Below are 111456 nucleotides of genomic sequence, written 5' to 3'. Positions count from 1 at the left end.
CGATCAGACGCGCCGCCTCCCCCAACGCAGCCCGCAGAACCGCGGGATCCGTGGCCAGCTCGGCCTCCCCAGGAGGCAACAGCCAGTCCGACCCCTCGACCGGCGGCTCCGGCGCCAGCCGAAGACCCCGCCCGTCGGTCCGCGTACACGTACTGCCTGGGACATCCCAGGCAGAAGCCGTCCCCGGCGGCACCAGAAAGCCGAGCGTGTCGCAGCTGTCGTCGTGCAGGACGGGGCCGACTGCCTCCGCCGACGCACCGCGCCGCAGGATGTCGACCGCCTCCAGCCCCTGCCGAGCGGGGACGGTCACGAGATCACAAGGATCGACGCCCTGCCTGGTCTCCATCCTGGCCTCCACCACGGAACCCCTCCTCGATCGGGCACACCGCATGGTTCAACGCCGTACGGCGTCAACGGCTACGGCGAAACTCGGCCGCAAAGGATGGCAGTTCATGGCAGATCAGGGATGAGATATCCGTTTTGTAGCCAAACCCCGAGTGGTGGACTCGTCACAGCGGGTACGTTCGTGCCCGCCGGAAACACAGGTGCGGCTGGGTCGACAACATGATCAACTCGCTCTGATTCCGGCATGGTTCGACGGTTCGTGAGAGAGGGCCCGGCCATGGCGTCGTCACCGATGACCTCGTCGTCCCAGTCACCTCGGCCGGCGCGGCCGAATCTCGCCTTCCGGCGGCTGCGCGGTCAGCGCTCGCCGGGCGAGTTCGCCGCGGCGGTGCGACGGGCCGCCCGGGAGATCGACGAGCAGGTCAGCTGCGACGCGCGCTACATCGGGCGGGTCGAGGCGGGAGAGATCCGGTGTCCCAACTACGCGTACGAGCGGGTGTTCCTGCACATGTTCCCCGGCCGGACGCTGACGGACCTGGGTTTCGTGCCCCGTTCGGCGGTGCGCGGCCGGGGGGCGCGCACCTTCGAGGAGGCGCCCGACCCGCGCACCACGAGCCCGATGTACGCCCCGCATGAGACGGACGGGGCGTACGAGCCGTATGACACGACGTACGGCACGCACGAACCGAACGACCGGTATGACCCGCACGAGATCGACGACCAGAACCACGAGGAGAGCGACGTGCAACGTCGCGCATTCATGAGCGGCGGTACCGCCACCGTGGCGGCCGCCTCACTGGGCCCCATAGGGCTCGCGTTCGGCGGCGCTGCCGCGGCCGCGGACCGTTCCGTGCGCCGGGCCGGCGAGGCCGAGGCGGGGGCGCTGGAAGAGGCCGTTCGCAAGATCCGGCTGCTGGACGACCGGCACGGCGCCGACGGGCTGTACCGCAGGGCATCGGCGCCGCTGCGGGCCGCGTACGCCCTGCTGGACGCGGGCGCCGCGCGGCAGGCGACCGCCGAGCGGCTGCACACGGGGGCCGGTGAACTGGCCATCTCCGTGGGCTGGCTGGCCCACGACTCGGGGCGTTTCGAGGACGCGCGTTCGCACTACGCGGAGGCACTCGCGACCGCCCGGGTGGCCGGGGACCCGGCCCTGGAGGCTCACGCCTTCTGCAACACGTCCTTCCTCGCACGTGACGCGGGGCGTCCGCGGGAGGCGGTCCGGGCCGCCCAGGCGGCCCAGTACGCGGCGCGCCCGCTGGGCTCGGCGCGGCTCCTGTCGCTCCTCTCGCTGCGAGAGGCGGGCGGCTGGGCGGGGCTCGCCGACCGCAGGGGCTGCGAACAGGCGCTGACCCGCGCGCAGGCGCTGTACGGGCGCGGCCCGTGCGACGCCGATCCGGAGTGGATGAGCTTCTACGGAGACGCCGAGCTGGCCGGTCTTGAGGCCCAGTGCTGGTCGACGCTGGGCGACTGGTCGCGCGCTGCCCATCAGGCTCGGCGCGCCACCCGGCTCCAGGACCCGCACTTCACGCGCAACCTCGCGCTCTACATGGCCGAGCTGGCCGACGACCTGGCCCGCGCCGGGCACCCCGACGAGGCGGCCGCGGCCGGGCTGCGCGTCCTGGACCTGCTGGACGAGGTCCAGTCGTCCCGGGTGCAGACAATGCTGGCGGGGACGGCCCGGGTTCTGCTGCCGCACCGCCGCGCTTCGGGGGTGTCGGACTTCCTGGAACGGCACGGGGCGCTGCCGCCGTCCGCCTGAGAGGGTGCGCTGCGCCGGGGCGCGTTGTGATCAACCTGGCGATGGGAGCGTTGTGATCCACGTGCGGGCCGGTGGGGGTTGATCGCGCAGTTCCGCGCGCCCCTGACGGGCGCCCCTTCGGGGGCGCGGGGTGCCGCAGCGGGACTACGCGCTCAGGTGGCCGCAGTCGTTCCACGTCTCGATCGCGGGCTCTCCGTAGGCCCAGCCCAGGATCGAGAGGGACGTCGGGTTGAGGCGTATGCGGGCCGCGAACTCGATGTCCAGGCCGAGCCAGCGGGCCCCGATGGAGCGCAGGATGTGTCCGTGGGCGAACACCAGCACGTCACGGTCGGCGGAGCGGGCCCACTCGACGATCTCGTCCGCGCGCGCGGAGACCTCGGCGAGGGTCTCGCCCCGGGGCACCCCGTCCCGCCAGATCAGCCAGTCGGGGCGGTCGCCCCGGATCTCGTCGGGAGTCATGCCCTCGTACGCGCCGTAGTCCCACTCCATGAGCGTGTCCCATGGGGTCGCCCGGTCGCCGAACCCGGCGAGTTCGCAGGTCTCACGCGCGCGTGCCAGCGGACTCGTACGGATCTCCACCCCGGGCAGGCCGTTCAGCGGGGCCCTGTGCAGGCGCTCCCCGAGCAGTTTGGCGCCGCGCCTGCCCTCCTCCAGGAGGGGGATGTCGGTCCTGCCGGTGTGCTTGCCGGACAGCGACCATTCCGTCTGTCCGTGCCGGGCCAGAAGGAAACGCGGTGCCATGGAAGGGGCCTTTCGGGGAAGATCGAGCGGTGAACCGCAGGCGAACGAGGGGTGGATCACTCCATCATCGCTCACTCACAGGTTTAGCAACCCGCTGGGCGATCTCTGCGTCTAAGACCACCGGGGGCGCGGCCACGAGGGACGCGCGCAGAACGTAAATTGGGCCAGGTCATTGCGGCCGGGAAAGCAGGAGGGGGAGGGATCGGATGTTGCGGACCGATGCACCGAGCACCGAGGCGGCACCACGTTCCCGCCTCCGCTGGTGGACCGAGCTGCCACTGATCCTGCTGGTGTACGGGGCGTACTCGGCGGGCCGGCTCCTCGCGCGCGGGGACGTGACCAGCGCCGTCGACCACGGTCTGGCGATCCTGCGCGTCGAGAAGTTCTTCTTTCTCAACGCCGAGCACCCGCTGAACCGTCTCTTCACACGCGAGCCCTGGATCGGCATACCGGCGGACTTCTGGTACGCGTCGCTGCACTACATGGTCACGCCGGCCGTCCTGGTCTGGCTCTTCCGGTCCCGTGCCGTGCGCTACCGAGCGGCCAGGACCTGGCTGATGACGTCCACGTTCATCGGTCTGATCGGTTTCACGCTGCTGCCGACCTGCCCGCCGCGGCTGCTGTCCGCGAGCCACGGGTTCGTCGACACGATGGCCCAGTACAGCGACTACGGCTGGTGGGGCGGCGAGGCGAGCGCGCCGCGCGGGCTCGGCGGCATGACGAACCAGTACGCGGCGATGCCGAGCCTGCACTGCGGCTGGGCGCTGTGGTGCGGTGTGATGCTCTGGATGTACGGCGGCACGCGGCTCACCAAGGTCGCGGGGGTCCTGTACCCGTTGATCACCACGATCGTGGTGATGGGCACCGCCAACCACTACTTCCTCGACGCGGTCGCGGGCTTCGTCGTGATGGGGATCGGGTTCCTGCTGACCCGGCCGGTGCTGCGGCTCGCGGACACGCTCCGGGCGCGGCTCGGGATCCGGCCCTTCGGACCGGTCGCCGGGGGTTCCACAGGCGCCTCGCACGGCGCAGGTTCCTCAATTGTCAGTGCGGGGTGCCAGACTTCGCCGGGTGAGCGAATTCCCCGACAACGCAAGGTCCCAGCCGTCCCGGGTACCGCCGAGCCGGGAGCCCCGGCAGGAGCCCCTGCGGGAGCCGAACCGGGAGCGAGTCCCCCCGGCGCGGGGGACGGGGCTCCGGCAGCGGCTCGCTGAGCTGCGCGGCCCCGCGGTCCCGCCGCAGCCGCTCGACGCGCGCGCCCTCGCGGCACTGGCCGCGAATCCGGGGTGCAAGCGGCGCGCGATCCTCGACGGGGCGGGGGTGAACAAGGCCGCACTGGCGAGCGCGCTCGGCTCGCCGTCGGCCTTCGGTCAGTCGCAGTTCGCGTTCATGCGGGGCAACGCCTTCGAGGCGCGGGTCAAGGCCGACGGCGGCGCGGAGCTGCTGCGGCTGGTGCACGAGAAGCTGGACGCGGGGGCCGTACCGCCCACGGCCGGCGCCGTCCCCGACCTGTCCGCCGTAGGCCCCGAGGGACGCACGGCTCGTACGGCCCTGGCGCTGCGCGAGGCCACCGGGGCAGGCGTCTGGACGCTGCTCGACCACCCGCTGCTCGCCCTGGACGTCGCGGGCTCCCCCGCCTTCCTGGAGCCGGACGCGGTGGTCGTGCATCCGGACGGGAGCTGGACCGTCGTGGAGATCAAGTCCTTCCCGATGCTGGACGGTTCGGCGGACGCGGCGAAGGTCGGCGCGGCCGCACGCCAGGCCGCGGTGTACGTCCTGGCACTGGAGCGGGTCGCGGCCCGGCTGGCCCCCGCGCCGGAGGTGCGGCACACGGTGCTGCTCGTCTGCCCGAAGGACTTCTCCAACCTCCCCACCGCGTCCGCCGTCGACGTCCGCAAGCAGCGCTCGGTCACCCGCCGCCAGCTGGACCGCCTCACCCGCATCGAGGACATCGCCGACCTGCTCCCCGAGGGCACCTGCTTCTCCCCCGACCTCCCCACCGCCGACCTGACAGCCGCGGTGGAATCGGTCCCGGCGACCTACGCCCCCGAGTGCCTCTCCGCCTGCGAACTCGCCTTCCACTGCCGCGGCCACTCCCGCGCGGAGGGCACGGTGACCTCACTCGGCCGCTCCCTCCGAGCCGAACTGGGCGGCCTGACGACAATCAACGACGTCCTGTCGGCGGCCCGCGGCGAAACCGGCGACCCGACGGACCCGGCGGTCGCGGCCCTGCGCAGAGCGGCGGCCTTGCGGGCGGAGGCCCTGGGCGGCGAAGAGAAGCTGCCGGCCGGGCTGCCGGGGCGCACAGCGTGCTGAGCCCCTTCCGGCCCCGGCGCACAACCGACCCCGTCAGGGGCGCGGGGAACTGCGCGAGCAACCCCCACCGACCCGCACGTACAACACAACCCCGGCCTCTGAGGGGCGCGGGGAACTGCGCGACAAGCCCCCACCGCCCCGCAGTCGAAACACACCCCACACACACCGAACCGCACCACTCGGCGCGCCCCTCCCGGGAGGCAGCCCCATGTCCCTGATCACCACCCTGGCCCGCCTGGAAGCCGTGGACACCGGCCGAGCCCAGCCCCTGGCCACCACCCGCCACCGCCACCTCTCCCCGCACCCCCTCGTCTTCGTACCGCTCACCACCGCGGGAGAAGCCGGGGCCCCGCTGGGGGCACTCGTCGGCACGGACCGCGACACCCCCCGCCTCCTCGTCGTCCCCCAGCCCCGCGACCGCGACCTCCGCTTCGCGTTCCTCGCCGAGCTGGCGGACATCGTCCTGCCGTACATCGACGCGTACGCCGATGACGTCGAGCCCGCCGAGCGCAACGAGACCGACCCGGAGACCGGCAAGCGGGTCAAGGTCGAGGTCGAACTGTGCGCGGACGCCCCGCAGTTGATCGTCCCGAGCCGCTCGGGCATCGACTTCGTACGGCTGCTCGGCCGCTCCATGCGCTTCCGCCGCACCGCCGAGCAGGACCCGGAGACACCGCACCCGGCGCCCCCGCGCGTGCCCCTGCTCGGCCGGTGGCTCACGCACTACGGCGAGCGGTCCCGCGTACCCGGCTCCTCGCTCCTCCTCGCGCTCACCGACGTCCTGTCCCGGCACTGGGCGACCGGGCAGTCCAGCCTGGAGGACCAGCACCTCGGAGCGCTGCTCGCCTGGATCGACCCGCCGCGGGGCGAGTCCGGCGCCGAGGCCGCGCTGCGGGCCGAGCTGCAGCGGGACGGCAAGGGACAGCTCGTCTGCCCGCCGGCCGGGCCCGCCACCGACCCGGCGTTCGACAACAAACTGCTCGCTCCCGCCATCGAGCGCTACGACCGGGCGCGTACGGCACTCGCGGCCGCCGAGGACGGCATCGAGGCGGACGACCGGCTCGGTGACCTCACCGCCGCCGAGCGGCAGATCCGCGACCTCGTGGAGAGCCGCACCCGCCCCACCTGGGACGCGGTGTGGCGCGGCCTCGACCTGCTGCGCGCCCTGCCCGAGGGCGCCCACGCGGCCGACCGGTGGACCCGGGACCGCTGGTCGTTCACCGGCCACCGGGACCGGGTCCTGGCCGGCGAGCCCCCGCAACCGCGGCGCGACGACGCGGTCACGGCGGCGAACAAACTCGCCACGCGCGAGCGCGAACAGGCCCGTCTGGAGGCCCAGGAGGCCCTCGACGACCCGCTCGTCATGGCCGGCCGACGGCTCGCGGGCGAGGCCTTCGCGGGCGAGGTCACGGATGTCGTGATGGCGTACAGCGAGGGCAAGCGGCCCAGCCCGCGCCCCCTCGTGACCGTCCGCACGGACGACCGGCCGCACTTCGGCGATCGCGCCAAGGTCTACCGGTCGCTCGGCGGCAAGCCGCAGGCGGCCGAGTTCGTCGAGTACGTCCGGTACGAGGGCGACGGCACCGCCGACAACCACAACGACGACCACAGCCATGCCCGCGGCGACGACCCCACCAGCACCCTCGGCTCCCTGGTCGTGCTGCGCGTGGTCGACAAGATGGGCCGCGGCAAGGAGCCAGAGACCGGATCCGTACCGGAGAAGGGCGACCACCTCTGCTTCACGCTCTTCGAGCACGAGCAGCGGGGCGGTGCGAAGCTGCCCGACCCGGAGGAGACGCCGTGGACGCACGGCGGGCCGCCCGGCGAGACCGATGCCGCCGCCCCGCAACTCGAGGTGCAGCCCGACGCCGTGACCGAAGAGGACGTCCTGTGACCACCGTGTTCGATCCGGGCGCCGAGGCCGCCCACGCCACCGACGCGATCCTGCGCGACACCCTGCACGGGACGCACCGCGGTGTCGTGGTCGACTCCCCGCCCGGCGCCGGCAAGTCCACGCTCGTGGTGCGGGCCGCGCTCGAACTGGCCGACGCGGGACGCCCGTTGATGGTCATCGCACAGACGAACGCGCAGGTCGACGACCTGGTGCTGCGGCTCGCCGCGAAGAACCCCGACCTGCCCGTCGGCCGGCTGCACAGCAGCGACGCGGACCCGTACGACAAGGCGCTCGACGACCTGCCCAACGTCCGCAAGTCCGCGAAGGCCGGCGATCTCGCCGGGCTCGACGTCGTGATCTCGACGGCCGCGAAGTGGGCGCACGTCAAGGGCGTCGAGCCATGGCGGCACGCGATCGTCGACGAGGCGTACCAGATGCGGTCGGACGCGCTGCTGGCCGTGGCCGGGCTGTTCGAGCGGGCGCTCTTCGTGGGCGACCCGGGCCAGCTGGACCCGTTCGCGATCGTCGGCAGCGAGCAGTGGGCAGGGCTGTCGTACGACCCCTCGGCCTCCGCCGTATCGACGCTCCTCGCCCACAACCCGGAGCTGCCGCAGCACCGCCTCCCCGTCTCCTGGCGGCTGCCGGCTTCGGCGGCGCCGCTGGTCTCGGACGCGTTCTACCCCTTCACGCCGTTCCGCAGCGGTACGGGCCACGGCGACCGTCACCTCGCCTTCGCCGTCCCGTCGGACGGTTCGGGCCCCGACCGGGTGATCGACGAGGCGGCGGAATCGGGCTGGGGCCTGCTGGAACTGCCCGCCCGGAACACCCCGCGCACGGACCCGGAGGCGATCCGGGCGCTCGCCCAGGTCGTACGCCGTCTCCTGGACCGGGGCGGCGCGGCGACCTCGGAGCTCTCCCCCGACCCGGCCCCGCTGACGGCCGACCGCATCGCCGTCGGCACCGCGCACCGCGACCAGGCGGCGGCCGTCCGCTCGGCCCTGGCGGAGCTGGGCGTCGCGGACGTGACCGTGGACACGGCGAACCGCCTCCAGGGCCGCGAGTACGACGTGACGGTCGTCCTGCACCCGCTGTCGGGCCGCCCCGACGCGACGGCCTTCCACCTCGAAACGGGCCGCCTGTGCGTCCTGGCCTCCCGCCACCGCCATGCCTGCATCGTCGTCTGCCGCGCCGGTGTCACCGACCTCCTCGACGACCACCCGTCCACGGAGCCGGTCCAGCTCGGCGTCACGGTGAAGTTCCCGGACGGCTGGGAGGCGAACCACGCGGTGCTGTCCCATCTGGCGGAGCACCGGGTGACGTGGGAGTCGTGAGGGAGCGCGCAGGGTAGGAGAAGGCGTGCATCAGTGCCGGTCAGCCGCGCCCTGATGCCCTCTTGCACGGTCAAGGGACAATGGACGGTGGCCCACCACAAGGACGGGCCGACCACCGTACGAGGAGGAGAAGTCATGGCGGAGCCCACGCCGCGTCGGAACGAGCCGCGGCTTCGCCCCGCGCCGCTGCTCTTCGAGCCCGCGGAGGCTGCTGCCGATCCCGAGCACTTTTTCGACCTGGAATCGATAGACGATCCCCAGGCGCTGCTGGACCGGGCCACGGAGCTGACCCTCGCGTTCCGCGCGGCCACCGACCGGGCGGTCGAGTTCCAGGCGATGGCCGCCGCGCAGCTCGCCGATCCCCGCCGGTTCGACCGGCTGACGCCCGCGGAGATCGCCGAACGGGCCGAGTGGACCGAGGACTACGCGAAGAAGATGGTGGAGTTCGGCCGCGAACTCCTGCGCGGCGCGGACGCCGAGGGGTACGCGGACCCGGTCTGAGCGTCGACGGCGACGGCGACGGCGACGGCAGCAACAGGGACAGGGACAGGGACGCCAGCAGCAGCAAGCACGTGCGCCGAGGTGACACGCGGACCCGGCAAGCGGGCGGGACACGCGGGCCTGGCCCGAAAACAACCCGTGGCATATGCCAGTCGGGCAAGATACCCCACCCCACACCCCGCTGTCCCACGTTCCCGCAACCCTCGGAGACGGGCCGTTCACCCCCGGTAGCTCTAGATGACATGAGCAGCGACCGGAACCCGGCAAGCATCGCCCCCGACAGCCCCGGCTCAGGCCACGGCCGCGGCACCGTCGAGCCGTTCCCCGACCTCCCCGACCGGTTCGACGTCTCGGGGGTCACCTCCGAGGGCGCCGCCTGGCTCGCCTCGACAGGAACGTACCCGCGCGGCACGCTCGCCTTCTGGGCGGACCGGCCCACCGCCCCGGTGGTCCTGTCCTGCGGCTCCGCCTTCGACGTCGTCAACGCGCCCGCGATCTTCGGTCGCCGCATGCTGGACCGGCTGTGGGACGAGGGCCCGGGATCGGGACCCGTGGCCACCTACCGGGGCCGGATGCTCCTGTTCGCCGCGCCGGGCACCGCACAGCGGCTGCCCGCGCTCCTGGAGTGGGAGGAGTGGGGCTCGGGCGGAGCCTCGGACCGGGCCCGGACCGTCCCGCCCCTCCTCTGCCACGGCACCGGTGACGCGGTGACCGTCCCGCCCCCCGCCCCGACCGTCCCGGCCGCTCCCCGCACCGGCTCCCGTCCCCCCGTGGAATCCCGCTGGCTGGTCGCTCCCGACACCCGCCACCCCTGGCTGCCGACCCCGGCGATCCTGCTCTGGGCGGCGATACGAGCTGCCCGGTCAGCGGCCCGTCGGCGCATCCCCGAGCCCTCCCCCGAGGCCCGGATATCGATTTTTCCTCCCGCCGATCAGGATGCTAAGGTCTACGACGTCAGCAGGCGCCGCTAGCTCAGTTGGTTAGAGCAGCTGACTCTTAATCAGCGGGTCCGGGGTTCGAGTCCCTGGCGGCGCACAGACGGTGAAAGGCCCCTCGCGAAAGCGAGGGGCCTTTCGCATGCCCGCCATGCCTCCCTGCCGCCGGCGAGACGCTCTCAGCTCCCGGTAGAGATCGTCACCGTCCACGCCCCGGAAGCCGTCCGGTCCTCCACCTCGACGCGTACGTTCTCGCCCGGCACGGTGAAGGTCTCCCCGAGCCCGACCGGCGCGTCGGCGAGCGGCGGATAGACCGAGTCGTCCCAACAGGCCGCGGACGAGGGGTGCGCGTCGACGACCTCGATCGGACCGCCGCCGGACTGGGTCCCGCCGCGCACGCGGTAGACGAGCACTCCCTGTGAGCAGACCGCCGCGTCGTTGCCGACCGGCCCGCGCGCCTCCAAGGCGACCGCGGTGTCCCGCCCGGTCCGCACCACCGCCAGTTTCGTCCCGTTCCCGGACCCGAATCCCACGCCTTCCGACTCCGGCCCGGCACCGGGAACACCCGCCCTCCCGAAGGCCTCCGAACCCGCCGCGGCCACCCCGGGCCCCGCCCCCAGAGGCTCCAGCGTCAGCCGCGTACCCCGTCCGCCCGCGCCCCGCACACACGCCACCTGGCGTGTTTCCAGCCACCCGAGTTTCCACTTGTGCCAGCCGAACAGGTCGGGCGCCAGGCCGAACTGGCTGCCCATGAGGTCCCAGTCGCCGACGTACGTGTCCCAGTCGCCCTTGCCGTCGGAGGGGCGGTGGTAGAGGTCGGGCAGGTCGAAGACGTGTCCGGTCTCGTGGGCCAGGACCAGCCGGTCCGGCGGATGCTTCTCGAAGACCGTGACGACCCGGCGGATGTCCTTCCCGTCGGCCCGCAGCGGCGTGTCCATGTTCACCACCTTCGTCGCGTCCGAGTCCACGCCCGGCGCGTCCGGGTCGGCGACGAAGTAGACGATGTCGTAGCGGGAGAAGTCGACCCGCTCGTCCGCCGCGGCGAGGGCGTCGCGCAGATACGCCGAGCGCGCCGCCGCGCTCCAGTCGCGCTGTATGGCGTACGAGGTGGAGGCCCGCGGCATCCGGATCCACTCGGCGAGCGGGTGCGGGCGGAGCTGGAACCTGCCGTACGAGGCCCGTTCGAAGAAGCGGCTGGTGGCGGGGAAGTAGTCGGCCGTCAGTTCGTCCGGCGTGGTCAGCGGCTCGGCGTCCGGGAAGGAGAGGAAGACCATCACCGCGTCGAGGCGCCTGGTGGGGCGCGGATAGGCGGCGTTCCAGGTGTCCAGACCCTCCGAGTGGTGCGCCTCGGTGCGCTTGAGGGCGCACGGCATGGAGAGCGGGACGGCGGCCGAGGGGCCCGTCACGAGGGAGGTGGCGGCGAGGGCCGTCATGGAGGTGAACACGGCCGCGGGCGCGTGCCACCACCGTTCCCGCCAGGTCTGCCCCCACCAGGCCGGCACACGTCGGCCAGGGCCGCGCCGCCCCGGACCGGGCCGGCCGAGGCCTCGCCAACGGGGCCGAACCCCGCCACGGGTGAGCCCCTTGAGGGGGAGCAGACGCGGCACGTCGACCTCCGGATGCGGAATTCGGGATACCGCACCCAGCCTGTTCCGATTTGATCGTTTACGCCCTGTTTATCTGAACCAAAGGAGTGAGAGGGCCGACATCCGACCGAGAACATCGGGGAGCGCCAGGGGGGCGCCAGGACGCGCCGACACCCCGAGCACTCACGGAACGTCACAAGTGATCGACCGGGGAAGGAACCCGTCCAGCTGCGGGCAGAAACGATCTGTCAGAGAGAGGGGTTCATCCGGGACACTGGACAGTAGCTGGAAGGCCCTACGGCCAACCTCTATGATCGGCACACTTTCCTGCGCGGACACGGCTAGAGCGGCCGTCCACCACCGGCCGACCCCCCGACGAGACCTGTACGACGAACGAGTGCACAGCGGGAGCGAACGGTGAGCGGAACGTCCGATGGGCCGGCGCCCGCGGTAGACCTCGTCCGGCCGGCCGTCACAGAGAGTCACATCGCGGCCTCTCGTCGCGTCGGGACCCCTCCTCACGAGGAACGGGTCCCACGCGTCGAGTCCCTGGTCGCAGCCCCTCTGGACCTCTCGGCGGGACTCCCCGCCGAGCTACCGGCCGGACTTCCGGCCGACTTCCTCGCCGGATTCCCGTCGGGTCTGTCGGCGGGTCTTCCGGCGCGGCTCTCGGCCGGTTCGCCGGCCGGCCTCCCGCCGCGCCCCGGTATCGACTTCGAGGCCGACGGCCACCCCCATACCGGCACCGATCCACGTGCCGACGCCCATCCCCATCCCCACCCCAGTGCCGGCGCGGGAGCCCGGGCCGGCACCGACACCGAGGCCGGCGCCCGTACATTCCGCGCCACTTTCGCCGCCGCTCCCCTCGCGATGGCCGTCGTGGACCGGGAGGGCCTGGTCGTCACGGCCAACGACACCCTTGCCGCGCTCCTCGGGGCGGGCCCGGGCGGGCTCACCGGCCGGATCGCCGCCGACCTGGTGGACCTCGCCTCGGACGCCCGTACGTGGCACGCGTACCGCGAGGTGCTCCGCGGCCGGCAGGCCAGACTGCGCTGCACCCGACGCCTCAAGCACCCCGACGGCCACTCCCTCTGGGCCCAGGTGACGGTCAGTCCGCTGCCCGAGGAGGAGCGCGCGGTGCTGCTCTCGGTCTCCGACATCAGCGCCCGCCGCGAACTCCAGGCCCGGCTGCGCCACTTGCAGATGCACGACCCGGTGACCCGGCTGCCCAACCGCACCCTGTTCTTCGAGCGGCTTTCGGCCGCGCTGGAGGCGGAGGCGTACGAGGAGTCCGGCACCGGCCGGATCGGGCTCTGCTATCTGGACCTCGACGGGTTCAAGGCGGTCAACGACACGCTCGGCCACCGTGTTGGCGACCGGCTGCTCGCGGCCGTCGCCGAGCGGCTGACACGCTGCGCGAACGAGGCCGGGTACGCGCGGCCGGCCACCCCCCTGGTCGCCCGGCTCGGCGGCGACGAGTTCGCGCTGCTGGTCGAGGACTCCACGGGTACGGAGCAGCTCGCGGACCTCGCCGACTCCGTACTGAAGTCCCTGCAGGTGCCGTTCGACCTTTCCGGGCAGCGGCTCTCGGTCTCGGCCTCGATCGGTGTCGTCGAGCGTCACGCGGCCGGCACCACCGCGACCGGTCTGATGCAGGCCGCCGACACGACGCTGTACTGGGCGAAGGCCGACGGCAAGTCCCGCTGGACGCTGTTCGACCCGGAGCGCAACGCCCACCGGATGACCCGCCAGGCCCTCTCCTCCACGCTCCGCCCGGCCATCGAGAAGGGCGAGTTCGCCCTGGAGTACCAGCCGCTCGTGTGCATGGAGGACGGCGGGGTGCGCGGGGTCGAGGCGCTGGTGCGATGGAACCATCCTCAGTTCGGCACACTGACGCCGAATCGGTTCATCGGACTTGCCGAAGAAGACGGCTCGATCGTGCAGCTGGGCCGCTGGGTGCTGGCCACCGCCTGCCGGCAGGCGCGCCGCTGGCAGCTGGACCACCCGGACGCGGAACCGATCTTCGTCAGCGTGAACGTGGCGGTGCGTCAGGTCTGGGACTCCGACCTGGTGGCGGACGTGGCGGCGACCCTCGCCGAGACCGGACTCGCCCCGCACCTCCTCCAGCTGGAGCTCACCGAGTCCGCGGTGATGGGCTCCGCGGGCCGCCCGCTGCAGGCCCTCCAGGCGCTCAGCGACATGGGCGTACGCATCGCCATCGACGACTTCGGCACGGGGTACTCGAACCTCGCCTACCTCAGCCGGCTGCCCGTCTCGGTGCTGAAGCTCGACGGGTCGTTCGTGCGCGGCTTCCAGTACGAGACCGGCGAGAACGGCGCGGGCCCGGACGCCCGGTCCAACCCCGCGGACGAGGTCATCGTCGAGGCGATGATCCAGCTCGCGCACCGGCTCGGCCTGACGGTCACCGCCGAGTGCGTGGAGACCGCGGGCCAGGCGTCACGGCTGCGGCGTATCGGCTGCGACACCGGCCAGGGGTGGCTGTACTCCCGGCCGGTGGCGCCGGATCGTATCTCCGCGCTCCTGACGGCGGCGGCCTGCTCTCAGGCCTGAGGCTCTCCGGCCTCAGGCTCTCCGACCGCGGGCAGCTGGTAGGCGTCCGCGATCAGTTCGTAGGAGCGCAGACGTACGTCACTGCTGTGGGCGTTGGCGGTGAGCATCAGCTCGTCGGCGCCGGTGCGCTTCTGGAGGTCGTCGAGGCCGGAGCGGACCTCGTCGGCGGTGCCGTGGATGACGTTCGTGTTCCAGGAGTCGACGAACTCCCGCTCCATCGGGCTGAACTCGTACGCCTCCGCCTCCTCCGGGGTGGGGACCAGGCCGGGGCGGCCGGTGCGCAGGCGGACCATGTTCAGCGCGGCGGCCATGATCTGGCGGCGGGCCTCCTTCTCGTCGTCCGTCGCGAGGGCGGAGACGCCGATCAGGGCGTAGGGCGAGTCGAGTACCGCCGACGGCCGGAAGGACTCGCGGTAGAGGTCGAGCGCCGGGACCGTGTTCTGCGCCGAGAAGTGGTGCGCGAAGGCGAAGGGCAGACCGAGGGTGCCCGCGAGGCGGGCGCTGAAGCCGGAGGAGCCGAGCAGCCAGATCGGCGGGCGGTGCGGGGACTGGACGCCGCCGGGGGAGGTCGCCTGGATGGGGCCCGGGACCGCGTGGATGCGGGCGTAGCGGTGGCCGGGCGGGAAGTCGTCGTCCAGGAAGCGGGTGAGTTCCGCGAGCTGCTCGGGGAAGTCGTCCGCGCCTTCGTTGAGACGGTCCGTGCGGCGGAGGGCCGCGGCCGTGGCGCCGTCCGTGCCCGGGGCCCGGCCGAGGCCCAGGTCGACGCGGCCCGGGGCCATCGCTTCGAGTGTGCCGAACTGCTCCGCGATGACCAGCGGGGCGTGGTTCGGGAGCATCACGCCGCCCGAGCCCAGGCGGATGCGGGTCGTGTGGGCGGCGAGGTGGGCGAGGATCACGGCGGGGGAGGTGGAGGCCACGCCCGGCATGGAGTGGTGTTCGGCCACCCAGTAGCGGTGGAAGCCCCTGTCCTCCGCGAGGCGGGAGAGTTTGACGCTGGTGCGGAGGGCGTCCGTCGCGGTGCGGCCGGCGCCTACCGTGACCAGGTCGAGAACGGAGAGAGGTACCTGTGAGGTGCCCTTCGCCTCCGCCCTGATCTCGTCGGGTTCACTGGTGGTGTGGTCCGGTGCCGCCACGGGGGTCCTCCTGTTTGGTACGACGCGTTGTCCGCGCTGCCGTAACAGGAGGTGGGCTCCGCTTTATTCCCTCGCCCCCGCCGCCCCTACCCATTCCCGTCACTACTCGGGGGCTCCGCCCCCGAACCCCCGCTCCTCAAACGCCGGAGGGGCTGGGTGAGTGGGGGCTACTGGGGGTGGGTGGGTTGACCGTGGGTGGGGGGTGGCGGGCTGGAAGGCCGGGCGCAGCCCCGCCTTCCAGGGGCGCGGGGAACTGCGCGACCAGCCCCCACCCACCCGCACCCGGCAACGGGGTCTGGGGCGGAGCCCCAGAAGGACGGGAAGGGTAGGGGCGGCGGGGGCGAAAAAGCCCTGGCTCCGCCCCCGCCGGGACCGTCACGCCTGGACGATCGGCTCCCTGGTGAAGAGGGCGCCGAGTTCGGGGGCGTTCACGCGGCGGTCCGTGAGGCGCAGGGCCTCCCAGACCGTGACCTGGTTGGCGGTGAGGACCGGCTTGCCCAGTTCCTTCTCCAGGGACGGGATGTGGGAAGCCGTGTGGAGGGCCGTGTCGGGGAGGAGGACGACCTCCGCCTCCGGGTGGTCACCCGCACGGGCCAGGGCCAGCACCTCGGCCTCACCCCACGTACCCACCTCGGCCGCCGTGATGATCCCGGAACTGCGCACACCGAGGACGTCCAGGCCCGCGTCCGTCAGGAAGGTCCCGAAGAGGACGGCCACGTCGTCGGGGTACGTCGCGGCGATCGCGACCCGCTTCACGCCCAGCTCCCGTACGGCATGGGCGAACGCGAAGGACGTCGAGGAGGCCGGCAGCCCCGCCGTCGTGGCCAGGGTGCGGACCTGATCGTGGGCGCCCTCCCAGCCGTAGACGAAGCTGCCGCTCGTGCAGGCCCAGACCACCGCCTCGGCCCCGGACAGCCGCAGGTCCTCGACCCCGGCGGCGAGGCGGGCCGCCGAGCCCATCTCCAGCAGTGCGTCCACGCGGTGGGCGTCCTCCCCGATGTCCGTGTGGACGACCTGGAGGCGGATGTCGCTGCCGAGGAGCTGCTCCATGCGCGGGTAGTCGTCCTCGGCCGAGTGGCCCGGGTAGAGGAATCCGAGAGCCGTCATGCCCAACCTTCCTGTTCTTCCGGTAGCGCTGGTTCTGCCGGTAGCGCGGGCGGTACGGGCCGCTGTCGCGCCGACTCGTCGATCAGCGCCTGGTACGGCCCTACTGCCCGGGTACCCAGGTGACGCAGCGCAGCCCACATCGTCACCTGGTTGGCCGAGATCACCGGGATGCGCAGCTCGGCCTCCAGCTGCGGGATGACGTCGTAGGTGGGGAGATTCGTGCAGCTGATGAAGAGGGCGTCCGCATGGCCACGTACGGCGTCGCGCGCCATGTCGACCACATTGCGGTACGGGACCTTCCAGATGTGCCTGGTCAGGCCCATGTAGGCGCGGCCGGTGACCATGATGCCCGCCTCGGCGAGGTACTCCTCCAGGGACTGGGTCACGGAGACGGTGTACGGCGTGACGAGCGCGATCCGGCGTGCGCCCAGCTCCTCCAGTGCCTCCAGGAGAGCGCCGGACGTGGTCACGGAGGGGATCTCGCCGGCCCGGGTCATGGCCTCGCACATCGCGCGCTCGCCCGGGATGCCGCCGACGAAGCTGCCGGACGTACAGGCGTACGCGACGATCTCCGGTCCGACGGCGTTCAGCGCGCGCACCGCGTCGCCGAGCGTCTCGTGCTCGCTGACCAGACGGGCCAGGTCGAGGCTGACCTCCACGGGCACGAACGGGGTACGGGTGAGGTGGAGCGAGACCTCGTCGGGGACCCAGCGCCACAGTTCACGGTCGAGAGCGAAATCGAAGGGAGCGACGACGCCGACACCCCTTTGAGGGTGTGGTCCACCAAGGAAGGAGACGTCCATGAGCAGCCCCAAACTCGGGTTGAGCGAGTGGTGGTGACCGGCCGAGGGGCCGGGGGACACAAGCCGGCGCATGCCGGGACGTCGGGACAGGGGAACGGACGGGACTCCGGGATTCCCACGGAAACTAGCCCTTGTTGACGAAGGTAGGTTCCGGTGCGAGCGTGGTCAATCCGCGCATCTGAGACGGCTGTGCGCCCCCGGCCCGACGGCCGGTCCCAGACGGTTCGGCCGATGTCCCGCAAGCACTCAGAGCCCGGCGTCCAGCATCCAGATACCAGAGAAGCGGACCCTCGTTGCGAAATGGTTTCCCCCCGATGACCTCTGCCACGCCCTCGAACCTGGCCGAAAAGACAACCCTCCTGGTGCTCGACACCGACCCGCCGCCCCGGCTCGGCCGGCTCACCGGCCGGGTGCGGGTCGAGCATGCCGACGAGTCGTCGCTGGCCGCGCTCCTGCCCACCGCCGACGTCCTGCTGGTCTGGGACTTCGCCTCGCACGCCGTACGCCGGGCCTGGCCGGGCGAGGGCCCGCGGCCGCGCTGGGTGCACACGGCGAGCGCGGGTGTGGACCACCTGATGTGCCCCGAACTCGCCGCGTCCGACACGCTGGTGACGAACGCGCGCGGGGTCTTCGACCAGCCGATCGCGGAGTACGTGGCCGCGCTCGTCCTCGCCATGGCCAAGGACCTGCCGCGCACCTGGGACCTGCAGCGGGCCCGGGAGTGGCGGCACCGCGAGTCGCAGCGGATCGCCGGCACGCGCGCGTGCGTGGTGGGCTCCGGGCCGATCGGGCGCGCGATCGAGCGGACGTTGAAGGCCCTCGGCATCACGACGGCGCTCGTGGGGCGCACACCGCGCGAGGGGGTGCACGGCCCGGAGGACCTCGACCGGCTGATCGCCCGCGCCGACTGGGTGGTGTCCGCGGCACCGCTCACCGATGACACGCACGGGATGTTCGACGCGCGGCGTTTTGGACTGATGCAGCCGTCGGCACGCTTCGTGAACGTCGGACGCGGGCAGCTTGTGATCGAGGAAGCGCTGGCCGAGGCCCTCGCGAGCCGCTGGATCGCGGGGGCGGCGCTCGACGTCTTCGAGCACGAACCGCTGGGCCCCGACAGCCCGTTGTGGGAGGCCCCGGGCCTGATCGTGTCGCCGCACATGAGCGGGGACACGGTGGGCTGGCGGGACGAACTCGGTGCGCAGTTCGTGGAGTTGTACGAGCTCTGGGAGACGGGAGAGCCGCTGCCGAACCTCGTCGACAAACAGCGTGGATACGTACCCGGCCACTGAAAAACGTCCACTGAAGCATGTTGGAGGGGCGGATGACCGATCTCACCGAGCTGACCGCTGTACGACTCGTCGAGGGATACCGCAAGGGCGAATTCAGCCCCGTTGACGTGGTGCGGGCCGCGCTGCGCAGGGCCGAGGAGGTCCAGCCCGCGGTGAACGCGTTCGTAAGCGTCGAGGCGGACGCGGCCCTCTCCCAGGCCGCGGAGTCGGCCGAGCGATGGCAGCGCGGCGAGCCGGCCGGGCTGGTCGACGGGGTGCCGGTCTCGGTGAAGGACATCCTGCTGATGCGCGGCGGGCCGACCCTGAAGGGCTCCAGAACGATCTCCTCCCAGGGGCGCTGGGACGAGGACGCGCCCTCCGTGGCGCGGCTGCGCGAGCACGGGGCCGTGTTCGTCGGCCGGACGACGACGCCGGAGTTCGGCTGGAAGGGCGTCACGGACTCACCGCAGGCGGGCGTGACCCGGAACCCGTACGACCTCTCGCGCACCTCGGGCGGGTCCAGCGGCGGCAGCGCGGCGGCCGTGGCGCTGGGCGCGGGCCCGCTGTCGCTGGGCACGGACGGGGGCGGCAGCGTCCGCATCCCCGGCGCCTTCTGCGGGATCTTCGCGCTGAAGGCGACGTACGGGAGGGTGCCGCTGTATCCCGCGAGCGCGTTCGGCACGCTGGCGCACGTCGGGCCGATGACACGGGACGCCGCGGACGCGGCCCTGATGATGGACGTCATCAGCGGCCCCGACCCACGCGACTGGTCGCAGCTCGGCCCGGTGAACGGCTCCTTCGTGGACGGGCTGGCCGGCGGTGTGCGAGGGCTGCGCGTCGCGTACTCGCCCTCCCTCGGCGGCCAGGTCGCCGTGCAGCCCGGGGTCGCCGCGGCGGTGCGGCGCGGGGTGCAGGGGCTCGCGTCCCTCGGGGCGTACGTCGAGGAGGCGGACCCCGACTTCACGGATCCCGTCGAGGCGTTCCACACGCTGTGGTTCGGCGGGGCGGCCCGGGTCACCCAGCGGCTCGGCCCCGAACAGCGGAAGCTGCTGGACCCCGGGCTGCGGGAGATCTGCGATCTGGGGGCCCGGTCCAGCGCGCTGGACTACCTCGCCGCGGTGGACGTACGGATGGAACTCGGCCGCCGGATGGGCCTCTTCCACGAGACCTACGACGTCCTGGTCACCCCGACGATCCCGATCACCGCGTTCGAGGCGGGCGCGGAGGTTCCCCGCGGCTCGGGCCATCGCCGCTGGACCGGCTGGACGCCGTTCACCTACCCGTTCAACATGACCCAGCAGCCCGCGGCGACCGTCCCGGTGGGCACGGACGAGACCGGCCTGCCGGTCGGTCTTCAGATCGTGGGGGCGCGCCACCAGGACGCGCTGGTCCTGCGGACGGCGCACGCGCTGTACGAGGCGGGGGTCGCGGGGATCGCGCCACCCGCGCGCTAGCGCTCCGCTGGGGGTAGTGCGTCGGCCGCGGGCCGGTGGGGGCTGGTCGCGCAGTTCCCCGCGCCCCTGAAAGCAAAAGACTGCGCAGTTCCCCGCGCCCCAAAAGGGGCGCGGGGAACTGCGCAATCGGCCCCCACCGGCCCGCAGCTCCCCACAACCCCGTCGTACCCGGCTCCTACACCCGGGAGAAGCTCAGCGTCTCCCCGAGCGCGCCCGCGCGCCAGAGGTCGTTGCACGCCTCCGCCATCGCATCCAGCCCCTCCACCACCTGCCCCCACACAATCCCGGGCACCCACCCCACATCCCCGTTGAGCAGCAGATTGTTCCGCTCGTAGAACAGGGCGAGGTCGATCACCGGCGTCCCGGCCTGCACGCCGGAGGCACCCCCGTACCCGTACGCCTGCGTACCCAGCTGCGTACCGGAGAAGGAGAAATAGCAGAGATCGCCGGGAATGGGCGTGACGGTCGGGTTCTCCAGCGGCGGCTCGGCCGGCGCGAACGCCGGGAACAGGGCATAGATCTCGTTGCGGGCGTACTTCGCGTGATACACGTCACTGCTCAGCGGCAATGCGTTCCACACCGCCTCGCAGGTGATCGGCGCACGGTCGTCGAGGAGCTTCGCGGTGCAGTGGACTCCGCGCTTGGACAGGGACACGTCGATGTAGCGGTCGGTCATGATTTCCATGGTCCACCCCGGGTCAAGAGGGCCCTCCGCAAACGGGGCGCAAACAGATCCGCATAACTCGCATCGTCCCGGGTAGCCGCGCGCCCATGGCTCCACCATTTGGGAACGACGCGAAGGAAGCTTCCGCGAAGGAAGAGAAACGCGGCGCGAGCCGCCGGTCACTACTGGCCGGCGTCGCGGCGTTCGGCGCGCTCGGCGCGGCCGGATGCAGCCGCGTGGCCACGGCGTCCGGCAAGGAGGGCGGTGATCTCCTGGACCGGTTGAAGGCCCAGGGCGTCGTACGCCTCGGTATCGCCGGCGAGATCCCTTTCGGCTACATCGACAAGAACGGCAAGCTCACCGGCGAGGCACCGGAACTCGCACGGGTGATCTTCAAGCGGCTGGGAGTGGACAGTGTCCAGCCGGTGCCCACGGAGTTCGGCTCGCTCATCCCGGGTCTGAACTCCCAGCAGTTCGACGTCGTCGCCGCCGGCATGTACATCAACGCCGAACGCTGCGAGCAGGTGATCTTCTCCGACCCCGACTACCAGATGCTCGACTCCTTCATCGTGCGCAAGGGCAACCCGAAGAACCTGCACGACTACAAGGACGTCGTGGAGTCGAAGGCGAAGTTCGCGACCGGAACCGGCTACGCGGAGATCCAGTACGCGGTCGACGCCGGCTACAAGGAGAGCGACATCCTGATCGTCCCGGACCAGGTCGCGGGTCTGAACGCCGTCGAGGCGGGCCGTGTCGACGTCTTCGCGGGTACGGCGCTGACCACCCGCGAGGTCGTCAAGAAGTCCCGAAAGACGGAGTCGACCAAGCCGTTCGCGCCACTCGTGGACGGCAAGCCGCACGTCGACGGAGGTGGCTTCGCGTTCCGCCCGACGGAGACCGCGCTGCGGGACGCCTTCAACGTGGAGCTCAGGAAGCTGAAGGAGAGCGGTGAACTGTTCCGGATCCTCCAGCCCTTCGGTTTCACCAAGAACGAGATGACCGATATGACCGCGAAGGAGTTGTGCGGCGGATGACATCGGGACTCTGGGAACTCGTACTGAAGGGGATCTGGGTCACGGTCCAGCTGCTGGTGTTCAGCGCGCTGCTGGCCGCGGCCGTCTCCTTCGTGGTGGGCATCGCGCGCACCCACCGGCTGTGGATCGTCCGCTTCCTCGCAGGCTTCTACACCGAGGTGTTCCGCGGCACCTCCGCGCTGATCATGATCTTCTGGGTGTTCTTCGTGCTGCCACCGGCCTTCGGCTGGCAGCTGGTCCCCATGTGGGCCGGCACCCTCGCACTGGGCCTCACCTACGGGGCGTACGGCTCCGAGATCGTGCGCGGCGCTCTGAACTCCGTCGACCCGGCGCAGCGTGAGGGCGGGATCGCACTCAGCTTCACGCCCTGGCAGCGGCTGCGGCTGATCCTGCTTCCGCAGGCGGTGCCGGAGATGATCCCGCCCTTCTCGAACCTGCTGATCGAGCTGCTCAAGGGCACGGCCCTGGTGTCCGTGATGGGCATGGGCGACCTGGCGTTCAGCGGCAACCTCGTGCGGCTCGCGCTGCAGGAGAGCGCGGAGATCTACACGTACATCCTGCTGATCTACTTCGTGATCGCCTTCCTGCTCACGCGGGTCATGCGCGGTCTGGAGAAGAAGCTGAAGGCCGGGCTCGGCAGGGTGCCCGAGGGCGGCGGGAAGCTTCCCGCGCCCCGCCCGGAGACCACGGCCGTCGGTGCCGAAGCGGCAGGGGGTCGCTGATGAAATGGGACTGGAGTGCCGTCGGCGACTTCATGCCGCACTTCTGGGACGGACTGCTGGTCACGCTGCAGGCCCTGGTGCTCGGCTCGCTGATCTCCTTCGCCCTCGGGCTGGTGTGGGCGCTGCTGATGCGCGCGCCGAGCCGCTGGGTGCGCTGGCCGGTGGGGGTTGTCACGGAGTTCATCCGGAACACCCCGCTGCTGGTGCAGCTGTTCTTCCTCTTCTACGTGCTGCCCGAGTGGAACATCACGTTCTCCGCGATGACCACCGGTGTCGTCGCCATCGGGCTGCACTACTCGACGTACACGATGCAGGTCTACCGGGCCGGCATCGAGGGCGTGCCGGTCGGCCAGTGGGAAGCGGCCACGGCACTGAACCTGCCCATGACCCGGACCTGGACCGCGGTGATCCTGCCGCAGGCGATCCGCCGGGTGGTGCCCGCGCTGGGCAACTACGTCATCTCGATGCTCAAGGACACGCCGATGCTGATGGCGATCACCGTCCTCGACATGCTCGGCGAGGCGCGGCTGTTCGCGCAGCAGAACTTCCAGTTCACCGAGCCGCTGACGGTCATCGGCGTGGCCTTCATCCTCATTTCCTATCCCGCTTCCCTCCTCATGCGAGCCCTGGAGCGACGTCTTGTCCGCTGACACCCCTTTGATGAAAGAGCCCGACGCCAACTCCGACGCCAACCCGGCGACGGACGGCAGCGAGCTGATCCGCTTCGACAAGGTCACCAAGCGCTTCGGGGACAACGTCGTCCTCGACGAGCTGGACTTCTCGGTCGCCTCCGGCAAGCACGTCACACTGATCGGCCCGTCCGGCTCCGGCAAGACGACGATCCTGCGGCTGCTGATGACCCTGGCCAAGCCCGACGAGGGCACGATCAAGGTCAACGGCGACTACCTCACCCACGAGGAGAAGAACGGCAAGCTGGTCCCGGCCGGCGAGAAGCACATCCGCGAGGTCCGCAAAAACATCGGGATGGTCTTCCAGCAGTTCAACCTCTTCCCCAACATGAAGGTGCTGCGCAACATCACCGAGGCGCCGGTCACCGTGCTCGGCATGTCCAAGGACGCGGCCGAGGAGCGGGCCCGGGAGCTGCTCGAACTGGTCGGGCTGACCGAGCACGTCGACAAGTACCCGAGCCAGCTCTCCGGCGGCCAGCAGCAGCGTGTCGCGATCGCGCGGGCCCTGGCGATGCGGCCGCAGGTACTGCTCCTCGACGAGGTGACCTCCGCGCTCGACCCCGAGCTGGTCGCGGGCGTCCTCGACGTGCTCAGGGACATCGCCCGCACCACCGACATCACGATGCTCTGCGTGACCCACGAGATGAACTTCGCCCGGGACATCTCCGACCAGGTGCTGATGTTCGACTCGGGGCGCGTTCTAGAGTCCGGTCCGCCGGAGAAGATCTTCGGCGACCCGGAGCACGAGCGGACGCGGGAGTTCCTCGGCGCGGTGCTGTAATCCTCCGGGAGCGTCACCACCTGTCTTCAAGAAGTGAAGACCGCAAGGTTCCGAGGCCGAGCCGATGGGGCATGACTTTGGCATATGCCAGAAGGATGCCCCGCTGTTGAGGGGACTGGAACGCGCCACCAATCTCGCCAACAGCCCCTCCCCGTACGCCTCTTGGCGGTTATCGTGGAGGGGGCCCGGCCGTCCGGGCTGCGTTGATGTGAAAGCCGGGCCGAAAAGCGCAAGGGGACACCGTGGCGCTGCTGCATCATTCCGGGGGACAACCCCCGGACCCCCGGCAGGAAGAACATCTGCCAGCACCCGGAGCGTCACAGCGAGGTGAGCTGTCGTGAAGGTCGAGCCGACCGTGCCGTACCACTCGGCCCAGGACGCCCTGCGCGTCCTGGAGACCGTGGCGGCGCGGCACACCGCCGGTGTCACGGACGCCGAACTCGCCAGCCGCACCGGCCTCGGCACCGAGCGCCTCACCGCGCTCCTGCGGATGCTGCGCCGCGAGGGGTACGTCGAGCAGACCACCGACGGGGCGTACGTCACCGGGGCGGCGCTCCGCAGGCTGGGTTCCGCACACGACCGGGACGAGGCCCTGCGCACCCAGCTCCAGCGGAACCTCGACCGGCTGCGCGACTCGGTCGGCGCCGCCATCTACATGAGCCGGTACGTGGACGGCGAGGTCCATGTCTCCCAGTGGGCCGAGGGCCCCAGCACCCCCGCGGTCAACGAATGGGTGGACTTCCGCTCGGCCGCCCACGCCAGCGCCATCGGCAAGAGCCTTCTCGGCCAGCTCGACCTCAACGGCCGGCGCGACCACCTCTCCCGCCACAGGATGGCCCGCCTCACCTCGCGCACCATCACGAACGAGCGCGCGTTCCTGTCACGGCTCGACGCCCAGGCACCCACCGTGCCCGTGCTCGACCTCCAGGAGTACGCGGTCGGCACGGTGTGCGCGGCGGTCCCCATCACGGCCGGCTCGGCCGTGGGCTGCCTCGCCCTCTCCCTCCCGGTCTCCCACGCCCACCGGCTGCGCGAGGCGGCGGACACCCTGAACCGGGGCGCGGCGCCCGTACTGCTCTCGCTCGCGATCTGAGCGCGAGCGGCGTGGTCCGGAGCACCCGCTCGGACCAGGTATTATTTTTTCTGTCGCCAGCCGCGAAAAGCGGTTGGCGAGAGTCATGCGCCGCTAGCTCAGTTGGTTAGAGCAGCTGACTCTTAATCAGCGGGTCCGGGGTTCGAGTCCCTGGCGGCGCACAACACGAAGGCCTCCGCGCGAGCGGGGGCCTTTCGCGTACCTTCCCTGAGCCCTGTCGAGGACCTCGACAGGTCCGGCCGCCCTACCTCACCAGCAGTTCCTCGCGCCCCCGCGCCCGGTACCGCGCCATCAGCTCCGCCAGGTCCGCCTCGCCCAGCCGTCGGTACGCGGACTCCCCCGGCGGCCGCCACCACACCGGATCCACGCACCGGAACCCCTCCCGCCGCAGCCCCACCCGGTGGATCTTGTTGGTGGCGGTGACCGGCATGCGGTCCACGATCCGTACGAAGCGGGGGGCCATCTTGGTGCCCAGGTCCGGCTGGGCATGCAGGAACGTCCCGAAGGCGACGGGGTCGAAGGAGCCGGCCACGGTGGCCATCACCTGGTCGCCTGCCACCGGGTCGGGTACGGCGTAGACGGCCACGGCGTCCGCGCCCTCGTAGCGGGCGAGGATGTTCTCGATCACCGCGGCCGCCAGGTTCTCGCTGTCGACGCGGAGCCGGTCGTCCGTGCGCCCCGCGAAGTACAGGAACCCGTCGGCGTCCCGGTAGAAGAGGTCCCCGGTCCAGTACCAGCCGCCCTTCTGCCGGGCCGCCTCCGCCGCCTCGTTCCGCCAGTAGCCCTCGAAGGGGTTGGGCCCGCGGTTCACCAGCTCCCCTATCGCCTCACGCCCGTTGAGCAGCCTGCCGTCGGCCCCGAAATCCGCCGCGGGGCACTCCGCCCGGCTCACCGGGTCGACCACCGCGAGATCGTCGCCGGGCGCGGCCCGCCCGATCGCCCCCTTCGGCGTGCCGGGCGTCCGCTGGATCGCCGCCCCGCCCTCGGAGGACCCGTACCCCTCCACCAGCCGCACCCCGAACCGCTCCTCGAAGGCGGCCGCGTCCACCGCCCCCGCCTCCGTCCCGAAGCCCGTGCGCAGCGGGTTGTCCCGGTCGTCGGCCCGGGCCGGGGTGGCCAGGATGTACTGCACGGCCCGTCCCACGTATGTGAAGTACGTGGCCCCGTACGCCCGTACGTCCGAAAGGAAGCCCGAGGCCGAGAAGCGTCGCCGCAGGGCGACTCCCGCGCCGGCCGCGAGGGCGGGTGCCCAGTCCGCGATGACCGCGTTGCCGTGGAACATCGGCATGCAGATGTAGTGCACGTCGTCCGCGCGCACCCCGAAGTGGTCGACGAGTGACCGCCCGGCCGCCGCGAGCCGCCCCTGTGAGCAGATCGCCGCCTTGGGCGCCCCGGTCGAGCCGGAGGTGAAGTACAGGAGGAGACGGCTCTCCGGACCGGCCCGCGCCGGCTCGGGGCGCGCGTCCGCGTACGGCGCGAGCAGCCGCTCGTACGCCTCGGTGTCGGTCACCAGCAGCCGTACGCCCGGGAGTTCGAGTCCGTCGAGGAGCGGGAGGTGTGCCTGCTCGGTGACCAGGACGCGGCACTCGGTGTGCAGGATGTCGCGGGCGAGTTCGGGACCGCGGCGGGTGGGATTGATCCCGGCGACGGCCGCGCCCGCCAGAGCGGCCGCGCTCAGCCACAGCGGGTATTCGGGGGTGTTGTCGAGCAGCACACCCACGTGCGGTTCAGCGCCGGGCGGCAGCAGGTCCCTCAGCAGCGCGGCCCGCGCCGCCGCGCCCGCGGCCACCTGGTGGTGGGTCAGGGTCCGCTCCTCGAACCACAGCCCCGGCCGGTGGTCGCCCCACCGGTCCTGCACGAGCTCCGCGACGGTCCGCGCGCCGGTCCCCACGCTCCTGGATCCCATGGAGGCGCACCATAATTGACGGGGCGTCAGATGTGGAGGGTCAGGTGCGGAAGGGTGGTCACGGCACCTTGTTGTACGGCCTGTCGTCGATCGAGGGAGGCTCGTCCACGTGGGAGACGGAGGAGTTGTCGCCGAAGGCCTCGGTGTACGTGACCATGAAGCCGACGCAGAACACCACGATCACGGAGAGGAACGCCAGGATGCCCACGGTGGAGGCCGTGTTCCTGACGTGGCCCGGCGCCTGGGCCGTGGCCTTCACCATCTCACCCTCGGCGTAGTGCACGACGACGATGTCGCCCTCGACCGTCGTGCCCGGCCCGCCCTCCTCCTCGAAACGGATGGTGCGCCCGTCCCTGGCCGTGAACTCGTACACGTGGTGCAGCGTCGTGCGCACGGAGGAGTCACCGCTGCCGCCGCTGGTCGTCGTGTACGTGCGCAGGCAGCGCGCCTCCGCGGTCAGCCCGCTGTTCCAGGCCCGCCTGAGCTCAAACGCCCGGCGGATCACCCTGACCGCCAGGAATACGGTCACGGCCATGATCAGGCCAGGCACCGCATAGAACATGAAGTCCATCGACGTCCCCCGATGTTCGGTACAGCTCCACGCACGCCGTCATGGTCATGTCGACGTGCGTGGAACCTACCCGTGGGGGGTGGGCATGAGCCTCAAGAGATGCTCAGAGTTGCGCGGCGAACGGGTGGCGGGCGCTCAGAACGTCACGTCCGAGCAGGCGTAGAAGGCGTTCCCCGTGTCGGCGATCGTCCACACCGCGAGGATGACGTGGTGACCGCTCTTGCCGGTCGGCAGGGTGCCGCTGTGCGAGAGCGTCGCCGGCGGCTGGCCGCTGTAGGGGACGGTCAGGAACGGGGCCGTGACCAGCGCGGACCGGGTCAGCGGAGCGTTCTGGTTCCAGCCGTTCTTGGTGACGTAGTACTTGAAGTCGGTCGTGGAGTGCCGGGCCGTGAACTGCCAGCGGAAGGTGTAGCTCTGCCCGCCGCTGACCCTGGTCGTCGGCCAGGCACCGCCCGAGGGCGTCGTCGCCTTGTCGAGCGCGCCGAAGTTGCCGTGGTTCGCGGAGCAGATCTGCCCGTCCGCGGGCCCGGCCGCCGGGAAGCCCTTGGGCCCCTCGACGCTCTGGGGCTCCCACTGGATGTCGCCGCAGTTGGTCACGGAGCCGTTCTGGCAGAGCTTCTGCCGGCTGATGGGGAGGTCGGTGTAGCCGTGGCCGGTGGCGCCACCACTGGAGAGCACGAGCGCTCCCGTGGTGGCGAGGCCGACCGCGGCGGCGTACAACTTCGTCTTTTTCCGCATGCTGCCGCTCCTGGAGAACGTGGGGGAAGTTCCGTGAGCTGTGCGTGCGCATCGCGATGCGTGTGGCGATGATTCAGGTCTAGACCAAGTCCCAGATTATTGCTGAGCCTTGAACATGTCCATACCAATAGTGGAGAGGATTCGGTGGCAGCGGTCCCGCGACTTCTCCACGAGCTCCCCGTTGGGATCGTCGTTGGTCACGACCCAGTCCCGCGCCTGCGCCTCGTCCCTCCCACCCGCCAACTGCCGCTCCACCAGCCTCACCTGACGCACGTCCCCGGGCGCCTCGACGTACCAGCACTCCCCCATGAACACATACGCCTCCCGCCATCCCGGCATGTCGCAGGCGAGGTAGTTCCCCTCCGTGACGATCAGCCGGGCCGCCGGGGGCACCACATGCCGTGCGGCGACCGGTTCGTCGAGCGTGCGGTCGTAGTCCGGTACGTAGATGTCGCGGCCGGTCTCGTCCAGGACCCGGCGCAGCAGATCGACGTATCCCCACACGTCGAAGCTCGGCTCGGAGCCCTTGCGGGCGGTCAGGCCGAGGCGCTCCAGCTGGGCGTTGGAGAGATGGAAGCCGTCGAGCGGCAGATAGGCGGCCCCCTCCCCCAGGTGCGCGACGAGGGCGCGGGCGAGGGTCGACTTGCCGGCGCCGGGCGGGCCTGCGAGGCCCAGCACGGCGCGCGGTGTTCCGTCGGTCAGGCTCCAGGCGTCCGAGGCGAGCCCGGCGAGGGTGAGGCGGTCTCCGGCGGGGGTGCGCTGTTCGCCGGCAGGGGTGCGGTGTTGGGCAGCGGGGGTGCGGCGGTCATCGATCTCCATGTCCCGTATAGAACGCCACCGTCAGATCCTTCACCAGAGCCTTGCGCTCGTAGTCGTCGAGTTCGACGAGGCCGCGCACGGTCAGCCGGGTCACCGTGTCCTCGACGGAGTCGACGACCGACGTGAGGACCTTGTCGCGGTGCTGGGCGTCGAGTGCCGCGATCCGGCGGCGCTGCATCACGGCGGCGACCTCGGGGGCGTACTCGACGCGCAGCGGCTGTGCGGAGAACACCTGGAGGCCGGCCGCCGCCGCGTCCGCGGCCACGATCCGGGTCAGTGAGTCGCCGACGGCCTCGGTGTTGCGCAGGGTCGCGGAGTCGGCGGCCCTCGGCGAGTTCGGCGCGACATCGGCGGGCAGTTGCGCGAGCACCCGGGCGAGCGCCGCCTCCACGCACTCGCGCAGATACCGCTGGTGGTCCTCGACGCCGAGCGCGGCGCGCGCGGTGTCCCGCACCCGCCAGACGACGAGCACGACGACCCTGAGCGCGACCCCGTTCGCGTCGACCGCGGGCATCGGGTCGCTGCGCCAGTGCCGAAGGCGTACGTCGATCCGGCGGCGCAGCACCAGCGGGTTCACCCACATGAGTCCGGTGCGCCGGACCGTGCCCCGGTAGCGGCCGAAGAGGCCGAGCACCCAGGCGCGTCCGGTACGGCCGCGGGCCAGCCCGCCGAACCCGAACAGGGTGAGCGCCCCGGTCCCGGCGAGCGCCGCCCACTGCGGTCCGCCGAGCCCGGCACTCGGACGCACCGGCAGCCCCAGCGCGTCCACGGCGAGCGGCGGCAGCACGCCCGCCCACCACGACGCGAGGACGCAGCCGGCCGCGCCGACGGCACCGGCCAGTACCCCGGCCAGGCCCGGCAGTACGCCCGCGGGCCGCTCCACCAGGTCGGGGTCGACCTCCACCACCGGCCGCGGCCGCACCGGGGCGGGCGGGCGCCGGGCGACCCTCGGCTGCTCGCCGGTGCCGCGCCGCCGGCTCACGACGGCGGGCGCGAGCGGTACGGACACCGGCTCGGGCTCGTCGCGGAACAGCAGGTGGACCGGGATCTCGGTGGTCGCCTCGTTGTGGATGAGCCGCGCCCCGCGGCCACCCGCCTCCCGTCCACCCGCCTCTGGTGTCCCCTCGAACTCCGGGGACTGTTCAGTCGTCGTACTCATACGTGCCTCCGTGCCTCCGCGCCAGGAAGAACTGTCATGAGGGAAGTGCCGTCAGGAGCCGTCCGAACGGGTCCGGGTCCTCATCCGAACGGCCCGGCTCCTCAGGAGAAGAGCCGCCGCCAGGTCTCCGGCCCCGGGTAGCCGTCGGCCGCACCGCCGCGCCACCCCTGCGCACGCTGGAACGCCTCGACGTTGCGCCGGTCGCCCTCGCCCCAGCGCGGTCCCGGCCCCTGCGTGTAGTGCTTGCCGAACCCCTTCCTCACCAGCTGCTTCCCGAGCCGGGTGACGTACTCGTTGCTGGCGCCCGGCCGGAACAACGCCCGCCCGGGGTAGCCGGGGACGCCGTGCGAGGCGACACCTCCGGCCGGGGGACGTCCGGGTTTGCCGGAACTGCCGCCGCTCGGGGCGACGATGTCCCGTCCCTTGTCGCTCACCAGGTACGCCCAGGTCGTCGGCCCCGGGAACCCGTCCGCGTCCGCACCTGTCCAGCCCTGCGCCCGCTGGAACGCCTCGGTGGCCCTGCGGTCCGCCTCCGACCAGCGCGGCCCGGGCCCCGCCGAGTAGTACGCGCTCGCGCCCCGCTCGACGAGCATCCGCCCCAGCCGGGTGACGCTGGCGTTGCTCGCCCCGGGCCCGAAGGCCGCCGGACCGGGGTAGGGCGGTGCCGCCGGTTTCGTCCCCGGAGAGGTGACGGGGGTGTTCGGAGTCTTCGGGTCGGCGGGCGAATCCGGCCCCTCACCCTCCGTTCCCCCTTTCAGCCCCTTGTAGCGGTACGCCAGATAGCGGTCCGAATACTTCCAGTAGGCGTACGGGGTGGCCTGCTTGCGGGCGCGCGGGCGGGCCTCCTCGTACGCGATGTAATAGTCCTGCGTGTAATCCGTCCAGCCCCCGAAAATCACGACGTGCGACCCCTTCTCGGGGTCCGCCGGATTGTGGAACAGGAGAATGTCACCGGGCTCCAGCTGCTCCCGGGGAATCCGGACGCCGAACTTGTCGAGGCTGCCCGTCCATTCGTTCCCGCCGAGGTTCCAGGCCATCGAGACGAAGCCCGAGCAGTCCTGGCGGTACCCGTCGGACCAGTACGCGCTCATGCTGTAGGGCACCTCGGCGGCGACCCACTCCTTGGCCCGGTTGATGATCTCGGACCGGGTCGTCGGGGGTGTCCTGATCTTGGCCGGAACGCCTCCGGGGCCGTGGAGCGGGGCCTTGCCGCCCTGCGGTGTGTCGGGTTCGTCGGCCGCGGGGGCGCCGGGCAGCCGCGGGGCGTGCGCGGCTGCCGCGACGGCCGGTACGACGTGGCCCGCGCCGAGCGCCGTGCCCGCCGCGGCGGCCAGGACGAGCGCCCGGTGGGCCGCCGGGTGGCCGCCGAATCCGGTGGCCGCGGAATGGGGCAGCACAAGCCGCCAGTGCTTACATCCGGGGCAATCACAGTCGCTCTCGGGATCGAATTCCTCGAATACCGGAGCCGCCATGCGATTCCCCTCACACTCCTGGTGGAAAAGTCCGCGCTTCTGCACGTCCGTCAGTTTCTCAACTGTCACCGGGTGTCGCATGTTGACGGTCCAAATGATGTAAGCGGGATGCCTCCGGCGGTTCGGCAGGGGGGTTGTTTTTTGTCTGCGGGTGGGTGGGGGCTGGTCGCGCAGTTCCCCGCGCCCCTGAAGGGGCGCAGCCGACGCACCGGCCCCAGCCATCTCGGGGGCGCGGGGAACTGCGCGATCAGCCCCCACCGGCCCGCACACGTGCATGGAGGGCCGGGGCACCCCCCGACACCAGGTAAGATCTGCGGAGCAGCACGCGCCGCTAGCTCAGTTGGTTAGAGCAGCTGACTCTTAATCAGCGGGTCCGGGGTTCGAGTCCCTGGCGGCGCACCACCGAAGAGGCTCCTCGTCATCGCGAGGAGCCTCTTCGCATGCGGCCGAAACTCCATCGCGTATGGCCGAACCCTTTCGGCCCGCTACCCTCTGGCCATGGCGCGCGACCTCCAGGAGCGGATCAAGAAGCTCATCATTGACCGCCGGCTGCCCTCGGGCGCCGTACTCCCGACCGAGCCCGAGCTCATGGAGCTGCTCGGCGCGAGCCGCAATTCCGTGCGCGAGGCGCTGAAGGCGCTCCAGGCGATGGGCATCGTCGAGATCCGGCACGGCTTCGGCACCTACGTCGGGCCGATGTCCATGGCCCCGATGATCGAGGGCCTCGCCTTCCGCACGGTCGCCGGGCACTACCGGGGCGACGACAGCCTCCTCCAGCTCCTCCAGCTGCGCGAGGCCGTGGAGACCGGGCTGATCGTCCGGCTCGCGGGCCGGGTCCCGGCGGACGATCTCGCCGAACTGGATGCCCTGGTGGACCGCATGGACGCGGAGGCGGCGGCCGGCACCGGTCTCGCGGACACGGACCGCGCCTTTCACGCCACTCTCTACCGGGGCCTGGGCAACCTGCTGCTGAGCGAACTCCTGGAGGCCTTCTGGGACGCCTTCCACCGCGTACGCACGGATCTCGTGGAGCTGCCGCAGGATCCGAAGGTCACCTGTCGGCAGCACCGGGAGATCCTCGACGCGGTGCGCTCCGGCGACGCCACCCGGGCGGAGGACGCGATAAGAGAACACTTCGGCAACATCCGTACCCGCTTGACCGTAACCACACCGAACGAGACCATCAGACACCCCAATGAACGCGTATGACCGGTAAACACCGTGTTTCGCATCTTGCGATCATGATGAACGGCGTAGAACCCTGGGCGACAAGAGGCTGCGGTTACAGGGCAGTTGGGGGCTTGGAACCGGTTGCGTGCGAAGGCGGGGAATAGGGGCCCCGTTCATGAACGGATGTCGAGGGGGGCATCATGCAACCGGAAGGCCGGTGCGCCGTGTCTATAGGGTATGTGGATGATGTGGTGGCGGGGGCCTGCTGTTGATGCGCCTGTGAATGTCTAGGGGGACATGAGCAGGCGAACGGAACAACGAGCACGCGATGGTTCGCGTGTGGGGGGATGACTCATGACGTCGACGCCGACGGGCGCCCGGCAGAACTCCGATCCGTCCGAGACCACCCAACTGAGGGTGCCGTCACAGACTCGGACCGGCAGCTTCCGGAGAATCAAGAAAACACTGCCGAGATACGACTACGAGCACTACAGCAGGCTTGCGGGGCCTCTCACACAGCCCGATCCGACCCAGCCGTACCAGGTGCAGTACCGCTCGCTGCTCTCGCAGGAGCCGCACCGGCTGCGCGCCGCCCTGATGCTGGGTGCCGCGCCGCTGCTGTCGCTCGTGCTGCTGGCCTGGCTGCTCCAGCCCACGCACTGGACCGAGCGGGACTATCCCGCGTACGACTTCCTGCCCACGCTCGACATGGTCATGCTGGTCTCGATCGGTCTGATCGAGCTGTTCCGCTGCATGAACGTGCTGTCGAACGCGCACGCCACGCTGGTCGCCCGCGACCCGATCCCGGTGGTGCCCGAGACCGGTACGAGAGTGGCCTTCCTCACCTCCTTCGTGCCCGGCAAGGAGCCGCTGGAGATGGTGACGAAGACCCTCGAAGCCGCGGTCAAGATCCGCCACCGCGGCCTCATGCACGTCTGGCTGCTCGACGAGGGCAACGACCCCGAGGTCCGGGACGTCTGCGAGCGCCTCGGCGTGCACCACTTCTCCCGCAAGGGCGTCGCGAAGTGGAACATGCCCAAGGGCCCGCACCGCGCCAAGACCAAGCACGGCAACTACAACGCCTGGCTGGACGCGCACGGCGACAACTACGACTACTTCGCCTCCGTCGACACCGACCACGTGCCGCTGCCGAACTACCTGGAGCGGATGCTCGGCTTCTTCCGCGACCCGAACGTCGGCTTCGTGATCGGCCCGCAGGTCTACGGCAACTACGACAACCCGATCACCAAGGCCGCCGAGTCGCAGCAGTTCCTGTTCCACGCGCTGATCCAGCGGGCCGGCAACGCCTACGGCTCCCCGATGTTCGTCGGCACGTCCAACGCCGTACGCATCAAGGCGCTGAAGCAGATCGGCGGTCTGTACGACTCGATCACCGAGGACATGGCGACCGGCTTCGAGATCCACCGCCACAAGAACCCGGCGACGGGCAAGAAGTGGCGCTCGGTCTACACGCCGGACGTGCTGGCCGTCGGTGAGGGCCCGAACGCCTGGACGGACTTCTTCACCCAGCAGATGCGCTGGTCGCGAGGGACGTACGAGACGATCCTCAAGCAGTACTGGAAGGGCTGGTACTCGCTTCCGCCGAGCAAGCTCTTCAACTACACGATGATGATCATCTTCTACCCGATGTCGGCCCTCAACTGGCTTCTGGCGGCGCTGAGCTGTGCGCTGTTCCTGGGCCTGGGCGCCTCGGGTGTGAACATCGACCCGGCGATCTGGCTGATGCTCTACGGCAACGCCTCGGCGCTGCAGATCGGTCTCTACGTCTGGAACCGCCGCCACAACGTCTCGCCGCACGAGCCGGAGGGCTCCGGCGGTGTGGCCGGCATGATCATGTCCGCGCTGTCGGCGCCGCTCTACGCGAAGGCACTGATCGACTCCGTGCTGCGTCGCAAGAGCAAGTTCGTGGTCACCCCGAAGGGCGATTCCGCGAGCCCCGACACCTGGTTCGGGACCTTCCGGTACCACTGGTACTTCATCCTGATCTTCGCCGGCTCGATCGCCGCCGGCTTCGTCTACGGTCACGCCCACCCGGCGATGATCATCTGGGCGTCGTTCGCGCTGCTGATCACCGCCTCGCCGATGTTCGCCTGGCGCTGGATGATGCGGCAGGACAAGAAGGGGCGGAAGCACCGGCAGGGCGGTCCCCAGGACCCGCCCGCGCCCCCGCAGGACAGCCGCATTCCCCACCAGCCACAGAGTTCACAGCAGCCTCCGGTCGCACCGCACACGCCCCAGCAGAAGCCGAGCTGGGCGGCAGGCGGGGGCAACGACCAGACCGTGCAGATCGCCCTTGGGGGACGGCAGCACCAATCCGGGGGCTGAGTTCCGTCAGCGGCTCCGCCGCGTCCCCCGGCCCCGGCCCCCCAGCCGGAAAAGCCTTGTACGCCAGTCATCGAGACAAGTTAGACGGGAAATGAAGTGAAAGACGGTTCCAGCCGCCGCCGCGCCCGCCGCATCGCGATAGGTGCGGCGGTGGTGCTTGCGCTGGCCGGGATGAACGGTCCCGCGCTCTACCGCTTCGGGTCGGACCAGTACCACGAGTACAAGATCAACAGACCTGAGTACAAGGCCGACAACGGCAAGTGGGACATCGTCGAGTTCCCGGAGGAGTACCGGCTCAACACCATCCACGCCGCGCTCCTGCACACCGGCAAGATCCTGCTGATCGCGGGCTCCGGCAACAACCAGGACAACTTCGACGCGAAGAAGTTCGACACACGTGTCTGGGACCCGGTCAAGAAGACGATCAAGAAGGTTCCGACGCCGGCCGACCTGTTCTGCACGGGCCATACGCAACTGCCCAACGGCAACCTGCTGATCGCGGGCGGCACCAAGCGGTACGAGAAGCTCAAGGGCGACATCACCAAGGCCGGCGGCCTGATGGTCGTCCACAACGAGAACCCGGACAAGCCGATCACCCTGCCCGCGGGCACCCGCTTCACGGGCAAGGAGGGCGGCAAGACGTTCGTGTCGAAGGACCCGGTCGTCGTCGAGCGGGCCAAGAAGGTCTTCGACCCGGACACCGGCAAGTTCCTGCGCAACGAGCCCGGCCTGGGCCGGATCTACGTCGAGGCGCAGAAGAGCGGCAAGAAGTACGAGACGGGTACGCAGGACAACTACCGCGTGCAGGGCCTGTCGGGCGCCGAAGCGCGCAACACGTACGGCATCGCCGAGAAGCTCGCCCTGGACAAGAAGGACTTCCAGGGCATCAAGGACGCCTACGAGTTCGACCCGGTCGCCGAGAAGTACATCAAGGTCGACCCGATGAACGAGGCGCGCTGGTACCCGACGCTCACCACCCTGTCCGACGGCAAGATCCTCAGCCTCTCCGGACTGGACGAGATCGGCCAGCTCGTGCCGGGCAAGAACGAGGTGTACGACCCCAAGACCAAGAAGTGGACGTACACCAAGGGCGTCAGGCAGTTCCCGACCTACCCGGCGATCTCCCTGATGCAGAACGGCAAGCTGTTCTACTCGGGCGCGAACGCCGGTTACGGCCCCGACGACGTCGGCCGTGACCCGGGCATCTGGGACCTGAAGACGAACAAGTTCAACAAACTCAAGGGCATGTCCGACCCGAAGCTCCTGGAGACCGCGGGCACGGTGCTGCTGCCGCCCGCGCAGGACGAGAAGTACATGGTGATCGGCGGTGGCGGGGTCGGCGAGTCCGAGCGGTCCAGCAAGAAGACCCGCATCATCGACCTGCTGGCCGACGACCCGAAGTTCGTCGACGGTCCCGAGCTGGAGAAGGGTACGCGCTACCCGCAGTACTCGATCCTGCCCAACGACGACGTGCTGGTGTCCGGCGGCTCGGAGGACTACCGCGGCCGCGGTGCCTCCAACATCCTCCAGGCGCGGATGTACGACTCGAAGTCCAACGACTTCAAGCGGGTCGCCGACCCGCTGGTGGGCCGGAACTACCACTCGGGCTCGATCCTGCTGCCCGACGGCCGCGTGATGTTCTTCGGCTCGGACTCGCTCTACGCCGACAAGGGCAACACCAAGCCGGGCAAGTTCGAGCAGCGCGTGGAGATCTATACGCCGCCGTACCTGTACCAGGGTTCGCGGCCCTCCCTCTCGGGCGGTCCCAAGACCATCGAGCGCGGCGGCACCGGGACGTTCACCTCGCAGCACGCCTCGTCGATCAAGTCGGCCCGGCTGATCCGGCCGAGCGCGTCGACCCACGTCACCGACGTCGACCAGCGGTCCATCGCGCTGGACTTCACGAAGACGAAGAACGGCATCGAGGTCACCATCCCCAAGAGCCGCAACCTCGTCGAGTCCGGCTGGTACATGCTGTTCGTCACGGACGACCAGGGCACCCCGAGCAAGGCCCAGTGGGTCAAGATTCCCTGACCCGCCGAGCGTGACACGACTGGGGGCGCCCTCCTTTGCGGAGGGCGCCCCCAGTCACGTAGGGATGTTGCTCGCGGTCACCTACCGGCTGTTGCCCGCGGGCTGCTACTTGGTCGCCTTCGCGAGCTTGAGCGCGTACTCGGGCCACCACTGGCCGGCCTTCGGGCCGCCCTTGCACGTGCCGTCGGACTCGCCGGGCCGCTTGACCCACACGTACGCGTCGACGAGGTCGTCGTCGGTCTTGGTCGTGGGCGACTCGCCGAGCGCGCGGCCGGGCGGGTTGCACCAGTTCTCCGCCGGATCACCTTCCGTGTACGGGCCGTTGCCGTTGCGGCTGGTGTCGATCACGAACGGCTTGTTGCCGACCTTCGAGGACAGCTCCTTGCCGTACTTCGTGCTGTCGGCCGTCTTGTAGAAGTTGGACACGTTGACCGAGAAGCCGTCGGCCTGCTCGACGCCCGCCAGTTTCAGCGGCTCGGCGATGTCGTCGGTCTTGCCCCAGCCCGCGTTGCCCGCGTCCAGGTAGACCTTCGTGTTCTTCAGGGACTTGAACTTCTCGACCGCGCCCCGCAGAAGGTCGTAGCGCTCCTCGTGGAACTCGTCCGGGGTGCAGCCGTCCACCATGTGCAGCACGGCGTCCGGCTCCAGGATCACCGTGGTCGCACGGTCGCCGATGCCCTTGGCGACCTGGTCGATGAAGCCCCGGTACGCGTTGCCGTCCGCGGCGCCGCCGCCGGAGAACTGGCCGCAGTCGCGGTGCGGGATGTTGTAGACGACGAGCAGCGCGTCCCGGTCGGCCTTCGCGGCGGCCTCGGTGAAGCCGCGCGCCTCCTGCTCGGCGTTCTCCGGAGTGAGCCACTCACCGGTGGGCTGCTCTGCGATCTTGCGGATCAGTTCGGCGTCGTCCTTCTTGCCGTCCTTCACATATGTGGCCACCTGCTCGGCCGCGTTCCCATCGGGATTGACCCAGAACGGGTCCTTGTCCTTGGGCTGCTGGCTCACCTTGGCGCCCGACTCGTCCTTCTCGCCGTCGCCGTCGCCGTCCGAGGATGAACACCCCGCTAGCAGCAGCACAGCTCCGGCCACCGCCACGGACGCCTTTGCCACCCCTCCAGTGGCGAAAAGAGACACAGCCCCCCTGCTCCCGTACATCAAACTCCCCCTCGGGTGCACCGTCCGAAGTCCCAATCCTGACATAGGTGTCGGTCCGCCCACGAGCGCGCCCGCTCCTTGTCCACTAGCTGTTACACCCCCTCCGTGCCGGGTGGGCGCCGGACGGACGTGCGGGGGCGGTGGCCGGAGTCGGGAAGGGCGCGGACATGCACCGCAGCAGCCGGGAGGTCCGGCCGGGCCCCACCCGGTACCGGCCGCCGACGGGCCGGTTGCAGGAGGTGCTCTCCAGCTGCGTGCGCGTCGGTCGGGTCGCTGCCCCTCGACAAGGTCGCGACGGTCGTGATCGCGGGCTCGGAGGACCCCTCAGAGCTGCGCCGCGAGCACCCCGGACCTGCGTGGACCCCACGACCAGCTGCGCGGGTAACACAGCGCCACCGGTACGGGACTTGGCGTCAATCAGACCCTAGGCCGCAGCGCTCATCCGAACTAGAGTCTTGTCAGACGGCCCCGGCCCCGGCTGTCGGACCATTCGTGAGGCGCGTTCATGACGCGTGTACGGGCCCCTGAACCTCCCGTGCCGGCCGCCGGGTTACTCCCGCAGCCCGGGCGCCCACGGTCGAGGACCAGCCCGGTCGGCGGCTCCGGGGGGAGCGAGTCGTCGACCGGGCCAGGTGCGGTACGAGGAGTTCGGGCAAAGGCTGCTCGGGGCTCACAGACCGGTGCCGCTGAGGTACGCGGAGACGACCACGTTCGCCGTGTAGGTGCGGCTGGTCCGGTCGAAGGTGCCGCCGCAGGTGATCAGGCGCAGTTCGGCGCGGCCGGTCTGCCGTGTCCCGTACACCTTCTCGGCGTCGAAGCGGTCCCGGGCGAAGACCTGGACGTCCTCGACGGTGAACTCGGCGACCCTGCCGTCGTCGCGGATCACCCGGACCGTCTCGCCCGGCCGCACCTCGCTGAGGTGGTAGAAGACCGCGGGCCGGGTCTCGGTGTCCACGTGCCCAACGAGCAGCGCGGTCCCGGCCGCCCCGGGCCGCGCACCGTCCCCGTACCAGCCGACGGTCCCCGGCTGTCCGTACGGCGGCGGGTCGATCGCCCCGCGGGGGTCGAGCCCGCGGGTCACCACGGGTGCCTGTACGCCCAGCGCGGGGATGTCCACGCGCTGGGGCCGCGCGTCCCCCAACGGTTCGGCCGCGGGCGGCAGTTCGACTCCGAGGGGCCGCCCGACCGCTGCCACGTCACCCGTGGTCGGCGCGGATATGCCCTGGCGCACGTCGGTCACCTCGCGGCCCCACAGCCACAGCCCGAGGAGCAGCAGCGCCCAGGCCACGCCCATGAGCAGACGGCCGCCGCCGGAGGTGTGTTCCCGGTCGGACATGGCCGGTCAGTCCGTACCGCGGGTACTCCCGCGACTCCGACGGGAACTGCGGACCGCCACGGCGACGGCGGCGACACCGGCCAGGACCAGCCCGATCACCGCGTGCCGGGTGCCGGGCCCCTCCGAGCGGGCGTCGACGACGGCGAGCCGCGCGGACCCGCCGCCGCCCGCCTGCACGGGCGCGACCGGGGACGCGGGCGCGACGGGCGAAGCCGCCGAGTCCCCGGGCTGCTCCTCCTTCTGCTCCCGCTGTTCCTTCTTCTCGTTCTGTTCCTGCTTCTCCTGCTTCTCCCGCTGCTTCTTGTCGACGACGCTGATGGCGCCCTTGACCTTGTCCTCGAAGCCGTCGCAGGTGACCTTGACGTCGTACGTGCCGGGGTCGAGCGTCGAGCGGACGCGGGTCTCGCCGGTGAGGACCCCGGGCTTCCCGGTGAGCTGCGCGTCGGCGACGAACGCCTCGGACGCGGCGGTGCCCGACATCCCGGAGCAGCCCTGGACCCGCAGCCGGATGTCGCTGCCGGGGGCCGGGGACCCCGGGGTCACGGAGACTCCCCCGTCGGCCGCGTACGCGGTGGGGGCGAGTGCGGCGGCAGCCACCACCCCGGCACAGAGAGTCAGTCGCAGTGAACCCATCGTGAACCTCCAGATATCTGGAGCGTCCTCCTCGGGGCACGGGGACGCATCCGGGGAGGGGGTCCGCTGCTCCGTACGGGTGGCCGTCCCAGGCGGATGGCGCTCCCGTACGGACGGCTCACGGACGGCTCACGGATGGCTCAGACGCGGTCGACGAGGTCCGCGATGGAGTCGACGACCGTGGACGGACGGTAGGGGTACTTCTCGATCTCCGCCCGGCCGGTGAGACCGGTGAGGACGAGGAAGGTCTCCATGCCCGCCTCCAGGCCGGCCAGGACGTCCGTGTCCATCCGGTCGCCGATCATCGCGCTGGTCTCGGAGTGCGCCCCGATGGTGTTGAGTCCGGTACGCATCATCAGCGGGTTCGGCTTGCCCGCGAAGTACGGCTTCTTGCCGGTCGCCTTGGTGATCAGCGCGGCGACCGCGCCGGTGGCGGGCAGCGCGCCCTCGGCCGACGGGCCGGTCTCGTCGGGGTTCGTGGCGATGAAACGGGCGCCGTCGTTGATCAGCCGCACCGCCTTGGTCATGGCCTCGAAGGAGTACGTACGGGTCTCGCCCAGGACCACGTAGTCGGGGTCGTGGTCGGTCAGCACGTACCCGATGTCGTGCAGCGCGGTGGTCAGACCCGCCTCACCGATGACGTACGCGGAGCCGTCGGGGCGCTGGTCGTCCAGGAACTGGGCGGTGGCCAGGGCGGACGTCCAGATGTTCTCGACGGGCACGTCCAGGCCCATCCGCCGCAGCCGGGCGTGCAGGTCGCGGGCCGTGTAGATGGAGTTGTTGGTGAGCACCAGGAAGGGCTTCCCGGACTCCCTGAGCTTCTTTATGAAGGCGTCGGCGCCGGGGATCGGCACGCCCTCGTGGATGAGCACCCCGTCCATGTCGGTGAGCCACGATTCGATGGGCTTGCGCTCTGCCATGTGCCGTCTCCTGCCGTACGCGTGCTGCGTGAGCCGTGCGGGTCTGCCGCGGGTGTGGGGGACGCCGTCACAGCTGTGTGCCGACGCCTCCAGACTAGCCATCCGCCCGATCTTGGTGGAGGGGGCGGCAGCGGCCCGGGCAGAGAATCCCGCGGCTCCCGCGACTCCCTCAGCGCCTGCGGCGGGCCGCGAGCAGTGCGCCCAGTCCCGCGCCGAGGAGCAGGAGCGCGCCGGCGGTCGCGGCGAGGATCCCCCGGGTCGAGTGCAGCCCCGTCCGGGCCAGCTCCTCCGCGAAGGGAATCCCGTCCGGTACGCGCCCGGAGGCGTCGACACGGTCCCGGTCACCCGTGGTCCCTGCATCGTCCTTGCCGCCGACCTCGCCCCTCTCACCCCCTTCACGCTCCCCCTCGCCGAGGATGCGGAAGCGGTAGTCGTTCGACTGCCCGATCCAGTCACCGTCGTCGTCCCCCTGCCGCTGCACGACGGCGGCGTGCGCGACGACGTCGTTGGCCACGGCGTCCGAGGTGACCGCGAGCCGCACCTTGACGGAGAGGGTCGCACCGGGCGCCACGGTGAATCCGGGGAACGGAGCCTCTTCGGCCGCGGGTCCGTCGGCCGCACTCGCGGGGGAGCCGAGTACGCCGATGTTCTCGTCCTGCTCGGTCCGTTCGAAGCCGACGGGACGGGGCCGCTCCCCGTCGTAGAACTCGAGCCGCGGCTGCTCCGGCCGCAGGGCCCGCTTCCCGTCCACGAGGACGACGACCGGGTGGATGTTCCCGCAGGTCGCGTCGGTGGTGTTGGTGAGATCGATGTACCAGGTCCGGAACCCGCCCCCGGCGTCGTACTCGGCGGGCCCGCCATGGATCCGCGTACGCACGGGAAACTCCCCGTTCCCCGGCTCGGCACAGGTCGGCCGACCCGGCCGTTGGTCCACCCCCGCCGCGGCATCGGCGGACACGGGAACGAGGGCGGCTGCAGCACTGACAGCGAGACACACGGGCTTGCTCAGTCGCATGGACACGGGAGCCTGCCACGCCCTCACCCCCCACCGACCCCGGCACGCTGACACGGGGCCCGTTCGGGGAACGGATTGCGCCCGGTCGGGGCAGCGCACGGCTGCGGCGGGGCAGGCCTGGGCTGGGGATGAGGCTGGGCTGGGGCTGGCCTGGGCCTGCGCAGGGCTGAGGATGGGGCTGGGGTGGGCTGGAGTGGGCTGGAGTGGGCTGGGCTGGGCTGGGCCGTTATAGCGGGGCCGAGGCCGATCCACCTAGGGGCGCGGGGAACTGCGCGACAAGCCACGACGGACCAGCACCCGACAACGGACCCGTACCCGACACCGAACCCGCGGAAGCCACAAGCCCCCGCACCAAAGAACTCACCCCTCGCCCCGCCCGAACAACGGCACCAACAACAACTGAGCCGCCCCCTCGGCAACCCCCCGCCCCCCGCCGGAGGCAACCCGTACGGGAACGGACACCCCCACCCCCTCCCGCCGAGCCCGGGCATCGAGCACCGTCCCGACCCCCCGCACGAACCGCGCCGACTCCGCCGCAACCGTGCGTCCGCCCAGCAGCACAACGTCGATGTCCAGAAGCCCCACAAGGTTCGCGGCGCCCTCGCCGAGAACACGCGCCGCCTCGTCCACGTCCCCCCGGGCCACCGCCGCGAGGCACAACGCCTCGACGCACCCCCGGTTGCCGCAGGAGCAGGGCGGCCCGTCCAGCTGGATGACTTGGTGCCCGAACTCGCCCGCCCCGGTACGGGACCCGCGATGCACGGCCCCGCCGAGTACCAGCCCGGCCCCCAGCCCCGTACCGAGATGGAGATACGCGAAGGCCCCGGCCTCACCCTCGACCGCCAGCCCGAGCGCCGCGGCGTTCGTGTCCTTGTCCAGCACGACCGGCGCACCGAGCCGCCGCGCCAGCGCGTCGCGCAGCGGGAAGCCGTCCCACTCGGGAAACCCGGTCACCCGGTGCAGCACTCCATGCGTGTGATCGAGGGGCCCGGGCATGGCGACACCGACCCCGAGAACGGTGGCCCCGGCACCTCCCTGCCCCTCCGCACTCGTCCCCAGCCCCAGCCCCAGCCCCGCCACGACCTCCCCGAACTCCGCCACGACCACGTCCAGCACGGCGTCCGCCCCGGCCCCCAGATCCAGCGGAGCACACCGCTCCCCCACGACCGCCCCCGTGAGATCGACGAGCACGACCCGCAGCTCGTCCCGGTCGAGATGCATCCCCACCGCATGCCCGGCCTCGGGCACCAGCCGCAGCACCGTGCGCGGCTTGCCGCCCGTGGAGGCCTGGCGCCCGGCCTCGGTCACCAGCCCGTCCTCCCGAAGGCGGGCGGTGATCTTGCTGACGGCCTGAGGCGTCAGCCCCGTACGCTCCGCGAGTTCGAGGCGGCTCATCCCCGTACGCCCGGCGCGCCGCAGCAGATCGAGCAGCAGGGCGGCGTTGTGACTGCGCAGCGCGAGCAGGTTCACCCCGCCGCCCACCCGGGCCGCTCCGGAACCAGCCCCGATCCCAGCCACTCAGATCCTCCTTGTGCCGCGTGCGCCTGTACCGCATGCCCCTGCACCACGTGCGCCTGTACCCCGTGCGTCCACACCCCCATTGTCCCCCGCGCTTGCACTTTGGCAACAGCGTTGCTTAAGTGGAGGGCATGACTGGTACAGGCACTGGCACCTCCCTCGGCGAAGGCCCCGTCCGCGAGGGTCCCTTCCGCGTAGGCCTCGTCGGCTACGGTCTCGCGGGCTCCGTCTTCCACGCCCCGCTGATCGCCGCCACCGAGGGCCTCACCCTCGACACGGTGGTCACGTCGAACGCGGACCGGCAGCAGCAGGCGAGGGACGAGTTCCCGGACGTACGGATCGCGGCGGCCCCCGACGAGCTCTGGCCGCGCGCCGACGAGCTGGACCTGATCGTCATCGCGTCCCCGAACAAGACGCACGTCCCGATCGCCACGGCCGCCCTCAAGGCGGGCCTGCCGGTCGTCGTCGACAAGCCGATCGCGGGCACGGCGGCGGACGCCCGCGAGCTCGCCGCCCTCGCCGACGAGCGCGGACTGCTTCTCTCCGTCTTCCAGAACCGCCGCTGGGACAACGACTTCCTGACCCTCCAGCAGCTGATCACCGAGGGCGGCCTCGGTGACGTCTACCGCTTCGAGTCCCGTTTCGAGCGCTGGCGCCCCGAACTCAAGGGCGGCTGGCGCGAGTCCGGCGACCCGGCAGAGGTCGGAGGTCTGCTGTTCGACCTCGGCAGCCACGTGGTCGACCAGGCTCTGGTCCTCTTCGGCCCGGCGGCCGCGGTGTACGCGGAGTCGGACGTACGCCGCCCGGGTGCCGAGGCGGACGACGACACGTTCATCGCGATCACGCACACGAACGGCGTCCGCTCCCACCTCTACGCCTCCGCGACGACCGCCCAACTCGGCCCGCGCTTCCGCACGCTGGGCTCGAAGGCCGGTTACGTGAAGTACGGCCTCGACCCCCAGGAGGCCGCCCTGCGCGACGGTGAGCGCCCGGTCGCGGGCAAGGAGAAGGAGTGGGGCGTCGAGCCGGAGGAGCTGTGGGGCCGCGTCGGCTCCGGCGAGTCCCCGGCGACCGGCGGAGGCACCCCGGTCCCGACCCTCCCGGGCGCCTACCCCGCGTACTACGCGGCCGTCGCCGCCGCCCTGAGCGGCACCGGCGAGAACCCGGTCACCGCACTGGAGGCCGCCGCCGCCCTGGACGTCCTGGAAGGCGCGCGCCGCTCGGCCCGCGAGAACGTGACGGTGACCCTGTGAGCGCCCCGACCGCACCGACCACCGCACCGACCGTCGCCGAACTGGAGGAGCAGGAGCGTCGCCTGACGCTCCCTCACTTCACGTACGACGACGCGTGGGCCCTCGGCACACTCCTCGTCGAACTGGCCCGCGAGCGCAACGCCCCGGTCGCCATCGACATCCGCCGCGGAGGCCAGCAGCTCTTCCACGCCGCCCTCCCGGGCTCCACCCCCGACAACGACGCCTGGATCGACCGCAAACGCCGGGTCGTCGACCGCTACGCCGCCTCGTCCCTCCTGGTCGGCACCCGCTTCCGAGCCAAGAACACGACGTTCGAGGACTCCTCCCGCCTGGACCCGGACGTGTACGCGGCCCACGGCGGAGCCTTCCCGATCACCGTCGAGGGCGCAGGCGTAATCGGCACGGTCGTGGTCTCCGGGCTACCCCAACTGGAGGACCACGCAATGGTGGTGGAGGCGCTGGAGCACTTCGCGGCAACGCTTTAAGGCACGGGGGACTCTTCAGGGGCGCGGGGAACTGCGCAATCTTTCGCTTTCAGGGGCGCGGGGAACTGCGCGGCCAGCCACAACGGCCCCGCACCCGACAACGCACCGCAGTCCCCCGCCCCACCCAGCGGAGCGCTACGCCGGCTTGAATTCCTGCCGCTGCCGCCCAAGCCCCTCGATCTCCAGCTCCACGACATCCCCCGCCCGCAGGAACGGCTTGGGCTCGGGCATCCCCAGAGCAACTCCCGCCGGCGTCCCGGTGTTGATGACGTCTCCGGGATAGAGAGTCATGAACTGACTCACATACCGCACGACTTCGGCAACGGGGAAGATCTGGTCGGACGTACTCCCGTCCTGCCGCAGCTCCCCGTTGACCCACAACTTCAGCCCCAGCCGCTGCGGATCGGGAACCTCGTCCGCCGTCACGAGCCACGGCCCGAGCGGGTTGAACGTCTCGCAGTTCTTCCCCTTGTCCCAGGTCCCGCCCCGCTCGATCTGGAACTCCCGCTCGGACACGTCGTGCGCCACCGCGTACCCGGCGACATGCGCGAGCGCCTCCTCGTGCGAGCCGAGGTACCGGGCCGTGCGCCCGATGACGACGGCCAGCTCGACCTCCCAGTCGGTCTTCACCGAGCCGCGCGGCACGAGCACGGTGTCGTACGGCCCGACGACCGTGTCCGCCGCCTTGAAGAAGATCACCGGCTCGGCGGGCGGCTCGGCGCCGGTCTCCTTGGCGTGGTCGTGGTAGTTGAGGCCGATGCAGACGACCTTGCCGATCCGGGCGACGGGCGGGCCGACCCGCAGCCCGTCCGCGTCGAGCACGGGCAGCTCCCCGGCCTCGGCGGCGGTACGGATCCGGCCGAGCGCCACGTCGTCGGCGAGCAGCGCCCCGTCGATGTCCGGCACGACGCCCGACAGGTCCCGCAGGACTCTCTCGGCATCGAGGAGCGCGGGGCGCTCGGCCCCTGTCGTACCGACTCGCAGCAGCTTCATGATCACAATCTCCCTTGATCGCGGGCGGCCCGTCCGACGGGTGCAGCCATCGGAGGACTGGTCGATCGTCCAAGGTCGGCGTCCAGTCCGCAATACCCGGTTCACGGACTGGACCGTAACCGCCCATCCGAACCGGCAGCCGAGCCCATGGATCCCTGCGGCTCCCCGGGGCTTCCTGTGGATCCCCGCCGTGTCAGCCGAGCACCGCGGCGGCCGGCGCCGCCCCCGGCATGTCCCGGTACAGCACGGCCCGCTCGACCGCGCTCCACGTCGTACTGGTCACCACGTACAGCGCGGCGGCGAGCGGCACCACCGCCACGGTGAACAGCGTCAGGAAGGACATCAGCGGCATGACCTTGGTGATCGCGCCGAGCCCGGGCACCTGCTGCTCGCCCCGGTCGCCACCGGTCACCGGAGCCACCGCGGCACTGGCCGCCATCATCCGCTTCGTACGCCGGTAGTTGAAGGTGGCGACGGCCGCGACGATCACGAACAGGGCCAGGTACACCAGACCGGGCGCCCCGAGGACCCCGCCGTCGCCGAGGGCGTCCGCCCAACGGTCGCCGAGCGGCGCGGCGAAGAGCTGGTGGGCGAGCAGGGAGTTCGCCTCGCCGCCGATCTGCGAGTTCGAGAACAGGTGGTAGAGGAGGAAGAAGGCCGGCAGCTGGAAGAGGCTGGGCAGGCAGCCGGAGAGCGGCGAGACCTTCTCCTTGGCGTGCAGCTCCAGCACCGCCTTCTGCAGCTTCTCGGGGTTCTTGCCGTGCTTCCTGCGCAGTGCGGCGATCTGCGGCTGCAGGGCGGCCCGCGCCCGCTGCCCGCGCGCCGAGGCCCGGGAGAGGGGATGCACGAGGAGTCGTACGAGCGCGGTGAACAGGACGATCGCTGCGGCCGCCGCGGAGGCCTGGAAGAGCGGTTCGAGCAGTTCGGCGAGCCCCTCGACGAGGCTCGCGAAAGCGGACATGAAGGAAGAGAAGAGGGAAGAGAAGCCGGACATGGATGAGCCCTCCGTGGGTCTCGTCGTGCCGAGGAGATGAGACGTGACGTACGTCGGCATGACGACCCGCGAGGGGGTCTGCTGAGGTTCTCCGGAAATCTCCTGCGGACGCTCTGAGAGCGTCCCGAAGACCTGTGGACGCTCTCAGAGCGTCCGGAGAGTGGTCCCCTACGCGGCCGTCAGGAGGGAACGGCCGGGTGCTCGGGGACGCCTGCGCCCCCGGGCGTCGGGGTCGCGCTGCGGCAGGAACGCCGTGCGCTTCTCACGGTCGCGCATCGCCGTACGGACTCTCGTACGGGGAACTGCGGGCGCGAGCCGTGAGGCGATGAGGGAACAGGCGGCGAGCGCGGACCCGGCCGCGGCGGTCGCCGCGAACGTGACGGCGACGGCTCCGGCGAGGCTGCCGGTGTCGAGGAGCGCCACCTGCAGAAGGAGAACGAACAGCAGGACGGCGGGCTTCAGCTGTGCCCAGGTCCGTGTCATCGGCTGCCCTCCCTCCGGTTCTCTTCGCGCGGTCTCGCTCTGCGCCCTCCTGCCGTTATACAGGATCCGCCTCCGGGAGCGGCTGCCGCCGGTGAGCAGCACGCCTCGGCGGCCGCGCACCCCGGCCGCCGCGCTCCTCGTTCGGCTCCGCGGAAATTCCGGCTCCGAGGAACGACGGACTCCGCCGGAGCCGTAGTACCCCAGGGGCATAGTCGCTACTCTCCCTGCGGGGGAACACGCGTACGTGTGTGGGGAGTTGGGGGAGTTGATGGTGAGCCGAAGACGTGTGCGGCTGGGCGTCGGCATCTTGTCCGCCGGGCTGTTATTGGCCGGCTGTTCGGGGGGCGGGGGCGACGGAACCGCCAAGCCCACCGGGTCCGGATCCACCGGCTCCAAGAGCCCGGCCGCGAGCGGTGACACCCGCTCCAGCCCGACCCCCGGTCCCACCCCCGGCGCCAGTACCGCGGGCCTGGACTTCTCCCCCGATCCCGGCCGCGCGCCGAAGACCCGCGCGGAGGCGGTGCGCCTGGCCGGCACCGTCGCCGGGACGCCCGGCGACCTGGGACCCGGTTTCGTCAGGCGCAGCCCGTACGAGAGCGGCCCGGGCGACTGGCCGGTGCTCGACGCGAACTGCGTCTGGCAGCGCGAGCCACTGCCCGCGACAGTCCTCTCCACCCTCACCCGCTACATGGAACTGCCCGCGGAGGACGGCAAGGGCCCGATCCGTGTCGCCGCCGTCGCCACCGTGCACCGGTCCGTGACGGACGCCGAGTGGGAGATGGCCGAGTCCCTCGAAGAAGGGCTGCGCTGCCCCGACCAGCAGCTCCGCCAGGGCGAGCGGATCACGGGACTGCTCTCCCAAGGCGCGGTCTTCGGCCTGATGGGCAACTTCACCTCCGAGGACACGCTCTCCGAGTCGGCCAAGTACTACAGCGACGAGCTCGGCGGCCCCCGCTACTACTACTGGGTGCAGAGCCGTCTGGGCCAGGTCACCGTGGCCGCCGTCGGCAAGGGGGCCAAGGGCCGCGCCGACGAAGAGGTCAACACCGCCTTGGTACAGGGAGTGAACCAGATGCTGAGCCGCGCCCAGACCGAACTGGAGGCGCCGGAATGAGCGAGCGGCTGCTCCCCACCGACCCCGCCTCCATAGGCGGACACCGACTGCTGGCCCGCCTCGGCGCGGGCGGCATGGGCGTGGTCTACCTCGGCCGTACGGAGGCCGGGGCGCTGGCAGCCGTCAAGGTCATCCAGGCCGAGTACGCGCACGAGCCGGACTTCCGCGCCCGGTTCCGCCGTGAGGTCGAGACGGCCCGCCGGGTGACCAGCCCCTGGGCGGTGCCGGTCACCGGCGCCGACCCGGACGCGGACGAGCCCTGGCTGGCCACCGCCTTCGTACCCGGCCCCTCCCTGGAGGAGGCGGTCGCCCGCCACGGCCCGTTGCCCACCCGCAGCGTGCGCGTCCTGGGCCGGATGCTCGCCGCGGCACTGCGCGAGGTGCACGCCGCCGGTCTCGTCCACCGCGACGTCAAGCCCGCCAACGTCCTGCTCGCCGTGGACGGTCCGCGCCTCATCGACTTCGGGATCGCCCGCGCGACCGACGAGACCGCGATCACCTCCACCGACCTGGTCGTCGGCACGCCCGGTTTCCTCTCCCCCGAGCAGGCCGAGGCGCGCGGCGCGGCGGTGGGCCCGGCGAGCGACATCTTCTCGCTGGGCTGTCTGCTCGCGTACGCGGCGAGCGGCCGTCCGCCGTTCGGCACCGGCACGGCCGACGCCCTGCTCTACCGCACGGTCCACGACGAACTCGACCTGGCCGGCATCGAGGCCGGGGAGGACACGGAAGGCGTCGAACTGCTGACGCTGCTGCACCTGTGCCTGACGAAGGACCCGGCGGACCGTCCGACGGCCGAGCAGTTCGGAACGGTCCTGCTGGTCGAGGACGCGGTCCCCGAGGGCGGGCGGATCGACTGGCTGCCCGAGGATGTCGTACGGATCATCGCCGACCGTTCGGCCGAGATGCTGGCGCTTCCGGACATCGAGCCGACCGTCGCCGAGGCATCGGCATCTACATCCACATCGGCATCGGGGGACGCGGAGCCGCCGTCGCCCGGCCGTCGGCGGCTGCTCCTGGCCTCCGGCGCGGCGGTCCTCCTGGCGGCGGGCGGAACCGCGGCCTGGGCCGCCCTGCGCGACGAGGACACCCCGGGCGGGTCGGCGTCGGGGGCCCGCCGCTGGGCCATCGGCGTACAGGCGGATCTGAGCGGTCCCCGGCGGACGGCGGGACAGGCGCAGGAGCGGGGCGCGCGGCTGGCGGTCGAGCAGTTCAACTCCCGTAAGGACAAGCCCTTCGAGCTCACCCTGAAGACCGTCGACGACGGCGGCGCCGCGGGGCGGGCGCCCGCCGCGGCCAAGAAGCTGATCCAGGACACCGACGTGCTCGCCGTGCTCGGCCCGACCAACGACGAGACGGCCAACGCGGTCCTCGGCGCGTACGACGAAGCCCTGCTGCCGCTGCTGTGCGTCTCGGCGGGGGGAGTGCTCCTGACCACGCAGCAGTACCGGTCCTTCGTGCACTGCCGCCCCAGCGACGCCGCCCTCTCCCTCCCGATCAGCGTCTACCTCATGGGGCAGAAGGGGACGCGGCGCGCCGGTCTGCTCCAGGACCGCACCGCGCAGACGTACGCCCAGGAGTCCGCCTCGATCAACGCCATGATGCTGCGCCAACTGGGCCGGCCGGCCTATCCCCGGGTGGTCCCGGCGGGCACGGACGACCTGGGGCCCGTGATCGCCGACATGCTGCGGGCCGGCATCGGCTCCTTCGTCTACGCCGGCTACGCGCAGGGGGCGGCCCAGGTGGCCCGGGAACTGACAGCGGCGGGTTTCGACGGGCCGCGGCTCGCCTCGCAGGCGGTGATCGACCCGGCGTTCCTGGAGCTGGCGGGTGACGCGGCCGAGGGATGGCTGCTGACCTCCTCCTTCGTCGACCCCTCCGCCGTACCCGCGGCGGCGGCCTTCACCGCGGCCTTCCGCAAGCGCTATGGAGCCGCGCCCGGCTACTTCGCCGCCGAGGCGTACGACGCCGTCCGCCTCCTCCTCCAGGAGCTGGTGAGGGCCACGAAGGGCGGACGGCCGCCGAAGCGCCAGGAGTTGGTGGGCCTGCTGCGCAAGAGCCGCTACAAGGGCATCACCAAGGAGTTCTCGTTCAAGCCGGAGGACGGCACGTTCGCCGGCTGGGGCATCTTCCTGCACCGGGTCGAGGGCGGCCGGTTCCGCTTCGTCGGCGAAGCCCCCTCCGAGGTGTAGCGGTGAGCGGGTCGCCGTCCGAGGGTCGGGCGGGAGTGCGTGCCCTCAAGCCGGGCGACCCGCCCTTCGTCGGCGGCTACCGCCTGCTCGGCCGGCTCGGCGCGGGCGGCATGGGCGTGGTCTACCTGGCCCGTTCGACGGGCGGGGCGCTGGTCGCGCTGAAGGTGATCCGCGCCGAGTACGCGGCCGACCACGACTTCCGGGCCCGGTTCCGGCGCGAGGCCGAGGCGGCGAGCGGGCTCACCGGGCAGTGGCTGACACCGGTGACCGCGGCGGAGCCGGCGGCCCGCGAGCCCTGGCTGGCGACCGCCTTCGTACCGGGCCCGTCGCTGGCCGAGGCCGTCACGCTGCACGGGCCGCTGCCGGAGCGTACGGTCCGCGCGCTGGGCGCCCGGCTGGCCGAGGCGCTCACCGAGGTGCACGCCGCGGGCCTGGTGCACCGGGACGTCAAGCCGGGCAACATCCTGCTCGCCCTGGACGGCCCCCGGCTGATCGACTTCGGCATCGCGCGTTCCACCGGTGCCACCGCGCTGACCGCGAGCGACGTGGTGATCGGCTCGCCCGGCTATCTCTCGCCCGAGCAGGCGCGGGCGCGGGGCGGTGACATCGGCCCGCCGAGCGACGTCTTCTCGCTGGGCTGCGTCCTGGCGTACGCGGCGACCGGCCGCCGCCCGTTCGGTACCGGTACCGCGGCCGCGGTCATCTTCCGTACGGTCCACGAGGAACCGGACCTGGACGCCGTGCCGTGGACCCTGGTCCCGCTGCTGACCGACTGCCTAGCCAAGGACCCGGCGGCCCGCCCCACCGCGGAGGCGGTACGGGACGCCCTGTCCGGTGAGGACGACCGGGAGCACGAACGGGAGAACGACAGGGAGAACGACCAGGAGCGCGGCTCGGCGGAGGGCTCGGCGGGCGAACCGGCGGGCAGGCACGAGGCCGGAGGGGCGGACGGTCGAGAGGCCGGGCGAGAGGCCGGCGGGGCGGACGGGCGAACGGACGGGCGAGCAGACGACTGGCTGCCGCCCTCGCTGCCCCGGCTGATCGCGGAACGCTCGTCCGCCGTCTTGGCCCTGCCCGACCCCAGCCCCAGCCCCGCCCCCAGCCCGGGCCCGACCACGCTCGTGGAGCAGCCTCGGGAGGGGCCCGCCGTCTCACGGCGCCGCCTGCTGACGCTGGGCTCGGCGGCCGCGGTCGTCCTGACCGGCGGCGGGATCGCGGCCTGGGCCGCCTCCAGGCCCTCGTCCGACGGCGACGGCGCGACGAGTTCCGCACCACTGCCCCGGTACGTCATCGGGCTGCACGCGGACCTGTCGGGCACGGACAAGGCGATCGGCAGGGCGCAGGAGCGGGGCGCCCGGCTCGCCGTCGCGGACTTCAACTCCCGCTCCCGTGACGGCCGCGCCTTCGACCTGGTCCTGAAGGTCCTCGACGACGCCGGGGAGGCGAAGCGGGCCGCGGAGGTGGCCGGAAGGTTCGTCGCGGACAACGACGTGTACGCCGTCATCGGCCCGACCGGCAGCGCCTCGGCCGAGACCGCCGTCACCCGCTACGAGAAGGCCCTGCTGCCCATCGTGACCGTCTCCTCCGGGGACGATCTGTACTCCCAGATCACCACCCGCGCGTACTTCCAGCTAAGGCCCGACGAGAACGCTCTGTCGACCCCCTTCATCCACTACCTCACCCACGCCCGGAAGAGCCGCAGGACCGCCGTCATAGACGACAGGGCGGCCGGCCGCACCAGCTGGCAGATCGTCAAGGACCTGGCCGCGTTCCCGCCCTCCGAGGGCACGACCACGACCCATGCCGTCCCCGCGGGCAGCGAGGACTTCGACACGGTGGCCGCCGCGGTGCTCGCCGCCGACGCGGAGGCCGTCGTCTACGGCGGCTCCTCACCGCACCGGGCCGCCCTCTGCGCCCGCGCGCTGGAAGAGGCCGGGTTCCGGGGCACGCGCATGGCGCCGGAACCGGTCCTCCAGGCCGCGTTCCTCACCGAGGCGGGCCCGGCGGCCGAGGGCTGGGTGATCTCCACGACCTATACCGACCCGGCCGAGCTGCCGACCGCGGCACGCTTCGTGGCGGGGTACAGGAAGCGCTTCGGAGTGCGCACCGTCGAGCGCTTCGCCGTCGAGGCGTACGACGCGCTGCTCTTCGTCGCCCAGGGCCTGAGCGAGCTGGGCAGCGTCGAGCCCGAGCGGGGCGCCATGGTGCGCAGGCTCCGTGCGACCGCCTACAAGGGGCTCGCCAAGACCATCGAGTTCGACCCGGTGACCAAGGAGTTCCGCTGGGTCAACGGCCTCTTCCTCCACCGGATACGGAACGGCACCCCGGACTTCCTGGGCCGCTACGACCGGGTGAAGGAGGCCTGATCCGGCGGAAACCCCGGGCCAGGGCTCGGGCTGCTCGGCGGGTGGTTCGGCGAGGTGGCTCGGCGAGATGGTTCAGCGGGGCCTCATGGAGCCGAGCTTCCCCCAGACGACCAGGCGGTACTTGGACGTGTACTCCGGAGTGCACGTGGTGAGCGTGAGGTAGTAACCGGGGTCCTTGTAGCCGTACCCCGTTCTGACCGTGCTGCGAGGGATCTCCCGGATCACTCCGCCGTCTCCCGCCGAGGTCTGCGCCAGCGTCCTGTCGACGACGTACGTATAGACGGCGGTACTGGTCTCCACCTCGATCCGGTCCCCCCGCCGCAGCCGGTTGATGTACCGGAACGGCTCGCCATGGGTGTTCCGGTGCCCGGCGAGCGCGAAGTTCCCGGCCCGCCCGGGCTGCGCGGTCTCCGGGTAGTGACCGACGTACCCCTTGTTGAGCACGTTCCCCTTACTGATGCCTTCCGCGACCGGGACACGGAGGTCGAGGCGGGGGATGGTGAGGACGGCGTAGGCCTGGGTCCAGCGGGGGCGGGGGGTTGAGCTGGCGGCGGAGGCGGAGTCCGGCGCACTCCGGGAGCCGGAACCGTCGCCGGTGGCGGCGGAGCCATCGTCCGCGCCCGACCCGTCGGCCGCCGCCCCTCCCCCATCCCCGTCCCCCCGGTCCCCTTCCCCTTCTCCCTCCCACTCCCACTCCCGCTCCAGGGCCTGGACTTTTCTCTCGGCGCCCTCGCGGGCCTGCCGATTGGTCCACCACAGCTGGTGGGCGACGAGGAGCATGAGGACGACACCGAGGGTTACGAGGAGCTCGGCACCGTTCCAGAGGAGGCGGGCGTAGCGGGCACGCCGCCGCCGGGCCTGCTGATGGACGACGGGGACTCGCATACGCGTATGCCTCCCTCCGTGCGGTGGCCTCGGCGGTGGCCGGGGTCCGGGCGGCTGCAGTGGCCGACGCCGAGCCAAGGCGGTGGCGATGGTGATGGCCATGGCGGTGGCGGTGGCGGTGGCGGTGGCGGTGGCCGGGGCCGGGGCCGGGGCCGCACGATAAGGGCTGCGGCCCCAACTCACCATCCCCATGAACGAGCCGCCCCCTCCCTACCGCTCACGACCGCTCGCCCCCTCCGCTGATCTCACCCCTGGCCTGCCCATACCTCTCCTCCGCCGGGCGGTCGGCAGTACGGTGTCCACCATGCGCCCCGACACGTCTGCCGAGTACGTCGACCACAACGCCGAAGCAGCACGCCTGGAGCGGACCGCCGGCCTCTACCCCGAGGACGCCGAGCACCTGCTGCTGCAGGCTGCGGCCCACCTCGAACTGGCTGACGACCGCCCGCGAGCCACCGCCTTCTACGACCGTCTCCTCTCCAGTGCGACCCCCCTGGAGAACCCATTCCTGGTACGGGCCCTCAAAGCGGCCAACCTCTGGGAGTACGGCCACGAGGCGGAGGCAAAGGCGATCATCGAGGGCGTCCGCGCGGCGTCACCCCGCGACCCGGCCCCCTGGGTGATCGTGGCCGAGTCCCTGGAGTCCCACGACGAGCTCGAAGCGGCACAGCAGACGTTCACGGAGGCGGCGACCCACCTCCTGACGGACGTCCCCGAACCCCCGTACGCGACCCACCCGGTCCTCTTCGGCCGCCACCGCGTACGCCGCATGCTGGGCCTCCCCCACGACAACTGGGACTCCCTCGCGGACACCCTCCACTCCTCCCCGGTCTCCCTGGACGAACTCCACGACCCGAAGCGCGTCTGGTCCCTGGGCTCGGACAACCCGGCGGAGCTGGAGGCGGAAATCTCGCGCCTGCGCGCCGAGTTGGGCACGTATCGGGAGGCGCTGTCCCGCCCGTTCCCGGTGGCGGTACTCCACTGGCCGGCCTCGGAACTGACAGAACTGGTGACGGCGTACCCGACCTTGGCGGAGGAGTACCCGTCCCATGAGGAACACCTCGCGACGATAGAGGGCTCACTGAGGGAGCTCGCGGCCTCCGGCACCCCGAACTTGGGGATCGTGACAGGCACGGTTCCGTCCTACGAGGCGTTCGCTGCCTCGGAGGGGGCTTCGCCTGGCGATGCGTCGTTGTTGCCGCAGTATGCGACGACGTTGGCGGCGAGGGGGCGGGCTGAGGCTTGGCCGCCGGAGCGGGGGGCGTCTTGTTGGTGTGGGTCGGGGCGGGGGTATGGGGAGTGCCACGGCAACGACGAGTGACGTGGGTCGCCCGATTGCGTAGCACGCTCAAAGACGATCACCTTTGGGTGTAACACCCTCGATTGTCAGCGGCTGCTGTTAGAACTGCAGTCGGGACAGAGCCATATCAACGTGAGCAATCGAGGGAGCATCGGGTGGCGGAACCGGGGGATCTGGCGCAGCCGGTCGCAGGTGTCTACGAGCAGCTCATCACCCGGAACCTGCACAGTCAGATAGAGCAGCTCGAAGCCTCCGGCTGGAAAGCCATCCACGAGGAAGTCAGTGCGGAGTCCTCTCCGCACGTGCTCGCCCGCCACATCGCTGAGGCTGTCGGACGCAGGCTAAGCCGACTGCCCCACGACAAGCAGGTTGCCGCCGCGAACCAGATCCTCAAGTCGCTCGCTGAGAGTGCGCCGGACCCGGACGAGACCGTCGGTACCATCGTCGACGGCCCACGGCAGCTCCTGACCCTCGCCGAGCAAGAGGCTCCGGGCGTCTACGCGCTACGTCCCCTCACACCCCTCTCCGAGACGTCGCTGATCACTAACGCCTCGGATGACCCCAGTCTGGGCGCGGAGTTGAGAGCCGAGCTGGCCACCGCAGACCGCGTCGATCTGCTATGCGCGTTCGTGAAGTGGTACGGCATCCGTGTCTTGGAAGACTCGCTCCGTGCTGCCAAGGAGCGGGGCGTACCGATCCGGGTCATCACGACGACCTACATCGGTGCCACCGATCGGCTCGCGCTCGACCGCCTTGTCCGCGATTTCGGTGCCGAGGTAAAGGTCAACTACGAGATCCGGTCTACACGGCTACATGCAAAGGCATGGCTGTTCCGACGCAATAGCGGTTTCGACACCGCGTATGTCGGCAGCTCGAACCTGTCCAAAGCCGCACTACTCGACGGCTTGGAGTGGAACGTACGCCTGTCGTCGGTGGCGACTCCCTCGGTACTGGACAAGTTCGAGGCGACCTTCGACGCGTACTGGAACGACAGCGCCTTCGAGTCGTACGACCCCGACGGCGATGGCGAGCGACTCGATCGAGCCCTGGCCCAAGCGGGCGGCACCGGCTCCACTACTGACCTGAAGATCAACCTCTCCGGACTTGAAGTACGTGCCTTCCCGCACCAGCGGGACATGCTGGAACGCCTCGATGTCGAGCGTGAGATTCGCGGCCGAAATCGCAACCTCCTTGTCGCAGCCACGGGCACGGGTAAGACGGTCATGGCTGCCCTCGACTACCGAGCCCTGCGTAAGAAGTTCGACAACAGGAGTCCAAGGCTGCTGTTTGTGGCTCACCGCAAGGAGATCCTCCGACAGTCGCTGCGTACATACCGCGAGGTACTCGATGACGCGTCCTTCGGAGAGCTGCTCCACAGCGGCGAAGATCCCCGAGACTGGAACCACGTCTTCGCCAGCGTCCAGTCACTGAACGTTCGACGCCTCGAACAGCTCAGCCCGGACCACTTCGACATCATCGTCATCGACGAGTTCCACCACGCCACAGCCACCACATACCGCCGGGTCATCGAACACTTCACGCCGAGGGAACTACTGGGCCTCACCGCCACCCCTGAGCGGATGGACGGGCGGAATGTGCAGGACGAGTTCTTCGAGGGCCGCATCGCGGCCGAGATGCGGCTGTGGGAAGCCCTTGAGAATGATCTGCTGTGCCCCTTTCACTACTTCGGCATCCCGGACGGCACGGACCTGACCAACCTCGGTTGGCAGAAAGGCACTTACGCGGATCGGGAGCTCGGCAACCTCTATACGGGAGACCACGCCCGCGCCCGCATCGTGGTCAAGCAGATCCGGGACAAGATCTCCAACCCGGGAGCCATGCGAGCCTTGGGCTTCTGCGTAACCAGAGCTCATGCCCACTTCATGGCCGACTTTTTCCGCAAGGCCGGATTCCAGGCCGCAGCACTCGACAGCGACTCGTCCGCTGGAGTACGAACACAGACTCTGGCGGACCTGCGCGACGGCACGCTTCAAGTGGTCTTCTCCGTCGACCTGTTCAACGAAGGGCTCGACATTCCTGACGTCGACACCCTTCTACTCCTGCGCCCCACGAACAGCGCCACGATCTTTCTCCAGCAACTGGGCCGAGGGCTTCGCCGCACGGAGACTAAGCCAGTACTCACCGTCCTGGACTTCATCGGCCAGCACCGAGCGGAGTTCCGCTTTGAGGAGCAGTTTCGGGCGCTGACAAACCTCACCCGGAACCGACTCGTCGACCACATCGAGCGAGACTTCCCACAGCTTCCCTCCGGGTGCCAGATCATCTTGGAGGGCAAGTCCAAGGACCTCGTCCTCGACAACATCCGCACCCAACTGGGCGCCACCATCAAGACGTTGGTGACCGAGGCCAAGGCATACGACACGCCGCGGCTGGCGGACTATCTCCGCGAGAGCCGCCGGGAGATCAAGGAGCTCTACAAGAGCGACAACTCCTGGACAACGGTCCTCCGCAAGGCCGGCCTCGTCGAAGATCCAGCCCCGTCAGAGGAAGCGGCGCTCCTCAAGCGTGTCCACGCGTTCCTACACATCGACGACCCCGAGCGAGCCCACGCTTACCGTCGCCTGCTCTCAGACGACGCTCCCATGTACGAGGCTCTGACACCCACCGACCAGACGTACGCCCACATGCTCTTCTTCAACTTGTGGGACAACGCCGGAGGCTTCACCAGCTTCCAGCAGGGCCTCGAATCGCTGCACTCCCAACATGTGTTCCGCGATGAGCTCCGGCAGGTGCTGTCATACGTCATCGAACGGTCAGACCACTTCCCGATCCCGCTGTCGGGCCCCCATCGCCACATCCCCTTGAAAGTCCACAGCGCCTACAACCGTTCTGAGATCCTGGCCGCTCTCGGTGTGGCTCGTTTCGGCGGCCAGATGCCCAGATCCTTCGCTCAGGGCGTCCAGTGGGTCGACGAGATCCAGACGGACGCCCTGTTGATCACGCTGGAGAAGAACGAAAAGGACTTCTCCCCCACCATCCGCTACAAGGACTACGCCCTGAGCCCCACCCTGTTCCACTGGGAATCGCAGAACGCTACTGCGGAGAACTCACGTACCGGTCTGCGCTACCGACGTCACGAGCAGCAGGGCAACCATGTCCTCCTGTTCATGCGTCGCTACAAGAACAACGACATGGGCAAGTCCCAGCCCTGGATGCTCTTGGGACCGGCAACATACGTGGAGCACACCGGCAGCAAGCCGATGGCGATCACATGGCGACTGAAGCATGAACTTCCAGCCGACGTGTGGACGTACTCGGCTATCGCTGCGGGCTAGGCACCTGACCCAGTGTCAGCACTGTCCGCTAACGTCGAGGCATGAACGTATCTCCGTTAGAACCTGGGCACCTCACGACGCGCGCCAAGATGAAGGAACGCTTCGGCGGAGGCGATCAAGAGGGGATAATTTTATCCAAAACCACGCCAAATATATTGATCTACACAGATCACGAGAGCGGTAGAGAGTACGGCTACGAAGACGGCTGGCTCGAAGAGGAAGACGAGCACGGCCCCGTATTCGAGTACACAGGAAAAGGTCGCACCGGGCATCAGACGTTCGAGGGGTCGTCCGGCTCCCGCAACAATGCAATTCTTCACCATGTCGATGACGGAAAAACCCTGCGCCTCTTCATGGCAGCAGGAAAATCCCCCGGATCTAAATCCGCCGCAAAGCTTCAACGATATCTTGGCGAATTTGAGCTGGATTTTAAACAACCTTATACGATCCGCGAGGCTGACGACCCAGAAGGAAATCGGCGCCTAATCATCGTCTTCAGATTGCGACCAAAGGGAAGCGTTCAGCACCTCCCTGAGGACGCAATTACACCTGCAGAGACGACGCAGATTCAACAGGTATCGGCAGCGGTAACCGCAAGCTCGATGGTTGAACCGCCGAGCAAGCGAGTGCCAGAGAGCAGGCGCTCGGCACAGCCGAGCACCATTGCAGAGCATCGCAAGATGCGGATTCTGGGCGAATATCTCAGGTTTCTCGAAGAACAACAGCACGAGGTATTCGCCTACCAGATCAAGATCGCAGGAACGCGGTCCACTCTAAAGACCGACCTCTACGACGCCACCGATCATGTGTTGTATTGCGTGAAGGGTGAGAGTAGCCGGGAAGAAATACGCATGGCTATCGGTCAACTCAAGGACTACGTCCGACACATCAAGCCCGCCAATCCAAAGCTGGCTGTACTACTCCCCGAAAAGCCTCACGAAGATCTTCAAGACCTGCTCAACAGAGAAGGCATCAGCCTGGTCTACCAGGACGGCGAGGGATACCCGACACACACCTCAGGGAGCTAGCATGCCGTCGCCAGAGCACGACTTTCTGTCGGACTCCGCCCTGAAAATAATGGAGAGCGCCGCAAGCTCTGGTCTCTTCAGCTATCAGGAGGGGAGCCGGAAGCTCTTCGACTTCTCATGTGACCTCAAAAAGGACTGGTCAAAGATAGTCTCGGGGCAAACTCTATGGAAGCATGATAGAGACGGCATAGATAAGGATATAAGGACACTACTCACCCAGCGAGACGTCTCCGCCGCGGTGTACATAGCCCGCCATTCGACACAGAATAAAAGGCGACTGGCTGAGGTGACTGGATCGTTCCGTGACACTCCGATGCGCGAAAGACTCTCCCGACTACGCGTTTTCTGGGTCCCGGGGGACTTTGACGCAGACAGTGAAAATGCTCGGGACTCGACGTACGAGAACCTGAGAGACGAGATGACTAAAGACCTGCTCATGCAGGTGGTTCTTGGTGGCCTGACTCCGCAGGATGTGTCTCGCTTCGCAGCTTCGGGCCGCCCCGGATATCCTCTCGCAATCCTGTCTCACGTCAAGACGCAAGGATATCGAAGCCTCTCCAACACTGCGAAGGTTCTAGGATTTAGCACGCAAATCCTCAAGGAAGAGGTCCAACGACTTTTCGTCATAGGGTTCCTTGAGAGCGACAGCCTACAAGGTGGAGTTTTCCGGATTAGCGATAGCGGGCATGCCATGCTCGACATCTGCTCCCGACTTCGCGATTACCTACACGAAGACCTCGGCGAAGGTAACGAGAATAAGGAGCTAGAGCACATATGCCGGCTACTCGGCATAGATTACCCGTCAGCCCCCTCCGGGATCGGTGAGCCCGCCACAAAGGTGGACCTCCAAAACCCGACCGCACTACTGATGCAGCATGTAGCCCAGGCCGACAAAGACGGGGCTATTGAGTGGCCCGAACCTTACTTCGCACTGCCGAGCATGTAGCAACTGCGACGCTCGGCAGCACCCTTCACCCTGTTGCTCAAGCCGGCAGATCGACGCCCTCTGCGGCCTCGGCCTCGTAGTGGATCTGCGCACGGTCGAGTGCGCCATCCACGTCGCAACCGTGCGCTCTGAGCCAGTGGAGCAGGTCGGCGATCATGTCGATCGCTGCTTCCTCTGCGATGGCCACAGTCAGGATGCGGGAGCTCGCTGCGCGCGGGAGTCTGTCTGCGCCATTCCCGTACATGCGAAGCATCGACTCGACCCGGGTAACTCGATCCCCTCCGCGATGTCCGTTCATGGAATCCAGCCCCGTCTCCAGCTCACACCAAGTCACCTTCCGGTCGGGGGAGAGTTGGACACCCCACCGGTCGGCGACGGCGTCGATGATGGCCACTCCTCGTCCGGCCTCGGCGTCGGAGCCTGCGTCGAGGAGGGTGGGGAGTGCTCGCGTGTCGGGGTCGTGGACTTCGATGCGTAGGTGCGTGCCGTTCATCGAGACGGCGAGCGTCGTCGGAGTGCCGAGGCCGACGTGCCTGATGACATTGGACACGAGCTCGCTGACGCAGAGTTGGGCTGCGTCGGTGACCTCGTGCAACCCCCAGAGCTCCAGGTGCAACCTGAGGATGTGACGAAGCCCCGAGACTTCCTCGGGTTCGGCCACGAAAGGCAGATCCCACGGCTTCCTCAGCAAACCGGCGGTGCAGTCCATCGTTCAACTCCTCTGGCATGATGTCGCGTTGCTGTACGCAATCGACTACACACCGAGAGTTGCATTGGAACTCTCAAAATGGAACTCTCATTTTGTGCTCGCGGGAGCACGACTGTGATCCGCGCGCCCCCGGCGCGTGCCGTCTTGCCGGTGCGGTTGAGCAACCTCGACGATCCGACAGATCAACATGAAGGGCCTTGGACATGGCAGCCGGACCTACCACTCGTAGGCGCCAGTTGGGCGCCGACCTGCGTCGCCTCCGCGAGCTCAAGGGCCTGACCCTTGAAGATGCAGGCGGGCGCGTCGGCATCTCGAAGGCAACACTGAGCCGCTACGAGACCAAGGAAGGCTCGGTCAAGTGGCCGGCTGTGGACGCCCTTTGTCGCGAGTACGGCGCCTCCGACGAAGAGCGTCTCGCTCTGGTCGATCTGGCGAAGGGCGCCAAGATTCAGGGCTGGTGGCGGTCACTCGCCGATCCCATCCCTGAGTCGATGAATCTCATGCTCACGCTAGAAGACGAGGTGGTACGGGAGGACCACTACGCCTGCATGTACATCCCAGGGCTCCTCCAGACGCGCGCCTACGCCGAGGCCGTTCACCGTGCCTCGGAAATGCGGTGCGCTGAAAGGGAGGTACAGCACATGGTGGACATCCGCATGAAGCGACAGGAACTTCTCCAGCGCGACGAACCGCCGCACATCTGGTGTGTCATCGACGAGGCCGCGATCCGGCGCAGCGTTGGTGGGCCGACGGTGATGCACGAGCAACTGCGGCACCTTCTCACCACGTCCGAACTCCCCCACGTGACCATCCAAGTCCTCCCGTTCTCAACAGGGGCTCATGCGGCGGCAGTTGGGAGCTTCGTCGTCTTGGGAGGTCAGACTCCCGAGCTGGACGTGGTGTACGTGGACATCCTCGGCGGCGGGCTCTTCATGGAGAAGCCGGAGGAACTGGAGCGCTATAGGTTGGCGTTCCAATACCTTCGCGCACAGGCCCTCGACCTTGAGGCTTCTGCGGCGCTGATCCAACGCATAAGCGAGGAGTCCTGATGGCCATACGGTCCGAGCCTCACTGGTTCAAGTCCTCGTACAGCGGCGGTAGTGGCACTGAGTGCGTCGAGTGTGCCCACGCTGACGGTCGCTTGCATGTACGCGACTCCAAGTGTGTCGACGGCCCGGTTGTGGCCGTCCGCGCTCAAGCCTGGTGGGCATTCATACGGGCGCTGGAGGGCGACTCTCTGGCGGTGGGATGAGCCGAACGGTCGAGGACTAGTGGTTCGGAGTCGGCTTACGGGTCAGAAGTTGGATTCCCTCTGACTCGTGGCCGTTCATTGTGGGGACTGTGATGTGTCGGGTGGCGATGGGATCTAGTCCTGCGAGCAGTGTGGTGAACCAGTCGCTCGGGTGGTGGCGGCAGACCGCGCCGTCGTCGGTCTTGAATACCCCGTAGGTGCCGTAGCGTTCGGCGGATTTGGCGTAGCGGTCTTGGTTGCGCTGGTCGTTCTGTAGGAGCAGGTCGCTGACGTAGAGCAGGCCGTTTGGCTTGAGGACTCGGGTCAGTTCGCAGATCAGGCTTCGTTGCGCCCGGTCTTCAGGGATACAGGTCAGTACTGCGAAGAGCAGGATCACGTCGACGCTCGCAGCAGCCATAGGGAGCGTCGGTGGCGTGTCCAGCGTTGTGAACTGCATTGTGGGGTGTCGCTGGCGAGCCTGGGCGATCATTTTCGGTGAAGTGTCGACTCCAGCAAGGTTGTTGAGGGCCTGCTGTGCAAGGTCGCTCATGATTCGGCCGTATCCGCAGCCGTAGTCGAGGACCGTGGCACTTCGGCTGACGTCTTCCAGCCATGGCAGGTGTAAGGGGTGCGCGAACTGTTTTGTACCCGACGCTGCGGCCGCGTTCCAGTAGGCGCTCTGGCTGCCGAGTTCGTCGCGTTCGGACATGGCGAAGGCCTCCGATTGGTGCCGTGTTGGAGTGGCGGCCGGGGAGCGTTCAGTGGACCGGGCGTCGAAGGCGGCATCGTGTGCCCGCTTCTTTGGCGATGTGTATCCTGACGCGCGAAATCCCAGAGTCTGGGCGGACGGGTGCGGGTCCCCGCCCACTGGTGTCGCGGCCGGGTGCCTCGAACTGACCGGATGATGGCCGATAGGGATCCAGGGGTCGACGTGGGGTTTGCTGAGCAACTGGTCACGGTGGGCGCGGTCATGGCGGGTGCCGCGGGGTCGTACTTCACTACTCGGCTGACCGAGCGGGATCGGTTCGAGCGTGAACTCCGCGTCCGGTGGGACGCGCACCGCCTCGACTCCTACGTCGCCTACGTCGCGGCGGTCAAGCACGTCTATCGGTGTGCACAGCAGGTGTTCACCCCGCAATGGGACGACGGTGATCCGGCCGCTCGTGATCCTCTGCTGGTTGAGATGAGGTCGGCCGAGGGAGATCGGTCGCACGCCTTTGAGCAGGTGATGCTGCTGGGCGACACGGCGACCGTGCAAGCTGCCCACGAACTCAACAACCGGCTGTGGCAGCTGGAACGGCCGGCCCGGGGTGCCGAAGAGATCACCCAGGACATGTGGCAGGAGCGCGCCAACGAGTGGCTGGTCGCCCTCAACAACTTCCACGAGCATGCTCGGCAGAATCTCGGAATAGCCGGGGAATCCGCCCGGCGTGATGTGGTGCCGCAGGCTCGCGCGGACTCGGAGCAGTGACTCGCCGGTGTACGTCACTGCGTGGGCCGGCGGAGTTCTCATGACTTGGTCAAGCCAATGTCCGGGGGCGGGGGTGGTGTTGGTGAGCCTGGGCTTCGAAGGTGCCGTGGGGCCGCCCGCTTCTTGGCCAGTGTCGTGCATCCGTGGGCCGCGTAAAGGGCGGCCTTCGGCCGTCGCCTGCGGCGATTTCGCTGCGCTTCACCCTTGACTCGGCCCACTCCGGCACGGGTGAGAAGCGAGTGGGCGGCTGCGCATACCGGTGCCGCCGTCTGGACCGCGCCAACCGGGCACACGTATATCAACACCCCGCCCGTCTATCGCGAGTGAGCGAGCGAGCGGGTGAGGCGGCCTGCCCGTTGTCCTGCCGCTCAGGTCAGCGGGTGTGATGTCCTGCCCGAGGCCTCGTCTATTTCGTCGTGGGCCTTGGTCAGGAGTTTCATCGCCAGTTCGTTGAGGGCCCTGGCGCCGGCCACTTCCTCGCCCACCCTCGGCTGGTTGGAGTCGGAGGGGTGGCGGCTCGCGTAGCCGTGGGCCCGTACCTCGCTTCCGTCGGGGAGGCGTACGAGGGCGGCCGCACGGGTGCGGTTGTCGTCCTCGTCGAATTCCAGCTCTATGTGCCATCCGACAGCGGTCTTCATCGTCATCACGATCACCTCCGGAGCCGCTGTTTCCAGCTGCCTCCAGCTGTTCTCAGCCGCTTCCACCTTCCTCCAGGGTGCGCCTGCTCGGCTGCGATTGCACGATGTGCTCGCGAGACGAGCTCTCCCCATGGCACCTCCTCGCGTCACGCCGTCCCGCAGCGCCCTCGTAGGAGCTCGACGCCGTCGCCCTCCAGGTCGTCGCAGTACGCCGTACGTCCCGTCATCGCCATCACCAAGGCCAAGGTGCTGCCGGAGACCAGTGGTCCTGCGCCGGTCGTGAAGGGGCCGTCCGTCGCGGTGAGTCTCAGGCCGCCGATGCGTCCCTTGGCGAGGACCACGAGGTCCGAGCCCCGGTAGTACTCGGCCGCCCGCGTGACCGTCTCGATCGGGTGGTCGCGGACGATGCCCAGCGGGTGTCGGATGTCCTCTCCGTGCACGATCGTCTCGCCCAGCATCGCCAGGGTGGGGAGGGGAGGCTTGGTCGTGCTCGGGACCACTCGTCGGAATCTCTCCAGTGTCTCCGCCGGGGTGGCGCCCAACTGCTCGGCCAGCCTCATGGCCACCTGTTTGTCGAAGTCGAACCGGCAGCGGATCACACCCGCCAGCCAGCGTACGGAGTTGAGGCTCGCTGCCGCTGTGAGGTGCGCCAGCACCTCACGCACCGTCAGCTCGGTGCAGAGCGAGGGCGTTCTCCACTGTTCGTCGGTCAGGTCCGCGAGATCGGCCGCCAGCGCCGTTCGCTCGGCGCGGATCAGGGGCCAGACTCCGGTCGTCCCTCGGCTGCTGCGGGCTGCTCTCGGTTCCGGATCAGTCATGCGGGGGCGTCTCCTGTCACGGGGCGGGGTGCGGGCGTAGGCGTAGGCATGATCTCCGGCTTTCGAGCAGCCTGTGACCCAGGTCTCATCATCGCTGTGCAGCAGAAAACACGGGTTCCGCGTCGAGGGGGTGACAGGAAGGGAGGAGCGTGTGGATCTGGCAACCGAGTGGAAGCTGAGTGCCGGTCGCGGTGAGGCCGAGGCCGAGTCGGCGGAGATGGACTTTCAGCAGTTCGTCGCCGCCCGGTCGGCTCCGTTGTTCCGCGGCGCCCTCGTTCTGACCGGGAACCGCGAGACGGCGGAGGACCTGGTCCAGGAGACCCTGGAGCGGGTCTGCCGCAAGTGGCGCACGATCGCCGCCAAGGATGCCCCGGACGCCTACGTCCGGCGGATCATGGTGAACCTGGCCAACGACCGTTGGCGGAGGTTCCGTCGCACGGTTCCGCACCAGGACACCGGCGACATGGCGGCTCCGGGTGACGAGTACGGGCGTATAGACAGCAGGGACCAGTTGGTCCGCGCTCTTCAGGGTCTGCCGATGCGGATGCGTACGGTCGTGGTGCTGCGGTACTTCCACGATCTGTCCGACGCCGAGATCGCGGCCGACCTGCGCATCTCGCAGAGCACCGTACGGTCGCAGCTCGCTCGTGGCATGGAAAAGCTCAGAAGCCAGTTCCCCGCGCTCTCCGGCCCTTCACCACGGCAGCCCGAGGAGGGATCCCGATGACCTCGAACGATTCGCGGCCCTTCGGCTGCGCACACCCCACAGCCTTCGAAGAGGAACTGGTGAACGCCATGAACAACTTCGCGAACTCCGCCGACGCGCCCACCTTCGACGCGCCCGGCATCACCCGCAGGTCCCGTCGGAAGCGGGCCACGGCCATCGCCGGTATCTCGGCCGCCCTCATCGTGGCCGGCGGCGGTACCGCCCTCGCCTCCATCACCGGCGGTTCGGACTCGTCGAAGTCCGCTCCCGCGGCCGCCATCACCGCGGCGCCCGCCAAGGACGCCGCCACCCTGTTGTTCGCCCACAGCGCGGGCATGACCATCCCCATCGATCTCCTCGGCGCCGGCCTGGACGAGGCCAAGGGGCAGATCGCGAAGACCCAGACCAAGCTGGGCAAGGTCAACAAGGTGGACTGCGGCAAGTACGGCAAGCCGGGCACGGTCATCCAGGTCGACCCGCACAGCCCGAAGACCGTCGCCAACGGCGACACCGTCGATGTGACGCTCTGCGCCGGCTGATCCGAGGCCCCTGTTCGCGCCCCGCTCCTCCCGGTACCGGTGCCCGGAGGAGCGGGGCGCGGCACGCTCAGGGATGATCTGTCCCATGGGGCATGGGAAAGGGCACGGGGCGGACATGGACGACGCCCGGGCGTGGGACAAGCGGCTGGCATGGGCGTACGGACTGATCGCGAACGACTCGGCCGAACGGGCCGCCGCACTCGACCACTTGGCCTCCGCGCGGAGGAGGACCGAGGAGGCTCAGCATCGGTTCAACGAGACGTTGCGGATGTTGCAGGGGCAGGGGGTGATGTCCCCGTACGAGGATCCGGCCCTGCGGTCGGCCATGGAGGAGTACCTGTGGGCCCGAAGTCATTCGTTGCCCAGCGGTATGTGGGACAGAGGGCCCGGTGAGGATCTTTCCAAATGGCCCGGGCTGCCCTACGCGCTGCTCTTCCTGGAGTGGGAGGCCCGGTATCCGGAGGAGTGGACCCGGCACGCCAAGGCGTGGGGGACCAAGGAGGGGCTCATCCGGGATCTCGCCACCGACGCCGTCGGTCAGGATCCGGTGGCCCGGACCAAGCTGATCGACCTGGTGGAGATCGTCGTACGGCGTGCCTATCGCTGCAAGGATCGCGAGTACGTGCGCATCGCCCGGGTCGTCGACGGGGACCCGCTGCGGGTGCGGCTGGAGGGGGCCCGGCGTTCGGAGAACCCCTGGGCCCAGTTGCACGCCGGGTACGTACTGTGGATTCTGGACCGGCCCGAGGTGCCCAACAGCCGCCATGTCTGGCGGACTTGGCTGGCGGACTCGCGTCAGTAGGCCCGCGGCCGCGGCCCCGGCAACCTTTCCCCTCCCGGCTGCCACCACTCTCCGACAGTTCCTCAACTCCTGCGCAGGGATGGTCGGATGAGCCGCAATGTCAGTGTGAGCAGTCGTAGACGGTTCCTTGTGGGTACCGCGGGTGCGGTCGGGGGCGGGGCACTCGGGGTGCTGGGGCTGCCCGGTACCGCTGCCGCCGCCGCGGCGGCGACCGGCACCGTGTACGTCGCCAGTGACTCCACCGCCCAGACGTACAACTCCCGTTACTACCCCCAGGCCGGCTGGGGGCAGAAGCTGTCCTCGTTCCTCACCTCGAACATCACCGTCGCCAACCATGCGATCGGCGGGCGGAGTTCGCGGTCCTTCATCGAGCAGGGGCGGCTGGCCGCGATCCATCAGGTGATCAGGGCCGGTGACTACCTCTTCGTGCAGTTCGGGCACAACGATGCGACCGTGAACAATCCGGAGCGGTACACGTCGCCCGCCGACTACAAGGGGTACCTGCGCAACGACTACATCCGGGCGACCCGGGCGCGGGGCGCGACGCCCGTCGTCGTCACGCCGGTGTCGCGGCGCTCGTACAACACGTCGACCGGGAAGTTCAACGTCTCCTTCCCGGCGTACGTGGATGCCGCGAAGGCGGTCGCGCGGGAGGAGGGCGCCCCGCTGGTCGACCTCTCGGCGGCCAGCCGGGTCTACCTCGACGGGGTCGGGATCGAGGGTTCCAAGGGGATCTTCCTGTGGCTGGCCGCGGGGCAGTACCCGAACTTCCCGAACGGCGTCCAGGACAACACCCACTTCCAGGAGCGGGGCGCGGTCGAGATGGCCCGGCTGGTCGCCCGGGCGGTGGCGGGGCTGGGGCTGCCGATCTCGGGAGAGGTGCTGCCGGGCGCCCGGTAGGGGCGGGTTAGCCTCGGTCGACCGGCCGGAAGTCCGCCCGGAAGCAGCATCAGGAGGCAGTGATGGCGAAGGTACCGGCCGCGGCGGTGGCCGCGAGCGGGCTCATCGGTGGGTACGGGGTCGCTCGCTGGACGAAGAAGCGGCAGCTCGGCGGGGCCGTACTCGCCGTCGCCGGGGCCGCGGCCGCGCAGCAGTGGCGGCGGCAGGCCGGTGGGCGGGCTGCCGGGGCACTGACCGTCGCGTACGTCGCCGGGTTCGCCGGATCGCATCCGCTCGCCAAGAAGGTGGGCGCCTGGCCCGCGGTGTTCGGCGTGGCCGGGGCCGTGGCGCTGGCGTCCTGGGCGGTGGCCGACCGGCACGGCTGAGGTCGTATTCCTGCTGGGGGCCGTCCCCGGGGAGGGCCGGCCCCTAGCTCACCGGCGCTCCCCGGAACGCCCTCCGGTAGGCCTGCGGGCTCGTTCCCACCACCCGCTTGAAGCGGTCGCGGAAAGCCGTCGGTGAGCCGAACCCCGTCTGGACCGCGATCCGTTCGACCGGGTGGGTCGTGGTCTCCAGAAGGTGCTGGGCGCGGCGCACCCGCGCCAGGTGCAACCACTGCAGGGGCGTCGTGCCGGTCTGTTCGCGGAACCGGCGGTTGAGCGTACGGGCGCTCATGCCCGCCCGGGTCGCGATGTCGTCCAGGGTCAGATCGCGGTCGGAGTGCTCCTCCAGCCAGCTCAGCAGGGGTTCCATCGTCGTGCCCGCCGGTGCCGGCGGCTGGGCGTGGACGATGAACTGCGCCTGCCCGCCCTCCCGTTCGAGCGGCATGACGGACATCCGGGCCGCGTGCGCGGCGACGGCCGAGCCGTAGTCCAGGCGGATCATGTGCAGACACATGTCCATCGCCGCGGCGGCGCCGGCCGAGGTGAGGAACTGGCCGTTGTCGACGTAGAGGACGTTCGGGTCGACCGTCACCTTCGGGTACATGGCCGCCAGGTCCGCGGCCGCGATCCAGTGGGTCGTCGCCCGCTGCCCGTCCAGAAGACCGGTGGCGGCGAAGATGAACGCGCCGACGCAGATCGACGCGATACGCGTCCCGTTCGCGGCCGCCGCGCACAGTGCCTCGGCGACCCCCGGCGGCAGCGGCACGGTCGGGTCGGCGGTACCCGGCACGACGATCGTGTCGGCCTCGGCCAGCGCCTCAAGACCGTACGGCGCCCGTACGTTGAACGGCCCCGCGCTCACCTCCTCCGCCACCGAGCAGACCTTGACCCGGTAGGGCGCGCGGCCGTCCGGCAGCCGGGCCCAGTTGAACGTGTCGATCGGCGCGGCGAGATCGAACGGGATGACCTGGTCCAGTACCAGTACGGCCACTGTGTGCATGGCGAAATAGTAGGGGTGGCGCGGGTTCTGGCCAACAGGGGTGGTCTGGCGCCCGCCTAGGGTTCCGCGTGCCGCCAGTCTGCTGATTCGCCCGGTGACTGTCCGCCGAGAGCGTGCCGAGGGCCTGTCGACGGCCTGCGACTGATCCCTAAGGCTCTGGCGAGAATCCGTTGAACCCTGGCAATACCGCCACTTCCACAAGATCCGGTACGCCGCCTACCGTCCCCTCGTGACCAAGTTCTTCCTCGTTCTCCATGTCCTGGCCGCGATCGTCGCCGTCGGGCCCGTCACCGTGGCGGCCAGCATGTTCCCGCCCGGTGCCCGCCGCGCCCTCGCCGATCCGGGGGACCAGCGGGCGGCGGAGACGCTACGGCTGCTGCACCGGATCTGCCGGGTGTACGCGGGCCTCGGCATCGCCGTTCCCGTCCTCGGTTTCGCCACGGCCATGAGCATGGGCGTGCTCAGTGACGCCTGGCTGATCGCCTCGATGGCCCTGACCGGGATCGCGGCGGCGGTCCTGCTGGCGCTGGTGCTGCCGCGTCAAGAGGAACTCCTCGAAGCGGTGGAGGCGGCGGCCGGGGCGGACGTGACCGCCGGGGTCACCGGCACCACCGACGCGACCGGTGCTGGTGCCACGTCCACCGGCGTCGCCGCGAACCCCCGCGCCACCGTCCGGCTCGCCATGTTCACCGGCATCTTCAATCTGCTCTGGGCCACCGTCACGATCCTCATGATCGTCCGCCCGGGTTCCACGACGGGCGCCTGACGGCCGAGGAACCGCCGCCCGCTCCCGACGAGGAGTGGGCGAACACCAGCCCGTCCGTCGAGTCCCCCGTGTCCTTTCTGAACTGCCGGGCGACGGACGCGGCGACGAGTACCCCCGCCGCCATGACGAGCGTGGAGAACGCCCAGGTCAGAGGCCACATGGACGCGTCCGGCGGCTCGGGGTTCGTGCGGAACGAGAGGTACATGAGTGTCGCCGGGGGCGCGGCCACCAGGAGCAGGGGCCAGGCGAGGGCGTCCCGGTGGCCGAAGTACACGGCCAGGAGGAGCAGGGTCACGGCCAGGACCGCGACGCCGAGGACGGTCACCGGGGTCGTCTCGGTCGTCGAACCGGGTGACTCGGGGCGGTTGCGCAGATCCCAGGGCAGGCAGAGAAGGTACGCCGCCGAGGACAGGGCGGCACCCAGCAGGCGGGTCAGCCAGCGTTCCGTCCAGGGGCGCTTCGACAGCAGGCCCAGCAGCTTCTCGGTCATGGGAACGAGAGTTCCTCAGACGCACACAGGGCCGACAGAGTACGCGTACTCAGATCGCTGGGCCGTTCCTCCCAGGCGTACCGGGCGTACAGCCACCTACAGCCGTACAACGGGGCGCACGACCGACCCGTACGCCCCGCTCGCGGCCTAGACTCCCAGGTCATGAAGGGACTGCTGCTACGGCTGTCGGCCCTCGACGCGGATGCCGCGGCGGCGCTGCGGGTCATCGCGCACTTCGAGGCGCTGCTCGGGGCCGGGCGGATCGACGCCGAGTCGCTCGTGCGGTCCACGGCGGGGCTGGCCGAGTGTCCGGCGGGCCTCGAGGTGGGCGGACGTGTGGTGCGGTTCGGGCCGGCCGGGACCGTACCGGCGGGGCCTGTCGGCACGGTCTCCGGGAGCGCCGAGTTCCCGCCGGGCGGGCGGGTGTGGCTGGAGCGGACGGGGGCGCCGGGGCCCTTCGACGAGCTGGTGCTGGAGTGGATGGCCATCGCCGCGGGCGTCGTGCACGGCAGCCGTGAGCAGGACAGCGCACCCCATCAGGTGGCGGACCCGGCGCTGGTCGAGCGGGTGTTGTCGGAGCGCGAGGCCGTCGAGGACCGGGCGCGGGCGCTGCGCCTGCTGGGTCTGGTGCCCGAGCAGCCGCTGCGGGTGGTTGCCGTCGCCGGGGCTTCCTCGGTGGCCGTGCTCGGGCGGCGTGAACTGCGGCCCGGGGTGCGGGTCGCCGCGGTCGGTCCGCTCGCCGTGGCGTTGGCGCCGGGTGCCGAGTCAGCCGCCGAGGAGTTGCGGGCGTTCCTCCGCGAGCACGGCGCCGAGGGCGTACGGATCGGGGTCGGCGGCAGTGCTCCCGCCCTGGACGCAGGGGCCTCCTGGGCGCAGGCCCGGCTCGCGCTGCGGTTCGCCGTGGATGTGGCCGGGCTGCCCGACGAGGCCGTCGTGGACCACGACACCCTCGGGCCGGTGGCGCTGCTCGCCGACATCCCCGTCGACCGGCTGCGGGCCCAGCCCGACGTGCGCGCCCTGGCCGGACTCGCCGAGGGCAAGGGCGGCCCGGCGGCTCTGGCCGCCCTGACGGCGTTCCTGCGCACCGGCTCCCTGCGGCACGCCGCCGGCGACCTCCACCTTCACCACAGCTCGGTCGCCGCCCGCCTCGCAGGCGTGGAAACCGCGTTGGGCTACCGCCTGAGCAACTCCCAGGACCGCTTCCGAGCTCAACTGGCGTTGTACGCGCTGCGATTGGCGGACGAGGGCTAGGGGCAATGCCGTGACTCTGTTGGTGATCTTTAGTGGTCAGATGATCGTGAATCCTGCTGCGGTGCAGAGAGTCTGAAAGCGAGATGCGCGGCGGGTCGATGAGGTGGTGTCGTGCCAGTTGGCGAGGCGGCTGAGGTTGCAGGCCATGGCGGTCAAGACGTGCTGCACGTGAGTGCGAGTCAGACCTCGATAGCGGCTTCTGCGCAGGCCGTGAGCTCTTACGTTCTGAGAGAGGGTGGACTCGATGCCGGCGCGGATCGCGTACCGGCGTTGCCACTGTTCGGTCTGTTGGTCGAGCCGATTGCGCATCTGGATCTCGTGCAGTGCCTGCGGCAGGACTGCGATGGAGCGGGAGCCTGTGGCCGAGGAGGTGCACCGGGCACGGTCTGGGCAGGGCCGGCAGTCCCTCTCGGCGAACCGGGCCTGATGATAGGTGTGGCCGGAGATATGCAGCTCGGTCCAGGACACACTCGTCGCACCTCGCGGGCAGATCGCCTGCTCGTTGCCCCAGTCGATGGCGAAGGCCGTCTTGCCGAAGCCCGAATCCGCTTTGGCCTGGCGGCTGTTGTCCGCAAGAACCGGGCCGAGCAGCGTGATGCCGTGCACGTGCTCAGCCCGCTCGATCTGCGCGGGTGAAAGGTAAGCGGTGTCCACGACGTGCTCGGCCGGAGCCAGGCGACGGGTGGCGAGGTCGTCGTGGATCTTCTCGGTCAACTGCCCGTCCTGGACGGGAGCAATGGTGGTGGCCACATGCGTCACCAGGTGCGGCAGATCCTGATCACATGACTCGGTGACATGAACCCGGTACCCGCTCCACTGGACATCACGTTTGACGCAGTAGTGCGCGTCCGTGTCATACGGGGAGTCGAACCGCAGCGAGGCCGGCGGCAGAGCCGTGCCCTCCCGCCAGCGCAATTGCCCCTCACGATCCCAGTAGTACTGATGGACCCAGACCCGCCGCAAGATCTCCACCTGGCGCAGCATCCGCAGACGGCCTGGGGCGTCGGCCGCCCAGACCGCGGTGAGGAGTTTCTGCCCGTCCCGGCCGAACTCCTCGGCACGCTCGCGCACCGCTACCTTGCCGCCCGCAACTTTCCCGATCTCGACCTTCCGGCCGTACCGCTTGGCCCACTCCGGTTCGATCAGCGGCACCAGCCAGTTGGGATCGGCCTCGGTAATCTCCTCCAGCGCAGCCCGCACGCTCTCGCCCGCCAGCTCCAGCCGGCTCAACCGCCGCACCGCCGCCAGGACATGAGTGGCATCAGTACGCTGTCGGCCCCGCCCCTTGAGCAGCCCGGCCGCCACCAAGCGGTCCAGCATCAACTGCAGCAGCTGATCCGCCCGGCTGCCCTCGGCCAGCCGGGCCCGGAACTCACTGAGTACCGAGTGGTCGAAGCCCGGATCGTCCAGTTCAAGGCCGAGTCCGTACTTCCAGTCGATCCTCGTGCGCACCGCATCCGCCGCCGCCCGGTCCGAGAGGTTCTCCGCGAACTGCAGCACCGACACCAGCGCCAGCTGCCCCGGCGAGAAGCTTGGTCGGCCATCGGACGGATACAGATGAGTGAAGTCCTCGTCGGCGAACACCACATCGAGCCGGTCCCTCATCAGCATCACCGGCGTCCCCTTCGGACACGCCGCCCACGCCGTGCGGACCGTCATCGGAGGAATCCGCTGGAAACTTGCCGGACGCATCGACACCGTCCACCGCCCCAAACCGAGGCCGCCCCGCCTCCGACCAGCCAACCACCACCAGCGTCCGCCGTCACCACCCCGTCAAGATCACCAACAGAGTCATGCCGTTGCTTTACGTGGTTGAGGGTTGGGGTCGTTGGATGCGGACTGCTCGGGCGCCGGTGCGGGTGGGTTGGGGCCAGGTGTGGTGTCCGGCCCGTTTCAGCAGGTAGTTGGACATCTTGCGTTTGACGACGCGGGGCTGACTACGCAAGCGTCTGCGTGGCAGGAGGCGTTCGAGCAGGTCGTGCTGAAGCAGGACAAGGGCTCTGACCAGCAGCTCAGGGGGAAAAGCTGCCCGGCGTGACGGTCACGCTGCGCCGGGCGGAGCGCAGGGTTTCGGTGAAGGAGACCCGGTCCGGGTCCAGGCCCCGGGTGGCCGCGGTTCTCACCATCAGCTCACGCAGCGCATGATGGACCAGCAGGTGGGCCCAGATCTGCTGCAGGACACCGTCGGGCGTCTTGCTGGTGAGCACGACGCGGGCTCCGCGTTGATGGGTCTTGAGCTCGGCGAAGACAGCCTCCACCTCCCAGCGTTCCTGATAGAGCGCAGCCAGCTGGCGGGCCGGATAGCGACGGGCATCGAGCAGCGTGGTCACCAGCCGGTAGTCCTCGTCTTCGCGGCCGGTGCCGTGCAACTGGTAAGCCACCACCCGCACCGGGACCGGATCACGGTGCGCCCGGTCGGTGGTGGCGTGGATGCGCGAGAGCCACGATCCGTCCCGCAGCATCCGCTCCACGGGCAGGATCCGGTTGGCGGGCACCCGCCACAACAGATCGGCACCGCTGTCGGTGAAGGCTCTCCACATGGGCACGCCGAGGAACTCCCGGTCTGCAAGGACCAGTTCGCCGGGCCCGCAGGAGCGTGGCAGGCGGCTGACCAGGGTCACTTCGCCGGTGCGACAGCCGGCCAGCTCCGCATCCAGCACGAGATGGGTGCCCACCTCGATCAGGCATGCCATCCGCACCTGGGGAAAGCCGGACTTGTCGTGGCCGCGGCTGTTTCCGGGACGGCCGAACGCGGCCTCATTCGCCGCACTGTCGGCCACGTCCCAGCAAGTGCCGTCCACCGCCAGCAGCCGCATCCCTCGCCAGAAGCAACCCGGAGTGGCCTCGGTGCCCATCGGCTTCGCGGTCGTGGCAAACAGCACCCGCAACGGCTCCGATCCCAGGCGCTGGCGGGCCCGAAACAGTGACGACTTCGCAGGGATGCGCCACTCGCCCAAGAGCCCCTGGCTCCGCAGGCCCTCGACCAGGTGCCGCATCACCTCCAGATACGGAGCCGGCGAGAACAGGGCAAGGGCGAGCACGAAATACACCACCAGCCGGGCCGGCAGCAGACGTCTACGATGCTCCGCACGACCACAGGCAGCCACCACACGATCCACCAACCCAGGCCGATACACCCAGGTCAGCAGCCCCAGCCCCGATAACTCGCCGACATCCGCAGACACCCGCACCACCCCCGGGAAGCACTACGCAGCAGCGTACGCCCGCAACTAAAACAACGGCATTGGGGCTAGGGGGTGCCGCGCGCCGCGTCAGAGCCACGGCGACACCGGCGCTTTTAGGGGGCGCGGGGAACTGCGCGACCAGCCACAACGCACCCGCACCCGCACCTACCGAAGTGCCTTTCGAAGCACCGCGACCGCCTCTGCCGCATCCCTCTGGGAGACCTCCGCATACGCGACCATCGCCGAGCCGTGGAACGTACCCGGGAACAGATGCAGCTCCACACTCACCCCGGCCGCGAGCAGCGCACGGGCGTAGTCGATGCCCTCGTCCCGCAGGGGGTCGAACTCCATCACCGAGATGTAGGCGGGCGGCAGTCCCGCGAGCTGCTCGGCGGTGGCCCGGGCGGGAGCCGCGTAGATCGGGACGTCGGGGCTGCCCGGGACGCCGCTGCCGAGGTAGGCGTCCCAGCTGATGATCGCGTTGGGCCGGTTCCACAGGGGCGTGTCGGTGAAGTCCCGCATGCTGGGCGTGTCGAGGCGGTCGTCGAGTTCGGGGATGCCGAGGTACTGGAAGACGATCGCGGGGCCGCCCCGGTCCCGGGCGAGCAGTGCGAGACCGGCCGCGAGACCGCCGCCCGCGCTGGCGCCGAAGAGGGCGACCCTGGTGGGGTCGACACCGAGTTCGGCGGCGTTCTTGGTGATGTGGACGAGTCCGGCGTACGCGTCTTCGAGGCCCGCCGGGTACGGGTGCTCGGGGGCGAGCCGGTACTCCACGGAGAAGACGGCGGCGCCCAGTTCCCGCGCGAGCGCCACGTTGATGCCGTGGTCGAATTCGACGTTACCCAGCATGAAGCCGCCGCCGTGGATGTCGTAGACCACCGGGAGCGGGCCCTCGGCGCCCTGCGGGCGGTAGCCGCGCAGGACGACGTCCGGGGCACCCTCCGGTCCGGGCGCCACCACGTCGAAGACGTCCACACCGGTGGCGTCCACGTCCGCGAGGGCCGCCGCGATACCGACGAGCATCTCGGCGCGGGCGCCTTCGAGGTCCGAGGTGTCGGCCCTGGGCAGCATGGGCACGACCGCGGCAAGCTCCGGGTCCAGCGGGTAGGTCGTCATCTCGTCCTCCGATTCGACGCGCGGTCCCGTCGTCGTCGCGGCTCTGCGTCGTACGTCGCTGCGTCGTTCCGGAAACGGTGACACGGCGCATCCTCGCAGGTCACCCGACGGGCGTCGGGGAATCCGGGAGGGCGACCCGACAGCCGTACGGGTCGGCGCCGGCGGGCCGGTTCGCGAAGGCCCGCGGGCCGGTTTCGCGAAGGGCCGTCAGGCGGACGGCCAGCTTTGCAGTGCCATGTCGGCCACCAGTTGCAGGTCGTCGCGGGTGACACCGCCCGCGGCCTGGACGGCGATGCCGTTCGCCACGGTCATGAGGTAGCGGGCGAGCGCTCCGGGGTCGGCGTCGCGGGGCAGGTCGCCTTCGTCGACGGCCCGCCGGAACCGGTCGCGGAGGAGGGAGACGTGCTCGTTGCGCCAGACGACGAGGGCGTCACGGGCGCTGCGCCCCGGGTCGCCGACGGCGAGGGCGCCCTGGACACCGAGGCATCCGGTGGGGCAGCCGGGACGGGTGGTGGCCCGGACGGAGCCGTTCAGGAACGCGGTGGCCACCTGCCGTGCCGTCGGCTCCCGCATGGCCCGGGCCCCGTACGAGGCGGGGCCCTCGGTGTAGCGCTCCAGGGCCTTGCGGAACAGGTCCTCCTTGTTGCCGAAGGCCGCGTACATGCTGGTACGGGTGATGCCCATGGCGCTGGTCAGGTCGGTGAGGCTGGCTCCGTCGTAGCCCTGTTCCCAGAAGACCCGCATGGCGTGTTCAAGGGCCTCGTCGGTGTCGAAGCCTCTCGGCCGGCCGATCTGTGCCTTCTGTCGCGTCGCCATGCGGCCAACCATACCTCTTCCGTACCGGTCGGTGCAGATGTGCTACGTTCTCGTTCAGCGCCATTCAGTACCGATCAGTACCGAAATTCGCGGAGGTAGTTTCCATGGGACAGCTCGAAGGCAAGACCGCCGTCGTCACCGGCGGCAGCACCGGGATCGGCCTGGCCACCGCCGTCCGGCTGGCGGGCGAGGGCGCACACGTGTTCATCACCGGCCGGCGCAAGGCCGAGCTGGACAGGGCCGTGGAGGCCATCGGCCCGGCAAGGGCCACCGCGGTGGCAGGTGACATCTCCGACCTGGCGGACCTGGACCGCCTGTACGACGCGGTCCGCGCCCGGGGCCGGGGCCTGGACGTGGTCTTCGCGAACGCCGCCGCCGCGTCGTTCGCGACACTGGAGGAGATCACCGAGGAGCACTTCGACCAGACCTTCGGCGTCAACGTGCGGGGCACGCTGTTCACGGTGCAGAAGGCGCTGCCGCTGCTCAACGACGGCGCGTCGGTGATCCTCAACTCGTCGGTGCGCGCCGATGACGGTGTCGCGTCGTTCGGCACCTATGCGGCCTCCAAGGCGGCGATCCGGTCCTTCGCCCGGACCTGGGCCAACGAGCTCAAGGACCGGAACGTACGGGTCAACGCGGTCTCCCCGGGCACGATCGACACTCCTGGACTCGATGCCGTGGTCGATACGCCGGACACGCCCGTCACCAAGTCGCAGTTCGCCGCGGGTGTCCCACTCGGCCGGATCGGGCGCGCGGACGAGGTCGCCGACGTGGTGGCGTTCCTCGCCTCCGGGCAGAGCAGCTTCATCCTCGGAGCCAACCTGTACGTCGACGGCGGCGAGAACCAGGTCTGACCCGCGCTGTCCGCCTACGCCGTCGCCCCGGAAGGCGCAGGCCCGGAAGGCTTCGACCCCGGAGACGGCGAAACCGCCTCCGACAACGGCCTGGCGATGTCCTCCAGCGAGCGCCGTTCCGCCCGTACCGCGAGGGCCGCCGCGACCAGCCCCGCCGCGCACATCAGCCCGGCACCGATCTGGAAGGCGAGCACCGTGTCGCCGACCACGCCCGTGCTGGTCAGGTCGGCGAAGAGCAGCGGCCCGCTGATGCCGCCGGCCGCGGTGCCGATGGCGTAGAAGAAGGCGATGGCCATTGCGCGGGTCTCCATCGGGAAGATCTCGGAGACCGTGAGGTACGCGCTGCTGGCGCCCGCGGAGGCGAAGAACAGGACCACGCACCAGCAGGCGGTCATCGTCGTCGCGCTCAGCGAGCCCCGGTCGAAGAGCCAGGCGGTGGCGAAGAGCAGGATGCCGGAGAGCAGATAGGTGGACGAGATCATGATCCGGCGGCCCACGGTGTCGAAGAGCTTGCCGAGCAGCAGCGGGCCGAGGAAGTTGCCGGCCGCGATGACGGCGAAGTAGTAGCCGGTCGAGGAGGTCGGCACGTCGAAGAACGTGGTGAGGATCGCGCCGAAGCCGAAGGTGATCGCGTTGTAGAGGAACGCCTGCCCGATGAAGAGGGAGAGGCCGAGCACGGCGCGTTTGCGGTACGTCGAGAAGACCGTGCGCCCGATGGTGAGGAACCCGATGCTCTTGCGCTGGTGGATGGTGATCTCGCCCGCGGGCGGCGGGAGTTCGCGTCCGGTCTCCTCCTCGATCTGCCGCTCGACGGAGGCGACGAGGCGTTCGGCCTCCTCTCCCCTGCCGTGGATGAACAGCCACCTGGGACTCTCAGGGACGTTGCGGCGTACGAGCAGGATCACCAGGCCGAGGACGACGCCGAGGAGGAAGGTGAGCCGCCAGCCGACGTTGATCGCGAACAGGTCCGTGTTCAGCGCGACGATCGACAGGAGCGAGCCGCCGATCGCACCGAGCCAGAAGCTGCCGTTGATGATCAGGTCGACGCGGCCGCGGTAGTGGGAGGGGATCAGCTCGTCGATCGCCGAGTTGATGGCCGCGTACTCGCCGCCGATGCCGAAGCCGGTCAGGAAGCGGAAGAGGAAGAACCACCAGGTGGAGAAGGAGAACGCCGTCATCGCGGTGGCCGCGAGATAGACGGCGAGGGTGATCATGAACAGCTTTTTACGGCCGAAGACGTCCGTCAGCCGCCCGAAGAACAGCGCTCCCGAGCAGGCCCCGGCCACGTAGAGCGCGGCCGCGATACCGGTGACCTGGGCGGCCGAGATGGGCAGCCCGCTGCCGGACTCGGAGAGCCGGCCGGCGATGTTGCCGACGACGGTGACCTCCAGGCCGTCGAGGATCCACACGGTGCCGAGCCCGATGACGATGGTCCAGTGCCAGCGCGACCACGGCAGCCGGTCCAGCCGGGCGGGGACGGCAGTGGTGACAGTGCCGGTATCGGCGTGGGTGACGGCCATGGCGCCCTCCTCAGACTCCGGAACACGTCCCCGAGTCCCCAGATCCGCGCCCCTCTCACCTGCCGCCTTTCACGCTGCCCTGCGGGGGCTACGCCCCTTTTAGGGGCGCGGGGAACTGCGCGACAAGCCACATCCGACCCGCAGATACGACACAACCTGCGGGAGCGGGCAATCCCCCCGAGGGTGAGGTCACGCCCCTAGCGCCCGCGACACCGCAAAAATCAGAAGGCCCGCCAGCGAGCCAACCACCGTGCCGTTGATCCGGATGAACTGCAGGTCACGCCCGATATGCGCCTCGATCTTCTTCGAGGTGTGCTCGGCGTCCCAGCCCGCGACCGTGTCCGTGATGAGCGAGGTGATCTCGTCCCGGTACGTCGTGACGACGTACACCGCGGCCCCCTCGACCCAGCCGTCGACCTTGGCCTGGAGCTTCGCGTCGGTGGCCATGCGCGCACCGAGCGAGAGCAGCGAGGCACGCACACGCAGCCGCAGTTCACTGCGCTCGTCCTCCGCCGCGGACACGATCATCTGCCGTACGGAGGACCAGGCGGACGCGATCAGGTCCTGGACCTCGCCGCGGCCGAGGACCTCCCGCTTGAGGTTCTCCACCCGGGCGCGGGTGTCGGTGTCGGACTGGAGGTCGGAGGCGAAGTCGGTGAGGAACCGGTCGAGCGCGCCGCGGGCGGGGTGGGCGGGCATGTCGCGCATCTCGGTGACGAAGCGCAGCAGTTCCTTGTAGACGCGCTCGCCGACCCGCTTGTCGACGAACCGCGGGGTCCAGCCGGGAGCGCCGCCCTGCACGGCGTCCATCACCTGGTCGTTGTGGAGGACCAGCCAGTCGTGGGCTCGTACGCAGATCAGGTCGACCACCCGCCGGTGGCCGCCGTCCGCGACGACCTTCTCCAGCATCTTCCCTATGCCGGGGGCGATCTCCTGGGCGTCGGCCCGCCGGTTGATGGCCTCGCCGACGACGGCCTGCACGTCCGAGTCGCGCAGCACGGCGAGGGCGCCGCGCAGGGCGGTGGCCAGCTCCGCGGTCACCCGGTCGGCGTGCTCCGGATGGGCCAGCCAGGCGCCGAGGCGGCTGCCGATGCCGACCGCGCGCAGCCGCTGCCGTACGACGTCCCGCGAGAGGAAGTTCTCTCCGACGAACTCGCCCAGGGAGACGCCGAGCTGGTCCTTCTTGGTGGGGATGATCGCGGTGTGCGGGATGGGGATGCCGAGGGGGTGCCGGAACAGCGCGGTGACGGCGAACCAGTCGGCGAGCGCGCCGACCATGCCGGCCTCGGCGGCGGCCGCGACATAGCCCGTCCAGGCGCCCGCGCCGGAGTTCCCGGCCCACTTGGCCAGTACGTAGACGACGGCGACGAACAACAGCAGGCCCGTCGCCGTGAGTTTCATCCGGCGCACCCCGCGGAACTTCTCCTCGTCCGCGGGGCTGAACGAGTTCATCGCGCGCCCGGGCACCGTGCGGTTCGCCACACCGCCGGGCCGGGCATGCTGCCCTTCGGGCCCTGCCTCATCCGTTTGATCCGCTTTCGTGCTTTCCATCCGCTCCACCCGTTCCCTGTCCCCCACACCCATTGTCCCAACCTGACCGACTACTGGAACGGAACAGGAGTTCCCGGCGTCTTGCCGGGCGGGGCCAGAAAAATCGGATACGGGCGGCGGGGGCAATGGGGGCCCTGTCTGCTTCCCCCCACGCCATGCCTCATCATGGGGTCATCACATCGGAGCCTCGGGCTCCCACTGCCCGAGGAGACTTGCACCGCATGACCAAGCGTCACGGTTATGCCTTGCTGGCCGCGATCGTCGCCGTAGTCGTGGTCATCTCAGCCGCCATATACGTCGGGGTCGCAGCCGACGACGGCGAGGAGAAGCCGCTCGTGGGCGGCGGTACGCCACACAACTCGGCGGCCCCCGCGTCCGTCGGCACCTGGGTCGGCGCCTGGTCGGCGTCCCCGTCCGGAGCGGAGCCCGGCACCGAGGCCAACGGAATGGCGGGCCGTTCGGTACGCAACGTGGTGCATGTCGGCATCGGCGGCACCGCGGCCCGGATCACCCTGTCCAACCTCTACGGACAGCAGCCGCTCAGCATCACGCACGCCTCGGTCGCCGTCGCGGCCGCCGCGAACAACCCCGCCGCCGCTGCCGGCAGCATGCGCCGCCTCACCTTCCGCGGCAGCCCGTCGGTGGTCGTGCCGGCCGGGCAGCAGGTGGTCAGCGACGCCGTACGCCTGCTCGTCCCGCACGACACGGACGTGCTGGTGACGACGTACTCGCCGACCCCGTCGGGGCCCGTCACCATCCACCCGCAGGCACGGCAGATCTCGTACACCGCCGAGGGTGACCTCACGGAGGACGTGACCGGCACCGCGTACACCGGGCAGACGCCGTACTGGCGCTATGTGACCGCGCTGGACGTGCTGAGCAACGAGTCCGACGGCACGGTCGTCGTCATCGGCGACTCGCTCACCGACGGCTCGACCTCGTCCGTGGGCCAGAACCGGCGCTGGACGGACGTCCTCGCCGACCGGCTGCGCGACAACTCGGACGGGCCCCGCTACAGCGTCGTCAACCAGGGCATCAGCGGAAACCGTGTCCTCGGCAGCGGCCTCGGCCGGCCCGCCGAGAACCCGAGCGGTCTGATCCGCTTCAACCGTGACGTGCTCGGCCGTACGAACGTCAGGGCGGTCGTGGTCGCCCTCGGCGTCAACGACATCCTCCGTACGCCCCAGCAGACCGACGCGAACAAGATCACCGCCGGGCTGCGGGAACTGAAGCGCCTGGCCCACGCCCGCGGCCTGCGGGTCGTCGGGGCCACGCTCATGCCCTTCCAGGGCCACCGCGGCTACCGCCCGCACCTGGAGGACACCCGTCAGGCCGTCAACGCCCAGATCCGCGCCGGCAAGGTCTACGACGCCTACGTCGACTTCGACAAGGCACTCCGCGACCCCTACAACCCCCGCCGCCTCCGCTCCGACTACGACTCGGGCGACCACCTCCACCCCAGCGACAAGGGCTACAAGCGCATGGCGGAGGTCTTCGACCTGAACGACCTGAAGGGCTCGGTCCCGGCCGAGCTGTGACGGGGCTGCGCCCCTCCAGGGGCGCGGAGAACCGCGCGACAGGCCACATCCGGCCCGCGCTGCACGGCACTACCTGCGGGAGCGCTCGGGCCCGGGCTCAGTCCCGGTCCCGCCGCTCGTCCCGCCGCTCACGACGTTCCTCCCGCCGAGCCTCCCGATGCTCCCGCATCAGCTCACGGTGCTGCTCCATCGCGGCCCGGTGAATGGACCGCGCATCATCCAGCGAGCCCCGGTGGTCCAAGGAGCCGGTGCCCTCCAGGGCCCGGCGCCGGGACTCCTCCAACTCCTCCTGCCTCGCGGCCTTCCGCTCCAGCTTCTCCAGCCGTCGTTCCTCCTTCTGGCGGAGCCGCTCGGCCTTGGTCACCTTGCGTTCGACACCGACACCGCCCCAGAAGGCGAACCCGGTGACGACGACACGCGGGGCGCCGGGGTCGCCCTCGACACCCTCCTCGCGGTGGTCGAAGCCGCCCATGACGCCGATGCCGCGGACGACGACCTCGACACCGGGCGGCACGATCACGCTCATCCCGCCCATGATCGCGACGCAGTTGACGACGACCTCGCCGTCGGCGAAGTTCGCCTCGCGCAGGTCGATGACGCCACCGCCCCAGAACGCGAAGGAGTTGAACCGCTTCGGCATGGTCCAGCGCCCCTTGCGCTCGAACCCGCCCAGGACCGCGACACCCCACCGGGACGAACCGTCACCGCCGACGATGCGGCCCGCCCAGCCACCCGCCCCCGCGGGCTGCTTGACCATGGACACGGTGGGAGCGGGAGGAGTCACCCCGGGCGCGGGCAGATCCCGCGTGATGGGCGCCAGCTCCTTGTACGTACGGGCCTTGTACGTGGCCTCCAGACGCTCCTCGAACTCCTCCATGTCGAGGCGGCCCTCCGCGAGGGCGTCCCTCAGCACTTCGGCGACCTGCTCGCGGTCGGCGTCGGAGGCTCGCAGCTCGGGAAGCCCGTCGGGGAGTTCGTCCGTCATGGGCAGAAGCCTACGAGGTTGCCTTCTCCTCGTACATGCGGCTGATGACCGCCTCGATGTCCGGCTCGCGTACCGACAGGTCCACCAGCGGATACGCGGCGGCGATCCGCGCCACGAGCGGCGCCGCCGACTCCGCCGCCGGGAACGCGAGCCACTGCCGGGGCCCCTCGACCTTCACCACCCGCGCCGACTCGACCTCGATGGGCGGGAGTTCACGCTCCAGGTCCACCACGAGCGTCCGCTCGCTCTCACCGATCTCGTGCAGCCCGGTCAGCGGACCGTCGTACATCAGACGCCCGTGGTCGATGACCATCACGCGCCGGCACAGCTGCTCGATGTCGGTGAGATCGTGGGTGGTGAGCAGGACGGTGGTGCCCTGCTCGGCGTTGAGGTGCCGCAGAAACTCCCGCACCTTCGCCTTGCTGATCACGTCGAGCCCGATCGTCGGCTCGTCCAGGTACAGCACCTCCGGGTCGTGCAGCAGGGCCGCCGCGATGTCCCCGCGCATCCGCTGCCCGAGCGACAGCTGCCGTACGGGCACGTCCAACAGCTCGCCCAGTTCGAGGAGTTCGACGCACCGGTCGAGGTTCTCGACGTACCGCGCGTCCGGGATCCGGTACATACGGTGCATCAGCCGGTACGAGTCGATCAGCGGGAGGTCCCACCACAGGGTCGTCCGCTGCCCGAACACCACCCCGATGCGCTGCGCGAGCCGCGTGCGCTCGCGGGACGGATCGATACCCGCCACGCGGAGCCGTCCGCCGCTCGGGGTGAGGATGCCGGTGAGCATCTTGATGGTGGTCGACTTGCCCGCGCCGTTCGGCCCGATGTAGCCGACCATCTCGCCGCGCGCCACGGTGAAGGAGATCGAGTCGACCGCCCGCACCTGCCGCCGCTCACTGCGCATGAAGCCGGTCTTCTTGCGTACGTCGAAGACCTTCTCGACGCGGTCGAGGCGAATGAAGTCGTCGGCGTGGTCATCGGCGTGGCCGAAGTCCGTCTGCGTGTCCATGTGCGGCTAACTCCCCGTGCTCCGGTACGAACGAAGACCCGCGCGCCAGGCGAACCCCGAGAGCGCGCAGCAGACCACCGCCACCGGCGGCGACAGGAACGCGACCCACTCGGGCAGGTCGAGCGGGTACGGCAGGCCCAGCACGTACAGCGCGGGCACCCAGTTGACGAAGGCCAGCGGCAGCACGAACGTCACCCCGCGCACCAGGTCCTTCGCGAAGACCGTCGGCGGATACTGCAGCAGCGTGGTGCCGCCGTACGTGAAGGAGTTCTGCACCTGGGACGCGTCCTGCGCCACGAACTGGAAGGCCGCGCCCGCCACGAACACCGACGCGAAGATGGCGGCCCCGCTGACCACCATCACCGGCATCATCAGCACCTTCAGCGGCGTCCAGGAGATGTCGACCACGAAGAGCGCGTACCCGAGGACCAGCAGCCCCTGCGTGATCCGGCCCAGCCGGCGCAGCGCGAACCGGTCCGCGGCGACCTGTGCGAGCACCGGCGCGGGCCGCACCAGCAGCGTGTCGAGCGTGCCGTCGCGCACCCGCTGCCCGAGCCGGTCCACCGAGCCCAGCGCCAGATCGGTGAGACCGAACGCGGCGCTCGACAGCCCGTACAGGAACGCCACCTCGCCCAGCGAGTAGCCGCCGAGCTCGTCGACCCGCGAGAACATCAGCAGGATCGCCACGAAGTCGAGGGCGGTCCCCGCGAAGTTGCCGAAGACCGTCATCGCGAAGGACGCGCGGTACGCCATCGTCGAGCGGATCCACATCCAGGCGATCAGCCGGTAGGCCCGCAGCCCGTCCACCACCCGCGAGCGACCGGTCGGCGGGAAGCCCCGGTGCGCGTCGTGCCTCTCCTGAGCCTGAAGGTCAGCCACCCTGGACCACCACCCTGCGTGTCGCCGCCGACTGGACCAGGCGGCCCACCGCGAGCAGCCCGACGGCCCAGGCGGCCTGGAAGGCGTACGTGCGCCACAGCGCGAAGCCGGTGCGCTCGCCGAGCAGCACATCCGCCGGGGCCTGGAGCAGCGACGACCAGGGCAGCGCCCGGGCCAGCTCGCCGAGGGCTCCCGGGAAGACGTTCAGCGGCAGCGTCATCCCGGAGAAGAAGATCCCCGCGAGCACGGCCAGCTGCTGCACTCCCGCCCCGTCCATGAACCAGAACGCCAGCAGCGCCACGAGATAGCGGATCGCGAAACTCACCAGGAGGCCGAGGACGACCGCGACGAGGAACGCCAGCCAGGTCCCGGCATCGGCCGGAAGCGCGAGATGGAACACGAGCCCCCCGAACGCCATCGGCACCACACCACGCCCCACCAACTGGAACGCGGCCCGCCCTCCGTCGGCCGCCAGCCACCACATCTGAAGGTCCACGGGCCGGTACAGGTCGATCGCGATGTCACCCGTACGGATTCTCTCGATCATCTCGTCCTCGAAGCCGCCGCCGATCACCGCGACCGCCGCGAGCAGCCCCTGCCCGAGCCACACGTACGTCACCGCCTGGGACTGGTCGTACCCGCCGAGGCCAGGCCTTTCGTCCCACAGCGCGATGTACGTGTACGCCAGGATCAGCCCGAAGACGGTGTTGGTGAACACGCCCGCGGCGGTGGCCACCCGATAGGTCGCGTACCGCCGGAACGCGCCCACCGCGACGGCCGCGTACAACCGCCATGTCCCCACGTCGGGCCCCCTTCGGCCGATCCGAGCCAAAGCGCAGGAGCCTAGTCCCGGGGCCGTATCGCGTGCCACGCATTTTCTCCACGGGACGCGTGCCACGTGCCGGGAACGAATCGCCGGGTGCGACAGTCTTCAAGGAGGGGCGCACAAGGCGTACGAGGGCGTACGAGACGTATGACGCGAAACGGGAGTCCGGCACAACATGAACGACCAGCCGCAGCCGCAGCAGCCGAGCGAGGGCTGGGCACCGAGGGAACCGGGACCCGCCACCGCGGCGGCACCCGGGACACCCGGCAGGAAGCCCAAGCGGAAACGCACCGGATGGCGACGCCTGATCCCGACCTGGCGGATGGTGCTCGGCACGGTCCTCACCGGGCTCCTGCTGCTCATCGGCGCGTTCGCACTCGGCTACTACCTGGTGAAGATCCCGGCCGCGAACTCGGCGGCGATGAAGCAGAGCAACGTCTATCTGTACTCGGACGGCAGCCAGCTCGCCCGTGACGGCGAGGTCAACCGGGAGAACGTGACCCTGGCGCTGATCTCCAAGGACGCCCAGCACGCGGTGCTGGCCGCCGAGGACCGCGACTTCTACAGCGAGTCGGCGATCGACCCCAAGGCGATGCTCCGCGCCGGCTGGAACACCGCCACAGGCAAGGGCAAGCAGTCCGGCTCGACGATCACCCAACAGTACGTGAAGAACTACTACCTGGCCCAGGAGCAGACGGTCACCCGGAAGGCGAAGGAGTTCTTCATCGCGATCAAGCTGGACCGCGAGAAGAGCAAGGACGACATCCTGGAGGGCTACCTCAACACGAGCTACTTCGGCCGCAACGCCTACGGCATCCAGGCCGCCGCCCAGGCCTACTACGGCGTCGACGCCAAGGACCTGACGGTCGGCCAGGGCGCGTACCTGGCATCGCTGCTGAACGCGCCGAGCGAGTTCGACGTCGTGGCCCACCCCGAGAACAAGCCCGCGGCGCTGGCCCGCTGGAACTACGTACTCGACGGCATGGTCAAGAAGAAGTGGATCACCGCGTCGGAGCGCTCGGGCGTCAAGTTCCCCGAGCCCAAGCAGACGGTGATCGCGGCAGGCATGTCCGGACAGCGCGGCTACATCGTCAAGGCCGTGAACGACTACCTGACCGACAACAAGATCCTCGGCGAGGACGAACTGAACGCCGGCGGCTACCGCATCACGACCACCCTGCAGAAGCCCAAGCAGGACGCCTTCGTGAAGGCCGTGAACGACCAGGTGATGGAGAAGCTCGACAAGAAGGACCGCAAGGTCGACAACTACGTCCGCGCGGGCGGCGCCTCCATCGACCCGAAGACCGGCAGGGTCCTCGCGATGTACGGCGGCATCGACTACACGAAGCAGTACTACAACAACGCGACCCGCCGGGACTACCAGGTCGGCTCCACCTTCAAGCCGTTCGTGTTCACCGCGGCCGTGCAGAACGACTCGACCACGCAGGACGGCCGCACGATCACCCCGAACACCGTCTACGACGGCACCAACAAGCGCCCCGTACAGGGCTGGGAGGGCGGCACGTACGCCCCGGAGAACGAGGACCAGGTCTCGTACGGGCAGATCTCGGTCCGCACCGCCACGGACAAGTCCGTGAACTCCGTGTACGCGCAGATGGCCGTGGACGTCGATCCGGAGAAGGTCGAGAAGACGGCCGTCGGCCTCGGCATCCCGTCCGACACCCCCGACCTGACGGCGTCCCCGTCGATCGCGCTCGGCCCGGCCACGGCCAGCGTCCTAGACATGGCGGAGGCGTACGCGACCCTCGCCAACCACGGCAAGCGCGGCACGTACACGATGATCGAGAAGATCACCAAGGACGGCGCGGACGTGGTGGACCTGCCCGAGCGCAAGACCTGGCAGGCGGTGAGCCGCGAGGCCGCCGACACCACGACCTCCATCCTGCAGAGCGTCGTCGACGGCGGCACCGGCACGGCCGCGCAGGCCGCCGGACGGCCCGCGGCGGGCAAGACCGGCACCGCGGAGGAGGACCAGGCGGCCTGGTTCGCGGGCTACACCCCGAACCTCGCCACGGTCGTCGCCATCATGGGCCAGGACCCCGACACGGGCGCGCACAAGCCGCTGTACGGGGCGCTCGGGCAGCCCCGCATCAACGGCGGCGGCTACCCGGCGCAGATCTGGGCCCAGTACACGAAGGCCGCCCTGAAGGGCACCTCCGCCCAGGAGTTCGACCTGCGGCTCCAGGACGGCGCGGAGGAGCAGCAACTGCCGCCGGCCGACCCCGACGAGGACCAGCCGGGCACGGACGCCGGGCAGGACAACGGCGGCACGACCACCGGCGGCGAGGAGACCCCCGCGACCGAGGGCCAGACCAACGGCGGTACCACCACGGACGGCGGCACCACCGGCGACGGCGGGACGACGACCGACGGCGGCACCACGGGCGACGGCGGGACGGCCGACGGGGGCGCGGCGACGGGTGGCGGCACCGGCTTCCCCACGGGCGGCACCGGCGACTCGGGCGGCACCACCGACGGCGGGACGACGGACGGCGGCACGACGGACGGAACAGGGGACGACGGCGGAGTCGCGGGGACGAACTTCGGCGGCTTCCCGTAGTTCGGGGCTGCCCGGGGCCGCCCCTCGTCCGCCCCTCGCCGTCCCTCGTCGTCCAGGGGTCAGTGACCGGAGGTCGCCTTCAGCCCCACCACGGCAACCAGCAGCAGGCACACGAAGAAGATCCGGGCGGCGGTCGCCGGTTCACCGAGCACCGCCATGCCGAACACCGCCGCCCCGGCCGCGCCGATGCCGACCCAGACGCCGTAGGCGGTACCGATGGGCAGCGTCTTCGCCGCGTACGACAGCAGGAACATGCTGGCGACGATGCCCGCACCGGTGAGAACGCTCGGCACGAGCCGCGTGAAACCGTCGGTGTACTTCATACCGATCGACCAGCCGACTTCCAGCAGACCGGCGACGACGAGCAGGACCCAGGCCATGAGGCACCTCCGTGAACGGATCAACAGGGGTTGATCAACAGGGGTGCGTCGTCTTTGCGAGTCCCGGTACGGCGCGTCTCGTCGGGGTCCTTCCAAAGGTAGCAAAGGGCAAGCAAGAGGGGCTGGTGACGATGGTCACCAGCCCCTCAGGCCTCTGTTCCAAAGGCACCGGAGACATCAGAGGCACCAGAGATGTCAGGGATACCGGGGATATCAGGGATGTCAGAGGTACAGGCCGGTCGAGTCCTCGGAACCCTCGAACCGGTCCGCCGCCACGGCGTGCAGATCCCGCTCACGCATCAGCACGTACGCGGTGCCGCGCACCTCGACCTCGGCAAGGTCCTCCGGGTCGTACAGGACGCGGTCACCCGGCTCCACGGTCCGTACGTTCTGCCCGACCGCGACGACCTCGGCCCAGGCGAGCCGCCGGCCCACGGCCGCCGTCGCGGGGATCAGGATGCCGCCGCCGGAACGGCGCTCGCCCTCGGCGGTGTCCTGCCGCACGAGCACACGGTCGTGGAGCATCCGGATGGGCAGCTTGTCGTGATGGTTCTTCTCGCTCACGTCTCGAACCTACCTGCCTTCACACGGTTCGTACGTACGTGGGGTGCGGTCGGCCCGGCCGGCGGAGCGCCCGGCGTACGGGCGCGGGTGCGGGCGGGGGTGACGGCGGGTCAACCCCTGCGGCGCCTGGTGCCCAGGGTGAGCAGTCCGACGACTCCGACCACGACGAGGGCGACGGGCACGATACGGTCCAGCCGCGGCGCCCCCTCCTCCGTGACGAACTGCCCCTTCACATCGCCGACGACGCGGTTGACGCCGACGTAGGCACGTCCGAGCGTGTGGTCGATGCTGGACGCCACCTTGGCCTTGGCGTCCCCGACGATGGTCTTCGGGTGCACCCGCACACCGATCTCGTCGAGCGTATCGGCGAGAGTTTCGCGACGGCGCTTGATGTCCGCCTCGATCTGCGCCGGAGTCCTGGTGTCCGGCGTGCTCGACGTGTCCGACACGCGCTGCCTCCGTGGTCGTGGTCGTTTCTTCCCGTGGCCTGTTCTCTTCGGCCTTTTCTCTGGTCGACAGTCTGTCAGCTCCGCACGCCGCGCACCGCCCGGCACCCCCATTACGCTCGGGTGCGTATCCACCACCCCGCAAGGAGACCCCACGAGATGAGCGAGCGACTCCAGCCCGGCGACACCGCCCCCGCCTTCACCCTGCCCGACGCCGACGGCAACGAGGTCTCCCTGGCCGACCACAAGGGCCGCAAGGTCATCGTCTACTTCTACCCGGCCGCCCTGACCCCCGGCTGCACCAAGCAGGCCTGCGACTTCACGGACAACCTCGAGCTCCTCGCCGGCGCGGGCTACGACGTCATCGGCGTCTCCCCCGACAAGCCCGAGAAGCTCGCCAAGTTCCGCGACAAGGAAAACCTCAAGATCACCCTGCTCGCCGACCCCGAAAAGACGGTCACCGAGTCCTACGCCGCCTACGGCGAAAAGAAGAACTACGGCAAGACCTACATGGGCGTCATCCGCTCCACGATCGTGGTGGACGAGGAAGGCAAGGTCGAACGGGCGCTGTACAACGTCCGGGCCACGGGCCACGTGGCGAAGATCATCAAGGACTTGGGGATCTGAGATCCCGGGGATCCTAGGGCCTGAGGCCCGGCTCCCCGCATTACCTGCACCAGAACGGCCCGCACCGCAACAAGCGGCGCGGGCCGTTCCACGTTCGGACGTGACCATCCGATAAACGGTTCGTTACTCCGTACGGGACTGCGAACAGGCAGTCGAGGCAGGAAGGGCAAGCGGGTATGCGGAGCACACCGGAGCCAGCGATGAAAACCGACCCTGGTCGCGGCATGCCACGACCAGACCCGTACAGCAAGGAGCGGCTCGCACCGGTCGTCGCCGAGGCCCGTAACTGGACTGACCTGATGCGACGCCTCGGCCTCGGGACAAGTGGCGGCCAACGGCGAGTGCTGCAGGGGAAAGTAACGGATCACGGACTCGACACGAGCCACTTCGCCAAGCGAAGCCCATGGCGCAAGTACCCGGACGCCGCCATTGCAGAAGCTGCCCTCGCGTCGTCCTCGCTGCGCGAAGTGGCCCTGAAGTTGGGTGCCACCCCGGCAACAGGAACGCTCTCCCACATCCGACGCCGCATCAGTGCGGCGGGCATCGACATCAGCCACTTCCCCGGCATGGATCGCCCCGACGTGGACCTGCCTTTCACGCCGGAAGAGCTGCGGACAGCCGCATCCGCGTCAACCAGCATGCGGGGTGTTGCCCGCACACTTGGCGTCCCGGATGACAGTCGTTCACGCGCGACGTTGAGCCGGATGCTCCTCGCACTGGGCATTGACGTCGGACACTTTTTGTACCGACGTGCCGCTATTCCCGAGGACAGACTGCGCAGCCTTGTACAGAGCTCCAGCAGCTATGCCGACGTCATGCGTGGTCTCGACATGGAAGTCAACGACACCAATCACCGACGTGTTCGGCGCACCGCTTCGCGCCTGAATCTCGACACCAGCCACTTCAAGCGCCGAGCCTGGGGGCTACCGGATCGCCCACCACCGTCATCGACCGCACACCGGGTACTGGTCGTCCTGCCGGATCAAGCGGGACGGACCAACAGGACGCAGCTCCACCGGGCCTTGATCGAGATCGGGGTGCCGTACGTATGCGTGGAGTGCGGCAACACCGGTGAGTGGCGGGGGCGCCCGATTACCCTGCAGATCGATCATGCCAACGGAGACTGGCGGGACAACCGCAGAGAGAACCTGCGATACCTCTGCCCCAACTGCCATGCACTGACGGAGACGTGGTGCCGCCAGAAGGGAAGGGCACGTCTCGCAGGGTGACCTGTTCTCCCCGTACACTTAACGCCGGTCGAGCACGATGACCATTTTTGAGCGGCCGTGATGGAACTGGCAGTCATGCTGGGTTTAGGTCCCAGTGGGTTCACACCCGTGTGGGTTCGAGTCCCACCGGCCGCACGCCTTTAAATCGAAGGCCCGCCTCGCACTTCCTGCGAGCCGGGCCTTCGCCGTACATAGGAGTTGGCCAGGACAGCCTCGGGCGGGAATGGGGCAGTCGCGAAGCAGAGCCCCTCACTCAACCGGCAGCGCGAACCACCGCAGCAGTACCGGCTTCGCGTCCGCGGGCGCGTCCTCCGGGCCCCGGGCGAAGCGGGTCAGGAGGTCGAGGTAGGCGTCGTGGAAGGCGGTCACCTCTTCCTTGGTGAGGTGACTGAGGCTGCGGGAGCCGCGCATCCAGCCGTCCGACTCGGCCTGTTCCTCGGTGAAGCGCCGGGCCAGCTCGATGTCCTCGTCGAGCCGCATCCGGTCGAGGGCTCCCGCGACCGCCCGTTCGCCGTCGGTCATCTCGTCCTGCGCCGGCCTGCGTACGTCCAGTCCGCGCACCGCCCGCCACCAGCGCTCGCGGCTGTTGGGCCGTTCCGGTACGTCCTCGATGAAGCCGCCGCGCTCCAGGCGGCGCAGGTGGTAGCTGAGGGTGCCGGTGTTCTCCCCGAGGGCGGCGGCGAGGGTCGTGGAGGTCGCCGGGCCGGAGACGGCCAGTTGGCGGAGGATCTTCAGCCGTAGCGGGTGCGCGAGGGCCTTGAGGGCTGCCGGGTCACTGACCGTGCGTCGTTCGCCGACGGGTTCGGTACCGGTGCCGGCCTCCGGCCCGGGCTCGGGCTCGCCTTCATCGCTCATGGGGGCAGCCTACCGCCACACAGCCGAATCTCTGCAGAGTGAAGTCTGCAGAATTTTCTCTGCAGATCTTCCATTGCAGAGAAATGGCTGCAATCCTTGAGGCGTGGACATCGCGGGATCCTCCCGTCCGTCCGGTCATTCACCAGGAGGCCTTCATGCTTCGCGCCCGACGTCTCGTCATGGCCCTGTCCGCTCTGGCACTCGCCGCCGGTACGGGCGCGGCGACTGCGGGTCCCGTGCAAGCCGACACCGGTGCCGACGTCGGCACCGGTGTCGGTGCTGACGCAGATGCACGGCAGCGTGGCTTCGCGGACTGTCCGCGCCTCTCAGAGCTTCCCGAAGGCGCGGATCCGGCGGCGTGGCGGTGCGAGGCCATGACCGCCACCGGGCATCTGACCCTCGGCCGTGTCTCTGTGCCGATAGACCGGCCCTTGGCGATCACCTTCGCGGAGGGCCGGGTCGACGGCGAGTTCCGTCAGGTGTTCGGGGCGATGGCCGCCACTCCCCTACGAGTTCGGGGCACACCGCTGTCGATCACGCCTCGGTACGGCGGTTATTCGGACTTCGAGTCCAACGACGAGCGGCGGGGCGAGCTGGATCTGACGTTCCGTATATCCGGGCCGGGGGTCCCGCGCGGTTGTTCCATAGGTACCGACGCGGCCCCGGTCCATCTGGTGCTCAAGGAGACGGATCCGTCGAGGGTCGTCTCGCCGGATCCGCTGGTCGTCGCCTTCGGGGTGGCCGACAACCGCTTTGCGGCGCCGGGCACTTCGGGCTGCGGTCGGCTGGGCCCGGTGCTCGACAAGGTTCTGCGGTTGCCGGCGCCGGCGGGCGTGAACGGCATCGACCTGGACGCGCGGGTGGCGCTGCGGTCGTACGGCGAGGCGGGGTAGCCGAGGTCCGGGGGGTGGTCAGCCCAGGTCAGCCCAGCAACTCCCGTACCACCGGCACGAGTCCGCGGAACGCCTTGCCCCGGTGGCTGATCGCGTTCTTCTCGTCGGGGGTGAGTTCCGCGCAGGTGCGGGTGTCGCCGTCGGGCTGGAGGATCGGGTCGTAGCCGAACCCGTGGGTTCCGGTGGGCTCGTGGCGCAGGGTGCCGCGGAGGCGGCCCTCGACCACGCGTTCCGTCCCGTCGGGGAGGGCCAGCGCGGCGGCGCAGGCGAAGTGGGCGGCGCGGTGTTCGTCGGCGATGTCGCCGAGTTGGGCGAGGAGGAGCCCGAGGTTGGCCCGGTCGTCGCCGTGGGTGCCGGACCAGCGGGCGGAGAAGATGCCGGGGGCGCCGCCGAGGACGTCGACGCACAGGCCCGAGTCGTCGGCGACGGCCGGGAGGCCGGTGGCCTGGGCGAGGGCGTGCGCCTTGAGGAGGGCGTTCTCGGCGAAGGTGACGCCGGTTTCCTTGACGTCGGGGATCTCCGGGTAGGCGTCCGCGCCGACGAGGTCGTGGTCGAGACCTGCGGCGGCGAGGATCGCCCTCAGCTCGGTGATCTTTCCGGGGTTGCGGGTGGCGAGGATCAGGCGGGTCATGGTGCTCACCCTAGCCAGGCGGGCCGAGCCGCTCGTGCGATGCCTGCGATCGCCCACCGTGCCGGTGATCTGGTCGCCGGCCGGTGCCCGTGATCCGATCGTCTGCCACCCGCCAAGGAGCCGTCGCCCACCCGCGGCGGGGCAGGTCGTCCACTCGCGGCGGAGCGGCCGTTGCGCGACCGCGACCGCTGCGGCTACGGCGTGCAGACCTTGGTGAGTTCGCCGGCCGCGTCCGTGACGGGGCTGATGTCCGGGGTCTCGTCACCGTTCTTGATGGAGTCGCGGACGTTGGTGACCGCCTTCTGGAGGTCGTCCACGGCCTTGTTGATGTCGGTGTCGTCCGTCTTGTCACCGATGGTGTCGAGGTTCTTGTCGATGGAGTCGAGTGCCTCGTCCGCCTGCGTCGGGTCGTTCGCGGCGTTCTCCACGGCCTGCTGGAGGTCGGTGACGCTGTCTGCGATGGTGTCGGCGGTCTGGACACAGTCCAGGGCCTTGTTTACGGCGTCGCAGCCGGTGGTCAGCCCGGCCGTCAGCGCGACGGCTGCCACGGCTGCGGCGATGGCAGTGGTACGACGTGCTCGGCGGCGACTCGCGGCCATGGAACGGTCCTCCCGTTGCGTCAGGCCCGAGGGCCCCGTTGCGTAGGCCACAAGGCCCCCGTGTGGTGCTGGCCGGGCGTACAGCGGTGTGCCGTACGCCCGTACTCGTAGGGACGCGACGGCCGGTGCCGTGGTTGCCCGTGGCAGGCGGTCGTCTTGGTGTGTCCTTTACCTTTCCAGGACCGTATCAAGCGCCGTGCGCTGGGCGACAGCGAGTTCCGTGCAGCCCAGAACGGCCAGGTCGAGAAGGGAGTTGAGCTCCTCGCGGGCGAACGGTTCGGCCTCGGCGGTGCCCTGGACCTCGACGAAGCGGCCGTCGCCGGTGCAGACGACGTTCATGTCGGTGTCGGCGCGGACGTCCTCCTCGTAGCAGAGGTCGAGGAGGGGCACGCCGCCGACGATGCCGACGGAGACGGCGCTGACCGTTCCGGTGAGGGGCTGACGGCCGACCCGGATGATCTTCTTGCCCTGGGCCCAGGAGATGGCGTCCGCGAGGGCGACGTACGCGCCGGTGATGGCGGCTGTGCGGGTGCCGCCGTCGGCCTGGAGGACGTCGCAGTCGAGGACGATGGTGTTCTCGCCGAGCGCCTTGTAGTCGATGACGGCGCGCAGGGAGCGGCCGATGAGGCGGCTGATCTCGTGCGTGCGGCCGCCGATCTTGCCGCGGACGGATTCGCGGTCGCCGCGGGTGTTGGTGGCCCGCGGGAGCATGGAGTACTCGGCGGTGACCCAGCCCTCGCCGCTGCCCTTGCGCCAGCGCGGGACGCCCTCGGTCACGGAGGCGGTGCAGAAGACCTTCGTGTCGCCGAAGGAGACGAGGACGGAGCCCTCGGCGTGCTTGCTCCAGCCGCGTTCGATGGTGATCGGGCGGAGCTGTTCGGGCGTGCGGCCGTCGATTCGAGACATGGCGTCGAGCCTAGTCGCATACGGGTGAGGGGCCGCCCCGGGTAACGGAAGCGGCCCCTCAGGAGTGAGACCTCAGGTCCCCGGGCCGGGGCCCGGAGTCCGAGGGTTCACATCATGTCTTCGATGTCCGCGGCGATCGGGTCCGCGTCGGTGCCGATGACGACCTGGATGGCGTTGCCCATCTTGACGACGCCGTGGGCGCCCGCGGCCTTCAGGGCGGCCTCGTCGACCTTGCTCGGGTCGATGACCTCGGTGCGGAGGCGGGTGATGCAGCCCTCGACCTCTTCGATGTTCTCGATGCCGCCGAGCCCGGCGACGATCTTCTCAGCCTTGCTGGCCATGTCCTACTCCCTGATCCGAACCGCTTTGTCGCAGTAACCCACAGTTGGCCCATCTTCGCGAGCGGTCACGTCACCCGTACCGAATGATGGCGAACACGACAGCGCAACCGTTCGCCGACTGGTCTACACCAGTTTTCAACGGCCGCCAAACCCGCCCCCGTTCCAGCGGGTGCGGAGGGGCGGCTGAAGTCCGGCGGAGGGGCGCGGGAGGATGCAGGAGGACCGCCGATGAGTGCCGACAGCGCCGCCGCGCCCGCGCGCGCCCGTTGGAGCAACCTGTTCCAGGGTCTGCAGAAGATGGGCCGCAGCCTCCAACTGCCCATCGCCGTGCTGCCGGCCGCCGGCATTCTCAACCGCCTGGGTCAGCCGGACGTGTTCGGGGACGACGGTCTGGGCTGGACGAACGTCTCCAAGGTGATGGCGGGCGCGGGCGGCGCGCTGCTGGACGGTTCGCTCGGTCTGCCGCTGCTGTTCTGTGTCGGTGTGGCGATCGGTATGGCGAAGAAGGCCGACGGTTCGACGGCGCTCGCGGCGGTGGCCGGATTCCTCGTCTACTACAACGTGCTGCGGCAGTTCCCGGAGGACTGCGCGGAGCAGGCGAAGGTGGTGGCGGCCGGCTGTCAGGCGGACGACGGCTCGGTGGTGGTCTTCACCTACCAGAATCCGGGTGTCTTCGGCGGCATCGTCATGGGGCTGATGGCGGCCTACTTCTGGCAGCGTTACCACCGCACCAAGCTGGTGGACTGGCTCGGCTTCTTCAATGGCCGCCGTCTCGTCCCGATCATCATGGCGTTCGTGGCGATCGCCTTCGCGGCGCTGTGCCTGTGGGTGTGGCCGCCGATCGGCCGGGGTCTCGAGGACTTCAGCGACTGGCTGGTGAGTCTGGGTTCGTGGGGTGCGGGCCTCTTCGGTATCGCCAACCGCGCGCTGCTGGTGATCGGGCTGCACCAGTTCCTGAACGTGCCCATGTGGTTCCAGTTCGGCAGTTACACCAAGCCGGACGGCACGGTCGTGCACGGCGACATCAACATGTTCCTGGCGGGCGACCCGGACGCGGGCCAGTTCACGTCGGGCTTCTTCCCCATCATGATGTTCGCGCTGCCGGCGGCGTGCCTGGCGATGACGCACTGCGCAAAACCCCAGCGCCGCAAGGAAATTGGCGGCCTGATGATGTCGATCGCCCTGACGTCGTTCGTCACGGGCATCACGGAACCGATCGAGTACTCCTTCGTGTTCATCGCGCCCGCCCTGTACGCGGTGCACGCGGTTCTCACGGGCGCCTCGATGGCGGTGACGTGGGGTCTGGGTGTGCACGACGGCTTCAGTTTCTCGGCGGGCCTGATCGACTACGTCATCAACTGGAATCTGGCCACGAAACCCTGGGCGATCATTCCGATCGGCCTGTGCTTCGCCGTCGTCTACTACGTGGTCTTCCGGTTCGCGATCACGAAGTTCGACCTGCCGACGCCCGGCCGGGAGCCGGAGGACGAGGTCGAGGACGTGACGAAGGCGTAGCGCACCAGGCGCCGGCCGCCAACGCGTCACGCGCCGCGGCAGGAACGCACCACTGCACGAACAGCACAAAGGGCCCCGGAACTCCCCGTTCCGTGGGCCCTTCGTCGTGTTTGTTGATGCTTGTTCCGCTATGGCCCAGGCCACAAAAACTGCGGGTTCCTTATCTCACCTTCACCGTGCTACAACAGGTCTACACCACTGAGTGGTGTAGACCACGTGGATGCTGTCCATCCCCCGTGCAATTTCCTTCCGTTCATTTCCCGTCCCCGGCAGCACCCTGCACATGGAGGAACCATGACCACCGCCACAGCTCCGGCGGCCCCCGCGAAGAAGTGGGGATCCGGCCTGTTCCAGGGCCTGCAGAAGGTCGGCCGCAGCCTGCAGCTCCCCATTGCCGTGCTGCCGGCCGCCGGCATCCTGCTCCGTCTCGGCCAGCCCGATGTGTTCGGCGCGGACGGGCTCGGCTGGAACAAGGTCGCGTCCGTGTTCGCCACCGCCGGCGACGCGGTCTTCGCCAACCTGCCGTTGCTGTTCTGCGTCGGCATCGCCATCGGCTTCGCCAAGAAGTCGGACGGCTCCACCGCGCTCGCGGCGCTCGTCGGTTTCCTCGTCTACAAGAACGTGCTCACCGCGTTCCCGATCAGCGAGGCCAAGGTCCAGAAGGGCGCGGACGTCGCCGCGACCTACAACGACCCCAAGGTCCTCGGCGGCATCGTGATGGGCCTGATAGCCGCGGTCACCTGGCAGCGCTTCCACCGCACCAAGCTCCCCGACTGGCTCGGCTTCTTCAACGGCCGCCGTCTCGTGCCGATCCTGATGGCCTTCATCGGCACCGCCGTCGGCGTCTTCTTCGGCCTCGTCTGGGAGCCCATCGGCGATGTCATCACCAACTTCGGCGAGTGGATGACCGGCCTCGGCGCGGTCGGCGCGGGCATCTTCGGCGCGATCAACCGCGCGCTGCTGCCGGTCGGCATGCACCAGTTCGTGAACACCGTCGCCTGGCAGGAGATCGGCACCTACACGGACTCCGCCGGCGCCGTCTGGCACGGTGACCTGCCCCGCTTCTTCCACGGCGACCCGACCGCCGGTCAGTTCATGACGGGCTTCTTCCCCATCATGATGTTCGCGCTCCCGGCCGCCGCCCTGGCGATCACGCACTGCGCCCGCCCCGAGCGCCGCAAGGCCGTCGGCGGCATGATGGTCTCCCTCGCGCTGACCTCCTTCGTCACGGGTATCACCGAACCGATCGAGTTCGCGTTCATGTTCATCGCGCCGGTCCTGTACGTGATCCACGCGGTCCTCACCGCGATCTCGATGGCCGTCACCTGGGCGCTGGGCGTCCACCACGGCTTCAGTTTCTCCGCCGGTGCCATCGACTACTTCCTGAACTGGAACCTCGCCACCAAGCCATGGATGATCATCCCGATCGGCCTGGTCTTCGCGGCGATCTACTACGTGACCTTCCGCTTCGCGATCATCAGGTTCAACCTCGCGACGCCGGGCCGTGAGCCCGACGAGGAGGTCGAGGACCTCACCAAGGCGTGACGACCAGGGCCTGAGGACCAAGGCCCGAAGCATGACGAAGGCCCCCGGAGCCGATCGGCTCCGGGGGCCTTGTGCCGCGTAACCCTGCGCAGTGCTGCGTACGGACGACGTCAGATCTCGTACGTGACCCGCGGTGTCGCGAGTTCCACCGGCCCTCCGAACACCGCTCGGGCGTCCGCCAGGTTCGCCTGGGGGTCCGTCCACGGCGGGATGTGGGTCAGGACCAGGCGGCGGGCCGCTGCGCGGGCCGCGGTCTCGCCGGCCTCGCGGCCGTTGAGGTGGAGATCCGGGATGTTCTCCTTGCCGTGCGTGAACGCGGCCTCGCAGAGGAACAGGTCGGTGTCCCGGGCGAGTTCGTCGAGGGTGTCGCACACGCCGGTGTCCCCGGAGTACGTGAGCGACCGGCCGCCGTGCTCGACACGGATGCCGTACGCCTCCACGGGGTGGCTCACCTTCTCGGTGTGCACCGAGAACGGGCCGATCTCGAAGGAGCCCGGCTTGACCGTGTGGAAGTCGAAGACCTCACTCATGGAGGAGGCGGAGGGAGTGTCCGCGTACGCGGTGGTCAGGCGCTGCTCCGTGCCCTCTGGTCCGTAGACGGGGATCGGATCGCAGCGGCCGCCGTCATGGCGGTAGTAGCGCGCGACGAAGTACGCGCACATGTCGATGCAGTGGTCGGCGTGCAGATGGCTGAGGAAGATCGCGTCAAGGTCGTAGAGACCGCAGTGGCGCTGCAGCTCGCCAAGGGCACCGTTGCCCATGTCGAGAAGCAGCCGGAAGCCGTCGGCCTCGACGAGGTAGCTCGAGCAGGCCGATTCCGCGGACGGGAACGACCCCGAGCAGCCGACGACGGTGAGCTTCATAAAGCAGAAACCTCCGCTGGCGGGGAGTGAAGACGGGGGTCGTGCGGTCCGTCGAGCGTAAGGCGCAAAAGGTCCTGTCGCTCCTCCGTCGAGGGCTGTTGTGGGGGAACTCACCTGCGGTGTCACCGGTTCGGGGGCCAGCGGGGTGGCCAAGCGTGGGCCCGGTCACGCCGGTACCGTCATATCCATGGATGCGTCGTGGTGGCTCGCGTTGGTGGCGGTGGTGCTACTGGCGGGTGTCGCGACGCTGGTGGACGGGTGGGGGCGGGGGTCCTCCCGCGGGCGGGGCCGTTCGCGGAGCCGTTCGACAGGCCGGTCGCCCGGTCGCCGGGCGGACCGTCCTCCGGGGCGGCCGCGGGGCCGGGGCGGGCTCCTGCGTTCTTCCCGAACTTCCCGTCCGCGGCCTGCCGAGATCTGGTGGGCGAACGTTCCCTACGAGGACGGGCCCGGGGCGAAGGACCGGCCCTGTCTCGTCCTGTCCGTGCGGGGCCGTACCGCTGTCGTCGCCAAGATCACCAGCAAGCACCAGGACGAGCGGCGGGCCGGGGTCATCCCGCTTCCGCCCGGGTCCGTCGGGGACGCCCGCGGGCGGGCCAGCTTCCTCGAAACGTCCGAGCTGCGGGGTCTGCCGGTACGGGACTTCCGCCGACGGGTGGGCCCGGTGGACCCCGCGATCTGGGACCAGGTCCGCGACCTGACCCGCTAGGGATCTTCCTCGCCCCCGCCGCCCCTGCCCGTTCCCGTCACTACTCGGGGGCCAGCCCCCGAGCCCCCGCTCCTCAAACGCCGGAGGGGCTGGGTGGGTGGGGGCTGATGAGGGCGGACGGGTAGCCGTGCGCGGACGGGGTGAAAAGCAGGGGCGCAGCCCCGCTTTTCAGGGGCGCGGGGAACTGCGCGACCAGCCACAGCCGGGCCCGCACCCGAAATCGCACCCCAGGGGACGAAAACGGGTAGGGGCGGCGGGGGCGAGGAACCCCGCTACGCCCAGAGCTGGCCCTGCAGTGTTTCGATGGCCTCTTCCGTCGTGGCGGCTGTGTAGACCCCCGTGGAGAGGTACTTCCAGCCGCCGTCGGCCACGACGAAGACGATGTCGGCGGGCTCGCCCGACTTCACGGACTTCTGTCCGACTCCGATCGCCGCGTGCAGCGCCGCCCCCGTGGAGACACCCGCGAAGATCCCCTCCTGCTGCAACAGCTCCCGCGTACGGGTCACGGCGTCGGCGGAGCCGACGGAGAACCGGGTCGTCAGGACGGACGCGTCGTAGAGCTCGGGCACGAATCCCTCGTCGAGGTTCCGAAGCCCGTACACGAGGTCGTCGTACCGCGGCTCAGCCGCGACGATCTTGACGTCGGGCTTGTGCTCGCGGAGGAAGCGGCCCACACCCATCAGCGTGCCGGTGGTGCCGAGCCCTGCGACGAAGTGCGTGACGGAGGGCAGGTCCGCCAGGATCTCCGGCCCCGTCGTGGCGTAGTGCGCACCCGCGTTGTCGGGGTTCCCGTACTGGTAGAGCATCACCCAGTCGGGGTGCTCGGCGGCCAGCTCCTTCGCCACCCGCACCGTCGTGTTCGAGCCCCCGGCCGCCGGAGACGGGATGATCTCGGCGCCCCACATGCCGAGCAGTTCCCGCCTCTCCTGTGAGGTGTTCTCGGGCATGACGCAGACCATGCGGTAGCCCTTGAGCTTCGCCGCCATGGCGAGCGAGATGCCGGTGTTGCCGGAGGTGGGCTCCAGAATCGTGCAGCCGGGCGTCAACCGGCCGTCCTTCTCCGCCTGTTCGATCATGTGGAGCGCGGGACGGTCCTTGACCGAGCCGGTCGGATTGCGGTCCTCCAGCTTCGCCCAGATGCGGACGTCGGCGGACGGCGAGAGCCGCGGCAGGCGCACCAGAGGGGTGTTGCCCACCGCGGCCAGCGGGGAGTCGTAACGCATCAGCGATCAGAGCCCGGTGCCGGTCAGACCATGCCGCCGGCCACGGCCGGCAGGATCGTGACGTTGTCGCCGTCGGTCAGCTTGGTGTTGATGCCGTCGAGGAAGCGCACGTCCTCGTCGTTCAGGTACACGTTCACGAAGCGGCGCAGCTCGCCGCCGTCCACGATGCGGGCCTGGATGCCCGCATGGCGGGTCTCCAGGTCGGCGAAGAGAGCGGCGAGGGTCTCCCCGCCGCCCTCGACGGCCTTCTGGCCGTCGGTGTAGGTGCGGAGGATGGTGGGGATGCGGACCTCGATGGCCATGACTGTGGGCTCCTGTCGGGAGTGAGTCGGTCGGTGGGCGCGCGGCAGCGCAGAAAAGCGGGGCAGTGCGTCGTGAGGCGCCGCGGCTCACGGCCGTACGGCGGCAGGGTTCAGCGCGTACAGATGGCGCTCTGCAGCCTGCACAGGTCGACGTGCAACCGTGCCACGAGCAGCATGCCCGGGGTCTTGTCGCTCACGTCGTGGGAAACCATGGGGTCATCGTATCGATTCCCGGTCCGGGTTCTGGAATGTGATCTCAGATGCTGGATGAATTCTGACCGAAATACGGGATCAGTACGTCTCCACGACCGTGACCTCCTCCTCCGTCACCTCGCCCTCCAGGATCCGGAAGGACCGGAACTGGAAGGGCCCGGCGTCGTCGGCGTCCGCCGTGGAGACCAGGACGTAGTGCGCGCCGGGCTCGTTCGCGTACGAGATGTCGGTGCGTGAGGGGTACGCCTCGGTGGCCGTGTGGGAGTGGTAGATGACGACCGGTTCCTCGTCGCGGTCGTCCAGCTCGCGGTAGAGCTTGAGGAGGTCGCCGGAGTCGAACTCGTAGAACGTGGGCGAGCGCGCGGCGTTGAGCATCGGGATGAACCGCTCGGGGCGGCCGGTGCCCTCCGGGCCGGCGACCACGCCGCACGCCTCGTCGGGGTGGTCCTGGCGCGCGTGCGCGACGATCTGGTCGACGAGGGCCTGGGTGATGGTCAGCATGGTCGTCAGGATAAGCAGAAGGGCCTCCCCGTACCGAGGGGTGGTACGGGGAGGCCCACATGCTGGGCCACGAGCCCTACATGTTCTGCGCCAGGTCCGTCAGCCGATCTTCTCGAACTCGGGGTCGCGGCGCTCCGTGACCTCCGGGTTCCGCGACTTCAGTACGGCCCAGCCGATGCCCAGTGCCGCCGCCCAGCCGGCCATCACGTAGAGGCAGACTCGGGAGTCGGCGTCGTACGCGATGAGGCAGGTGACGAAGAGCAGGAACACGACCGCGACCCAGCTGAGCTTCGAGCCGCCCGGGGCCGGGAAGGACGAGGCGGGCAGCCGCCCGGCGTCGACCGCGCGGCGGTACAGGATGTGGCTGGCCAGGATCATCAGCCAGGTCCAGATGCCGGCCGCGGTGGCCACCGAGGTGACGTAGCCGAAGGCCTTCTCCGGGACGATGTAGTTCAGAATCACGCCGATGCCCATGAAGAGCATGGAGACGGTGATGCCGAGCGCGGGCGTCTTGGTGGAGGACAGCTTGTTGAAGATCCTGGGGGCCTCGCCGTTGTCCGCCAGGGTGCGCAGCATGCGGCCCGTGGAGTACATGCCGGAGTTGCAGGAGGACAGGGCCGCCGTCAGGACGACGAAGTTCACGATGCCCGCGCCCGCCGGGATGCCGATCTTCGCGAAGGCCTCCACGAAGGGGCTCACTCCTGGTGCGAACTCGGTCCACTTCACGACGCAGAGGATGACGGTGAGGGCGCCGACGTAGAAGAGGGCGATGCGCCAGGGCAGGGTGTTGATCGCCTTGGGGAGGGTCTTCTCGGGGTTCTCGGACTCACCGGCGGTGACGCCGACGAGCTCGACGGCGAGGTACGCGAACATCACGCCCTGCAGGGTCATCAGGGACGAGCCGATGCCCTTGGGGAAGAAGCCGTCGAAGGCCCAGAGGTTGGAGACGGCCGCCGAGTCGCCCGCGGAGCTGAAGCCGAAGGTGAGGACGCCCAGGCCGATCACGATCATGCCGATGAGGGCGGTGACCTTGACCATCGAGAACCAGAACTCGATCTCGCCGAAGAGCTTCACCGAGATCAGGTTGGCTCCGAAGAGGACCAGCAGGAAGACCAGGGCCGTGACCCACTGCGGGATCTGCGGGAACCAGTAGTTGACGTAGATCGCGGCGGCGGTGAGTTCCGCCATGCCGGTGACGACCCACATCAGCCAGTACGTCCAGCCGGTGAAGTAGCCGAAGAACGGGCCGAGGAACTCGCGGGAGTACTCCGCGAAGGAGCCCGAGACCGGGCGGTAGAGCAGGAGCTCTCCGAGGGCCCGCATGATGAAGAAGATGATGACGCCCGCGAGGGCGTACATGAGGATGAGGCTGGGGCCCGCCTTGGCGATGTTCGCCCCGGCCCCCAGGAAGAGGCCGACGCCGATGGCGCCGCCGATCGCGATCATCTGGACCTGACGGCTGTTGAGGCCGCGTTCGTAACCCTCTTCGGGGGCTTCGCTGCCCACGACACCTTGGCGGTCGTGCCCGTCGTCGTTCTTGCCGACCTGCACCGAGGTCATGTCTGATGCGCCTTTCTCCATGCCGATCCGAGCCGTCGTCGGCTCCGGATCGGGTCCCGATCCCCCCGGATTGAATGGAGCGGAGCAGGCTCCCCGAGCCTGCTCGTGCCTGGTCGGCGATCCGCCGGCCGGTGGCGCACCCGACGGGGACATGGGTGGCGTCCCGCCGGGCGGTCGTGAAGATTTATCACGGCCGCAACACTGATCACCTGAGGCGCGTGTAGCGCACACCACAGGGAGAACCGGACAAAAGTCAGACCGCGCCCCATAGGACGCGGTCACGGTGACGGGATCGTTATTCGGATTTGAGCGTCCGCTGAGCGAACGAAATATGTCAGGACATCAACGTTTCAACCAACGTCTCCTGGAGCCCGCCCAGCCACAGATACGCCATCACCATCGGCTTGCGCGGGTCCTCGTCCGGCAGCCGGTAGAGGAGGTCGGTGTCCTCCTCGTCGACGACGTCGAGGCGGGATCCGATGGCCAAGCGCAGGTCGTTGAGGGCACGCAGCCACTGCTCGGACTCCTCGGCGGACAGCTTGAGGACCGCGCCGCCCTCCCCCACGGCCGAGAGCGTGTCCAGGGATCGGATCACCGTGAGCGCGTTCTCGCGCTTGGCGGCGCGCAGGTCGTTCTCGGTGAAGCGGCGGAACTCCGCCGAGTACGCGCGCTGCTCCTCGGCCTGCTCGCGCGAGTCGGCCTCGACGTCGGGTCCGCTGTACGCGTCGGGGAAGAGCCGTTTCAGCACGGGATCGGAGGGCGGTTCGCTCGGGCCCTCCGCGAACAGCTCGGCGAGCGGGTCGTCGGAGGCGTCCTCGCCCGGTCCCGGTCCGATGAGTTCCAGGAGCTGTACGGCGAGGGAGCGGATGATGGAGATCTCGACCTCGTCGAGGGCGACGGCCGCGCCGCCGCCGGGGAGCGGTTCGAAGTGTCCTGGCATCAGGTGCGTCGCTACTTCCAGTACTGCGCGGGCGTCGGGCAACTGCCGGTCGGGCTGTGTTTCGCCGGTCTGCTTCCGGTCTATTTCCGGTCGTGCTGGAGGGTGGCCCACAGACCGTAGCCGTGCATGGCCTGTACGTCGCGTTCCATCTCCTCACGCGTGCCGCTGGAGACCACGGCCCGGCCCTTGTGGTGGACGTCGAGCATCAGCTTGGTGGCCTTGTCCTTCGAGTAGCCGAAGTACGACTGGAAGACGTAGGTCACGTAGCTCATCAGGTTGACCGGGTCGTTGTGGACGATGGTCACCCAGGGGACGTCGGGCTCGGGTACGGCGAAGACCTCCTCCGCCGACTCGGTTTTTTCGGTCTCTAGGGGTGCGGGAGCCGTCACACGGCCCATGCTGCCACCACAGGTGGGTGCCCGGCCAAACGAGCCCCACAAATCGTCAGAGTGACGAGATAGGGGGTACCATCCCTTGCCATGCCGCAATTCCCGGGGGCCAACCCCCGGACCCCCGGCCGACCTGGGGGTGCCCCCTGTGTCATCGCGAGGAGACCCTAAGTGAACGCAGCGGACCTAGGGCTGCCGGTTGATGTTCCCTCCACCGCGCTCTTCACGGACCACTACGAGCTGACGATGTTGCAGGCCGCCCTCAAGGGCGGGGCCGCCGACCGGCGCTCGGTCTTCGAGGTCTTCACGCGCCGGCTGCCCGAGGGCCGCCGCTACGGTGTCGTGGCGGGGACCGGACGGGTGCTGGACGCGATCGAGAACTTCCGCTTCGACGCGGACGTCCTCGGCTTTCTGCGCGAGCGCCGTGTGGTGGACGAGCCGACCCTGGAATGGCTGGCCTCCTACCGCTTCAGCGGCGCCGTCTGGGGCTACCCCGAGGGCGAGGTGTACTTCCCCGGGTCGCCGATCCTGCGGGTCGAGGGCTCCTTCGCGGAGTGCGTGCTCCTGGAGACGGTGATCCTCTCCATCCTCAACCACGACTCGGCGATCGCGGCCGCCGCCTCCCGGATGGCCTCGGCCGCCGGGGAGCGCCCGCTGATCGAGATGGGCGCCCGCCGCACCCACGAACTGGCCGCGGTGGCGGCGTCCCGGGCGGCGTACGTCGGTGGCTTCACGACCACCTCCGACCTGGCAGCCGGCTTCCGTTACGGCATTCCGACCGTCGGCACCAGCGCCCATGCCTTCACGCTCCTCCACGACAGCGAGCGGGACGCCTTCCAGGCCCAGGTGGACTCGCTCGGCCGGGGCACGACGCTGCTGGTCGACACGTACGACGTCGCCGAGGCCGTCCGGCTGGCCGTCGAGGTGGCCGGACCCGAGCTGGGGGCCGTCCGCATCGACTCCGGTGACCTGCTGCTCGTGGCGCACCGGGTACGCCAGCAGCTGGACGAGCTGGGCGCCACGAACACCCGCATCATCGTGACCTCGGACCTGGACGAGTACGCGATCGCCTCGCTGGCCGCGGCGCCCGTGGACGCGTACGGCGTGGGCACGCAGCTGGTGACGGGATCCGGCCATCCGACCTGTTCGATGGTCTACAAGCTCGTCGCCCGTGCCGAGTCCGCGGACCCGAAGGCTCCGCTGGTTCCGGTGGCCAAGAAGTCGACGGGCGGCAAGACGTCCATCGGCGGCCGCAAATGGGCCGCGCGGCGGCTCGACCCGTACGGGGTCGCCGAGGCCGAGGTGATCGGCCTCGGGGCCGTCCCGGCCGAGCTCAGCGACCGTCAGCTCCTGGTGGAGCTCGTCAAGGGCGGCCAGGTCCTCGCCCGCGAGCCCCTGGACGTCGTACGCGACCGGCACGCGGCCGCCCGCGCGAACCTGCCCCTCTCGGCGACCCAGCTCTCCCGCGGGGAAGCCGTCATTCCGACCGAGTACGTATGAGCCAGGTGGGACCGGATCCGAGGAACACCCGGGGGCACACCTCAGGCCACCCCGAGCCCGAACGGGCATGAACGGACGAGGAGCGGGAATGCAACGGCAACGACTCGGTCACACGGTCACGCCCCGCCAGGGGCGCGGGGAACTGCACGATCAGCCCACTACAACCCGCAGAAGGACACCGACATGCGCCGCGCCTTGATCGTCGTAGACGTGCAGAACGACTTCTGCGAAGGCGGCAGCCTCGCCGTGTCCGGCGGAGCCGATGTCGCCGCCGCGATCACGGAGCTGATCGGGCAGGCCCCCGCGGGCTACCGCCACGTCGTGGCGACCCGCGACCACCACATCGCCCCCGGCGGCCACTTCGCCGACAACCCCGACTACGTCCACTCCTGGCCGGCGCACTGCGTGGCGGGCACCGAGGGCGTCGGCTTCCACCCGAACTTCGCCCCGGCGGTCGCCTCCGGCGCGATCGACGCCGTCTTCGACAAGGGGGCGTACGCGGCGGCGTACAGCGGCTTCGAGGGCGCCGACGAGAACGGCGTGACGCTGGGCGACTGGCTGCGCGCCCGCGAGATCACCGAGGTCGACGTGGTGGGCATCGCCACCGACCACTGCGTCCGCGCCACCGCCCTGGACGCGGCCCGCGAGGGCTTCCGTACGCAGGTCCTGCTCGACCTCACGGCCGGCGTGGCCGAGGAGACCACCGAGCGGGCCCTGGAGGAGCTGAGCGCCGCGGGCGTGGAACTGAGCGGCAAGCCGGTCGTCTGAACCGGCAGCGGCCCGCGCACCCCTGCCCGGTCCGAGGCCCGGCCTAGAACCCCTGCGGCGTGGCCGTACGCCGCATCAGCGCCCGGATCGGATGCCACAGCTCGGCCGCGCAAGCGTCCGCACCGGGTGCCGTGCGCCATATGAGGCCGTCGGGATGATGCAGGACCGCGGTGATCTCGTCCGGGGTCGGGGGCTCCGCGTTGCCGCGCAGGTACACCGCCCGCATGCCCAGGTTGCGCAGCCGCGTCAGGGCGCGGGCGCGGTTCTGGGCGTGCACGAGCACGCGTACCGAGCCGCTGCCCGCGGCGAGTGGTCGTGGCAGGTTCAACGCCACCACCACCGTGCCGTTCGGCAGCTTGCAGAAACCTCCTGCGGCCATGCAGTCACACCCCCGTGAGAACCAGTGTCAATAAGAGAGTCACAGCACGCACCTAAACACGATCGGCCGCGACCCGCCAGGGGGTCGCGGCCGATCATGGCTTGACCTGCAGTTATGGCTTTTACTTCGTCGCGGCGGAGACCTTCACCGTGATCGTCGAGCCGTCGCGCGGCTCCTTCACGATCGCGATCTTGGTGTTGGTGTCAGTGACGCGGACGCCCGAGGTCGGGTTGGTCTCGTCGTAGTACGTGTTCTTGTGGTCGTCGAAGATCCGGTTGCCCGGAAGCGACGGGATCTTCGTGGCGACGTCCGCCTTGTGCAGCCTGAGGGCGTCCGTCCGGTACGAGCTGAAGGGCGAGTCGTACGACTGGATGCGGGTGCGCATCAGCGTGCCGTCGGACCACTTCAGCGGCTTCGGGTGGGCGTCCACCGGCAGCAGCAGACCGGAGCCCGCGTGCTGGCTGACGTTGTTGTCGTTCTGGGAGGTGTCCCACTTCCAGATCAGCAGACCGTTCTGGTACGGGAAGTGCTCCACCCAGGACGGGCGCGTGGTCGAGAAGCCGAAGTTGTACGGGCCGGACTTGAGGGTCTTGTCGTACGACACGTACTGGCGGTTCTCGGCGATGTAGTACTGCGCGTAGTCGTCCGTGACGGCCGCGCCGATGCGGGAGAAGCCGTCGGTCTTCCAGGCGGCGTCGGCGGTCTCGGCGTTGTCCGAGAAGACCGGCGAACCGTCGGCCGTCACCGTGATCACGTCGGCCGCGAAGCCCTTCTGGGCCACCCCGCCGTCGGTCTGGTAGCGGAAGCGGAGGTCGAACTTCTTGCCCGCGTAGGCGTCGAGCGGGAACGAGAGCTTCTTGTACGCGTCCACGGTGCCGGTCAGCGCGGGCTTGCCACTGCCGTCGCGCGGGAGGGCCGCGCCGTCGACCGTGCCGTCCAGCGGCGTCCAGTTGGCGCCGTCGGTCGAGACCTCGGTGTAGAGGTAGTCGAAGTCGGTCTCGATGTCGTACCAGCCGTCGAGGGTCAGCGCGGCCGAGGACTTGCCGGTGAGGTCGACGGAACGGGTCAGCGTGTTCTTGAGGTCGTCGCCGCTGCCGCTCCACCACTGGGTGTCGCCCTGAGCCGGGGTGACCACCGGGTTGGTGACCTCCTTCTCGGGCAGTTCGACCACCAGCGCCTGGGCGTTCTTGGTGTTGTACTCCGCCAGGCCCAGCTTGTGGGTGGAGCGCGTCGCGGCCTTGGCCGTGTCGTACTTCAGCCAGCCGAGCTGGAGTTTGTCCCAGGCGGTCATGTCGCCGGGCAGGTCACCGATGGTGCCCTTGCCCTCGCCGAGCCAGGAGCCGGACGACATCAGCGTCCAGAACCCGGTGGAGTTCTCGGCGGTGTTGGTGGTGTCGTAGTGGTCCGGCAGACCGAGGTCGTGGCCGTACTCGTGGGCGAAGACGCCGAGTCCGCCGTTCTCCGGCTGGATGGTGTAGTCGCCGACCCAGATGCCGGAGCTGCCGATCTGCGCCCCGCCCATCTTGTTGCCCGTGGGGCCGGTGGCGCCGGCGTCCGTGCCGAACGCGTACCAGCGGTGGGCCCAGATGGCGTCCTCGCCCTGGGCGCCGCCGCCCGCGGACTCGTCCTCGCCGGCGTGCACGATCTGGAAGTGGTCGATGTAGCCGTCGGGCTCGTTGAAGTTGCCGTCGGCGTCGAAGTCGTTGCGGTCCCACTTGTCGTAGGCGGCCAGCTCGGACTTGATGTCGGCGTCGGACTTGCCGGCCGCCTTCTGGGCGTCGGCCCAGGCGGTGACACCGTCGGCGACGGCGTTCCACGCGCAGGTGTCGGGCTCGCACTTGTTGGAGCCGTAACGGGCCTCGTTGTAGGGCACCTTGACCCAGTCGGAGACCGCGCCGCCGATGGAGTAGCGGCCCGAGGACTGCTTCTCGTAGTACTTCTTCATCGACTCGACACCCTTGCCGGTGCCGAAGTAGAGCTCTTCGAAGTGCTTCTTGTTGTAGTCCGCCTGCCAGGCCGTGCTGTTGTCCTCGGAGCGGTCCGGCTCGGCTATCTGGTTGTGCAGGGGACCCGGGGTGCCGCCGTAGCGGGGGTCCGTCTTGTCGCCGAACTCCACGAGGATCGTGAAGATCTGGTCGGTCTTCTCCCGGCCGAGCTCGACGTACTTGCCGTCCTGGAGTTTCA

Annotated in this window: 105 protein-coding genes, 4 tRNA genes and 1 riboswitch (2 of these 110 cut by a window edge); of the genes, 52 read left to right on the top strand and 57 right to left on the bottom strand. The window is 69.7% G+C overall.

The window, feature by feature from the left end; genetic code table 11:
- A protein-coding gene (locus OG718_RS34025) for a hypothetical protein (RefSeq protein ID WP_186001008.1) crosses the window boundary here: on the bottom strand, nucleotides 1-346 show its 5' portion. 23 nt of this gene lie to the left of the window's left edge; only the first 346 of its 369 coding nucleotides appear in the window; its start codon is at nucleotides 344-346; the stop codon falls past the left edge of the window.
- A 276-nt stretch (nucleotides 347-622) separates the two neighbouring features.
- Here OG718_RS34025 and OG718_RS34020 point away from each other — a divergent pair, with 276 nt between their 5' ends.
- Nucleotides 623-2107: a hypothetical protein gene (locus OG718_RS34020; RefSeq protein ID WP_306939914.1), complete on the top strand. Its 1485-nt coding sequence runs from the start codon at nucleotides 623-625 to the stop codon at nucleotides 2105-2107.
- A 144-nt stretch (nucleotides 2108-2251) separates the two neighbouring features.
- Here OG718_RS34020 and OG718_RS34015 read toward each other — a convergent pair whose 3' ends face one another.
- The gene (locus tag OG718_RS34015; protein ID WP_306939912.1) at nucleotides 2252-2848 is read right to left on the bottom strand and encodes a histidine phosphatase family protein; all 597 of its coding nucleotides are present in this window, start codon (nucleotides 2846-2848) and stop codon (nucleotides 2252-2254) included.
- 206 nt (nucleotides 2849-3054) lie between these two features.
- Between OG718_RS34015 and OG718_RS34010 the strand changes: the two genes are divergently transcribed.
- The 7 genes from OG718_RS34010 (at nucleotide 3055) to OG718_RS33980 (ending at nucleotide 9925) form a co-directional block, all read left to right on the top strand.
- The gene (locus tag OG718_RS34010) at nucleotides 3055-4062 is read left to right on the top strand and encodes a phosphatase PAP2 family protein (protein ID WP_306939910.1); all 1008 of its coding nucleotides are present in this window, start codon (nucleotides 3055-3057) and stop codon (nucleotides 4060-4062) included.
- A complete protein-coding gene (locus OG718_RS34005) occupies nucleotides 3995-5164 on the top strand; it encodes a hypothetical protein (RefSeq protein ID WP_306943619.1) in 1170 nt (389 codons plus the stop codon). Before OG718_RS34010 ends, OG718_RS34005 begins: the two co-directional genes overlap by 68 nt.
- A gap of 208 nt (nucleotides 5165-5372) precedes the next feature.
- The gene (locus tag OG718_RS34000) at nucleotides 5373-7058 is read left to right on the top strand and encodes a hypothetical protein (RefSeq protein WP_328845959.1); all 1686 of its coding nucleotides are present in this window, start codon (nucleotides 5373-5375) and stop codon (nucleotides 7056-7058) included.
- Nucleotides 7055-8389: an AAA domain-containing protein gene (locus OG718_RS33995; protein WP_306939906.1), complete on the top strand. Its 1335-nt coding sequence runs from the start codon at nucleotides 7055-7057 to the stop codon at nucleotides 8387-8389. Before OG718_RS34000 ends, OG718_RS33995 begins: the two co-directional genes overlap by 4 nt.
- Before the next feature lie 135 nt (nucleotides 8390-8524).
- Entirely contained in the window at nucleotides 8525-8890 is a 366-nt protein-coding gene (locus OG718_RS33990) for a hypothetical protein (RefSeq protein WP_306939904.1), read from the top strand.
- Between the two features lie 242 nt (nucleotides 8891-9132).
- Entirely contained in the window at nucleotides 9133-9861 is a 729-nt protein-coding gene (locus OG718_RS33985; RefSeq protein WP_260694844.1) for a hypothetical protein, read from the top strand.
- Nucleotides 9852-9925 (top strand) — tRNA-Lys (locus tag OG718_RS33980). The genes OG718_RS33985 and OG718_RS33980 overlap by 10 nt, the downstream gene beginning before the upstream one ends.
- 79 nt (nucleotides 9926-10004) lie before the next feature.
- Here the strand turns inward: OG718_RS33980 and OG718_RS33975 are convergent.
- Complete coding sequence (locus OG718_RS33975; RefSeq protein ID WP_328845958.1) at nucleotides 10005-11258, bottom strand: M6 family metalloprotease domain-containing protein; 1254 nt, start codon at nucleotides 11256-11258, stop codon at nucleotides 10005-10007.
- Between the two features lie 570 nt (nucleotides 11259-11828).
- Here OG718_RS33975 and OG718_RS33970 point away from each other — a divergent pair.
- Nucleotides 11829-13982: a putative bifunctional diguanylate cyclase/phosphodiesterase gene (locus OG718_RS33970; protein WP_328845957.1), complete on the top strand. Its 2154-nt coding sequence runs from the start codon at nucleotides 11829-11831 to the stop codon at nucleotides 13980-13982.
- Here the strand turns inward: OG718_RS33970 and OG718_RS33965 are convergent.
- The 3 genes from OG718_RS33965 to OG718_RS33955 form a co-directional block, all read right to left on the bottom strand.
- Nucleotides 13973-15115, bottom strand: a complete 1143-nt coding sequence (locus OG718_RS33965) for an LLM class flavin-dependent oxidoreductase (protein ID WP_186001009.1) — start codon at nucleotides 15113-15115, stop codon at nucleotides 13973-13975. The two genes, OG718_RS33970 and OG718_RS33965, sit on opposite strands and share 10 nt — an antisense overlap.
- 375 nt (nucleotides 15116-15490) lie before the next feature.
- Nucleotides 15491-16222, bottom strand: a complete 732-nt coding sequence (locus OG718_RS33960; RefSeq protein ID WP_143632497.1) for a maleate cis-trans isomerase family protein — start codon at nucleotides 16220-16222, stop codon at nucleotides 15491-15493.
- Nucleotides 16219-17025: a maleate cis-trans isomerase family protein gene (locus OG718_RS33955; protein ID WP_143632973.1), complete on the bottom strand. Its 807-nt coding sequence runs from the start codon at nucleotides 17023-17025 to the stop codon at nucleotides 16219-16221. The genes OG718_RS33960 and OG718_RS33955 overlap by 4 nt, the downstream gene beginning before the upstream one ends.
- A 314-nt stretch (nucleotides 17026-17339) precedes the next feature.
- On the opposite strand from OG718_RS33955, the gene OG718_RS33950 reads away from it, so the two are divergent.
- Both OG718_RS33950 and OG718_RS33945 read left to right on the top strand, forming a co-directional pair.
- On the top strand, nucleotides 17340-18314 hold the full coding sequence (locus tag OG718_RS33950) for a D-2-hydroxyacid dehydrogenase (protein WP_143632499.1): 975 nt from the start codon (nucleotides 17340-17342) through the stop codon (nucleotides 18312-18314).
- Nucleotides 18315-18346: 32 nt separating this feature from the next.
- Nucleotides 18347-19747, top strand: coding sequence for an amidase (locus OG718_RS33945; RefSeq protein ID WP_143632501.1), 1401 nt, complete (start codon nucleotides 18347-18349; stop codon nucleotides 19745-19747).
- 175 nt (nucleotides 19748-19922) lie between these two features.
- Here OG718_RS33945 and OG718_RS33940 read toward each other — a convergent pair whose 3' ends face one another.
- Nucleotides 19923-20423 carry a DUF3830 family protein gene (locus OG718_RS33940; protein WP_186001010.1) on the bottom strand — a complete coding sequence of 167 codons (501 nt, stop codon included), beginning with the start codon at nucleotides 20421-20423 and terminating at the stop codon, nucleotides 19923-19925.
- A gap of 95 nt (nucleotides 20424-20518) precedes the next feature.
- On the opposite strand from OG718_RS33940, the gene ehuB reads away from it, so the two are divergent.
- The 6 genes from ehuB to OG718_RS33910 all read left to right on the top strand — a co-directional run bounded on the left by ehuB (nucleotide 20519) and on the right by OG718_RS33910 (nucleotide 24891).
- The gene (gene ehuB, locus OG718_RS33935; RefSeq protein WP_143632505.1) at nucleotides 20519-21445 is read left to right on the top strand and encodes an ectoine/hydroxyectoine ABC transporter substrate-binding protein EhuB; all 927 of its coding nucleotides are present in this window, start codon (nucleotides 20519-20521) and stop codon (nucleotides 21443-21445) included.
- Complete coding sequence (gene ehuC / locus OG718_RS33930) at nucleotides 21442-22167, top strand: ectoine/hydroxyectoine ABC transporter permease subunit EhuC (protein WP_143632507.1); 726 nt, start codon at nucleotides 21442-21444, stop codon at nucleotides 22165-22167. Before ehuB ends, ehuC begins: the two co-directional genes overlap by 4 nt.
- On the top strand, nucleotides 22167-22817 hold the full coding sequence (gene ehuD / locus OG718_RS33925; RefSeq protein ID WP_143632509.1) for an ectoine/hydroxyectoine ABC transporter permease subunit EhuD: 651 nt from the start codon (nucleotides 22167-22169) through the stop codon (nucleotides 22815-22817). The genes ehuC and ehuD overlap by 1 nt, the downstream gene beginning before the upstream one ends.
- Before the next feature lie 10 nt (nucleotides 22818-22827).
- Nucleotides 22828-23637: an ectoine/hydroxyectoine ABC transporter ATP-binding protein EhuA gene (gene ehuA, locus OG718_RS33920; protein WP_143632512.1), complete on the top strand. Its 810-nt coding sequence runs from the start codon at nucleotides 22828-22830 to the stop codon at nucleotides 23635-23637.
- 337 nt (nucleotides 23638-23974) lie between these two features.
- Nucleotides 23975-24730 (top strand): IclR family transcriptional regulator, encoded by a 756-nt coding sequence (locus OG718_RS33915; RefSeq protein ID WP_328845956.1) that lies wholly within the window; start codon nucleotides 23975-23977, stop codon nucleotides 24728-24730.
- A gap of 87 nt (nucleotides 24731-24817) precedes the next feature.
- Nucleotides 24818-24891 (top strand) — tRNA-Lys (locus OG718_RS33910).
- Between the two features lie 83 nt (nucleotides 24892-24974).
- Here the strand turns inward: OG718_RS33910 and OG718_RS33905 are convergent.
- The 6 genes from OG718_RS33905 to OG718_RS33880 all read right to left on the bottom strand — a co-directional run bounded on the left by OG718_RS33905 (nucleotide 24975) and on the right by OG718_RS33880 (nucleotide 31395).
- Complete coding sequence (locus OG718_RS33905; protein WP_328845955.1) at nucleotides 24975-26636, bottom strand: long-chain-fatty-acid--CoA ligase; 1662 nt, start codon at nucleotides 26634-26636, stop codon at nucleotides 24975-24977.
- A 58-nt stretch (nucleotides 26637-26694) separates the two neighbouring features.
- Nucleotides 26695-27171 (bottom strand): hypothetical protein, encoded by a 477-nt coding sequence (locus tag OG718_RS33900; protein ID WP_313904858.1) that lies wholly within the window; start codon nucleotides 27169-27171, stop codon nucleotides 26695-26697.
- 171 nt (nucleotides 27172-27342) lie between these two features.
- A complete protein-coding gene (locus tag OG718_RS33895; RefSeq protein WP_143632518.1) occupies nucleotides 27343-27945 on the bottom strand; it encodes a lytic polysaccharide monooxygenase auxiliary activity family 9 protein in 603 nt (200 codons plus the stop codon).
- A gap of 96 nt (nucleotides 27946-28041) precedes the next feature.
- Nucleotides 28042-28764 carry a nucleoside/nucleotide kinase family protein gene (locus OG718_RS33890; protein ID WP_328845954.1) on the bottom strand — a complete coding sequence of 241 codons (723 nt, stop codon included), beginning with the start codon at nucleotides 28762-28764 and terminating at the stop codon, nucleotides 28042-28044.
- On the bottom strand, nucleotides 28751-29923 hold the full coding sequence (locus OG718_RS33885) for an SPFH domain-containing protein (protein WP_328845953.1): 1173 nt from the start codon (nucleotides 29921-29923) through the stop codon (nucleotides 28751-28753). Before OG718_RS33885 ends, OG718_RS33890 begins: the two co-directional genes overlap by 14 nt.
- A 101-nt stretch (nucleotides 29924-30024) precedes the next feature.
- A complete protein-coding gene (locus OG718_RS33880; protein WP_328845952.1) occupies nucleotides 30025-31395 on the bottom strand; it encodes a peptidoglycan-binding protein in 1371 nt (456 codons plus the stop codon).
- A gap of 325 nt (nucleotides 31396-31720) precedes the next feature.
- Between OG718_RS33880 and OG718_RS33875 the strand changes: the two genes are divergently transcribed.
- From OG718_RS33875 to OG718_RS33860, 4 genes are all read left to right on the top strand, one after another.
- Nucleotides 31721-31797, top strand: a tRNA-Lys gene (locus tag OG718_RS33875).
- Between the two features lie 96 nt (nucleotides 31798-31893).
- Nucleotides 31894-32604: a FadR/GntR family transcriptional regulator gene (locus OG718_RS33870; RefSeq protein WP_143632526.1), complete on the top strand. Its 711-nt coding sequence runs from the start codon at nucleotides 31894-31896 to the stop codon at nucleotides 32602-32604.
- A 315-nt stretch (nucleotides 32605-32919) separates the two neighbouring features.
- Nucleotides 32920-34911 (top strand): glycosyltransferase family 2 protein, encoded by a 1992-nt coding sequence (locus OG718_RS33865; protein ID WP_143632528.1) that lies wholly within the window; start codon nucleotides 32920-32922, stop codon nucleotides 34909-34911.
- A 96-nt stretch (nucleotides 34912-35007) separates the two neighbouring features.
- Nucleotides 35008-36945 carry a kelch motif-containing protein gene (locus OG718_RS33860; RefSeq protein ID WP_143632530.1) on the top strand — a complete coding sequence of 646 codons (1938 nt, stop codon included), beginning with the start codon at nucleotides 35008-35010 and terminating at the stop codon, nucleotides 36943-36945.
- A 105-nt stretch (nucleotides 36946-37050) separates the two neighbouring features.
- Here OG718_RS33860 and OG718_RS33855 read toward each other — a convergent pair whose 3' ends face one another.
- The 6 genes from OG718_RS33855 to OG718_RS33830 all read right to left on the bottom strand — a co-directional run bounded on the left by OG718_RS33855 (nucleotide 37051) and on the right by OG718_RS33830 (nucleotide 43519).
- A complete protein-coding gene (locus tag OG718_RS33855; RefSeq protein WP_328845951.1) occupies nucleotides 37051-38097 on the bottom strand; it encodes a glycoside hydrolase family 6 protein in 1047 nt (348 codons plus the stop codon).
- A gap of 670 nt (nucleotides 38098-38767) precedes the next feature.
- Nucleotides 38768-39433 carry a class F sortase gene (locus OG718_RS33850; protein WP_143632535.1) on the bottom strand — a complete coding sequence of 222 codons (666 nt, stop codon included), beginning with the start codon at nucleotides 39431-39433 and terminating at the stop codon, nucleotides 38768-38770.
- A 6-nt stretch (nucleotides 39434-39439) separates the two neighbouring features.
- On the bottom strand, nucleotides 39440-40066 hold the full coding sequence (locus OG718_RS33845) for a hypothetical protein (protein WP_143632537.1): 627 nt from the start codon (nucleotides 40064-40066) through the stop codon (nucleotides 39440-39442).
- A gap of 140 nt (nucleotides 40067-40206) precedes the next feature.
- The gene (locus tag OG718_RS33840; protein ID WP_143632539.1) at nucleotides 40207-40986 is read right to left on the bottom strand and encodes an HAD-IIA family hydrolase; all 780 of its coding nucleotides are present in this window, start codon (nucleotides 40984-40986) and stop codon (nucleotides 40207-40209) included.
- A 169-nt stretch (nucleotides 40987-41155) separates the two neighbouring features.
- Nucleotides 41156-41863, bottom strand: coding sequence for a hypothetical protein (locus OG718_RS33835; RefSeq protein WP_328845950.1), 708 nt, complete (start codon nucleotides 41861-41863; stop codon nucleotides 41156-41158).
- A gap of 498 nt (nucleotides 41864-42361) precedes the next feature.
- Nucleotides 42362-43519, bottom strand: coding sequence for an ROK family transcriptional regulator (locus tag OG718_RS33830; RefSeq protein ID WP_328845949.1), 1158 nt, complete (start codon nucleotides 43517-43519; stop codon nucleotides 42362-42364).
- A 131-nt stretch (nucleotides 43520-43650) separates the two neighbouring features.
- Between OG718_RS33830 and OG718_RS33825 the strand changes: the two genes are divergently transcribed.
- Both OG718_RS33825 and OG718_RS33820 read left to right on the top strand, forming a co-directional pair.
- Nucleotides 43651-44772: a Gfo/Idh/MocA family protein gene (locus OG718_RS33825; RefSeq protein ID WP_143632543.1), complete on the top strand. Its 1122-nt coding sequence runs from the start codon at nucleotides 43651-43653 to the stop codon at nucleotides 44770-44772.
- Nucleotides 44769-45257 carry a heme-degrading domain-containing protein gene (locus OG718_RS33820; protein WP_328845948.1) on the top strand — a complete coding sequence of 163 codons (489 nt, stop codon included), beginning with the start codon at nucleotides 44769-44771 and terminating at the stop codon, nucleotides 45255-45257. The genes OG718_RS33825 and OG718_RS33820 overlap by 4 nt, the downstream gene beginning before the upstream one ends.
- Before the next feature lie 135 nt (nucleotides 45258-45392).
- Here the strand turns inward: OG718_RS33820 and OG718_RS33815 are convergent, their stop codons facing one another.
- The 3 genes from OG718_RS33815 to OG718_RS33805 all read right to left on the bottom strand — a co-directional run bounded on the left by OG718_RS33815 (nucleotide 45393) and on the right by OG718_RS33805 (nucleotide 47727).
- The gene (locus OG718_RS33815) at nucleotides 45393-46250 is read right to left on the bottom strand and encodes a fumarylacetoacetate hydrolase family protein (protein ID WP_328845947.1); all 858 of its coding nucleotides are present in this window, start codon (nucleotides 46248-46250) and stop codon (nucleotides 45393-45395) included.
- 193 nt (nucleotides 46251-46443) lie between these two features.
- Nucleotides 46444-47211 (bottom strand): YidC/Oxa1 family membrane protein insertase, encoded by a 768-nt coding sequence (locus tag OG718_RS33810; protein WP_143632549.1) that lies wholly within the window; start codon nucleotides 47209-47211, stop codon nucleotides 46444-46446.
- A 201-nt stretch (nucleotides 47212-47412) separates the two neighbouring features.
- Nucleotides 47413-47727: a DUF6412 domain-containing protein gene (locus tag OG718_RS33805; protein ID WP_143632551.1), complete on the bottom strand. Its 315-nt coding sequence runs from the start codon at nucleotides 47725-47727 to the stop codon at nucleotides 47413-47415.
- 271 nt (nucleotides 47728-47998) lie between these two features.
- Between OG718_RS33805 and OG718_RS33800 the strand changes: the two genes are divergently transcribed.
- The 3 genes from OG718_RS33800 to OG718_RS33790 are packed head-to-tail and all read left to right on the top strand — an operon-like array spanning nucleotide 47999 to nucleotide 53396.
- Complete coding sequence (locus tag OG718_RS33800; RefSeq protein ID WP_328845946.1) at nucleotides 47999-48841, top strand: hypothetical protein; 843 nt, start codon at nucleotides 47999-48001, stop codon at nucleotides 48839-48841.
- The gene (locus tag OG718_RS33795; RefSeq protein WP_328845945.1) at nucleotides 48838-51030 is read left to right on the top strand and encodes a bifunctional serine/threonine-protein kinase/ABC transporter substrate-binding protein; all 2193 of its coding nucleotides are present in this window, start codon (nucleotides 48838-48840) and stop codon (nucleotides 51028-51030) included. Before OG718_RS33800 ends, OG718_RS33795 begins: the two co-directional genes overlap by 4 nt.
- A gap of 35 nt (nucleotides 51031-51065) precedes the next feature.
- Nucleotides 51066-53396: a bifunctional serine/threonine-protein kinase/ABC transporter substrate-binding protein gene (locus OG718_RS33790; protein ID WP_328847880.1), complete on the top strand. Its 2331-nt coding sequence runs from the start codon at nucleotides 51066-51068 to the stop codon at nucleotides 53394-53396.
- Between the two features lie 72 nt (nucleotides 53397-53468).
- Here OG718_RS33790 and OG718_RS33785 read toward each other — a convergent pair whose 3' ends face one another.
- The gene (locus OG718_RS33785) at nucleotides 53469-54281 is read right to left on the bottom strand and encodes a class E sortase (RefSeq protein ID WP_328845944.1); all 813 of its coding nucleotides are present in this window, start codon (nucleotides 54279-54281) and stop codon (nucleotides 53469-53471) included.
- A gap of 304 nt (nucleotides 54282-54585) precedes the next feature.
- Here OG718_RS33785 and OG718_RS33780 point away from each other — a divergent pair, with 304 nt between their 5' ends.
- The 4 genes from OG718_RS33780 to OG718_RS33765 all read left to right on the top strand — a co-directional run bounded on the left by OG718_RS33780 (nucleotide 54586) and on the right by OG718_RS33765 (nucleotide 60851).
- Nucleotides 54586-55602, top strand: coding sequence for an SEC-C metal-binding domain-containing protein (locus tag OG718_RS33780; protein WP_306939852.1), 1017 nt, complete (start codon nucleotides 54586-54588; stop codon nucleotides 55600-55602).
- Between the two features lie 134 nt (nucleotides 55603-55736).
- Nucleotides 55737-58877 carry a DUF3427 domain-containing protein gene (locus tag OG718_RS33775; protein WP_328845943.1) on the top strand — a complete coding sequence of 1047 codons (3141 nt, stop codon included), beginning with the start codon at nucleotides 55737-55739 and terminating at the stop codon, nucleotides 58875-58877.
- Between the two features lie 41 nt (nucleotides 58878-58918).
- Nucleotides 58919-59905 (top strand): hypothetical protein, encoded by a 987-nt coding sequence (locus OG718_RS33770; protein ID WP_328845942.1) that lies wholly within the window; start codon nucleotides 58919-58921, stop codon nucleotides 59903-59905.
- A gap of 1 nt (nucleotide 59906) precedes the next feature.
- The gene (locus tag OG718_RS33765; protein WP_328845941.1) at nucleotides 59907-60851 is read left to right on the top strand and encodes a hypothetical protein; all 945 of its coding nucleotides are present in this window, start codon (nucleotides 59907-59909) and stop codon (nucleotides 60849-60851) included.
- Nucleotides 60852-60888: 37 nt separating this feature from the next.
- On the opposite strand, the gene OG718_RS33760 is transcribed toward OG718_RS33765, so the two are convergent.
- A complete protein-coding gene (locus tag OG718_RS33760; RefSeq protein WP_328845939.1) occupies nucleotides 60889-61560 on the bottom strand; it encodes an ATP-binding protein in 672 nt (223 codons plus the stop codon).
- Nucleotides 61561-61763: 203 nt separating this feature from the next.
- On the opposite strand from OG718_RS33760, the gene OG718_RS33755 reads away from it, so the two are divergent.
- Together OG718_RS33755 and OG718_RS33750 are read left to right on the top strand one after the other, a co-directional pair.
- Nucleotides 61764-62609, top strand: a complete 846-nt coding sequence (locus tag OG718_RS33755; RefSeq protein WP_328845938.1) for a helix-turn-helix domain-containing protein — start codon at nucleotides 61764-61766, stop codon at nucleotides 62607-62609.
- The gene (locus tag OG718_RS33750) at nucleotides 62609-62812 is read left to right on the top strand and encodes a DUF397 domain-containing protein (RefSeq protein ID WP_328845937.1); all 204 of its coding nucleotides are present in this window, start codon (nucleotides 62609-62611) and stop codon (nucleotides 62810-62812) included. The genes OG718_RS33755 and OG718_RS33750 overlap by 1 nt, the downstream gene beginning before the upstream one ends.
- Before the next feature lie 16 nt (nucleotides 62813-62828).
- On the opposite strand, the gene OG718_RS33745 is transcribed toward OG718_RS33750, so the two are convergent.
- Nucleotides 62829-63500 carry a class I SAM-dependent methyltransferase gene (locus tag OG718_RS33745; protein ID WP_328845936.1) on the bottom strand — a complete coding sequence of 224 codons (672 nt, stop codon included), beginning with the start codon at nucleotides 63498-63500 and terminating at the stop codon, nucleotides 62829-62831.
- Between the two features lie 222 nt (nucleotides 63501-63722).
- Between OG718_RS33745 and OG718_RS33740 the strand changes: the two genes are divergently transcribed.
- The gene (locus OG718_RS33740; RefSeq protein ID WP_328845935.1) at nucleotides 63723-64262 is read left to right on the top strand and encodes a hypothetical protein; all 540 of its coding nucleotides are present in this window, start codon (nucleotides 63723-63725) and stop codon (nucleotides 64260-64262) included.
- A 368-nt stretch (nucleotides 64263-64630) separates the two neighbouring features.
- On the opposite strand, the gene OG718_RS33735 is transcribed toward OG718_RS33740, so the two are convergent.
- Both OG718_RS33735 and OG718_RS33730 read right to left on the bottom strand, forming a co-directional pair.
- Nucleotides 64631-64906 (bottom strand): DUF1876 domain-containing protein, encoded by a 276-nt coding sequence (locus tag OG718_RS33735; protein WP_186001011.1) that lies wholly within the window; start codon nucleotides 64904-64906, stop codon nucleotides 64631-64633.
- Between the two features lie 140 nt (nucleotides 64907-65046).
- Nucleotides 65047-65718, bottom strand: a complete 672-nt coding sequence (locus tag OG718_RS33730) for a maleylpyruvate isomerase family mycothiol-dependent enzyme (RefSeq protein WP_328845934.1) — start codon at nucleotides 65716-65718, stop codon at nucleotides 65047-65049.
- A gap of 151 nt (nucleotides 65719-65869) precedes the next feature.
- Between OG718_RS33730 and OG718_RS33725 the strand changes: the two genes are divergently transcribed.
- The 5 genes from OG718_RS33725 (at nucleotide 65870) to OG718_RS33705 (ending at nucleotide 69030) form a co-directional block, all read left to right on the top strand.
- On the top strand, nucleotides 65870-66445 hold the full coding sequence (locus OG718_RS33725; RefSeq protein ID WP_260694852.1) for a SigE family RNA polymerase sigma factor: 576 nt from the start codon (nucleotides 65870-65872) through the stop codon (nucleotides 66443-66445).
- Entirely contained in the window at nucleotides 66442-66963 is a 522-nt protein-coding gene (locus tag OG718_RS33720; protein ID WP_143632575.1) for a hypothetical protein, read from the top strand. Before OG718_RS33725 ends, OG718_RS33720 begins: the two co-directional genes overlap by 4 nt.
- Before the next feature lie 85 nt (nucleotides 66964-67048).
- The gene (locus OG718_RS33715; RefSeq protein WP_143632576.1) at nucleotides 67049-67765 is read left to right on the top strand and encodes a hypothetical protein; all 717 of its coding nucleotides are present in this window, start codon (nucleotides 67049-67051) and stop codon (nucleotides 67763-67765) included.
- A gap of 105 nt (nucleotides 67766-67870) precedes the next feature.
- Nucleotides 67871-68665: a rhamnogalacturonan acetylesterase gene (locus OG718_RS33710; RefSeq protein ID WP_328845933.1), complete on the top strand. Its 795-nt coding sequence runs from the start codon at nucleotides 67871-67873 to the stop codon at nucleotides 68663-68665.
- A 62-nt stretch (nucleotides 68666-68727) separates the two neighbouring features.
- Nucleotides 68728-69030 carry a hypothetical protein gene (locus OG718_RS33705; protein WP_143632579.1) on the top strand — a complete coding sequence of 101 codons (303 nt, stop codon included), beginning with the start codon at nucleotides 68728-68730 and terminating at the stop codon, nucleotides 69028-69030.
- A gap of 43 nt (nucleotides 69031-69073) precedes the next feature.
- On the opposite strand, the gene OG718_RS33700 is transcribed toward OG718_RS33705, so the two are convergent.
- A complete protein-coding gene (locus OG718_RS33700) occupies nucleotides 69074-70027 on the bottom strand; it encodes a GlxA family transcriptional regulator (RefSeq protein ID WP_328845932.1) in 954 nt (317 codons plus the stop codon).
- A 229-nt stretch (nucleotides 70028-70256) separates the two neighbouring features.
- Between OG718_RS33700 and OG718_RS33695 the strand changes: the two genes are divergently transcribed.
- Complete coding sequence (locus OG718_RS33695) at nucleotides 70257-70793, top strand: protease (RefSeq protein WP_328845931.1); 537 nt, start codon at nucleotides 70257-70259, stop codon at nucleotides 70791-70793.
- Here the strand turns inward: OG718_RS33695 and OG718_RS33690 are convergent.
- Entirely contained in the window at nucleotides 70756-71283 is a 528-nt protein-coding gene (locus OG718_RS33690; RefSeq protein WP_328845930.1) for a hypothetical protein, read from the bottom strand. The two genes, OG718_RS33695 and OG718_RS33690, sit on opposite strands and share 38 nt — an antisense overlap.
- Nucleotides 71284-71445: 162 nt before the next feature.
- Between OG718_RS33690 and OG718_RS33685 the strand changes: the two genes are divergently transcribed.
- On the top strand, nucleotides 71446-72534 hold the full coding sequence (locus OG718_RS33685) for a PucR family transcriptional regulator (protein ID WP_328845929.1): 1089 nt from the start codon (nucleotides 71446-71448) through the stop codon (nucleotides 72532-72534).
- A gap of 36 nt (nucleotides 72535-72570) precedes the next feature.
- On the opposite strand, the gene OG718_RS33680 is transcribed toward OG718_RS33685, so the two are convergent.
- The 4 genes from OG718_RS33680 to OG718_RS33665 all read right to left on the bottom strand — a co-directional run bounded on the left by OG718_RS33680 (nucleotide 72571) and on the right by OG718_RS33665 (nucleotide 77651).
- Nucleotides 72571-74193 carry an IS1182 family transposase gene (locus OG718_RS33680; protein WP_328845928.1) on the bottom strand — a complete coding sequence of 541 codons (1623 nt, stop codon included), beginning with the start codon at nucleotides 74191-74193 and terminating at the stop codon, nucleotides 72571-72573.
- A 353-nt stretch (nucleotides 74194-74546) separates the two neighbouring features.
- Nucleotides 74547-75719, bottom strand: a complete 1173-nt coding sequence (locus OG718_RS33675) for an IS4 family transposase (RefSeq protein WP_328845927.1) — start codon at nucleotides 75717-75719, stop codon at nucleotides 74547-74549.
- 165 nt (nucleotides 75720-75884) lie between these two features.
- Nucleotides 75885-76919, bottom strand: coding sequence for an alpha/beta hydrolase (locus OG718_RS33670; protein WP_306939812.1), 1035 nt, complete (start codon nucleotides 76917-76919; stop codon nucleotides 75885-75887).
- A gap of 123 nt (nucleotides 76920-77042) precedes the next feature.
- Nucleotides 77043-77651, bottom strand: coding sequence for a TetR/AcrR family transcriptional regulator (locus tag OG718_RS33665; protein ID WP_143632586.1), 609 nt, complete (start codon nucleotides 77649-77651; stop codon nucleotides 77043-77045).
- Between the two features lie 104 nt (nucleotides 77652-77755).
- Here OG718_RS33665 and OG718_RS33660 point away from each other — a divergent pair, with 104 nt between their 5' ends.
- Complete coding sequence (locus tag OG718_RS33660; protein WP_328845926.1) at nucleotides 77756-78505, top strand: SDR family NAD(P)-dependent oxidoreductase; 750 nt, start codon at nucleotides 77756-77758, stop codon at nucleotides 78503-78505.
- Nucleotides 78506-78519: 14 nt separating this feature from the next.
- Here the strand turns inward: OG718_RS33660 and OG718_RS33655 are convergent, their stop codons facing one another.
- Nucleotides 78520-80025, bottom strand: coding sequence for an MFS transporter (locus tag OG718_RS33655; RefSeq protein ID WP_143632588.1), 1506 nt, complete (start codon nucleotides 80023-80025; stop codon nucleotides 78520-78522).
- A gap of 189 nt (nucleotides 80026-80214) precedes the next feature.
- The gene (locus OG718_RS33650) at nucleotides 80215-81576 is read right to left on the bottom strand and encodes a DUF445 domain-containing protein (RefSeq protein ID WP_186001012.1); all 1362 of its coding nucleotides are present in this window, start codon (nucleotides 81574-81576) and stop codon (nucleotides 80215-80217) included.
- A 221-nt stretch (nucleotides 81577-81797) separates the two neighbouring features.
- Between OG718_RS33650 and OG718_RS33645 the strand changes: the two genes are divergently transcribed.
- On the top strand, nucleotides 81798-83114 hold the full coding sequence (locus OG718_RS33645) for an SGNH/GDSL hydrolase family protein (protein WP_143632592.1): 1317 nt from the start codon (nucleotides 81798-81800) through the stop codon (nucleotides 83112-83114).
- Between the two features lie 97 nt (nucleotides 83115-83211).
- Here OG718_RS33645 and OG718_RS33640 read toward each other — a convergent pair whose 3' ends face one another.
- The 4 genes from OG718_RS33640 to OG718_RS33625 are packed head-to-tail and all read right to left on the bottom strand — an operon-like array spanning nucleotide 83212 to nucleotide 86792.
- Nucleotides 83212-84099, bottom strand: a complete 888-nt coding sequence (locus tag OG718_RS33640; protein ID WP_143632595.1) for a DUF1707 SHOCT-like domain-containing protein — start codon at nucleotides 84097-84099, stop codon at nucleotides 83212-83214.
- Between the two features lie 10 nt (nucleotides 84100-84109).
- Nucleotides 84110-85111 carry an ABC transporter ATP-binding protein gene (locus OG718_RS33635; RefSeq protein WP_328845925.1) on the bottom strand — a complete coding sequence of 334 codons (1002 nt, stop codon included), beginning with the start codon at nucleotides 85109-85111 and terminating at the stop codon, nucleotides 84110-84112.
- Nucleotides 85112-85117: 6 nt separating this feature from the next.
- Entirely contained in the window at nucleotides 85118-85990 is an 873-nt protein-coding gene (locus tag OG718_RS33630) for an ABC transporter permease (protein ID WP_328845924.1), read from the bottom strand.
- A complete protein-coding gene (locus OG718_RS33625) occupies nucleotides 85983-86792 on the bottom strand; it encodes an ABC transporter permease (protein ID WP_143632599.1) in 810 nt (269 codons plus the stop codon). The genes OG718_RS33630 and OG718_RS33625 overlap by 8 nt, the downstream gene beginning before the upstream one ends.
- Before the next feature lie 199 nt (nucleotides 86793-86991).
- Between OG718_RS33625 and OG718_RS33620 the strand changes: the two genes are divergently transcribed.
- Nucleotides 86992-89397 (top strand): transglycosylase domain-containing protein, encoded by a 2406-nt coding sequence (locus OG718_RS33620; protein ID WP_328845923.1) that lies wholly within the window; start codon nucleotides 86992-86994, stop codon nucleotides 89395-89397.
- Between the two features lie 59 nt (nucleotides 89398-89456).
- Here the strand turns inward: OG718_RS33620 and sugE are convergent, their stop codons facing one another.
- The 3 genes from sugE to OG718_RS33605 all read right to left on the bottom strand — a co-directional run bounded on the left by sugE (nucleotide 89457) and on the right by OG718_RS33605 (nucleotide 90790).
- On the bottom strand, nucleotides 89457-89777 hold the full coding sequence (gene sugE / locus OG718_RS33615; RefSeq protein WP_143632603.1) for a quaternary ammonium compound efflux SMR transporter SugE: 321 nt from the start codon (nucleotides 89775-89777) through the stop codon (nucleotides 89457-89459).
- Between the two features lie 42 nt (nucleotides 89778-89819).
- A riboswitch (guanidine-III (ykkC-III) riboswitch) is annotated at nucleotides 89820-89881 on the bottom strand.
- A 118-nt stretch (nucleotides 89882-89999) separates the two neighbouring features.
- Nucleotides 90000-90302, bottom strand: coding sequence for a GroES family chaperonin (locus tag OG718_RS33610; RefSeq protein WP_055611843.1), 303 nt, complete (start codon nucleotides 90300-90302; stop codon nucleotides 90000-90002).
- 149 nt (nucleotides 90303-90451) lie between these two features.
- Entirely contained in the window at nucleotides 90452-90790 is a 339-nt protein-coding gene (locus OG718_RS33605; RefSeq protein ID WP_143632605.1) for a DUF3618 domain-containing protein, read from the bottom strand.
- 156 nt (nucleotides 90791-90946) lie between these two features.
- Between OG718_RS33605 and bcp the strand changes: the two genes are divergently transcribed.
- The 3 genes from bcp (at nucleotide 90947) to OG718_RS33590 (ending at nucleotide 92778) form a co-directional block, all read left to right on the top strand.
- The gene (gene bcp / locus OG718_RS33600) at nucleotides 90947-91414 is read left to right on the top strand and encodes a thioredoxin-dependent thiol peroxidase (RefSeq protein ID WP_143632607.1); all 468 of its coding nucleotides are present in this window, start codon (nucleotides 90947-90949) and stop codon (nucleotides 91412-91414) included.
- Between the two features lie 200 nt (nucleotides 91415-91614).
- On the top strand, nucleotides 91615-92643 hold the full coding sequence (locus tag OG718_RS33595) for an HNH endonuclease signature motif containing protein (RefSeq protein WP_260694855.1): 1029 nt from the start codon (nucleotides 91615-91617) through the stop codon (nucleotides 92641-92643).
- A gap of 51 nt (nucleotides 92644-92694) precedes the next feature.
- A tRNA-Leu gene (locus OG718_RS33590) sits at nucleotides 92695-92778 on the top strand.
- 114 nt (nucleotides 92779-92892) lie between these two features.
- Here OG718_RS33590 and OG718_RS33585 read toward each other — a convergent pair.
- The gene (locus OG718_RS33585) at nucleotides 92893-93498 is read right to left on the bottom strand and encodes an ArsR/SmtB family transcription factor (RefSeq protein WP_143632609.1); all 606 of its coding nucleotides are present in this window, start codon (nucleotides 93496-93498) and stop codon (nucleotides 92893-92895) included.
- 155 nt (nucleotides 93499-93653) lie between these two features.
- Here OG718_RS33585 and OG718_RS33580 point away from each other — a divergent pair, with 155 nt between their 5' ends.
- Nucleotides 93654-94391 (top strand): hypothetical protein, encoded by a 738-nt coding sequence (locus OG718_RS33580; RefSeq protein ID WP_328845922.1) that lies wholly within the window; start codon nucleotides 93654-93656, stop codon nucleotides 94389-94391.
- Between the two features lie 28 nt (nucleotides 94392-94419).
- Here OG718_RS33580 and rdgB read toward each other — a convergent pair whose 3' ends face one another.
- From rdgB to OG718_RS33560, 4 genes are all read right to left on the bottom strand, one after another.
- A complete protein-coding gene (rdgB, locus tag OG718_RS33575; protein WP_306939783.1) occupies nucleotides 94420-95022 on the bottom strand; it encodes an RdgB/HAM1 family non-canonical purine NTP pyrophosphatase in 603 nt (200 codons plus the stop codon).
- Between the two features lie 194 nt (nucleotides 95023-95216).
- The gene (locus OG718_RS33570) at nucleotides 95217-95621 is read right to left on the bottom strand and encodes a hypothetical protein (RefSeq protein WP_143632615.1); all 405 of its coding nucleotides are present in this window, start codon (nucleotides 95619-95621) and stop codon (nucleotides 95217-95219) included.
- A gap of 168 nt (nucleotides 95622-95789) precedes the next feature.
- On the bottom strand, nucleotides 95790-96527 hold the full coding sequence (gene rph, locus OG718_RS33565; protein WP_328845921.1) for a ribonuclease PH: 738 nt from the start codon (nucleotides 96525-96527) through the stop codon (nucleotides 95790-95792).
- A 107-nt stretch (nucleotides 96528-96634) separates the two neighbouring features.
- Nucleotides 96635-96868, bottom strand: coding sequence for a glucose PTS transporter subunit EIIB (locus OG718_RS33560; RefSeq protein ID WP_055611837.1), 234 nt, complete (start codon nucleotides 96866-96868; stop codon nucleotides 96635-96637).
- A 228-nt stretch (nucleotides 96869-97096) separates the two neighbouring features.
- Between OG718_RS33560 and OG718_RS33555 the strand changes: the two genes are divergently transcribed.
- Nucleotides 97097-98383: a PTS transporter subunit EIIC gene (locus OG718_RS33555; RefSeq protein WP_306939777.1), complete on the top strand. Its 1287-nt coding sequence runs from the start codon at nucleotides 97097-97099 to the stop codon at nucleotides 98381-98383.
- A 294-nt stretch (nucleotides 98384-98677) separates the two neighbouring features.
- Entirely contained in the window at nucleotides 98678-99928 is a 1251-nt protein-coding gene (locus OG718_RS33550) for a PTS transporter subunit EIIC (RefSeq protein ID WP_143632619.1), read from the top strand.
- Nucleotides 99929-100038: 110 nt separating this feature from the next.
- Here OG718_RS33550 and OG718_RS33545 read toward each other — a convergent pair whose 3' ends face one another.
- Nucleotides 100039-100791 carry an MBL fold metallo-hydrolase gene (locus OG718_RS33545; protein ID WP_143632621.1) on the bottom strand — a complete coding sequence of 251 codons (753 nt, stop codon included), beginning with the start codon at nucleotides 100789-100791 and terminating at the stop codon, nucleotides 100039-100041.
- A gap of 187 nt (nucleotides 100792-100978) precedes the next feature.
- Between OG718_RS33545 and OG718_RS33540 the strand changes: the two genes are divergently transcribed.
- A complete protein-coding gene (locus OG718_RS33540) occupies nucleotides 100979-101497 on the top strand; it encodes a type II toxin-antitoxin system PemK/MazF family toxin (protein ID WP_306939774.1) in 519 nt (172 codons plus the stop codon).
- Between the two features lie 272 nt (nucleotides 101498-101769).
- On the opposite strand, the gene OG718_RS33535 is transcribed toward OG718_RS33540, so the two are convergent.
- From OG718_RS33535 to clpS, 7 genes are all read right to left on the bottom strand, one after another.
- Nucleotides 101770-102720 (bottom strand): PLP-dependent cysteine synthase family protein, encoded by a 951-nt coding sequence (locus OG718_RS33535; protein WP_328845920.1) that lies wholly within the window; start codon nucleotides 102718-102720, stop codon nucleotides 101770-101772.
- Between the two features lie 23 nt (nucleotides 102721-102743).
- Entirely contained in the window at nucleotides 102744-103022 is a 279-nt protein-coding gene (locus tag OG718_RS33530) for a MoaD/ThiS family protein (RefSeq protein ID WP_143632625.1), read from the bottom strand.
- A gap of 110 nt (nucleotides 103023-103132) precedes the next feature.
- Nucleotides 103133-103234: a putative leader peptide gene (locus tag OG718_RS33525; RefSeq protein WP_313904860.1), complete on the bottom strand. Its 102-nt coding sequence runs from the start codon at nucleotides 103232-103234 to the stop codon at nucleotides 103133-103135.
- Nucleotides 103235-103313: 79 nt separating this feature from the next.
- Nucleotides 103314-103736: a Mov34/MPN/PAD-1 family protein gene (locus tag OG718_RS33520; protein ID WP_055617035.1), complete on the bottom strand. Its 423-nt coding sequence runs from the start codon at nucleotides 103734-103736 to the stop codon at nucleotides 103314-103316.
- A gap of 99 nt (nucleotides 103737-103835) precedes the next feature.
- Nucleotides 103836-105296 (bottom strand): amino acid permease, encoded by a 1461-nt coding sequence (locus OG718_RS33515; protein WP_143632627.1) that lies wholly within the window; start codon nucleotides 105294-105296, stop codon nucleotides 103836-103838.
- Between the two features lie 334 nt (nucleotides 105297-105630).
- Nucleotides 105631-106236 carry a DUF2017 domain-containing protein gene (locus OG718_RS33510; protein WP_143632629.1) on the bottom strand — a complete coding sequence of 202 codons (606 nt, stop codon included), beginning with the start codon at nucleotides 106234-106236 and terminating at the stop codon, nucleotides 105631-105633.
- Nucleotides 106237-106316: 80 nt separating this feature from the next.
- Complete coding sequence (gene clpS, locus OG718_RS33505) at nucleotides 106317-106634, bottom strand: ATP-dependent Clp protease adapter ClpS (protein ID WP_143632631.1); 318 nt, start codon at nucleotides 106632-106634, stop codon at nucleotides 106317-106319.
- A 162-nt stretch (nucleotides 106635-106796) separates the two neighbouring features.
- Here clpS and OG718_RS33500 point away from each other — a divergent pair, with 162 nt between their 5' ends.
- Nucleotides 106797-108125 (top strand): nicotinate phosphoribosyltransferase, encoded by a 1329-nt coding sequence (locus OG718_RS33500; protein WP_328845919.1) that lies wholly within the window; start codon nucleotides 106797-106799, stop codon nucleotides 108123-108125.
- A gap of 183 nt (nucleotides 108126-108308) precedes the next feature.
- Nucleotides 108309-108893 carry a nicotinamidase gene (locus OG718_RS33495; protein ID WP_143632635.1) on the top strand — a complete coding sequence of 195 codons (585 nt, stop codon included), beginning with the start codon at nucleotides 108309-108311 and terminating at the stop codon, nucleotides 108891-108893.
- 43 nt (nucleotides 108894-108936) lie between these two features.
- Here the strand turns inward: OG718_RS33495 and OG718_RS33490 are convergent, their stop codons facing one another.
- Nucleotides 108937-109272, bottom strand: a complete 336-nt coding sequence (locus OG718_RS33490; RefSeq protein WP_143632637.1) for a hypothetical protein — start codon at nucleotides 109270-109272, stop codon at nucleotides 108937-108939.
- 121 nt (nucleotides 109273-109393) lie between these two features.
- Nucleotides 109394-111456, bottom strand: partial view of an immune inhibitor A domain-containing protein gene (locus tag OG718_RS33485; protein WP_143632639.1) — the 3' portion only. The gene runs 304 nt beyond the window's last position; 2063 of the gene's 2367 nt are visible here — the last part of the coding sequence; its start codon lies beyond the right edge, outside the window; the stop codon is at nucleotides 109394-109396.

Origin of the sequence: Streptomyces sp. NBC_00258 (assembly GCF_036182465.1) — a bacterium.
GTDB lineage: Bacteria > Actinomycetota > Actinomycetes > Streptomycetales > Streptomycetaceae > Streptomyces.
The sequence above is the reverse complement of the archived record's forward strand: the minus strand, read 5'-3'. Positions and strand labels throughout refer to the sequence as shown.

Bases quoted from the DNA above. Each gene is read 5' to 3' on its own strand.
- OG718_RS34020 (WP_306939914.1), top strand. From the start codon at position 623: ATGGCGTCGTCACCGATGACCTCGTCGTCCCAGTCACCTCGGCCGGCG.
- OG718_RS34015 (WP_306939912.1), bottom strand. From the start codon at position 2,848: ATGGCACCGCGTTTCCTTCTGGCCCGGCACGGACAGACGGAATGGTCG.
- OG718_RS34010 (WP_306939910.1), top strand. From the start codon at position 3,055: ATGTTGCGGACCGATGCACCGAGCACCGAGGCGGCACCACGTTCCCGC.
- OG718_RS34000 (WP_328845959.1), top strand. From the start codon at position 5,373: ATGTCCCTGATCACCACCCTGGCCCGCCTGGAAGCCGTGGACACCGGC.
- OG718_RS33990 (WP_306939904.1), top strand. From the start codon at position 8,525: ATGGCGGAGCCCACGCCGCGTCGGAACGAGCCGCGGCTTCGCCCCGCG.
- OG718_RS33985 (WP_260694844.1), top strand. From the start codon at position 9,133: ATGAGCAGCGACCGGAACCCGGCAAGCATCGCCCCCGACAGCCCCGGC.
- OG718_RS33975 (WP_328845958.1), bottom strand. From the start codon at position 11,258: ATGACGGCCCTCGCCGCCACCTCCCTCGTGACGGGCCCCTCGGCCGCC.
- OG718_RS33960 (WP_143632497.1), bottom strand. From the start codon at position 16,222: ATGACGGCTCTCGGATTCCTCTACCCGGGCCACTCGGCCGAGGACGAC.
- OG718_RS33955 (WP_143632973.1), bottom strand. From the start codon at position 17,025: ATGGACGTCTCCTTCCTTGGTGGACCACACCCTCAAAGGGGTGTCGGC.
- OG718_RS33950 (WP_143632499.1), top strand. From the start codon at position 17,340: ATGACCTCTGCCACGCCCTCGAACCTGGCCGAAAAGACAACCCTCCTG.
- OG718_RS33945 (WP_143632501.1), top strand. From the start codon at position 18,347: ATGACCGATCTCACCGAGCTGACCGCTGTACGACTCGTCGAGGGATAC.
- OG718_RS33940 (WP_186001010.1), bottom strand. From the start codon at position 20,423: ATGACCGACCGCTACATCGACGTGTCCCTGTCCAAGCGCGGAGTCCAC.
- ehuB (WP_143632505.1), top strand. From the start codon at position 20,519: ATGGCTCCACCATTTGGGAACGACGCGAAGGAAGCTTCCGCGAAGGAA.
- ehuC (WP_143632507.1), top strand. From the start codon at position 21,442: ATGACATCGGGACTCTGGGAACTCGTACTGAAGGGGATCTGGGTCACG.
- ehuD (WP_143632509.1), top strand. From the start codon at position 22,167: ATGAAATGGGACTGGAGTGCCGTCGGCGACTTCATGCCGCACTTCTGG.
- ehuA (WP_143632512.1), top strand. From the start codon at position 22,828: ATGAAAGAGCCCGACGCCAACTCCGACGCCAACCCGGCGACGGACGGC.
- OG718_RS33905 (WP_328845955.1), bottom strand. From the start codon at position 26,636: ATGGGATCCAGGAGCGTGGGGACCGGCGCGCGGACCGTCGCGGAGCTC.
- OG718_RS33900 (WP_313904858.1), bottom strand. From the start codon at position 27,171: ATGGCCGTGACCGTATTCCTGGCGGTCAGGGTGATCCGCCGGGCGTTT.
- OG718_RS33895 (WP_143632518.1), bottom strand. From the start codon at position 27,945: ATGCGGAAAAAGACGAAGTTGTACGCCGCCGCGGTCGGCCTCGCCACC.
- OG718_RS33890 (WP_328845954.1), bottom strand. From the start codon at position 28,764: ATGGAGATCGATGACCGCCGCACCCCCGCTGCCCAACACCGCACCCCT.
- OG718_RS33885 (WP_328845953.1), bottom strand. From the start codon at position 29,923: ATGAGTACGACGACTGAACAGTCCCCGGAGTTCGAGGGGACACCAGAG.
- OG718_RS33880 (WP_328845952.1), bottom strand. From the start codon at position 31,395: ATGGCGGCTCCGGTATTCGAGGAATTCGATCCCGAGAGCGACTGTGAT.
- OG718_RS33870 (WP_143632526.1), top strand. From the start codon at position 31,894: ATGGCGCGCGACCTCCAGGAGCGGATCAAGAAGCTCATCATTGACCGC.
- OG718_RS33865 (WP_143632528.1), top strand. From the start codon at position 32,920: ATGACGTCGACGCCGACGGGCGCCCGGCAGAACTCCGATCCGTCCGAG.
- OG718_RS33855 (WP_328845951.1), bottom strand. From the start codon at position 38,097: ATGTACGGGAGCAGGGGGGCTGTGTCTCTTTTCGCCACTGGAGGGGTG.
- OG718_RS33850 (WP_143632535.1), bottom strand. From the start codon at position 39,433: ATGTCCGACCGGGAACACACCTCCGGCGGCGGCCGTCTGCTCATGGGC.
- OG718_RS33845 (WP_143632537.1), bottom strand. From the start codon at position 40,066: ATGGGTTCACTGCGACTGACTCTCTGTGCCGGGGTGGTGGCTGCCGCC.
- OG718_RS33840 (WP_143632539.1), bottom strand. From the start codon at position 40,986: ATGGCAGAGCGCAAGCCCATCGAATCGTGGCTCACCGACATGGACGGG.
- OG718_RS33825 (WP_143632543.1), top strand. From the start codon at position 43,651: ATGACTGGTACAGGCACTGGCACCTCCCTCGGCGAAGGCCCCGTCCGC.
- OG718_RS33815 (WP_328845947.1), bottom strand. From the start codon at position 46,250: ATGAAGCTGCTGCGAGTCGGTACGACAGGGGCCGAGCGCCCCGCGCTC.
- OG718_RS33810 (WP_143632549.1), bottom strand. From the start codon at position 47,211: ATGTCCGCTTTCGCGAGCCTCGTCGAGGGGCTCGCCGAACTGCTCGAA.
- OG718_RS33805 (WP_143632551.1), bottom strand. From the start codon at position 47,727: ATGACACGGACCTGGGCACAGCTGAAGCCCGCCGTCCTGCTGTTCGTT.
- OG718_RS33795 (WP_328845945.1), top strand. From the start codon at position 48,838: ATGAGCGAGCGGCTGCTCCCCACCGACCCCGCCTCCATAGGCGGACAC.
- OG718_RS33785 (WP_328845944.1), bottom strand. From the start codon at position 54,281: ATGCGAGTCCCCGTCGTCCATCAGCAGGCCCGGCGGCGGCGTGCCCGC.
- OG718_RS33780 (WP_306939852.1), top strand. From the start codon at position 54,586: ATGCGCCCCGACACGTCTGCCGAGTACGTCGACCACAACGCCGAAGCA.
- OG718_RS33770 (WP_328845942.1), top strand. From the start codon at position 58,919: ATGAACGTATCTCCGTTAGAACCTGGGCACCTCACGACGCGCGCCAAG.
- OG718_RS33765 (WP_328845941.1), top strand. From the start codon at position 59,907: ATGCCGTCGCCAGAGCACGACTTTCTGTCGGACTCCGCCCTGAAAATA.
- OG718_RS33760 (WP_328845939.1), bottom strand. From the start codon at position 61,560: ATGGACTGCACCGCCGGTTTGCTGAGGAAGCCGTGGGATCTGCCTTTC.
- OG718_RS33755 (WP_328845938.1), top strand. From the start codon at position 61,764: ATGGCAGCCGGACCTACCACTCGTAGGCGCCAGTTGGGCGCCGACCTG.
- OG718_RS33750 (WP_328845937.1), top strand. From the start codon at position 62,609: ATGGCCATACGGTCCGAGCCTCACTGGTTCAAGTCCTCGTACAGCGGC.
- OG718_RS33745 (WP_328845936.1), bottom strand. From the start codon at position 63,500: ATGTCCGAACGCGACGAACTCGGCAGCCAGAGCGCCTACTGGAACGCG.
- OG718_RS33735 (WP_186001011.1), bottom strand. From the start codon at position 64,906: ATGACGATGAAGACCGCTGTCGGATGGCACATAGAGCTGGAATTCGAC.
- OG718_RS33730 (WP_328845934.1), bottom strand. From the start codon at position 65,718: ATGACTGATCCGGAACCGAGAGCAGCCCGCAGCAGCCGAGGGACGACC.
- OG718_RS33720 (WP_143632575.1), top strand. From the start codon at position 66,442: ATGACCTCGAACGATTCGCGGCCCTTCGGCTGCGCACACCCCACAGCC.
- OG718_RS33715 (WP_143632576.1), top strand. From the start codon at position 67,049: ATGGGGCATGGGAAAGGGCACGGGGCGGACATGGACGACGCCCGGGCG.
- OG718_RS33705 (WP_143632579.1), top strand. From the start codon at position 68,728: ATGGCGAAGGTACCGGCCGCGGCGGTGGCCGCGAGCGGGCTCATCGGT.
- OG718_RS33700 (WP_328845932.1), bottom strand. From the start codon at position 70,027: ATGCACACAGTGGCCGTACTGGTACTGGACCAGGTCATCCCGTTCGAT.
- OG718_RS33690 (WP_328845930.1), bottom strand. From the start codon at position 71,283: ATGACCGAGAAGCTGCTGGGCCTGCTGTCGAAGCGCCCCTGGACGGAA.
- OG718_RS33685 (WP_328845929.1), top strand. From the start codon at position 71,446: ATGAAGGGACTGCTGCTACGGCTGTCGGCCCTCGACGCGGATGCCGCG.
- OG718_RS33680 (WP_328845928.1), bottom strand. From the start codon at position 74,193: ATGACGGTCCGCACGGCGTGGGCGGCGTGTCCGAAGGGGACGCCGGTG.
- OG718_RS33665 (WP_143632586.1), bottom strand. From the start codon at position 77,651: ATGGCGACGCGACAGAAGGCACAGATCGGCCGGCCGAGAGGCTTCGAC.
- OG718_RS33660 (WP_328845926.1), top strand. From the start codon at position 77,756: ATGGGACAGCTCGAAGGCAAGACCGCCGTCGTCACCGGCGGCAGCACC.
- OG718_RS33655 (WP_143632588.1), bottom strand. From the start codon at position 80,025: ATGGCCGTCACCCACGCCGATACCGGCACTGTCACCACTGCCGTCCCC.
- OG718_RS33650 (WP_186001012.1), bottom strand. From the start codon at position 81,576: ATGGAAAGCACGAAAGCGGATCAAACGGATGAGGCAGGGCCCGAAGGG.
- OG718_RS33645 (WP_143632592.1), top strand. From the start codon at position 81,798: ATGACCAAGCGTCACGGTTATGCCTTGCTGGCCGCGATCGTCGCCGTA.
- OG718_RS33640 (WP_143632595.1), bottom strand. From the start codon at position 84,099: ATGACGGACGAACTCCCCGACGGGCTTCCCGAGCTGCGAGCCTCCGAC.
- OG718_RS33635 (WP_328845925.1), bottom strand. From the start codon at position 85,111: ATGGACACGCAGACGGACTTCGGCCACGCCGATGACCACGCCGACGAC.
- OG718_RS33620 (WP_328845923.1), top strand. From the start codon at position 86,992: ATGAACGACCAGCCGCAGCCGCAGCAGCCGAGCGAGGGCTGGGCACCG.
- sugE (WP_143632603.1), bottom strand. From the start codon at position 89,777: ATGGCCTGGGTCCTGCTCGTCGTCGCCGGTCTGCTGGAAGTCGGCTGG.
- OG718_RS33610 (WP_055611843.1), bottom strand. From the start codon at position 90,302: ATGCTCCACGACCGTGTGCTCGTGCGGCAGGACACCGCCGAGGGCGAG.
- bcp (WP_143632607.1), top strand. From the start codon at position 90,947: ATGAGCGAGCGACTCCAGCCCGGCGACACCGCCCCCGCCTTCACCCTG.
- OG718_RS33595 (WP_260694855.1), top strand. From the start codon at position 91,615: ATGAAAACCGACCCTGGTCGCGGCATGCCACGACCAGACCCGTACAGC.
- OG718_RS33585 (WP_143632609.1), bottom strand. From the start codon at position 93,498: ATGAGCGATGAAGGCGAGCCCGAGCCCGGGCCGGAGGCCGGCACCGGT.
- OG718_RS33580 (WP_328845922.1), top strand. From the start codon at position 93,654: ATGCTTCGCGCCCGACGTCTCGTCATGGCCCTGTCCGCTCTGGCACTC.
- rdgB (WP_306939783.1), bottom strand. From the start codon at position 95,022: ATGACCCGCCTGATCCTCGCCACCCGCAACCCCGGAAAGATCACCGAG.
- OG718_RS33570 (WP_143632615.1), bottom strand. From the start codon at position 95,621: ATGGCCGCGAGTCGCCGCCGAGCACGTCGTACCACTGCCATCGCCGCA.
- rph (WP_328845921.1), bottom strand. From the start codon at position 96,527: ATGTCTCGAATCGACGGCCGCACGCCCGAACAGCTCCGCCCGATCACC.
- OG718_RS33560 (WP_055611837.1), bottom strand. From the start codon at position 96,868: ATGGCCAGCAAGGCTGAGAAGATCGTCGCCGGGCTCGGCGGCATCGAG.
- OG718_RS33555 (WP_306939777.1), top strand. From the start codon at position 97,097: ATGAGTGCCGACAGCGCCGCCGCGCCCGCGCGCGCCCGTTGGAGCAAC.
- OG718_RS33550 (WP_143632619.1), top strand. From the start codon at position 98,678: ATGACCACCGCCACAGCTCCGGCGGCCCCCGCGAAGAAGTGGGGATCC.
- OG718_RS33545 (WP_143632621.1), bottom strand. From the start codon at position 100,791: ATGAAGCTCACCGTCGTCGGCTGCTCGGGGTCGTTCCCGTCCGCGGAA.
- OG718_RS33540 (WP_306939774.1), top strand. From the start codon at position 100,979: ATGGATGCGTCGTGGTGGCTCGCGTTGGTGGCGGTGGTGCTACTGGCG.
- OG718_RS33535 (WP_328845920.1), bottom strand. From the start codon at position 102,720: ATGCGTTACGACTCCCCGCTGGCCGCGGTGGGCAACACCCCTCTGGTG.
- OG718_RS33530 (WP_143632625.1), bottom strand. From the start codon at position 103,022: ATGGCCATCGAGGTCCGCATCCCCACCATCCTCCGCACCTACACCGAC.
- OG718_RS33525 (WP_313904860.1), bottom strand. From the start codon at position 103,234: ATGGTTTCCCACGACGTGAGCGACAAGACCCCGGGCATGCTGCTCGTG.
- OG718_RS33520 (WP_055617035.1), bottom strand. From the start codon at position 103,736: ATGCTGACCATCACCCAGGCCCTCGTCGACCAGATCGTCGCGCACGCG.
- OG718_RS33515 (WP_143632627.1), bottom strand. From the start codon at position 105,296: ATGACCTCGGTGCAGGTCGGCAAGAACGACGACGGGCACGACCGCCAA.
- OG718_RS33510 (WP_143632629.1), bottom strand. From the start codon at position 106,236: ATGCCAGGACACTTCGAACCGCTCCCCGGCGGCGGCGCGGCCGTCGCC.
- clpS (WP_143632631.1), bottom strand. From the start codon at position 106,634: ATGGGCCGTGTGACGGCTCCCGCACCCCTAGAGACCGAAAAAACCGAG.
- OG718_RS33495 (WP_143632635.1), top strand. From the start codon at position 108,309: ATGCGCCGCGCCTTGATCGTCGTAGACGTGCAGAACGACTTCTGCGAA.
- OG718_RS33490 (WP_143632637.1), bottom strand. From the start codon at position 109,272: ATGGCCGCAGGAGGTTTCTGCAAGCTGCCGAACGGCACGGTGGTGGTG.